This window comes from Ensifer sp. GW823-FHT05D09 (assembly GCF_058795755.1).
Genome location: NZ_JBXAIA010000003.1, coordinates 111,188 through 222,864 on the forward strand (window position 1 = coordinate 111,188; position 111,677 = coordinate 222,864).

The 111,677-nt window shown below is 62.5% G+C and carries 108 protein-coding genes, 1 other RNA gene and 1 pseudogene (2 of these 110 running past the window's edge); 50 read left to right on the forward strand and 60 right to left on the reverse strand.

The window, feature by feature from the left end; translation table 11 throughout:
• Positions 1–183, reverse strand: partial view of a hypothetical protein gene (locus AC1Q80_RS10920; protein ID WP_234941866.1) — the beginning only. It extends 492 nt beyond the left edge of the window; only the first 183 of its 675 coding nucleotides appear in the window; it begins with the start codon at positions 181–183; the stop codon falls past the left edge of the window.
• Between the two features lie 311 nt (positions 184–494).
• Between AC1Q80_RS10920 and AC1Q80_RS10925 the strand changes: the two genes are divergently transcribed.
• Positions 495–1,196 carry a Type 1 glutamine amidotransferase-like domain-containing protein gene (locus AC1Q80_RS10925; protein WP_234941865.1) on the forward strand — a complete coding sequence of 234 codons (702 nt, stop codon included), beginning with the start codon at positions 495–497 and terminating at the stop codon, positions 1,194–1,196.
• A 57-nt stretch (positions 1,197–1,253) separates the two neighbouring features.
• On the opposite strand, the gene AC1Q80_RS10930 is transcribed toward AC1Q80_RS10925, so the two are convergent.
• A complete protein-coding gene (locus tag AC1Q80_RS10930; RefSeq protein WP_209790794.1) occupies positions 1,254–1,550 on the reverse strand; it encodes a hypothetical protein in 297 nt (98 codons plus the stop codon).
• Positions 1,551–1,576: 26 nt separating this feature from the next.
• On the opposite strand from AC1Q80_RS10930, the gene AC1Q80_RS10935 reads away from it, so the two are divergent.
• Positions 1,577–2,479, forward strand: coding sequence for a LysR family transcriptional regulator (locus tag AC1Q80_RS10935; RefSeq protein WP_492360441.1), 903 nt, complete (start codon positions 1,577–1,579; stop codon positions 2,477–2,479).
• A 49-nt stretch (positions 2,480–2,528) separates the two neighbouring features.
• Here the strand turns inward: AC1Q80_RS10935 and AC1Q80_RS10940 are convergent, their stop codons facing one another.
• Both AC1Q80_RS10940 and AC1Q80_RS10945 read right to left on the reverse strand, forming a co-directional pair.
• Entirely contained in the window at positions 2,529–3,059 is a 531-nt protein-coding gene (locus tag AC1Q80_RS10940) for a hypothetical protein (protein ID WP_492360442.1), read from the reverse strand.
• Between the two features lie 141 nt (positions 3,060–3,200).
• The gene (locus AC1Q80_RS10945; RefSeq protein WP_492360443.1) at positions 3,201–3,608 is read right to left on the reverse strand and encodes a GFA family protein; all 408 of its coding nucleotides are present in this window, start codon (positions 3,606–3,608) and stop codon (positions 3,201–3,203) included.
• A 289-nt stretch (positions 3,609–3,897) separates the two neighbouring features.
• Here AC1Q80_RS10945 and AC1Q80_RS10950 point away from each other — a divergent pair, with 289 nt between their 5' ends.
• Together AC1Q80_RS10950 and AC1Q80_RS10955 are read left to right on the forward strand one after the other, a co-directional pair.
• Positions 3,898–4,890 carry a threo-3-hydroxy-L-aspartate ammonia-lyase gene (locus AC1Q80_RS10950; RefSeq protein ID WP_492360444.1) on the forward strand — a complete coding sequence of 331 codons (993 nt, stop codon included), beginning with the start codon at positions 3,898–3,900 and terminating at the stop codon, positions 4,888–4,890.
• A 391-nt stretch (positions 4,891–5,281) separates the two neighbouring features.
• Complete coding sequence (locus AC1Q80_RS10955) at positions 5,282–6,031, forward strand: SDR family oxidoreductase (RefSeq protein ID WP_492360445.1); 750 nt, start codon at positions 5,282–5,284, stop codon at positions 6,029–6,031.
• Between the two features lie 109 nt (positions 6,032–6,140).
• Here the strand turns inward: AC1Q80_RS10955 and AC1Q80_RS10960 are convergent, their stop codons facing one another.
• Positions 6,141–6,593: an Lrp/AsnC family transcriptional regulator gene (locus AC1Q80_RS10960; protein WP_492360446.1), complete on the reverse strand. Its 453-nt coding sequence runs from the start codon at positions 6,591–6,593 to the stop codon at positions 6,141–6,143.
• Positions 6,594–6,705: 112 nt separating this feature from the next.
• Here AC1Q80_RS10960 and AC1Q80_RS10965 point away from each other — a divergent pair, with 112 nt between their 5' ends.
• Together AC1Q80_RS10965 and AC1Q80_RS10970 are read left to right on the forward strand one after the other, a co-directional pair.
• Entirely contained in the window at positions 6,706–7,689 is a 984-nt protein-coding gene (locus AC1Q80_RS10965; RefSeq protein WP_492360447.1) for a nucleoside recognition domain-containing protein, read from the forward strand.
• Between the two features lie 239 nt (positions 7,690–7,928).
• Positions 7,929–10,319, forward strand: coding sequence for an arylsulfatase (locus AC1Q80_RS10970; RefSeq protein ID WP_492360448.1), 2,391 nt, complete (start codon positions 7,929–7,931; stop codon positions 10,317–10,319).
• Between the two features lie 433 nt (positions 10,320–10,752).
• Here AC1Q80_RS10970 and ftrA read toward each other — a convergent pair whose 3' ends face one another.
• The gene (gene ftrA / locus AC1Q80_RS10975) at positions 10,753–11,808 is read right to left on the reverse strand and encodes a transcriptional regulator FtrA (protein WP_492360449.1); all 1,056 of its coding nucleotides are present in this window, start codon (positions 11,806–11,808) and stop codon (positions 10,753–10,755) included.
• Positions 11,809–11,881: 73 nt separating this feature from the next.
• On the opposite strand from ftrA, the gene AC1Q80_RS10980 reads away from it, so the two are divergent.
• The 3 genes from AC1Q80_RS10980 to AC1Q80_RS10990 all read left to right on the forward strand — a co-directional run bounded on the left by AC1Q80_RS10980 (position 11,882) and on the right by AC1Q80_RS10990 (position 13,694).
• Positions 11,882–12,313, forward strand: a complete 432-nt coding sequence (locus AC1Q80_RS10980) for a rhodanese-like domain-containing protein (RefSeq protein ID WP_173420497.1) — start codon at positions 11,882–11,884, stop codon at positions 12,311–12,313.
• A 116-nt stretch (positions 12,314–12,429) separates the two neighbouring features.
• Complete coding sequence (locus tag AC1Q80_RS10985; RefSeq protein WP_492360450.1) at positions 12,430–12,906, forward strand: GNAT family N-acetyltransferase; 477 nt, start codon at positions 12,430–12,432, stop codon at positions 12,904–12,906.
• 368 nt (positions 12,907–13,274) lie between these two features.
• Positions 13,275–13,694 (forward strand): DUF1801 domain-containing protein, encoded by a 420-nt coding sequence (locus tag AC1Q80_RS10990; RefSeq protein ID WP_492360451.1) that lies wholly within the window; start codon positions 13,275–13,277, stop codon positions 13,692–13,694.
• Positions 13,695–13,993: 299 nt separating this feature from the next.
• On the opposite strand, the gene AC1Q80_RS10995 is transcribed toward AC1Q80_RS10990, so the two are convergent.
• The 3 genes from AC1Q80_RS10995 to AC1Q80_RS11005 form a co-directional block, all read right to left on the reverse strand.
• A complete protein-coding gene (locus tag AC1Q80_RS10995; protein WP_492360452.1) occupies positions 13,994–15,226 on the reverse strand; it encodes an HlyD family secretion protein in 1,233 nt (410 codons plus the stop codon).
• Positions 15,227–15,229: 3 nt separating this feature from the next.
• Positions 15,230–15,694: a hypothetical protein gene (locus tag AC1Q80_RS11000; protein ID WP_492360453.1), complete on the reverse strand. Its 465-nt coding sequence runs from the start codon at positions 15,692–15,694 to the stop codon at positions 15,230–15,232.
• A 234-nt stretch (positions 15,695–15,928) separates the two neighbouring features.
• Positions 15,929–17,197 (reverse strand): NAD(P)/FAD-dependent oxidoreductase, encoded by a 1,269-nt coding sequence (locus AC1Q80_RS11005; RefSeq protein ID WP_492360454.1) that lies wholly within the window; start codon positions 17,195–17,197, stop codon positions 15,929–15,931.
• Between the two features lie 340 nt (positions 17,198–17,537).
• On the opposite strand from AC1Q80_RS11005, the gene AC1Q80_RS11010 reads away from it, so the two are divergent.
• The 3 genes from AC1Q80_RS11010 to AC1Q80_RS11020 all read left to right on the forward strand — a co-directional run bounded on the left by AC1Q80_RS11010 (position 17,538) and on the right by AC1Q80_RS11020 (position 20,772).
• Complete coding sequence (locus tag AC1Q80_RS11010; RefSeq protein ID WP_492360455.1) at positions 17,538–18,887, forward strand: sensor histidine kinase; 1,350 nt, start codon at positions 17,538–17,540, stop codon at positions 18,885–18,887.
• 391 nt (positions 18,888–19,278) lie between these two features.
• Positions 19,279–19,674 (forward strand): Ohr family peroxiredoxin, encoded by a 396-nt coding sequence (locus AC1Q80_RS11015; protein WP_173420505.1) that lies wholly within the window; start codon positions 19,279–19,281, stop codon positions 19,672–19,674.
• A 69-nt stretch (positions 19,675–19,743) separates the two neighbouring features.
• Positions 19,744–20,772, forward strand: coding sequence for a DUF3095 family protein (locus AC1Q80_RS11020; RefSeq protein ID WP_492360790.1), 1,029 nt, complete (start codon positions 19,744–19,746; stop codon positions 20,770–20,772).
• A 438-nt stretch (positions 20,773–21,210) separates the two neighbouring features.
• Here the strand turns inward: AC1Q80_RS11020 and AC1Q80_RS11025 are convergent, their stop codons facing one another.
• Positions 21,211–21,717 carry a MarR family winged helix-turn-helix transcriptional regulator gene (locus AC1Q80_RS11025; RefSeq protein ID WP_173420507.1) on the reverse strand — a complete coding sequence of 169 codons (507 nt, stop codon included), beginning with the start codon at positions 21,715–21,717 and terminating at the stop codon, positions 21,211–21,213.
• 153 nt (positions 21,718–21,870) lie between these two features.
• Here AC1Q80_RS11025 and AC1Q80_RS11030 point away from each other — a divergent pair, with 153 nt between their 5' ends.
• Together AC1Q80_RS11030 and AC1Q80_RS11035 are read left to right on the forward strand one after the other, a co-directional pair.
• Positions 21,871–22,266: an Ohr family peroxiredoxin gene (locus AC1Q80_RS11030; RefSeq protein WP_173420508.1), complete on the forward strand. Its 396-nt coding sequence runs from the start codon at positions 21,871–21,873 to the stop codon at positions 22,264–22,266.
• A gap of 447 nt (positions 22,267–22,713) precedes the next feature.
• Positions 22,714–22,977 carry a hypothetical protein gene (locus AC1Q80_RS11035; RefSeq protein ID WP_173420509.1) on the forward strand — a complete coding sequence of 88 codons (264 nt, stop codon included), beginning with the start codon at positions 22,714–22,716 and terminating at the stop codon, positions 22,975–22,977.
• A 26-nt stretch (positions 22,978–23,003) separates the two neighbouring features.
• Here the strand turns inward: AC1Q80_RS11035 and AC1Q80_RS11040 are convergent, their stop codons facing one another.
• Positions 23,004–23,468 carry an Lrp/AsnC family transcriptional regulator gene (locus AC1Q80_RS11040; RefSeq protein ID WP_173420510.1) on the reverse strand — a complete coding sequence of 155 codons (465 nt, stop codon included), beginning with the start codon at positions 23,466–23,468 and terminating at the stop codon, positions 23,004–23,006.
• Between the two features lie 200 nt (positions 23,469–23,668).
• Here AC1Q80_RS11040 and AC1Q80_RS11045 point away from each other — a divergent pair, with 200 nt between their 5' ends.
• The gene (locus tag AC1Q80_RS11045) at positions 23,669–24,388 is read left to right on the forward strand and encodes an aspartate/glutamate racemase family protein (protein WP_492360791.1); all 720 of its coding nucleotides are present in this window, start codon (positions 23,669–23,671) and stop codon (positions 24,386–24,388) included.
• Positions 24,389–24,444: 56 nt separating this feature from the next.
• Here the strand turns inward: AC1Q80_RS11045 and AC1Q80_RS11050 are convergent.
• Positions 24,445–24,602: pseudogene (locus tag AC1Q80_RS11050) on the reverse strand (IS5/IS1182 family transposase); the annotation flags it as partial.
• A 270-nt stretch (positions 24,603–24,872) separates the two neighbouring features.
• Between AC1Q80_RS11050 and AC1Q80_RS11055 the strand changes: the two are divergent.
• Positions 24,873–25,271, forward strand: a complete 399-nt coding sequence (locus AC1Q80_RS11055; protein ID WP_173420513.1) for a hypothetical protein — start codon at positions 24,873–24,875, stop codon at positions 25,269–25,271.
• Positions 25,272–25,354: 83 nt separating this feature from the next.
• The gene (locus AC1Q80_RS11060; RefSeq protein ID WP_492360456.1) at positions 25,355–26,728 is read left to right on the forward strand and encodes an HD-GYP domain-containing protein; all 1,374 of its coding nucleotides are present in this window, start codon (positions 25,355–25,357) and stop codon (positions 26,726–26,728) included.
• Positions 26,729–26,802: 74 nt separating this feature from the next.
• Here the strand turns inward: AC1Q80_RS11060 and AC1Q80_RS11065 are convergent, their stop codons facing one another.
• From AC1Q80_RS11065 to AC1Q80_RS11075, 3 genes are all read right to left on the reverse strand, one after another.
• On the reverse strand, positions 26,803–27,177 hold the full coding sequence (locus tag AC1Q80_RS11065) for a VOC family protein (protein WP_492360457.1): 375 nt from the start codon (positions 27,175–27,177) through the stop codon (positions 26,803–26,805).
• 205 nt (positions 27,178–27,382) lie between these two features.
• Complete coding sequence (locus AC1Q80_RS11070) at positions 27,383–28,675, reverse strand: FAD-dependent oxidoreductase (protein WP_492360458.1); 1,293 nt, start codon at positions 28,673–28,675, stop codon at positions 27,383–27,385.
• 385 nt (positions 28,676–29,060) lie between these two features.
• Entirely contained in the window at positions 29,061–29,465 is a 405-nt protein-coding gene (locus AC1Q80_RS11075) for a winged helix-turn-helix transcriptional regulator (RefSeq protein ID WP_492360459.1), read from the reverse strand.
• Positions 29,466–29,660: 195 nt separating this feature from the next.
• Between AC1Q80_RS11075 and AC1Q80_RS11080 the strand changes: the two genes are divergently transcribed.
• Together AC1Q80_RS11080 and AC1Q80_RS11085 are read left to right on the forward strand one after the other, a co-directional pair.
• Complete coding sequence (locus AC1Q80_RS11080) at positions 29,661–30,548, forward strand: SDR family oxidoreductase (RefSeq protein ID WP_492360460.1); 888 nt, start codon at positions 29,661–29,663, stop codon at positions 30,546–30,548.
• A 214-nt stretch (positions 30,549–30,762) separates the two neighbouring features.
• Positions 30,763–31,146 (forward strand): VOC family protein, encoded by a 384-nt coding sequence (locus AC1Q80_RS11085; protein WP_209790770.1) that lies wholly within the window; start codon positions 30,763–30,765, stop codon positions 31,144–31,146.
• Between the two features lie 111 nt (positions 31,147–31,257).
• On the opposite strand, the gene AC1Q80_RS11090 is transcribed toward AC1Q80_RS11085, so the two are convergent.
• The 4 genes from AC1Q80_RS11090 to AC1Q80_RS11105 form a co-directional block, all read right to left on the reverse strand.
• Positions 31,258–32,472 (reverse strand): multidrug effflux MFS transporter, encoded by a 1,215-nt coding sequence (locus AC1Q80_RS11090; RefSeq protein WP_492360461.1) that lies wholly within the window; start codon positions 32,470–32,472, stop codon positions 31,258–31,260.
• A gap of 98 nt (positions 32,473–32,570) precedes the next feature.
• Positions 32,571–33,194 (reverse strand): histidine phosphatase family protein, encoded by a 624-nt coding sequence (locus tag AC1Q80_RS11095; RefSeq protein WP_492360462.1) that lies wholly within the window; start codon positions 33,192–33,194, stop codon positions 32,571–32,573.
• Between the two features lie 156 nt (positions 33,195–33,350).
• A complete protein-coding gene (locus AC1Q80_RS11100; protein WP_492360463.1) occupies positions 33,351–33,812 on the reverse strand; it encodes a DUF4279 domain-containing protein in 462 nt (153 codons plus the stop codon).
• A gap of 4 nt (positions 33,813–33,816) precedes the next feature.
• On the reverse strand, positions 33,817–34,569 hold the full coding sequence (locus tag AC1Q80_RS11105) for a pyridoxine 5'-phosphate synthase (RefSeq protein WP_492360464.1): 753 nt from the start codon (positions 34,567–34,569) through the stop codon (positions 33,817–33,819).
• Positions 34,570–35,033: 464 nt separating this feature from the next.
• Between AC1Q80_RS11105 and AC1Q80_RS11110 the strand changes: the two genes are divergently transcribed.
• The 3 genes from AC1Q80_RS11110 to AC1Q80_RS11120 all read left to right on the forward strand — a co-directional run bounded on the left by AC1Q80_RS11110 (position 35,034) and on the right by AC1Q80_RS11120 (position 38,124).
• The gene (locus AC1Q80_RS11110; RefSeq protein WP_492360465.1) at positions 35,034–36,146 is read left to right on the forward strand and encodes a hypothetical protein; all 1,113 of its coding nucleotides are present in this window, start codon (positions 35,034–35,036) and stop codon (positions 36,144–36,146) included.
• A 417-nt stretch (positions 36,147–36,563) separates the two neighbouring features.
• Positions 36,564–37,244, forward strand: a complete 681-nt coding sequence (locus AC1Q80_RS11115; RefSeq protein ID WP_492360466.1) for a MerR family transcriptional regulator — start codon at positions 36,564–36,566, stop codon at positions 37,242–37,244.
• A gap of 205 nt (positions 37,245–37,449) precedes the next feature.
• Entirely contained in the window at positions 37,450–38,124 is a 675-nt protein-coding gene (locus tag AC1Q80_RS11120; RefSeq protein ID WP_173420526.1) for a spermine/spermidine synthase domain-containing protein, read from the forward strand.
• Positions 38,125–38,199: 75 nt separating this feature from the next.
• Here AC1Q80_RS11120 and AC1Q80_RS11125 read toward each other — a convergent pair whose 3' ends face one another.
• Together AC1Q80_RS11125 and AC1Q80_RS11130 are read right to left on the reverse strand one after the other, a co-directional pair.
• Positions 38,200–38,559 carry a VOC family protein gene (locus tag AC1Q80_RS11125; RefSeq protein WP_492360467.1) on the reverse strand — a complete coding sequence of 120 codons (360 nt, stop codon included), beginning with the start codon at positions 38,557–38,559 and terminating at the stop codon, positions 38,200–38,202.
• Between the two features lie 39 nt (positions 38,560–38,598).
• Entirely contained in the window at positions 38,599–39,726 is a 1,128-nt protein-coding gene (locus AC1Q80_RS11130) for an ATP-dependent DNA helicase (protein ID WP_492360468.1), read from the reverse strand.
• Between the two features lie 394 nt (positions 39,727–40,120).
• Here AC1Q80_RS11130 and AC1Q80_RS11135 point away from each other — a divergent pair, with 394 nt between their 5' ends.
• From AC1Q80_RS11135 to AC1Q80_RS11150, 4 genes are all read left to right on the forward strand, one after another.
• Entirely contained in the window at positions 40,121–41,209 is a 1,089-nt protein-coding gene (locus AC1Q80_RS11135; protein WP_492360469.1) for an AbrB family transcriptional regulator, read from the forward strand.
• A gap of 139 nt (positions 41,210–41,348) precedes the next feature.
• Positions 41,349–41,720, forward strand: a complete 372-nt coding sequence (locus tag AC1Q80_RS11140; protein WP_173420530.1) for a COG4315 family predicted lipoprotein — start codon at positions 41,349–41,351, stop codon at positions 41,718–41,720.
• Complete coding sequence (locus tag AC1Q80_RS11145; protein ID WP_173420531.1) at positions 41,704–42,258, forward strand: RNA polymerase sigma factor; 555 nt, start codon at positions 41,704–41,706, stop codon at positions 42,256–42,258. The genes AC1Q80_RS11140 and AC1Q80_RS11145 overlap by 17 nt, the downstream gene beginning before the upstream one ends.
• On the forward strand, positions 42,255–43,073 hold the full coding sequence (locus tag AC1Q80_RS11150) for an anti-sigma factor family protein (RefSeq protein ID WP_492360470.1): 819 nt from the start codon (positions 42,255–42,257) through the stop codon (positions 43,071–43,073). Before AC1Q80_RS11145 ends, AC1Q80_RS11150 begins: the two co-directional genes overlap by 4 nt.
• A 100-nt stretch (positions 43,074–43,173) precedes the next feature.
• Here AC1Q80_RS11150 and AC1Q80_RS11155 read toward each other — a convergent pair whose 3' ends face one another.
• The 5 genes from AC1Q80_RS11155 to nthA all read right to left on the reverse strand — a co-directional run bounded on the left by AC1Q80_RS11155 (position 43,174) and on the right by nthA (position 46,337).
• A complete protein-coding gene (locus AC1Q80_RS11155; RefSeq protein WP_173420533.1) occupies positions 43,174–43,443 on the reverse strand; it encodes a hypothetical protein in 270 nt (89 codons plus the stop codon).
• Positions 43,440–44,147, reverse strand: a complete 708-nt coding sequence (locus tag AC1Q80_RS11160; protein WP_234902816.1) for a DUF2092 domain-containing protein — start codon at positions 44,145–44,147, stop codon at positions 43,440–43,442. The genes AC1Q80_RS11155 and AC1Q80_RS11160 overlap by 4 nt, the downstream gene beginning before the upstream one ends.
• Positions 44,148–44,678: 531 nt before the next feature.
• Positions 44,679–45,044: a nitrile hydratase accessory protein gene (locus AC1Q80_RS11165; RefSeq protein ID WP_173421048.1), complete on the reverse strand. Its 366-nt coding sequence runs from the start codon at positions 45,042–45,044 to the stop codon at positions 44,679–44,681.
• Positions 45,037–45,696 (reverse strand): nitrile hydratase subunit beta, encoded by a 660-nt coding sequence (nthB, locus tag AC1Q80_RS11170; RefSeq protein ID WP_492360471.1) that lies wholly within the window; start codon positions 45,694–45,696, stop codon positions 45,037–45,039. The genes AC1Q80_RS11165 and nthB overlap by 8 nt, the downstream gene beginning before the upstream one ends.
• The gene (gene nthA / locus AC1Q80_RS11175) at positions 45,693–46,337 is read right to left on the reverse strand and encodes a nitrile hydratase subunit alpha (RefSeq protein ID WP_492360472.1); all 645 of its coding nucleotides are present in this window, start codon (positions 46,335–46,337) and stop codon (positions 45,693–45,695) included. Before nthA ends, nthB begins: the two co-directional genes overlap by 4 nt.
• A gap of 347 nt (positions 46,338–46,684) precedes the next feature.
• Between nthA and AC1Q80_RS11180 the strand changes: the two genes are divergently transcribed.
• The 3 genes from AC1Q80_RS11180 (at position 46,685) to AC1Q80_RS11190 (ending at position 49,657) form a co-directional block, all read left to right on the forward strand.
• Positions 46,685–47,710: a hypothetical protein gene (locus tag AC1Q80_RS11180; protein ID WP_209790758.1), complete on the forward strand. Its 1,026-nt coding sequence runs from the start codon at positions 46,685–46,687 to the stop codon at positions 47,708–47,710.
• Positions 47,711–47,888: 178 nt separating this feature from the next.
• Positions 47,889–49,178, forward strand: coding sequence for an SDR family oxidoreductase (locus AC1Q80_RS11185; RefSeq protein WP_492360473.1), 1,290 nt, complete (start codon positions 47,889–47,891; stop codon positions 49,176–49,178).
• Complete coding sequence (locus AC1Q80_RS11190; RefSeq protein ID WP_492360474.1) at positions 49,178–49,657, forward strand: DUF2269 family protein; 480 nt, start codon at positions 49,178–49,180, stop codon at positions 49,655–49,657. The genes AC1Q80_RS11185 and AC1Q80_RS11190 overlap by 1 nt, the downstream gene beginning before the upstream one ends.
• On the opposite strand, the gene AC1Q80_RS11195 is transcribed toward AC1Q80_RS11190, so the two are convergent.
• Positions 49,649–50,242 (reverse strand): LysE family translocator, encoded by a 594-nt coding sequence (locus AC1Q80_RS11195; protein ID WP_492360475.1) that lies wholly within the window; start codon positions 50,240–50,242, stop codon positions 49,649–49,651. The two genes, AC1Q80_RS11190 and AC1Q80_RS11195, sit on opposite strands and share 9 nt — an antisense overlap.
• Positions 50,243–50,426: 184 nt before the next feature.
• Here AC1Q80_RS11195 and AC1Q80_RS11200 point away from each other — a divergent pair, with 184 nt between their 5' ends.
• Positions 50,427–50,825, forward strand: a complete 399-nt coding sequence (locus AC1Q80_RS11200; protein WP_492360476.1) for a GFA family protein — start codon at positions 50,427–50,429, stop codon at positions 50,823–50,825.
• 114 nt (positions 50,826–50,939) lie between these two features.
• Here the strand turns inward: AC1Q80_RS11200 and AC1Q80_RS11205 are convergent, their stop codons facing one another.
• Positions 50,940–51,842: an MBL fold metallo-hydrolase gene (locus tag AC1Q80_RS11205; protein WP_492360792.1), complete on the reverse strand. Its 903-nt coding sequence runs from the start codon at positions 51,840–51,842 to the stop codon at positions 50,940–50,942.
• 130 nt (positions 51,843–51,972) lie between these two features.
• On the opposite strand from AC1Q80_RS11205, the gene AC1Q80_RS11210 reads away from it, so the two are divergent.
• Both AC1Q80_RS11210 and AC1Q80_RS11215 read left to right on the forward strand, forming a co-directional pair.
• Positions 51,973–52,881, forward strand: coding sequence for a LysR family transcriptional regulator (locus AC1Q80_RS11210; RefSeq protein WP_492360477.1), 909 nt, complete (start codon positions 51,973–51,975; stop codon positions 52,879–52,881).
• A 126-nt stretch (positions 52,882–53,007) separates the two neighbouring features.
• The gene (locus tag AC1Q80_RS11215; RefSeq protein ID WP_492360478.1) at positions 53,008–53,853 is read left to right on the forward strand and encodes an aldo/keto reductase; all 846 of its coding nucleotides are present in this window, start codon (positions 53,008–53,010) and stop codon (positions 53,851–53,853) included.
• 156 nt (positions 53,854–54,009) lie between these two features.
• Here the strand turns inward: AC1Q80_RS11215 and AC1Q80_RS11220 are convergent, their stop codons facing one another.
• From AC1Q80_RS11220 to AC1Q80_RS11250, 7 genes are all read right to left on the reverse strand, one after another.
• Complete coding sequence (locus tag AC1Q80_RS11220) at positions 54,010–54,504, reverse strand: nucleoside deaminase (protein ID WP_173420542.1); 495 nt, start codon at positions 54,502–54,504, stop codon at positions 54,010–54,012.
• A gap of 416 nt (positions 54,505–54,920) precedes the next feature.
• On the reverse strand, positions 54,921–55,955 hold the full coding sequence (locus tag AC1Q80_RS11225) for an NADP-dependent oxidoreductase (RefSeq protein WP_492360479.1): 1,035 nt from the start codon (positions 55,953–55,955) through the stop codon (positions 54,921–54,923).
• Between the two features lie 466 nt (positions 55,956–56,421).
• On the reverse strand, positions 56,422–56,994 hold the full coding sequence (ilvN, locus tag AC1Q80_RS11230; protein ID WP_065786853.1) for an acetolactate synthase small subunit: 573 nt from the start codon (positions 56,992–56,994) through the stop codon (positions 56,422–56,424).
• A 22-nt stretch (positions 56,995–57,016) separates the two neighbouring features.
• Positions 57,017–58,795, reverse strand: coding sequence for an acetolactate synthase 3 large subunit (locus AC1Q80_RS11235; protein WP_492360480.1), 1,779 nt, complete (start codon positions 58,793–58,795; stop codon positions 57,017–57,019).
• 917 nt (positions 58,796–59,712) lie between these two features.
• Positions 59,713–60,246, reverse strand: a complete 534-nt coding sequence (locus AC1Q80_RS11240) for an SRPBCC family protein (protein WP_173421052.1) — start codon at positions 60,244–60,246, stop codon at positions 59,713–59,715.
• A gap of 492 nt (positions 60,247–60,738) precedes the next feature.
• Positions 60,739–61,086 carry a hypothetical protein gene (locus tag AC1Q80_RS11245; RefSeq protein ID WP_492360481.1) on the reverse strand — a complete coding sequence of 116 codons (348 nt, stop codon included), beginning with the start codon at positions 61,084–61,086 and terminating at the stop codon, positions 60,739–60,741.
• 76 nt (positions 61,087–61,162) lie between these two features.
• The gene (locus tag AC1Q80_RS11250) at positions 61,163–63,586 is read right to left on the reverse strand and encodes an arylsulfatase (protein WP_492360482.1); all 2,424 of its coding nucleotides are present in this window, start codon (positions 63,584–63,586) and stop codon (positions 61,163–61,165) included.
• 170 nt (positions 63,587–63,756) lie between these two features.
• Here AC1Q80_RS11250 and AC1Q80_RS11255 point away from each other — a divergent pair, with 170 nt between their 5' ends.
• Complete coding sequence (locus tag AC1Q80_RS11255; protein WP_492360483.1) at positions 63,757–65,805, forward strand: ATP-binding protein; 2,049 nt, start codon at positions 63,757–63,759, stop codon at positions 65,803–65,805.
• Positions 65,806–66,103: 298 nt separating this feature from the next.
• Positions 66,104–66,910, forward strand: a complete 807-nt coding sequence (locus AC1Q80_RS11260; RefSeq protein ID WP_173420548.1) for a transporter — start codon at positions 66,104–66,106, stop codon at positions 66,908–66,910.
• A gap of 64 nt (positions 66,911–66,974) precedes the next feature.
• Here the strand turns inward: AC1Q80_RS11260 and cax are convergent, their stop codons facing one another.
• A complete protein-coding gene (cax, locus tag AC1Q80_RS11265; protein ID WP_209790748.1) occupies positions 66,975–68,072 on the reverse strand; it encodes a calcium/proton exchanger in 1,098 nt (365 codons plus the stop codon).
• A 79-nt stretch (positions 68,073–68,151) separates the two neighbouring features.
• The gene (locus tag AC1Q80_RS11270; RefSeq protein ID WP_173420550.1) at positions 68,152–68,478 is read right to left on the reverse strand and encodes a potassium channel family protein; all 327 of its coding nucleotides are present in this window, start codon (positions 68,476–68,478) and stop codon (positions 68,152–68,154) included.
• A 608-nt stretch (positions 68,479–69,086) separates the two neighbouring features.
• Between AC1Q80_RS11270 and AC1Q80_RS11275 the strand changes: the two genes are divergently transcribed.
• Positions 69,087–70,640 (forward strand): arylsulfatase, encoded by a 1,554-nt coding sequence (locus tag AC1Q80_RS11275; protein ID WP_234902905.1) that lies wholly within the window; start codon positions 69,087–69,089, stop codon positions 70,638–70,640.
• A 181-nt stretch (positions 70,641–70,821) separates the two neighbouring features.
• Here the strand turns inward: AC1Q80_RS11275 and miaA are convergent, their stop codons facing one another.
• Entirely contained in the window at positions 70,822–71,733 is a 912-nt protein-coding gene (miaA, locus tag AC1Q80_RS11280; protein ID WP_492360484.1) for a tRNA (adenosine(37)-N6)-dimethylallyltransferase MiaA, read from the reverse strand.
• Here miaA and serB point away from each other — a divergent pair.
• Complete coding sequence (gene serB / locus AC1Q80_RS11285; protein WP_492360485.1) at positions 71,732–72,619, forward strand: phosphoserine phosphatase SerB; 888 nt, start codon at positions 71,732–71,734, stop codon at positions 72,617–72,619. The two genes, miaA and serB, sit on opposite strands and share 2 nt — an antisense overlap.
• Positions 72,616–73,191 (forward strand): GNAT family N-acetyltransferase, encoded by a 576-nt coding sequence (locus tag AC1Q80_RS11290; protein WP_492360486.1) that lies wholly within the window; start codon positions 72,616–72,618, stop codon positions 73,189–73,191. Before serB ends, AC1Q80_RS11290 begins: the two co-directional genes overlap by 4 nt.
• A gap of 319 nt (positions 73,192–73,510) precedes the next feature.
• Here AC1Q80_RS11290 and AC1Q80_RS11295 read toward each other — a convergent pair whose 3' ends face one another.
• The 10 genes from AC1Q80_RS11295 to AC1Q80_RS11340 all read right to left on the reverse strand — a co-directional run bounded on the left by AC1Q80_RS11295 (position 73,511) and on the right by AC1Q80_RS11340 (position 82,292).
• Positions 73,511–74,413 (reverse strand): LysR substrate-binding domain-containing protein, encoded by a 903-nt coding sequence (locus AC1Q80_RS11295; protein ID WP_492360487.1) that lies wholly within the window; start codon positions 74,411–74,413, stop codon positions 73,511–73,513.
• 620 nt (positions 74,414–75,033) lie between these two features.
• Complete coding sequence (locus AC1Q80_RS11300; RefSeq protein ID WP_209790884.1) at positions 75,034–76,473, reverse strand: DegQ family serine endoprotease; 1,440 nt, start codon at positions 76,471–76,473, stop codon at positions 75,034–75,036.
• Positions 76,474–76,835: 362 nt separating this feature from the next.
• The gene (locus tag AC1Q80_RS11305; RefSeq protein ID WP_025427669.1) at positions 76,836–77,222 is read right to left on the reverse strand and encodes an ACT domain-containing protein; all 387 of its coding nucleotides are present in this window, start codon (positions 77,220–77,222) and stop codon (positions 76,836–76,838) included.
• Between the two features lie 6 nt (positions 77,223–77,228).
• Positions 77,229–77,414: a DUF2065 domain-containing protein gene (locus AC1Q80_RS11310; RefSeq protein WP_025427670.1), complete on the reverse strand. Its 186-nt coding sequence runs from the start codon at positions 77,412–77,414 to the stop codon at positions 77,229–77,231.
• A 7-nt stretch (positions 77,415–77,421) separates the two neighbouring features.
• Positions 77,422–78,345, reverse strand: coding sequence for a protease modulator HflC (gene hflC, locus AC1Q80_RS11315; protein WP_173420556.1), 924 nt, complete (start codon positions 78,343–78,345; stop codon positions 77,422–77,424).
• Positions 78,342–79,445, reverse strand: coding sequence for an FtsH protease activity modulator HflK (gene hflK / locus AC1Q80_RS11320; protein WP_173420557.1), 1,104 nt, complete (start codon positions 79,443–79,445; stop codon positions 78,342–78,344). Before hflK ends, hflC begins: the two co-directional genes overlap by 4 nt.
• 253 nt (positions 79,446–79,698) lie before the next feature.
• Positions 79,699–80,235: a dihydrofolate reductase gene (locus AC1Q80_RS11325; protein WP_492360488.1), complete on the reverse strand. Its 537-nt coding sequence runs from the start codon at positions 80,233–80,235 to the stop codon at positions 79,699–79,701.
• Entirely contained in the window at positions 80,228–80,833 is a 606-nt protein-coding gene (locus tag AC1Q80_RS11330; protein ID WP_492360489.1) for a glutathione S-transferase, read from the reverse strand. The genes AC1Q80_RS11325 and AC1Q80_RS11330 overlap by 8 nt, the downstream gene beginning before the upstream one ends.
• A 152-nt stretch (positions 80,834–80,985) precedes the next feature.
• The gene (locus AC1Q80_RS11335; RefSeq protein ID WP_173420560.1) at positions 80,986–81,780 is read right to left on the reverse strand and encodes a thymidylate synthase; all 795 of its coding nucleotides are present in this window, start codon (positions 81,778–81,780) and stop codon (positions 80,986–80,988) included.
• A gap of 203 nt (positions 81,781–81,983) precedes the next feature.
• Positions 81,984–82,292, reverse strand: a complete 309-nt coding sequence (locus AC1Q80_RS11340; RefSeq protein WP_077500214.1) for a DUF2853 family protein — start codon at positions 82,290–82,292, stop codon at positions 81,984–81,986.
• A 139-nt stretch (positions 82,293–82,431) separates the two neighbouring features.
• Between AC1Q80_RS11340 and ssrA the strand changes: the two genes are divergently transcribed.
• The 4 genes from ssrA (at position 82,432) to AC1Q80_RS11360 (ending at position 84,087) form a co-directional block, all read left to right on the forward strand.
• Positions 82,432–82,795, forward strand: a transfer-messenger RNA (tmRNA) gene (gene ssrA, locus AC1Q80_RS11345).
• A 111-nt stretch (positions 82,796–82,906) separates the two neighbouring features.
• Positions 82,907–83,422, forward strand: a complete 516-nt coding sequence (locus AC1Q80_RS11350) for an SspB family protein (protein ID WP_492360490.1) — start codon at positions 82,907–82,909, stop codon at positions 83,420–83,422.
• A 20-nt stretch (positions 83,423–83,442) separates the two neighbouring features.
• Positions 83,443–83,652, forward strand: coding sequence for a DUF4169 family protein (locus AC1Q80_RS11355; protein ID WP_173420562.1), 210 nt, complete (start codon positions 83,443–83,445; stop codon positions 83,650–83,652).
• 198 nt (positions 83,653–83,850) lie between these two features.
• Entirely contained in the window at positions 83,851–84,087 is a 237-nt protein-coding gene (locus AC1Q80_RS11360) for a ribbon-helix-helix domain-containing protein (protein WP_173420563.1), read from the forward strand.
• Here the strand turns inward: AC1Q80_RS11360 and AC1Q80_RS11365 are convergent.
• Positions 84,067–84,939, reverse strand: a complete 873-nt coding sequence (locus tag AC1Q80_RS11365) for a GGDEF domain-containing protein (protein ID WP_173420564.1) — start codon at positions 84,937–84,939, stop codon at positions 84,067–84,069. The two genes, AC1Q80_RS11360 and AC1Q80_RS11365, sit on opposite strands and share 21 nt — an antisense overlap.
• A gap of 383 nt (positions 84,940–85,322) precedes the next feature.
• Between AC1Q80_RS11365 and AC1Q80_RS11370 the strand changes: the two genes are divergently transcribed.
• The gene (locus tag AC1Q80_RS11370; RefSeq protein WP_173420565.1) at positions 85,323–86,114 is read left to right on the forward strand and encodes a hypothetical protein; all 792 of its coding nucleotides are present in this window, start codon (positions 85,323–85,325) and stop codon (positions 86,112–86,114) included.
• 402 nt (positions 86,115–86,516) lie between these two features.
• On the opposite strand, the gene AC1Q80_RS11375 is transcribed toward AC1Q80_RS11370, so the two are convergent.
• Both AC1Q80_RS11375 and AC1Q80_RS11380 read right to left on the reverse strand, forming a co-directional pair.
• Positions 86,517–90,272 (reverse strand): AsmA family protein, encoded by a 3,756-nt coding sequence (locus AC1Q80_RS11375; protein ID WP_492360491.1) that lies wholly within the window; start codon positions 90,270–90,272, stop codon positions 86,517–86,519.
• Between the two features lie 183 nt (positions 90,273–90,455).
• Positions 90,456–91,862 carry an FAD-binding oxidoreductase gene (locus AC1Q80_RS11380; RefSeq protein WP_492360492.1) on the reverse strand — a complete coding sequence of 469 codons (1,407 nt, stop codon included), beginning with the start codon at positions 91,860–91,862 and terminating at the stop codon, positions 90,456–90,458.
• Between the two features lie 351 nt (positions 91,863–92,213).
• Here AC1Q80_RS11380 and AC1Q80_RS11385 point away from each other — a divergent pair, with 351 nt between their 5' ends.
• Complete coding sequence (locus AC1Q80_RS11385; protein ID WP_492360493.1) at positions 92,214–92,654, forward strand: anthrone oxygenase family protein; 441 nt, start codon at positions 92,214–92,216, stop codon at positions 92,652–92,654.
• Positions 92,655–93,022: 368 nt separating this feature from the next.
• Here the strand turns inward: AC1Q80_RS11385 and AC1Q80_RS11390 are convergent, their stop codons facing one another.
• Together AC1Q80_RS11390 and AC1Q80_RS11395 are read right to left on the reverse strand one after the other, a co-directional pair.
• Positions 93,023–96,160 carry an efflux RND transporter permease subunit gene (locus tag AC1Q80_RS11390; RefSeq protein ID WP_492360494.1) on the reverse strand — a complete coding sequence of 1,046 codons (3,138 nt, stop codon included), beginning with the start codon at positions 96,158–96,160 and terminating at the stop codon, positions 93,023–93,025.
• Entirely contained in the window at positions 96,157–97,341 is a 1,185-nt protein-coding gene (locus AC1Q80_RS11395; protein ID WP_173420570.1) for an efflux RND transporter periplasmic adaptor subunit, read from the reverse strand. The genes AC1Q80_RS11390 and AC1Q80_RS11395 overlap by 4 nt, the downstream gene beginning before the upstream one ends.
• A gap of 316 nt (positions 97,342–97,657) precedes the next feature.
• Here AC1Q80_RS11395 and AC1Q80_RS11400 point away from each other — a divergent pair, with 316 nt between their 5' ends.
• From AC1Q80_RS11400 to AC1Q80_RS11420, 5 genes are all read left to right on the forward strand, one after another.
• Positions 97,658–98,479 carry a cyclase family protein gene (locus AC1Q80_RS11400; protein ID WP_209790735.1) on the forward strand — a complete coding sequence of 274 codons (822 nt, stop codon included), beginning with the start codon at positions 97,658–97,660 and terminating at the stop codon, positions 98,477–98,479.
• A 57-nt stretch (positions 98,480–98,536) separates the two neighbouring features.
• Positions 98,537–98,941: a carboxymuconolactone decarboxylase family protein gene (locus AC1Q80_RS11405; RefSeq protein WP_492360495.1), complete on the forward strand. Its 405-nt coding sequence runs from the start codon at positions 98,537–98,539 to the stop codon at positions 98,939–98,941.
• 147 nt (positions 98,942–99,088) lie between these two features.
• Positions 99,089–101,536 (forward strand): ATP-dependent helicase, encoded by a 2,448-nt coding sequence (locus AC1Q80_RS11410; protein ID WP_492360793.1) that lies wholly within the window; start codon positions 99,089–99,091, stop codon positions 101,534–101,536.
• Between the two features lie 70 nt (positions 101,537–101,606).
• Positions 101,607–102,584 (forward strand): ParA family protein, encoded by a 978-nt coding sequence (locus AC1Q80_RS11415; protein ID WP_492360496.1) that lies wholly within the window; start codon positions 101,607–101,609, stop codon positions 102,582–102,584.
• Positions 102,581–103,447 (forward strand): SIR2 family NAD-dependent protein deacylase, encoded by an 867-nt coding sequence (locus AC1Q80_RS11420; protein ID WP_492360497.1) that lies wholly within the window; start codon positions 102,581–102,583, stop codon positions 103,445–103,447. The genes AC1Q80_RS11415 and AC1Q80_RS11420 overlap by 4 nt, the downstream gene beginning before the upstream one ends.
• 234 nt (positions 103,448–103,681) lie before the next feature.
• On the opposite strand, the gene AC1Q80_RS11425 is transcribed toward AC1Q80_RS11420, so the two are convergent.
• The 4 genes from AC1Q80_RS11425 to AC1Q80_RS11440 all read right to left on the reverse strand — a co-directional run bounded on the left by AC1Q80_RS11425 (position 103,682) and on the right by AC1Q80_RS11440 (position 106,385).
• On the reverse strand, positions 103,682–104,128 hold the full coding sequence (locus AC1Q80_RS11425; RefSeq protein ID WP_492360498.1) for a DUF488 domain-containing protein: 447 nt from the start codon (positions 104,126–104,128) through the stop codon (positions 103,682–103,684).
• A gap of 38 nt (positions 104,129–104,166) precedes the next feature.
• Complete coding sequence (locus tag AC1Q80_RS11430) at positions 104,167–104,628, reverse strand: GNAT family N-acetyltransferase (RefSeq protein WP_492360499.1); 462 nt, start codon at positions 104,626–104,628, stop codon at positions 104,167–104,169.
• 292 nt (positions 104,629–104,920) lie between these two features.
• Positions 104,921–105,583 (reverse strand): cysteine hydrolase family protein, encoded by a 663-nt coding sequence (locus tag AC1Q80_RS11435; RefSeq protein WP_492360500.1) that lies wholly within the window; start codon positions 105,581–105,583, stop codon positions 104,921–104,923.
• Positions 105,584–105,710: 127 nt separating this feature from the next.
• On the reverse strand, positions 105,711–106,385 hold the full coding sequence (locus AC1Q80_RS11440) for a phosphoribosyltransferase (RefSeq protein ID WP_209790729.1): 675 nt from the start codon (positions 106,383–106,385) through the stop codon (positions 105,711–105,713).
• A gap of 247 nt (positions 106,386–106,632) precedes the next feature.
• Between AC1Q80_RS11440 and AC1Q80_RS11445 the strand changes: the two genes are divergently transcribed.
• A complete protein-coding gene (locus AC1Q80_RS11445; RefSeq protein ID WP_492360501.1) occupies positions 106,633–107,877 on the forward strand; it encodes a GGDEF domain-containing protein in 1,245 nt (414 codons plus the stop codon).
• Between the two features lie 107 nt (positions 107,878–107,984).
• A complete protein-coding gene (locus AC1Q80_RS11450; protein ID WP_492360502.1) occupies positions 107,985–108,479 on the forward strand; it encodes a CreA family protein in 495 nt (164 codons plus the stop codon).
• Between the two features lie 118 nt (positions 108,480–108,597).
• On the opposite strand, the gene AC1Q80_RS11455 is transcribed toward AC1Q80_RS11450, so the two are convergent.
• From AC1Q80_RS11455 to AC1Q80_RS11465, 3 genes are all read right to left on the reverse strand, one after another.
• Positions 108,598–108,900: a hypothetical protein gene (locus AC1Q80_RS11455; protein ID WP_492360503.1), complete on the reverse strand. Its 303-nt coding sequence runs from the start codon at positions 108,898–108,900 to the stop codon at positions 108,598–108,600.
• A gap of 395 nt (positions 108,901–109,295) precedes the next feature.
• Positions 109,296–109,760: a chemotaxis protein CheW gene (locus AC1Q80_RS11460; RefSeq protein ID WP_018326507.1), complete on the reverse strand. Its 465-nt coding sequence runs from the start codon at positions 109,758–109,760 to the stop codon at positions 109,296–109,298.
• Positions 109,761–109,762: 2 nt separating this feature from the next.
• Positions 109,763–111,677, reverse strand: the 3' portion of a protein-coding gene (locus tag AC1Q80_RS11465) for a methyl-accepting chemotaxis protein (protein ID WP_492360504.1). 203 nt of this gene lie beyond the right edge of the window; 1,915 of the gene's 2,118 nt are visible here — the last part of the coding sequence; its start codon lies off the right edge, out of view — the gene reads right to left on this strand; its stop codon occupies positions 109,763–109,765.

Genomic DNA, 111,677 nt, shown 5'->3' on the forward strand with positions numbered 1-111,677 from the left:
TCGCTCCCCAACCTTGTTGGCAACAAACGGCAATGCGATCGCCGCCAGTCCAACCGCGACAATGAGACCGCGCCGAATGATCTGGTCAGGCCGCGTCCGCCGCCAGAGGTAGCGCAACCCGCGAAAGACAAGGACAATGACGGTTATGGCCAGCAAAAAGGGAATGGCGAGCGCCACCAACATGATAACTGTAAAAATCATAGGCACTCACAGGACATCGAGGTCGTCATCGGAATTGCGCAACACCGCGGCAGCTTGAACACGCTGCGATTGTTCAAGACCGTCAATGGCTTTCTTGTGGTGTCCGCTACATGACGCCGGACTGCATGGCAACTTTACCGGCACAAGCGCACGAACCTACAATCCTGCTCACACCATCTCGCCCATCGCGGACCGAACTTGACCACGGCTCCCCTCTTGATCGACAAAGCTCACTGCACAGCGCGACGGTGAATTGGCGCAAATCGGACGGCACAGCGACGCAAGAGGCCAAGTTGCTCAACCTCATCCTCTACAGCGATCAGATTTTCCCCGACTGCTCTGCAATCGATCGCAGACTTGTCGAATTGCTGAAGGCGCAAGGAACCGGAAATCGGCTTGCCTATGTGGCATCCGGCCCGGAGCCGGATCGCTACTTCTTCACGAACGCTCAGTCGTATTATGACCGGTCCGACCTTGATCTGCCGCTGTTCTTCGATCTCGACGAACCGCACGCCGAGGAGGAGATCGCCGCACTCTTCGCCTGTGACGCCATTCATCTTGCGGGTGGACATACCGGCGAATTTCTCGAGCGGCTGAAGCGAGGCGGCATGCTCGAGCGGCTCCGCAATTGGGCCCTCGCCGGCGGCATCCTGGTCGGCGTCAGCGCCGGCGCCATTCTCATGGCCCCGACGATCGCAACGGACGCCCTGTTTGTCGGACGAAAACCGGAGGACATCACCGATGGCGACGCGCTTGATCTCGTGCAGTTCGAGTTCTTCCCGCATCTGAGCGACGACGCCGCCTACCTGCCCGCACTCCTGCGCTACAGCATGCATACGGCACGGCCGATCGTCGCCTGTAACGACAGCGACGGCATCGTCGTGACGGGCGGGCGCGTGGAATGCGTGGGAAATCCGCTGTGGATCTACGGCGGCGCCGTGCTTGCCGCCGGCGAGATCGAGCTCGACGGCTTGTCGGTAGCGCACGGTCTCTGAGGGCGCAGCGTTTGCGTCGCCGACCGGTCGACGAGGTGATCTCCGATGCTTTGCCGCCTACATCGCCCCCGCCCGTGCCGCCTCCGCATGCCGTACCGTAACCGCAACCGGCCGCGAGGAGACCGGCGCGCGCTCTGAGCGCCTTCCGTGCCGCGCCTCGGCAGGCGTGATGCCAAGGTCATCAAGACGTTCCGCGTCCAGTTCACGCAACTGCTGCAACTGCCAGTACCGCGAGCGCGGCGAAGCGGCGAGGTAGAGCCCAAGTTCCCGGATCATGTCGAACACCCGTGTTCTGTTGCCAATCATGACCGCAGTCTGCGCCTCGACATTCCATAAAAGAAGATTAGCATTCATATCCAACTCATAAGAGAAACTTTGATATGAGCGCCCTCAACCTCGACTATCTCAAAACCTTCGCGCTGGTCGCCGAGCTCGGCAGTTTTTCTGCCGCCGCAGAGCGCCTGGGGCTGACGCAACCGGCGATCAGCCTGCAGGTACGGGCGCTGGAAAGACAACTCGGCGTGCGCCTGGTCGAGCGCGTCGGCCGCACGGCGAGACCAAGTGCGGCGGGCGAGGAATTGCTGGCGCATGCCGGTCGCATCGAAGCGGCGACGAGCCAGGCCGTCGAAGCGGTGGCGCGCCATGCCAAGGGCGTTCTCGGCCGCGTGCGGCTCGGCACCGGCGCCACCCCTTGCGCCTTCCTGCTGCCGCCCCTTCTCGCCGATCTCAAGCGCCGCTTTCCCGACCTCGATATCACCGTGACGACGGGCAACAGCGCCGACATCGTCAGGGCCGTCGATGACAACCTGCTCGACATCGGGCTGGTCAGCCTGCCGGTCGCCGGCCGCATCTTCGAGATCACGCCGCTGTTCGACGAACGCTTCGTCGCCATCGCCCCGGCGGAAACCGCCCTGCCCGACACCGTTACACCCGAGACCCTGGCGCAGCGACCGCTGATCCTTTACGAGCCAGGTGCCAATACGCGCCGGATCACCGATGAATGGCTTGCTTCCGGCGGCACAACGGTCAAACCGGTCATGGCGCTCGGCAGTGTCGATGCGATCAAGGAAATGGTCGCCGTTGGCCTCGGCGCGGCACTCGTTCCGGAAATCGCGCTCCGCGCCACCGATCGGGAGCGGCTGGTCGTACGCCCGCTGTCGCCGCCACTCTCGCGCCGCTTCGCCCTCGTGCTTCGCCGCGACAAACGGCTCGACCGGGCGCTCCGGGAAACACTGGCGGCGCTGAAGACGTTGCTGGCGCTGGAACCGCAGCTCAGCCGATAGGCCGAAAGATTGCGACCCCAGGACCGCCGCGCCATCCCGCCCTTTCAAATCATGCGTACGCGTCCAGCTGCCGCAAAAGTTTGAAGCCTACATAGTCGCTCCGCGGGAACTGCCGGCGGTAATAGAGGTCCCAATAGCTCACCACCCTGTCACAGGTGAGCTTATAAAAAGCAGGGTTTGCCTTGATAAATGCTGAGACAACGTCCCGCTCCAAATCGGGCAGAGCCGCATAGACGTCATCAATGATCTCGACGACGTATTCGCCGATCAGCGCGATGACGAATGGAATGGACCAGGGCTCATTGATGTGAAGGACTTCTCGCAGAGCGGCCTGACGTGCGAAGCCATCGGCACTGCGTGTCAGCATGCACAGTGCGATTTGGCGCTGTTGCACGTTCACGCCGACAAACTCCGGCTTTGTCGAGGGAAGAACCCGCCAAGGTATACGCAGGATCTCGCCGAGAACATTGACCGAGAATTGATCGGAGACGTAGTCGGAACTCAGTTTCAGTGCTGAAACAGCAATCGCCGACTGGGAGCGCAGTGCGCTCGGGAAGGCTTCAGGAAATGTCGTTTCCACTATCAATCAATTCCAGAAAAACCGCTTCCACGGAGATACGTGGCGAAAACGTTACCGAGGCACCATCTCGGCGAAGGCTTGAAGAGGTCCGCATCAAGAACTGCTTAAATACAAAAGGGTTATAGCTGCCAGGAGGAAGCCCTACAAATGCCGCACCTCTGATGGTGTCGAGCCCCAATCGTCGTTCAGGCCGTCGAAGTAGGTGACGGGTGCCGCGACCAGTTCTTCGATATCGACGCCATCGAGGCACGCCACGTTGATGTTGTAGTAGATGTGGCCCGTCATGTTCGGCATCTCGATGCGCTCGAACGGACGCACGCCGCAATGGTGGCAAAAGAAGTGGTGGGCGACCGGATTACGGCCGCGATAATCCGTCAGCGCCTCCTCGCCGGCAACAAGGCGAAAGGCCTCCGGCCTCACCTCCACCGACCAGAGCCGCATCTTGCTACAAAGCGTGCAGTTGCACTTGCCCGTTCCAGCACTGATGTCGATATCCGCCTCGATGCGAACGGCGCCGCAATGGCAACTGCCGGCGTAGGTTTTCAGCATCTCGTTCCCCTCTCTCGCCCGAATGCACCTGGGACCCAGGATCTGGGCGCGCCCGACGCGGCCGGCTCGATGCTGCCCCGCAAGGGCGACTATGCCACCACTCCCACCGATTGAAAATCGCGGAGCCGGAGAGCCTGAGCCACACGCAGCCTGGGGCCGGCGATCACGCAGCGCCCCTCACCGATGACCGCTCGACCTTGCTCGTGCAAACACGCGCGCGATAGTGCATTGTCGTGCCTTGAACAAATCTTCCTCGCCCGGGTCCACCGAGCGCGCAACGGAGGTTCCCTTGATCAATCCTGCACCGGCATCCGCCTTGTTGCATATCCCGACCTTCCACGATGTCCAGACCGCACGAGAACGCATCTCTGGCGTAGCGCACCGCACGCCCGTCTTGACATCGCGGACTGCCAACGCCCGAACCGGAGCAGCGCTTTTTTTCAAGGCGGAGCCTCTGCAGCGTGCGGGCGCTTTCAAGTTCCGCGGTGCGTACAATGCCATCGCGGCGCTGGACACGCTCTCGCGGAAGAATGGCGTGGTCGCCTTCTCCTCCGGCAACCACGCCCAGGCACTTGCCTATGCCGCCGGGCTCCAGGGAGTTTCGGCGACCGTGGTGATGCCGCGCGACGCACCAGAGATAAAAGTGTCGGCGACGAGGGGCTACGGGGCCCGGATCGTCTTTTATGATCGGTACACGGAAGATCGCGTGGAAATAAGCGAGCGCCTTGCACGCGAACAGGGTGCGGCCCTGATCCCTCCCTATGACCATCCGGACGTTATCGCCGGACAAGGCACCGCGGCGCTGGAGCTGATCGAGGAGGTCGGGGAGATCGACTTGCTCGTCGTTCCCCTGGGCGGCGGTGGTCTGCTTGCCGGCAGCGCGCTCAGCGCCCGGGCGCTTTCGCCCACTTGCACCATTGTCGGTGTCGAGCCCGAGGCAGGCAACGACGGCCAGCAATCCTTGCAAAAGGGCGAAGTGGTCAAGATCCCGGTGCCGAAGTCCATCGCCGATGGCGCGCTCGTCACGCATGTCGGCGACCACAACTTCGCCATCCTGAAAAATACGGTCGATGATATCGTCACGGTCACCGATGCCCAACTGGTCGAGACGATGCGGTTCTTTGCCGAGCGCATGAAGATGATCGTGGAGCCGACCGGTTGCCTGGCGGCCGCGGCCGTCTTGCATGGCGCAATCGCCTGTAGCGGAAAGCGGGTCGGCATTCTGCTCAGCGGCGGCAATATCGATCTCAAAACCTTCAGTGCGCTCCTGGACGGGCGCTAAAGCTACCCTTTGCTTGCATCAATGCTAAAATGGAGCCGAACGGGGATCTCGCCATGGTCGAGGGGCAAGCGTTCTACTATGTCCTGATTTGGATACTGGCCTTCGCTGTCTGGTTTTTCGTCTTCCGCTGAAGGTCATCAACCGTCGGCCCTGGCACGAAGGCGCTTGAGCCGATTCATCGCCACGCCGAGCTTTCGTGCGCGCACGGCAACATGGGATCGTGGCAGCGGCCGGGCTCCGACGCGGCTTTCCGCGCCGCGCGGTGTTCAGTACCTCCCGGCTGCTCGAATCCTCGACGCCCCCCGTCTTTCCTTTGCAACGATCGGAAATCGGGTGGGCGCTGCTCCTTGCCGCCGATACGCAAGGGCCCTCAACCAAGAGGAGCAAGTCCATGTCCATGTTGCTGAACAAGATCGTTATCGTCACCGGCGCGTCGTCGGGTATCGGCCGTGCGGTCGCGGAGCTTTTCGCCGCCGAGGGCGCGAAGCTGATTGTGAATGCCCGCGCCGAAGCGCCGCTCACAGCCGTGGTCGAGGCGATCCGTGCCGAAGGCGGTGAAGCGATCGCCGTCAGCGGCGACGTTGCCGATGAAGACACGCACGCCCGGCTGGTCGACGCCGCCGTCAACCGGTTTGGCGGCCTCGACATCGCCATCAACAATGCCGGCGCAGTCGGCGCGATGCGGCCGCTCGCCGAGATCACCGCGGCCGAATGGCAAGAGACGCTTGGCACCAACCTCACCAGCGCCTTCCTCGGCGCCCGCCACCAGATCCCGGCGATGCTGAAGCGCGGTGGCGGATCGCTGGTCTTCACCTCCACCTTCGTCGGCACCAGCGCCGGTATTCCCGGCATGTCCGCCTATGGTGCCTCGAAGGCCGGGCTGATGGGTCTGGTGAAGGGCATCACCGCCGACTATGGCGCAAGCGGCATCCGCGCCAACGCCCTGCTTCCCGGCGGCGTCGATACCCCGGCCGGCGGCAGCAAGGAACAGAAGGAATGGGCTGCCGGCCTGCATGCCATGAAGCGTATCGCCCAGCCCGACGAGATCGCACGGGCGGCGCTGTTTCTGGCAAGCCCGATGGCAAGCTTCGTCGCCGGCTCCGCGCTCTATGCCGATGGGGGCAATGCCGCGGTCAAATGACGCCGGCGGCAAAGCCGTCCATGTGCGCCGGGGTAGATCGCCCCGGCGCTTCCTGCGCGTCCCCTTTGCATCGGGGGCACGGTCAGCGAAGCCGCCCGGCCGTCACGCATCAGAGCGGTATCTCCGTCGTGTCCTTGCCCGTGCGAATGACGAATGTCGTGTAGTACCGGGCAACGTTGCTCTCCTCGCGAAAGAGCCGCTCGGTCAGGGCATCGAGCTCCTCCATGTCCTTCAGCCGCAGCATCAGCAGCGCGTCGGTCGCGCCGCTGACGCTGTAGGCCTGGGTGACGGCCGGTTCCTTGGCGGCCATGTCGAGGAACCGGCGCACATATTGTTCGCCGTGGCGCTCGAGCTCCACGGTAATGATCGCCTTCACCGACCTCCCGGCCTTGGCCGGATTGAGGACCGCGACGACGCGTTCGATGACACCAGCCGCGTTCAACCGCCGGATGCGACGCAGGCAGCTCGATGGCGACAGCCCGACTTCGGCCGCAAGATCGGCATTGGTTCGCGACGCGTCCTGCTGCAGCAGTGTGAGCAGCTTCTTGTCGATCCGGTCCATTTCATTCCCCTTTGTCGTCGCATGCAATTTTATTGCACAAACTCGCATATTTTGACCACAACTGCGAACGACCTCGCGTTAGTCCTTGGAGGACAACCAGGGAGACATCGCCATGACCTTTCACATCATCCTCTATCGAAAGACGCTGGATACGCTTGAAGTCTATTGGGACCTCGTGCGCATCATCGTGCCCGTCACCGTCGCCACGCATATCCTGCAGGAGCTTGGCGTGATCCGCGCCGTTGCGCCGGCCTTCGAGCCGCTGATGACGCTCGTCGGCCTGCCGCCAGAGCTTGCCTTTGCCTGGCTGTCGGGACTTTTGGTGGGGATCTGGGGCGCGGTGGTGGTCGTCTTCACTCTCGTGCCGGTGTCAGAGCTGACCACCGCCGACATGACCGTGCTTTCGGCGCTGCTGCTGGTGGCGCACGCCATTCCGATCGAGCAGCGGATCATCCAGAAGGCCGGCCCGAGCTTCGTGGTCACCGCAGCGCTTCGCGTAGGCGGCGGCCTGATCTTCGCGGCACTGCTCCATCAACTCTTCGCCGCGACCGGCTGGCTCTCCACCCCGCTGCAGCCAACATGGATACCGGTAAGCCAGAGCGCCGACTGGATCGGTTTCGTCGTGAGCACGCTGAAGACGCTCGGCACCATGCTCGTCGTGCTGCTGGCGCTCAGCTGGCTGATCGAGATCCTCAAGATGGTCGGCATCCTCGGCTGGCTGAACCGGGGCATGGCGCCACTGTTTCGGCTAGCCGGCATCCAGCAGCAGACGGTGCCCTTCGCCGCCGTCGGCGTGCTCCTTGGCATTTCCTATGGCGGCGCGCTTTTGATCCGCGAGGCACGCGCGGCGAGCGTCGCGCCGCGACAGGTCTTCCTCGCCTGCGTCTTCATGGGCTTTACCCACAGTCTGATAGAGGACACTTTGCTCGTTGTCGCACTCGGCGCCGATTTTGCGAGTGTCTTCTTCGGCCGGCTGGTCTTTGCGATCGTTGCGACGGCCGTGATCGCCAAAGCCATCGGTTCGGCACCCGACAGGGTGTTCTTCACACGGTGCTTCCGAAAGGAGCGTGTGACACTCGCGCCGTCAGAAGCCTGACTCTTGGCGCACGGCTCGGCGGCGCGGTCCGCGCCGCCCTGAAGCCTTATCTCATCCGACGAACCGGCGGAGCGGCGCAGGCGCATTGATGGAGATCGTGCGGTATCCGAGCGAAACAAGACCACGCGCAACAGCACGGCGTTGCCCTTCCCGCCTTCAAAGCCGCATCGTAACGGTTACATCCTTGTCTAATTTTAGCATTCTGTAATTCTCTCTGTTTCAGCAGAGGAGAAGCGACAATGTTAAGACTTGGAACGCTGTTTCTTGCTACCTTGAGTTTGACGGCAACTCCGAATTTCAACGCCAATGCGCAGGAAACCACTGGCGTGCCTGGCTCGCCCAGTGCAACAACGACGATCGACGGCCGATACTTGCCGAACCCGCCAGCGGCCTTCGGTGGAGAAATCGGTCTCGACGCGAAGACCTCCAAGCCCTATTGGCCAGCACAGATCGTGCCCCCAAAGGGCGCTCCAAATATCCTGCTGATCATGACGGACGACGCCGGCTACGGTGTTGCAGGCACCTTCGGAGGCGTCATACCGACGCCAGCGTTGGACCGTGTTGCAAACGCCGGCTTGCGCTTTACCCAGTTCCACTCCACCGCGCTCTGTTCCCCATCGCGCGCCGCGCTGATCACTGGCCGTAATCATCATTCGGCGGGCTTCGGCGTCATCTCTGAGCAGGCGACCGGTTATCCCGGATATGACTCGATCATCGGTATCGAGAACGCGACGATCGGCAAGATCCTGAAGCAGAACGGCTACGCCACGTCCTGGTTCGGAAAGAACCACAACACCCCCGCTTTTCAATACAGCACCGCTGGTCCGTTCGATCAATGGCCGACGGGAATGGGCTTCGACTATTTCTACGGCTTCATGGGAGGAGATACCAATCAGTGGGAGCCGTACCTGTTTCAGAACACGACCCAGATTTTTCCCTGGACCGGCAAGCCCGGGTACAATCTCGTAACGGACACAGCCGACAACGCGATTGATCATATCAAGCAACTAAATGCGACAGCACCTGACAAGCCGTTCTTCGTCTACTACGTGCCCGGCGCCACCCATGCCCCCCATCATCCCACGAAGGAATGGATCGACAAGTTCAAGGGCAAATTTGACATGGGTTGGAACGAGTTGCGCGAGCAGATCTTCGCCAATCAGAAGAAACTTGGCGTCATTCCCGCCAACACGCAGCTAACCGAATGGCCAGATAGCCTGCCGACATGGGATTCTCTCGACGCAGAAAGCAAGAAGCTGTTTGCCCACCAGGCCGAGGTGTATGCTGCCTACGTGGCCTACTCGGACCACGAGATCGGACGGGTGATCCAGGCCGTCGATGACCTTGGAAAACTCGACAATACCCTGGTCATCTATATCGAGGGTGACAACGGAACCAGCGCCGAGGGAAGCGTGCTCGGAACGCCAAACGAGCTTATCACAATCGAAGGCATGCAGATGCCGGTTGCGGCTCAGATGAAGTTCTTTGATAGCTGGGGCTCGAACCAGACCTATCCGCATATGTCGGTGGCGTGGTCATGGGCCTTTGACACGCCGTTCAAGTGGACAAAGCAGGTTGCCTCGCACTTCGGCGGCACGCGTCAGGGCATGGCGATGTCCTGGCCGGCACGGATCAAGCAGGCCGGTGGCGTTCGCACTCAGTTCCACCACATGATCGATATCGTTCCGACCATCCTCGAAGCGACGGGCATTCCTGCGCCGGTGATGGTCGATGGCGTTGCGCAAAAACCGATCGAAGGCGTCAGCATGGCCTATAGCTGGGACAATGCCCAGGCGCCATCTGCCCGCAAAACCCAATACTTTGAAATGTTCGGCAATCGCGGCATCTACAGCGATGGCTGGTATGCCTGCACGACGCCGCCTGCAGCACCCTGGTTGATGGGCACGACCGCGATGCCCGACGTCGTCGATGGCTACAAATGGGAACTGTACAACCTCACGGAGGATTATTCGCAGAACAACGACCTTGCAGCAAAAATGCCGGAAAAGTTGCATCAGATGCAGGAGCTGTTTCTGATGGAAGCGGCAAAATACGACGTCTTCCCATTGGACAACTCAATCCTGGAGCGCCTTACGACGCCACGACCGAGCGCCACTGCCGGGCGGACGGAGTTCAGTTACGGCGGCGTGATGTCAGGTATCCCGACGAGCAATGCGCCAAGCGTCATCAACAAGTCCTATACGATCACCGCAGAGATAACCGTTCCTGAAGACGGCGGCGAAGGTATGCTCGTCACCACAGGGGGCCGCTTCGGTGGATACGGGTTCTATCTGCTCAAGGGCAAGCCCGTGTTTCTGTATAATTTCGTCAATATGGAGCGCTTCCGTTGGCAAGGTCAGGACACCCTTTCATCGGGCAAGCACACACTGGTCTTCGATTTCAAATCTGACGGACCCGGCATGGGCAAGGGCGGCACTGGCGTCCTGAAGGTCGACGGCAAGGAGGTTGCGAATGCGAAAATACCGCACACGATTCCAGCGCTCATGCCTTGGGATGAGACTTTCGATGTCGGCGTCGATACCCGCACAGGCGTAGAAGAAACGGATTATCAGGTGCCCTTCGCTTTCAATGGCGAAATCGCAAGGCTGACCGTCAATCTGCAGCCGTAAATCCAACGAAGGGCTCCGGGAGCGTGCACCCGGAGCCCAACATATGATGTGGTCCCGCGGGGCCTGCGAAGAAACAGAAGATCAACCCGCCCACCCAAGGCGGCCACACCTTCGATGGCCGGGCGACCATCAAGGCTGCAATCGCAAAAGTGACAGCAGGGAGGATAGATTGATCGCCGTATCCGGTGATCAATCGACAGGTCTTGATGGGAGCGTTGCAAAACGGTCTGCCACCGGGATCGTCACGCTGAGGAAGCAAAATTGCACGTGCACGTCGCCTGTTCCGTCGAGAGCAAGGCTATGCATTCCTCGAGCAATTCCGGCAGAAGCGCGCAGCGATTTTTCGCCAGGATTCACGGAGAAACAAACAGATAGAGGGTTTCGACGGCACCGATTGCAAGGGAAGCGCTCCAGAAGCGTGGTCGCTGACGGATCACTCCACGCTGGCTTCGGCAAGCCCGCTTGCAGGCGTCCCCATCCGCCCGAACATGGCGCGATAGGCGGCGGGCGTCGTCGAAAGCTGCTGGCGAAAATGGTGGCGCAGCGTCTGGGTCGAGCCGAAGCCGGAAACTTCGGCCACCTGCTCGATGCCGAGCGCACTTTCCTCTAGCAGTTGCCGGGCCCGCGCCAGCCGTTCGCCAAGCAGCCAGCGTGCCGGCGTGGTGCCGGTCGCCGCCTCGAAGCGGCGCAGGAAGGTGCGCTCGCTCATGCCCACGGATCTGGCAAGCACGGCCGTCGAAGAATCCTCGCCGAGCTCAGCGCGCATCCGGTCGATCAGCGGGCCGAGGCGTGCGCTCTCGTGCACCTTGGGCACCGCCCTTTCGATATATTGCGCCTGCCCGCCATCGCGGTGCGGCGGCACGACGAGGCGTCGGGCCACCCGGTTTGCCGCCTCGCTGCCAAAATCGCGGCGGATGAGGTGCAGGCAGAGATCGATGCCAGCGGCACTGCCGGCAGACGTCAGCACCGTGCCACTGTCGACATAGAGCACATCGGGCACCACCTCGACGTCGGGATAGGCCGCCTTCAGCTTGTCCGTATAGCGCCAATGGGTCGTTGCCCTCAGGCCAAAGAGCAGGCCGGCTGCCGCCAGCACGAAGACGCCGGAGCAGATGGAAAGCACCCGCGCGCCGCGGGCATGCGCGGCGCGCAGCGCCTGGCACAGGGCTTCGGGCACCGGCGTATCGGCCCCGCGCCAGCCGGGCACGATGATGGTGCCCGCCTCACCCAGAAGATCGAGCCCGCCATCGGCCACCATCCGGATGCCGCCGGTCGCCCTCAACTCCCCCGGCTCGATCGCCGCGACGGCGAAGCGATACCAGCCCTCGCCCATTTCAGGACGCGGCAGGCCGAACATTTCCACCGCCACGCCGAACTCGAAGGTGCAGAGACCATCATAGGCAAGAGCGACAACAAGCGGGTTGGCGGTCGACGGGGGTGAGGTGGATGGTTTTGGCATGATCTTGAGCATATATGGCAAACCTGCCATCTGCCAGCCCCTCTCCGACGTTGTTACAACCATCCTCGTCAACCGCTGAAGACCAGAGCCACAGGAGAGCCAGATGAGCTACGTCACCGAAACCCCAGCCGCAGCGCCCGAGATCGCCATGGCCCATTTCGCCGGGCGCCTCAGCGTCGAGACAGATTGCGCCGATGTCGCCCATGCCCTCAAGAGCGGCGAGCAGGACTTCGTGCTGCTGCACGCCGTCGGCACCGAGGCTGCCTACGCCCGCCGCCATGTGCCGGGCGCGATCCACCTGCCTCACCGCGAGATCACTGCAGAGCGCATGGCCGAATGGCCTGATGACACCCTGTTTGTCGCCTATTGTGCGGGTCCGCACTGCAACGGCGCCGACCAGGCAGCGCTGAAGATCGCCCGGCTCGGGCGACCGGTAAAGATCATGATCGGCGGCATCACCGGCTGGGAAGACGAGGGCTTCGCCTTCGCTTCGGGTACAGCCCCCGGCGAGCCGCAGTTGCTGCTGGCCGCCTGACGGCGGCGGATACGAGACGGAAGGGCCGCCATCAGGCGGCCTTGGCGGATCAACGCAAACACGCCAAGGTAGACGGCAGGAACATCGACGCCGACCCTGCCCCTTTAAGGAACCCGATGACCAATTGCCTTTCCGTCCGCCCGTTCGACAATCGCGATGTGCCCAAGGTGCTGGAGCTGATGCGCGGCCTCGCCGTGTTCGAGGGCTACATCGACAGGTTCGCCGTCACCGAACAGGACCTGATCGACCATGGCCTATGCGACACCCCGCGCTTCGGCGTCCTCGTCGCCGAACTCGACGGTCGCGTGATCGGCATCGCCGTGCACTATGCCATTCCCTGGACCTACGACCTGAAACCGACGGTCGTGTTGAAGGAACTGTTCGTCGAGGACGGCGCACGCTCATCAGGCGCTGGCGCTGCCCTCATCGCCGCCCTGAAACGCCACGCCGCCGCTATCGGCGCGCCGCGCATCAACTGGACCGTGCTTGCCGGCAACGAGCCTGCGAAACGCTTCTACCGTCGCCAGGGTGGCAGCCCCGACGAGATATGGGAACCGTGGACGATGGCGACATCATCCGGCGATGAAAGCTGAAGGCGCTTTGCGACCGATGGCGCAACGGCTGCCTGAGCGCGACGCAGCACCCGAACCCATTGGATGTAAAGAACGCACGCCAACCCGATCAATCCTCGAGACGAGGCCAAGCCTTTTCCGGGGGCCGGGCCAGCGCACCGCTTTCGGCTTGGTTGGATGACGGTGCCGCGTTGGGCTTTACGGCGCAGAAACGCATTAATCCGCACGCACAATGCCTTGAATCGATTCCGATTTGAGGCATTGTGCGGCAGTATTTTCTCAGTCCACACGTCAAAAAGCTAAGACAACGTCTCGCGCCCAGCCGAACCAGGCGTTGTTGTTGTTGCAGTCAGATGAAGCCGCGCCGGAAGTTGGAGGATGAAGACCCAATGAATGCATCTGAGCATATCGACCAGTTGATCGCCAACACCGACGACTGGCGCGGCAAGACACTCGCCAATGTGCGTAAGCTCATCCTTGGGACCGACAAGGACATCGTTGAGGAATGGAAGTGGATGGGGAGCCCGGTGTGGTCTCGTGACGGCATCATCGCCGTCGGCAACGCCCACAAGGATAAGGTGAAGCTGACCTTCTCCCACGGCGCCAGCCTGCCGGACCCTGAAAACCTGTTCAACAACGGCCTGAACGGCAAGGTCTGGCGGGCGATCGATTTCTTCGAGGGCGACGAAATCGACGAGCGCGCATTCCAAAACCTCATCCGCGCTGCCATCGACTTCAACCAGGCCAAGGCGAAGAAGAAGACGTCTTCGGGAACGCGAGCAAAAGCGGCAAAAAGCAAGGACGCGTGACCCGCTGGCCGGTCCCTGCGCGTGCTTCAGGCCGTGACTATCTTACCGCCTGCCCGGTATGATCGGCGAGAGCCGCCGGATTGAACGCATCTGTTTGCGGGCGAACACATTGCGGTTCACCTTGCGCAGGGACTGAAGCAGGCGACGCTGGTTGTCGAGCAGCCCATTTTTTGGCAGGTGCGGCAACCGTCGGGCCAGATACCCTAACGGTACGGAACGCCCCGCAGCGTGCGTCAAGCAACACCCCTTGTTCGGCAGTGAAGGCTGCACCGCCTGCCGTTCCAGACAGGGCAGCGCCATCAATGCCCGCCCAGCACCAGCGTCTGCACCGGCAGCATCACCGCCTGCATACGCAGGATCATCGCGTGCACCAGGCCAACCGCGTCGACCACATGCAGATAGAACCAGCGCAGCGAGCTGGTATCGGGCGATTCCAGCTCGTCATGGCTGTTGGTATAGGCGTTGGCGATGCAACTGCTGCCGGGCGGAACAGCGTCGAGCACGCCGGGGAACAGCGGTTCCATGACCACGGTGAGCGTGCCGGGCTGAGATATCTGCGTGACATCAACGAGTTGGTCGCTCGCCCTGACCTGACCCGACGCGATCACGTCCTGCACCTCGGTGACAACAAGGGGAATGATGGTGAAAGGCACGCCGACACAGGTGGCCTCTCCAATCATGCCGACCTTCATCACCTGCGCCTCGATCTGCCCGAAACCGGCCACCAGCCGCGCCCGGCCGGCATCTTCGGGCACCAGAACGCCCGCCGGCCGCAGCATGGGATTGACGACTTCGCCGGGCCTAAGCGTGAACTGCTGCACGGTGCCGGACACGCCGGCACGTACCGTCGTCTTGGCAATGTCGACTTCGGCCTGCGTCAGGGCCGCTTCGGCGCTCGCCCTTTGCGACGGCAGCAAGGACGAAATCTTCGTCTCCAGCGTCTGCCTGTTGGAAACGGCAGCCGTGAGCGCGCCCTTGCGTCCTTCGAGCGCGACCTGCCGGCGTTCGATCTCACGCCGTGCGACCACGTTGGCATTCAGCCGGTTCAATTCGACCTGCGTATCGTACTCGTCCTGAGCCTGCCTCACGGCGGCTTCGGCCTGCACGATCACGCCGTCGGCGGCGGTCAACTCGGTGCGCGAGACCGCCATCTGGGCATCGACTTCGGCGATCTGCCGGCGCGCGACTTCGGCGGCGGCCTCCTGCTCGGTGCTGTCGAGCTTGAACAGAGGCTGGCCGGCCTCCACCTTCTCGTAGCGCGTGGCAAAGATCTCCACCACGCGGCCACCGGTCTCAGGCAGGATCGCGACCGTCCGGAATGCCGAGGTGACGTTCTTCGTCGAGGGATGGAAATAGAAGATCAGAGTGATCAGCGACAGCGTGAGGATCACGCAGGCGGTGATGCCGTACCGAAGTTCGTACCAGACGGAATAGAGCGTGATCTCGCGGCCGAACCGCCTGTCCTGGACATAGCGGCGATAAAGGTAGTCGGGAAGGATGGTCAGCATGGAGCAGAGCAGGAACTCGAACATGGCTCATGCCCTCCCGTGGGTCGAGGTCGAAACGACCGTGGTTTCCACGACAGGCGTCGCCGGTTCGGCAACGGCTGTGTGGACGGCAGGGACATGTCCGTGAGCGTCCGGCTCCGGCTCCGGCTCGCGACCCGACATTTTCTCAAGCGAGCGCGCGATCGATCTGAGGGGTGACCAGAAGTCTGGCAGATCGATCAGCGCCAGCAGCAGCCCGGCGATCCAGAAGAGATGGTTGTGGGTAAACAGCGCGATCAGCGCCAGCACCGCCACGACCTCGAACTTCGCCTTGCTCGCGCCATGGGCCATCTGCTCGGGCAGAGCATGCAGGCGCAGGTAGAAGATGCCGAGCATGAAGATCGCGAGCAGCAGGAAAACCACGACGACATTGAACAGAACATCGGTCTGCCCAGGCGCTGTGATGAACATCGGCAGATGTTCGATCGCTTTCGGATGCACTAGGTCTGCCATCTCCGTCTCCCCAACGCAGATCAGATTATCGATCCTACATCAGAGAGTTAGCATACAATTGATGCTTGTAAAGCAAAGACTTTCTGACACCGCATGGGACCATCGTTGGCGTCACCTGGGCGCGCCTTGACGCCCGTCGGCATCCGTCATCGACCCATCGGACGGTGGCCGCGAGCGTGTTGGGCGCGCTACTTCCGTCGCCAGCATCGCTCGAACCGCAGCCCTGCCTTGGCGCTATTGCCCGTCGCGCAGGGTCTCCTTCTGGGTAATCAGCCGGGCGCTGTGCTGGCCGCTGAGATAGGTCCAGAACCAGCTCCAGGCGACGGCAAAGCGGCTGCGCGTGCCGATCAGGAAGTAGATATGGGCAATGCCCCAGATCCACCAGGCAAGCGCGCCCTTCATCTTGAAGCGACCGAAATCGATGATCGCCGCCCGCCGGCCGATCGTCGCCAGGCTCCCCTGGTGGCGATAGCGAAAGTCGCCCGGCTGCTTGGCCCCTGAAAGGCGGGCACGGATGACCTTGGCGACATAGGCGCCCTGTTGCTTGGCGGCGGGTGCGATGCCCGGCACCGGCTTGCCGCCGTCATAGGTGACACTGGCCGTGTCGCCGATGACGAAGATATCGTCATGGCCGGGCGCCTTTAGGTCGGCACCGAGGATTGCCCTTCCCGCCCGGTCCTCGGCAATGCCGAGCCAGCGGGCGGCGGGTGATGCCTGGACACCGGCGGCCCAAACGAGCGTGCGGCTGGCCACGAAGGTCTCGCCGATCGTCACGCCTTGCGCCGTGCAGGCCGTCACCGGCGTTCCGGTTCGAACCTCCACACCAAGCCGTTCCAGTTCGCGCCGGGCGTACTCGGACAGGTCCTCGCTGAAGGCAGCCAGGATGCGAGGTCCCGCCTCAACCAGGATCACGCGAGCCTGGCGCGTATCGATGCGGCGAAACTCGGAGGGCAGCGTGCGGTGCGCCATCTCGGCGATGATGCCGGCAAGCTCGACGCCCGTCGGCCCGGCACCGATCACGGTGAAGGTCAAAAGCGCCTGGCGGATGACAGGGTCTTCTTCAAGTTCCGCCTGCTCGAAGGCAAGCAGCACGCGGCGGCGGATCGTGGTTGCATCCTCGAGCGTCTTCAGCCCCGGCGCCACCGGCTCCCATTCGTCGTGACCGAAATAGGCGTGGGTCGCGCCGGTCGCAAGCACCAGCGTATCGTAGCCGATCGCCTGCCCGCCCTTGAGCGTTACGGTCCTGGCGCCGGCGTCGACACCGGTCACTTCGCCGAGCAGCGTCGTCACCTCCGGTCGGTCGCGATAGAGGTTGCGGATCGGCCAGGCGATTTCGGAGGTGGCAATCAGCGTGGTGGCGACCTGATAGAGCAGCGGCTGGAACAGGTGATGATTTCGCCGGTCGATCAGCGTGATGCGTACCGGTGCACCCGCAAGCCCGTTGACGAGCTGCAGCCCGCCAAATCCTCCACCGACGACGACGACATGATGCCTGTCCTGCATGGTCCTGATCCCGATTTGACTTTTCTCAAATGTGGAGCACGCGCGCACCAGCACAACAGCCCGCTTTGGATGTCACCCTTGCAAAATCGGATATGGCGCTTGGCGCGGACCTGCAATAGGGTGATGGGCTACCGTGCAGTGCGCCTGCGCATGGCGCGCCTTGCGCCAATCCCACCATCTCCCGATATCGCCGACACGCCTCAGCCGCCGCGAAATGCGGTCAAAGATATCCGTGCAATGTCCGTGCAATCCAGTGTTTGCAAACGTCGCGATGCGATAAAAACTGCATTGGCCGCAAGCGCTCGATGCACCGCGTTGCCAGTCTAACAATGGGGTGCAGATGGTGAGAAAGCTCTGGCCACGGTCCCTCAAGCAGCGCCTGATCGCGCAGCTTCTGGTCTTGCAACTGGCGATCCTGCTCGTCTTCGGTCTCTCCTTCGTCACCCTGCTGGTCGTTGCCGACGAAGGCGGCGTGCTCATCGGCCCGGCACCGGTCGAGACGGCGTTTGCGGCGATAGAGAGACGGCCGGACGGCAAGCTTGCCTTCGCCAAAACCGACAAGCTGGCCGATGTGCTCGCCAGACATCCCAAATTCTGGTTCATCGCCCGCAGCGACCGGGGCGAGATCCTGCAGATCGGCGAGATCCCGGAGATCTACAAGGGCATCAGCCAGACACTCGACCGGATGACCTATTCGGATATCCGCGATGTCGGCGATCCCTCGCCCTATCTTGCAGTCCTCAGGCGCCGATCGAGCCCGGCCGGCGATTTCACCGTCTTCGGACAGGGTGAACTCATGAACGAGCAATCCCTCATTCTCACCTTTTCCAAGGTGTCGCTCGCCCCGATGCTGGTTCTGCTGGCGCTCGTCACGGTGATCGGCGTCCCCTTGATCGTCAATCGTGCCATCAAGGGTATCTCGCAGCTGGCGCGCGAAACCGACGGCATCGATATTGCCCGGCGGAGTTACCGGCTGACGGAAACGGCCATTCCGAGCGAAGTCCGGCCCCTCGTCCAGGGCATCAACGGCGCGCTCCATCGGCTCGACCTCGCCTATGATCGACACCAGCGCTTCATCCTCGATGCGGCGCACGAGATCCGCACGCCGGTGGCTATCCTGCAGGCGCGGCTCGATTCTCTGGCGGCTGGCCCCGATCGCGATCGGTTGATCGCCGATTGCGAGAGGATCTCGGCGCTTGCTGAACAATTGCTCGACCTGCAGCGGCTTGAAGCCAATGCCAAGCCGCTGACGCCGGTCGATCTGGTCGAATTGTGCCGCGACGTCGCTGCCGACCTCGCCCCGCTCGCGATCGACCAGGGCTATGACCTTTCCTTCGAGCCCGAGGTGGAGCGGTCGCCGATCCAGGGCGATCCGGCGTCGCTTGCGCGCGCCATCGCCAATCTGATCCAGAATGCGATCGAGCATGCGGGAAACCAGGGCTCGATCATCGTGCGAGTGGCATGCGACCGGGTGATCGAGATCAGTGACGATGGGCCTGGAATTCCGGAAGCGGAGCGGGAGCGTGTCTTCGAGCCGTTTCATCGGTTGAAGCCGCGCGATCGGGGCGCCGGTCTCGGCCTGAACCTTGTTCTGCAGATCGTTCAGCGCCACGGCGCGCAAATCCGCATTCTCACCTCGCCAAGTGGCGGGGCATGCTTCCGGCTGGTCTTTGCCGAGCTGACGGCTTGAACCGCCGGAAAACAGCCGCATGCCGCAGCCCGGACAATCGCTCCTCCCCCTCCGCCCCCTAGCGGCCCGTGAGCCCCCAACGTCCGCCATCGGCTGGACGCCACGAAGGTCACGCAAGGCACCCCTCGCCGGGATGAGACGGCTTCTGCCGGCAGGCGCTGCCGCCAGGCGATCGCGGCCCGGAAAGGACACGGGTGGCGTGAGGCGCAGGACCGTCTGCTCGGCCAATTCCATGGAGAGCTGCCTGCCCGTCGGTGTGGCCAGGCAACCCTCCCCATAATACCTCGCATCCGATTAAATCGGATTTTGATTGACATCCGAATTTCGTTTCTGTATTTACATCGCATCCGAACTAATCGGACATGAATTAATCCAGAAACGGGATACAGCTATGACCGAGAAGCTTCTTTTCACCGGCAAGACCTACAACACCGGCGGCCGCAACGGCGGCACCCGCAGCAGCGACGGCCAGTTGGACATCCGGCTATCCGCGCCGCATCCGGCCGCAGAACGCCTGTTCGGCGCCGCCTGGTCGGCCTGTTACATCGGCGCGGTTCAGGTCGCCGCGTCTGAAAGAAACATCACGCTTCCCGCGGGAGCCGAGGTCGACGCCGAGATCGATCTCAACGTCGATGACGGCAATTACTTCCTGCGCGCCAGGCTGAATGTCAGCCTTCCGGGCCTCGACCGGGATATCGCCCATCAACTGATCCATGCCGCCCACAAGATCTGTCCCTACTCCAAGGCGACGAACGGCAACATCGATGTAGCCACCAATCTGGTCTGAACGCGATCCGGTCAGGTCTGCCGGCTGCCCGGCAGACCTGACCGCCTTCATGTCGACCTGGAGAACATGATGCACAGTGACCAAGTTCAGCCACAGCAAGCCCACAGCCAATTCTCCGATGTGCTCGACCCGGCCATCTATGAGCCATTGCCCGATGATTGGCTGATTGCCATCACCGATGTCGTCGACTCGACCTCGGCAACCCGATCGGGTCGCTACGAGGACGTCAACTTCGCCGGCGCCTCGGCGATTGCCGCTTTCGGCAATGCCTGGGGCACGTTCGATTTTCCCTTCGTCTTTCGCGGCGATGGGGCAGCATTCGCGTTGCCGCCTGAGGCTGCCGCAACCGCCACATCGGCGTTGCGGCAGGTCGCCACCTTTGCAAAGCGCAGCCTTGGCCTGGCCCTTCGAACGGGGTTGCTGTCCGTGCGCGACGTTCGCGCCAACGGGCGCGATGTGACGATCGCGCGCTACGCGGCCTCGCAGGACGCCACCTACACCATGTTTGCCGGCGGCGGATTGAAGTGGGCCGAGAACGAGATCAAGCGCGGGCGCTATCTGGTAAAGCCGCACATGGACACGGCGCAGCCGAACCTGACCGGCCTCAGATGCGAGTGGAAGCCGTTTGCGAGCCAGCGCGGTGAAATCTTATCCTTGCTGGTCGAGCCGACGGCACAGTCAGGCGCTCAAGGTTTCGTCTCATTGGCGAGACGCGTTCTCTCCGTGCTTGAGGCCGGGCCGCGGCAATCCAATCCGGTACCGGATGCCATCGGCATACCCAAGGACGAGCGCACGCAAGTCGATCCAAAACGCTGGTCGACGGTCGCGGCCGGTTCGGATTTCCGCAAGTACGACGATGGCTTGCGCCTGACGCTCGACTGTACGCGCGAACAGATCGATCGGGTCGAAACCCTTCTTGTCGCGGCCAGGCACCGTGGTGAGGTCAATTTCGGACTGCATCGCCAGTCTCACGCGCTGATGACCTGCCTGGTTCCCTCGGCCAAGCCGGATTCGCATCTGCATTTCCTGGATGGAATGGACGGCGGCTACTCCAAGGCCGCCGAGATGCTGGCGCCAGCCGGGCTTGCTGCGGCGTGATGATGCCAGGAAGAGGACGCATGAATTCACAGCCACCGACACATTGAGGCAGGCGGGGTATACCTTGCCCTGTGTCGAACAATGGCGGTGTGTTTGCATGCCGCTCGACGTCGGCAGGGCAGATCGGTCCACGCGCTTCCCAAGTCATCGGCCATGCCCAATGGAGCCGGCTTGGTGCTGGGAGGACGGGAGAAGCCCCTCTGCTGCTCACGCAGCCCCAGCTGATCTCCTCGCCAGGCCTTTTCTCCCGGCCTGGCTAAGAACGCATCTATTGAGCCTCGCCTTCAAGGTCGGCGCAAGGACGCAAACCCGCTCTCTTCATCGACGCTATGCGACGTCCACCCAGCCACGCGTGTGGCTCTGGAGCGGCCCTGGCCGCCCCTCAGCATCTCGCACGGGCGGGGCCGTGGTAGATCTGCCCGCCCCCGCCACCGTCCGCTATACTTTCCCGGAACCGCCCTGCGTTGCGCGCAGGAGATTGTCGCGTAGCGTCGCCACTGTCTGCTGCACGACCGGAAAATCGTCCCCAAGACCGGTCGCATCCGTCAGCGCTGCACCCGGGTCCATTTCGACCACCCTGTGGCCGGCCTGCGTCAGCGTCACGCGCACCTGCCGTTCGTCGGCCGGATCGCGCCGGCGCTGCAGATAGCCCTCGGCCTCGAGCTTCTTGAGGATGGGCGTCAGCGTGTTCGACTCCAGGAAGAGCTTTTCGCCGAGCGCACCGACGGTCTGCTCGTCTTCTTCCGAAAGCGCCACCATCGTCACGTACTGGGTATACGTCAGGCCGAGCTTGTCGAGGATCGGCTTGTAGGCGCGGCCGAAGGCGAGATTGGCGGAGTAGACGGCAAAGCACAGGAAGTTCGAAAGCTTCCTGCCGCCGGTCTCGGCCTGCGCTGCGGAAGACTGAGCGGCTTGCGCACCTTTTGCTGTCGGGGATGTAGGCATCGGTATATCCTGTTCCATTGTCCTCTGTGTCGCCTCTATATAAATCGTATCCGATTAAATCGCAACGGTATTGACATCCCACTTCACTTGGCATATTTATCTCGCATCCGATTGAAGCGGATGCGATAAAACTTAACCAGAAAGGATACCACCATGACCGAGAAGCTTCTTTTCACCGGCAAGACCCACAACACCGGCGGCCGCAACGGCGGCACTAAGAGCAGCGACGGCATGCTCGAACTCAAGCTGGCACAGCCGCACCCGGCTGCCGAAAACCTCTTCGGTGCTGCATGGTCCGCCTGTTACATCGGCGCGATCGAGGTCGCCGCCTTGCAGAGAAAGATCAAGCTCCCGGCAGGTCTCGCTGTCGACACCGAGATCGATCTGAACGTCAATGACGGCTCCTACTTCCTGCGTGCACGGCTCAATGTCAGCCTGCCGGAACTGGACCGCGACGTCGCCCACGAGCTGATCCATGCGGCCCACGCCATCTGCCCCTATTCCAAGGCAACGCACGGCAACATCGACGTCGAGACCAACCTTATCTGAAACAAACAGCCTGCCCCCAGGATCGACACTGCCGGCACCGACATGTGAATGCGCCGGAACACTCGAAGGACAACGCACCAGGCCTGTCGCTTTAAACCACACGACAGCCTGCATGCCAGCACAGGCGGCCCCGACCGGGGTCGCCCGAGACCCCACCAAGGGTCGGGGCACACCAAATTCACCCGTTCTGCGTGACGGACCCTTGGAACCAGCGATCATGGTTCGGGTCCGTCATTTTTTTGGCAGCGTCGAATGGACCGTCATCGCGGCCGGTCGGATAGTCGCCGCGCCCGCGGTCGCATTATGTCCGAGCTAATCCGAACGGATGTCCGACATATCTTTGGGATGACTGGCCGAAAACAGCCACACTCGTCTTGTCGTTTAAGGGAAGGCGGCACATCGCAGAAGTGCACCTGGATTTGCGTCCAACCCCGAAGGGAGGCCACCATGCCCACAATCATGGTCTATCACGATGTCAAGGACACCAAACACTGGCTGGCATCCCCTCTGCGCAAGCAGATATTCGAACCGATCGGCGTGACCAATATCCGCACATTCGTCGACATCAAGGCGTCCAACCGCGTCGGCCTGGTCATGGATGTTGCCGACATGGCAAAGCTGGACGCCTTCATGCAGACCAAACCGGCGGCCGATGCGATGGCGCATGACGGCGTGCTGCCGGAAACGCTGGTATTCCTGGTCCAATCGTAACGGCAGAGGCTGTCGCGTCCGCGCCGTCACTCCGCATAATCGACCGGCACCGCCGTGCCGCTTTTCAGGATTTCCATCGAGATCGACGCCGAAACGTCGAACAGCTCGACCTTGCGCACGATCTGTTTGTAGACCACGTCGTAATGCTCGACCCGCGGCAGCACCACCTTGACGATATAGTCGTAGTTTCCGGTCAATCGATGTGCCTCGACGATCTCGGGAATGTCGCTGATCGCCCTGCGGAAGGTCTCGATCCATTCGTCGGAGTGATGCGCGGTCTTGATCATCGCAAACACGGTGGTCGGCACGCCCATGCGCTCGCGGTCAAGAACGACGATGCGCCTGGCGATGTAGCCCGCCTCCTCCAGCCGCTGGATCCGGCGTGAACAGGCGGAAAGCGAAAGGTTCACCCGGTCGGCAAGTTCGCCGACCGGCATGCTGCCATCCTGCTGCAACAGCGCCAGGAGCTTCCGGTCTCTCTCGTCAATCACGCTGATCACTCCCATTTCAATTCGCATGCACGCGGCATGTTTGCACAATCCACTGACATGACGCAAATCGTTCGCGCCAAAATGCCATTCTCTCGCTATATAAGCAAACCATTGCGGAAGAAGATCCGGCATATTTCCCTCAATCGAACGACAGCCGCAAAGCACCAAAGCGAGTGGCGACAGGCACAGGGAAAGCGATGATGGAAATGCGCAAGATCGGCCTTATCGGCGGCATGAGCTTCGAAAGCTCGGTGGTCTATTACCGCATGGTCAACGAGGCCGTTCGCGAGCGGCTGGGTGCATTGCATTCGGCAGAGGTGCTGCTGCACTCCGTCGATTTCCAGTCGATCGTCGACCTGCAAAAGGCCGGCCGCTGGGATGACGCCGCAGGAAGGCTCGCCGAGGTTGCCCGCGGGCTGAAGGGCGCCGGCGCCGACTGCGTGCTGATCTGTACCAACACCATGCACCTGATTGCCGACGCCGTTCAGGCGGCCGTCGACATCCCGCTGATCAACATCATCGACGAGACTGCCGCCCGCCTCAAGGCCGCCGGCATCCGCAAGCCGCTGCTGCTTGCCACCCGCTACACCATGGAACACGGCTTCTACGCCGAGCGCATGAAGAGCCACGGCATCGAGGTGATGGTGCCCGACGCGGACGGTCGCACGCTGACGCACAACGTCATCTTCGACGAGCTTTGCGCCGGCAAGGTGCTTGGCACCTCGCGCAGGGCGCTGGTCGAGCTGATCGACAAGGCCGAGGCCGAAGGGGCAGATGCCGTCATCCTCGGCTGCACCGAGATCTGCCTGATCCTCGACCCGAAGGCTCTGCCGCTGCCGGGCTTCGATTCGACCGCGATCCACGCAGACGCCGCCGTAGAATTTGCCCTCGGCGAAGAGGATCTCCGTCGGGCGGCGTAAGGCAGGCATCTAGCGATGCTCGACGGGCGCCCGGCGCTCGCCCCCTTGATCTAGTTGCCGGCACCATAGGCGCGCGGCCCTTCGCTCTCGCAGGTCTTGGCCGTCTGGCGATTGATGATCGAGCCGGCGGCTGAGGCCTCGCGCCCGCAGCGCTCCCGGCCCACCATCGGGGTCAGTGGTTGGCCTTCTTCCACATGAGGTCGTCTCGGAAGCGCAGAGGCTGCCCGAGCAGCGCGCAGAAGAGATTGCATTGCCGCTCTCTTTCAACGGCTAGGAACAAGATCGGCGCTGATAGCAGGAACGCGCTGGAAGCGGTTCGAGAAGCCCCTCATTCGGCGTCGGTCACGTCGCTGGCACAACGCAGCTCTTTCGGCTACGCTGCCGACAGCTTGTCGCAATTCACGTGGCAGGACCCCCAAAAAGCTTCGATGGCCCTTTTGATACAGGGTTATGCCGACCACTCCCCCCCCGTTCGCGAGCTGCAATGCCTTCTACGTCCGTCCTGCACGACATCCCTGGTGGAAATGCGCTGTTTGAGTGGTTCGGGCGCGTACCCCGCTTCCATGATTCCAAACTGCTTGAGATAACCGTCTCCAGTAACGGAGCCGGGCTGCTGCGCATTCACGCCTGGAATATGACGGACGAGGTGGATGCCAAGGGCTACTTCGTCCTCGACAAGCACGCGATAGTCACTCTTACCCTTGAGGGCGTGACCGCGATCAATTGTACCGATTTCGATATGGTACCGGGCATCATCTTCGATTTGGAAATCACCAAGGTGGACGAGCATTTCCGCGTTGAGTGGGATGCAAGCTACGGAGTGACCGGCTTAATCACGGCCAGACACGTCCGGATCGGCCTGCTACCGGGGAAACCCGACTGAGGCGCTTTTCGTGACAAGCCCTAAGCCCGCCTTAACCCCTTGGCGGCTAAGGAAAGATTGCAGGGATTGGGGATTGCGTGAGCATGGCGGGCATATCGCGGCCGGAGCGTCAGCCGCAGAAATTGCGGCTTGCGGAAATCGTCAGCGCGCTCAGCTACGCGCTCGACCTGACGGACGGCCAGCCGGCGGGCCATAGCGTGCGCTGCTGCTGGATCGGCATGCATCTTGGCGAAAGGCTCGGCCTTTCAGACGCCGAGAAACATGATCTCTACTACACCCTGCTGTTGAAGGACCTCGGCTGCAGCAGCAACGCGGCCCGCATCTGCAAGCTGTTTGCCACCAGCGACCATGATTTCAAGCGCAACGTCAAGCTGATCGACAACAGCTTCACCCAGGTTCTCGGCTTCATCGCGGCCAACACCGCCGTGCGCTCCGGCCTCGCCGTCAAGCTGCGCACGGTGCTGAACCTGGCGATGAGCGGCGGCAAGATCGACCGGGAGCTGATCGAAACCCGCTGCGAACGCGGCGCCGAGATCGCCCGCCGCATGCGCTTTTCAGAGCCGGTCGCCCGCGCTATCCTCGATCTCGACGAACATTGGGACGGCCGCGGCCAACCGCTCGGGCGCAAGGGTGCGGAGATCTCTCTGCTGGCGCGCATCGCACTTCTCGCGCAGGTCGTCGACGTCTTCTACATCACCTCCGGCCGCAAGGCCGCCTGTCGCGAAGTGCGTCGTCGAGCCGGCAAGTGGTTCGACCCGCATCTGGCTTCGGTCTTCGAAGACGTCGCGGCTGACCCCGATTTCTGGTCGGCACTGGAGAACCCACAGCTCGACAACCGCGTCTTTGCCCTTGAGCCGGCCGGGTTTTCACAGGCCGTGGACGAGGACCTGCTCGACGACATCGCCGACGGCTTTGCCCAGGTCATCGACGCCAAGAGCCCGTTTACCAGCGGCCACAGCAAGCGCGTGGCGCTCTTTGCCGACCTGATCGCGACGGAGCTCGGCTTCAGCCGCGCCCGCAAACGCTGGCTGGTGCGTGGCGCACTGCTGCACGACATCGGCAAGCTCGGCGTTTCCAACGAGGTTCTGGACAAGCCTGCCAAGCTCGACCCGCAGGAATGGGCCGCGATGAAGGGCCACCCCGACCTCGGCGCCGCCATCCTGGAGCGGATCGACGCTTTTCGCAGGCTCGCTACAATCGCCCGCAATCATCATGAGAAACTCGACGGCAGCGGCTATCCCAACGGCCTCTCAGGCAGCGAACTCGACCTCGAAACGCGCATCGTCACGGTCGCCGATATCTTCGACGCGCTGACGGCCGACCGACCCTACCGCGCTGCCATGCCGGCCTCGAAGGCGCTGGCGATCATGGCAGCCGATGTCGGGGCCGGCCTCGACCCCGCCTGTTACGACGCCTTGACGCGCGCTCTGCAGGGCCTGGAAGCCAAGGCCGCCTAACTCCACGAACATATGCAAAAACAAAGCGCTACGACGCGTTCGCGACTCACTTTGCGAACGGTAGACCTTGACCCTTAGAGGCCTTGCGCCCCGCTGCGAGGCCCGCGAAGGCCGATGCAATTGCCCCAGGGGTCGCGGACCTGACACATCCACAACCCGTCCTCGATAGCCAGCGGACCGCGATAGAGCGGTGCGCCCAGATCGTTGAAATGGGCAAGCGCCCGGTCGAAATCCTCGACCTGCCAATAGACGACCGTACCGGCCGCGCCGCTTGCCACCTTCTCATCCGCCGGCACGATTTCCAGATGGGTCGAGCCAATCTTCAGATATTCGAAATCGAAAGCCTCCAGCCGGCGCCGTTCGGCGCTCGGGAAGGCACGCTGGTACCAGGAAAGCCCCGCCTCCACATCGGCGACATGCACCAGAACGGCAGACACGAATACAGTCATGGGCATCCTCGTCATGGGGCGAATCGAGCCGTACGGCCTCGTCGCAAGAGGCGGCCTTATACAGCCTGGATGCGCCGCCCCCAACGCATTTCAGCCGACACTGCCCAACCTCTCCGGGCAAGGACATGGGTAAGGCGAAGGACAAGGGGGCAAGCAGACGCGCCTGACAGGCGCGCGCCGTGAATGTGCTCTGAGGCAGGACGCTTCAGGCCCGCACCGGCACCGGCACCGGCACCGCCGCTGCCACGCTCGACCGATGACCTTCGTCCTTAACACGCGCCCAGTCGCACTCCTTCAGCCCCGCGGCCGCGAAGGGATCGATCAGCGTGCCCGAGACGATCGAAGCGAGCAGCGCCGGCGAAGGCGGAATGCGGGCGATCGTCGCCACCAGCCGGTCGCGCAGCCAGGCAAGGGCCACCGAATCCGACTGGTAGAAGGGGGTGAAGGCCAGCGACAACATCTGGAACAGCGCCATGTGGTTGCGCCTCGCCCGACCGTAGGCTGCAAGTGCGGCGTCGAGATCATCAGTCACGGATAGCGTGTGGGCCAGCGTCGCCGCATCGATCAGCGCCATGTTGGCGCCCTGCCCCAGCTGCGGGCTTGTCGAATGCGCGCTGTCGCCGACGAAGGCGACGCGGCCCGACGCCGGCGGGCGCATGGTGCGGTGGGCATAGCGCGCCAGTGTCAGCTGCTCCCAATCGTCGATCTGGTCGAGCAAGGGCGCACATTCAGGCCAATACCCGCGAATGCCCGCCTTCCATTTGTCGAGACCCGCGCGCTTCACGGCATCGGCATCGCCCGCCTTGACGCTCCAGAAGAAGGCGACGCGGTTGCGCGCCCCGGCTTGCGCCCGGCCCGCCGGCAGGATGCCGATCATCACCTTGGCTCGGTCATAGCGCTGCGTCAGCGCGTGCGGGTCATGGGCAAGGCCGTCGCTGTCGAGCGTCGCCCAGAAGGCGCCATAGGCAAGTTCGCGCACGCCGGGCGCCGTCGCTGCCCCGGCTGCGATCGCCGAGCGTGCACCGGTCGCATCGATCACGAGATCGTAGCGTCCAACCTCCTGGCCCGAGGCGTCGAGCAGCAGCGCTTTTTCGCCCGCCGTGCTGGCCGCGGCCAGCGTCACCCCCGTGCGCATCGGAATGCCCGCCGCGACGACGGCATCGTGCAACACGCCGAACAGGGCCGCCCGCTGCACGGCCAGCCCGAAACGACCACCGGCTATCGCATCGTAACGCACATCGAGCACGGTCCGGCCGGACTTCGCGTCGGCACCATAAAGCCGGTCGATCCGGCTGCCGAGGATCAGCATCGGCTGCAACAGGTCAAGCGCGCCCAAAACCGTCAGGCCAGTCGGCTGCAGCATCAGCCCGGAACCGACAGGTGACGGCTCCTGGAAACGTTCGAGCAGCTCCACCCGATGGCCCTGCCGGCCAAGCAGCAGGGCTGCCGCGAGCCCCGCCGGGCCGGCACCGGCAATGCCGATAGTCAGTGTCTTCATGGTCCCTCGTAATGGCGCCGGATCGATGTCTGGCTTCGATCCATCGGCAAACTATAGGGAAAATCAAGGCGCTACGGCAAGCTTGCCTTGCCGGGACATGGCGTCGCGCATGGCGCGCGCACGCGGCGGGACGCAACCGCCCCTCATGCGCCTGCCGGCACCTTTTCCCCGCCTGGCGGGGAGAAGGGACATCGCGGCACACGCTCGTCCCGCGACAGCGCCTCTCAGTCACTCCGCTCTTTGACAATAGATGCCAGGTGATGATGCAGCCGCATCGCTCGTCCCCTCTCCCCGCCTGCGGGGAGAGGGTTAGGGTGAGGGGCAGAGCGCACCCAAAGGTGAGGCGGCTGAACGAACCTCTCCGGCAGACCGGACGATCGCCCCCTCAGGACGCCGCGTCATACACCTGGCGGGCCGAACGGATGGCACCGTGGTTGGCAAGCGACCAGTCGACGAAATGCTTCAGCAAATCCAACAGCGAGCGCCCGAGATCGGTCAGCGCATATTCCACGCTCGGCGGCTGCGTCGGGAACACCGTGCGGCTGATATAGCCGTCGCGTTGCAGGTCGCGCAGCGTCTGCGTCAGCATGCGCTGGGAAATATCGGGGATCAGCCTTCGCAGTTCGGAAAACCGCAGGGCGCCGTCGGCGAGTGACAGGATCATCAGCGAATTCCACTTGCCGCCGATATTGTCCATGACATCGCGCACCGGGCAGTTTTCGACATCCATCGGCACGCCGCAGACCATCGCCACGCGCTTGCCCTTCACATCACCGGTCAGCTTGTTCATCGGTATCTGCCTTTCTCCGCCTGTTCGACGCGGGGGACGGTACCCTTTTTGTAACCACAGCAGAAAAAACTGCCTCCTTTACAGCTCTTACCAGATTACTAGATTAGAGCAACTCTCAAAAAGAGACCAATACCGGCAGACCCGCTTTCCCTCCCGAAGCCGATCGGCTGGCACCACAGAGAAAAGGAAAAGTTCATGTCCGATACACTGCTCGTGACCGGCGCCACCGGCCAGCTCGGCAAGCTCGTGCTCGATGCGCTCCTGGCATCCGGCAAGGTCGAGCCCGCCAAAATCATCGCCACCAGCCGCGACACGGCAAAGCTGTCCGACTATGTCGGCAAGGGCGTACAGGCACGCGTTGCCGACTTCGACGATCCGGCCTCCCTCGACGAGGCTTTTGCCGGCGCCGACCGCATCCTGATCATCTCCACCGACGCACTCGACCAGCCGGGCAAGCGCCTGCGCCAGCACCTGGCCGCCGTCACCGCCGCTGAGAAGGCCGGGGCGAAGCACATTCTCTACACCTCGATGCCAAATCCGGAAACCTCGGTCATCCCGTTTGCGCCGGACCACCTCGGCACGGAAAACGCCATCAAGGCGACCGGCATCCCCTACACCATCCTGCGCAACGGCTGGTACATGGAAAACCTGTTCATGGCGCTGCCGCATGCGCTTGAAACCGGACAGTGGTACTCGTCCTCCGGCCAGGGTCGCCTCGCCCATCTCGCCCGCGCCGACGCGGCAAAGGCCGCCGCAGCCGCCCTGCTTTCCGCAGGGAGCGAAAGCCGCACCTACACGCTGACCGGACCCGAGCTGCGCTCGACCGACGAGATCGCAGCCCTCGTCTCCAAGGCCGCCGGCAAGCCGCTCGACGTCGTGCACATCTCCGACGACGCGCTGGCGGGCGGCTTGAAGGGTGCGGGCCTGCCCGACTTCCTGATCCCGATCGTCGTCTCTTTCGACGCCAACACCCGTGAGGGCCATATCGATATGGTGACGAGCGACGTGACGACCCTGACCGGCGCCACGCCACTGCCGCTCACCGCTTTCCTCGACGCCAGCAGGGCAAGGCTTGCCGGCTGATCGGCGCTCATAGAAACGTGGTGGGCCCGGCCGTTTGCGCCGGGCTCATCGTTTGCGGAGAAGTCCGGGAACGTTGTTCCAGATCTGCCTGCCCTGCCGACGACCGATCAGGCTCTTGAACCAGAAATAGCGTATTCGCGTTTTTGTTCTTGTTATGTTCACGACATCGCGATATAGATCCCGTCGGTTCCACGACCGAGAAATGGGGGAGATCATGACCGTTTACATGACAGTGGGCGCACTGGATTCCGACACGTCCAATGCCTTCTATGACGCAGCCTTGGCGACCATCGGCTGGAGCAAGCACACGGATTTTCCGGGCTGGCGCGCCTATTCCGAAGGTGGAGCAGGCGCAGGACCTGTCCTGTGGGTCTGCAAACCCTTCAACGGCGAACCGGCAAGCGCCGGAAATGGCGCCATGGTCGGCTTCATGGTCAAATCCCGTGCGGAAGTGGATGCCTTTTACGAAGCGGCCATGGCCCATGGCGGAGCAGATGAAGGCGCGCCCGCCGCGCGCCCACATTACGGGCCCACCTGGTACGCCGCCTATATGCGCGACCCCTCGGGAAACAAGATTTCCGTCGTCCATAACGATTAGCGTTTCACCCAGTTTGTGAAACATCCGAAAGCCGAGATGCTGCGCGTTCGAGGCAGCCCCTGCGAAACGGCGACAGCGGCTCCATCGGCGCTGCGCGGCTTGCGTCGCCGTCTATCGAGCGGCCTCTACCGGCGCCACGTCTCCTCGCACCGCGATCTCGGCCAGGGCAAGCGCGCTGATGCCGGCAAGGAAGAAGCCGGCCGAAAGGTTCAGCGTCGTACCGTCGTAGAAGGCACCCATTGCAATCGCAAACAGGGTCGCCACCAGGCTGGATCCGGAAGCGATCAACGATGCGCCCAGCCCCGCGACCTGGCCAAGCGAGCGCATTGCCATGGCGTTCAGGTTGCCGAACAGCACCCCGATCGCAAAGAACGCCGCAAAGCCGAGCGCCATCAGCAGAGGTAAGGGCGGCCGTCCGCTCCAGGAAGCCGATACCGTGAGCATCACCAGTCCGGCTGCGGCCAGACCGAGAAAGCCATATCGCGCCATCGTCTCCGCCCCGAGGCGCTGCACGAATTTCGCGTTGAGGAACGAGGCAAGCCCGATGCCTGTCGCCAGCATCGCGAAATACAAGGGAAAGGTCTGGCCGATCCCGTAGGCATCGAAGAACAGATCCGCCGCCGTGCTGAGATAGAGGAGCTGCGCCCCGAAAACCATTCCGGTCGCCACGATCAAGAGCGTCACGCGCCGGTTCGACAGGATGCGCCGCCCGTTCAGCAGGAGAAGCTTTGGGCGAAAGGGAATGCGTTTGGCTGGCGGCAGCGTTTCCGGCTGCCGCAGCACCAGCCACACCCCGAGAAGGCCCGCCACGGCAAGATAGACGGCAAAGACACTGCGCCAGCCGCCGATGGCGATGATGCCCTGCGCCAAGGCCGGAGCCAGCATCGGCACGAGAATGAAGAGCGTGAACACGAACGACATGACCCGGGCCATTGCGTCACCCTCGAACTGGTCGCGGATCATGGCGCGCGTGGCGATCTTCGGCCCGGACACGCCGACCCCCTGCAGCAGCCGGCCCAGAATGACCATCTCGAGCGAGCCGGCCACCATGGCGATGACCGTTCCGAGCGCATAGACGCCAAGGCCGAGAACAAGCGCCTTCTTTCGCCCCATAGCGTCGGAGAGCGGGCCCAGCAGCAATTCCCCGAATGCCATGCCGAGGATGAAGAGCGAAATGATGTGCTGGGTGGAAAGCGGTGGCGCGACGCCGACATCGGCGCCGATCTGGCGCAGCCCCGGCAACAGCGCATCGACGCTGATGGAGGTGAGCGAGGTCAGGAGGGCATAGAGCGCGATGCGCTCACGGAAACTGGTCTGAGATGTCATTGGCCGCATATATGGGAAAACATTGGCTCAACCTATAGCAGTCTTGCCGTTGATATCTGTGGTGGAAATTGAGCACCCCTTGCAAGGGCGATCGGCGCTCAGCACATCAGGTGTGAAGCATCCGCCAGGCTGACGACCGCCCGGTTTCGGAAGAAGTTATCCTGGCGTAGATGCGTGATGCTGCCCGATTTTGCCGGGAAGCTCAGGAAGCCGCAGGCATCGATCGGCACCTTCATCCAGGCCGCGAGAACCAGCGTCAACGTGAAGCCATGGGTGACGATGATCTGCGTCTCGCACGGCCGCTCGACGATCGCGTTCACGCGGGGATAGACGCGGGCGGCCACGTCGCGGCGCGTTTCCGCGCCATCGATCCCGCAGGGATAATCGAGCCGGTTGTCGTCGGGCGCCGGACTATAGCGCGCGTCGAGCCACGCCTGGGGCTTGCCGCCGGCCACGCCGTAGCTGATTTCCCGGAGATCCGCGGTCTCGGCCACCGGCCGTTGGAACCGCCTGGCAATGGCTGCCGCCGTCTGCGAAGCCCGACGAAGATCCGAGCTGTGGATCTCCACGTCTCTGTCACCAATCAACGCCAGCAGCCGTTCGGCCGTCGCCGCCGCATCCTCTTGGCCCCGCGCCGTCAGGTCGGTGTCGTACCAGCCTCCCACCCTATCCTCTTCGTGATGGATGGACTGCGTGTGGGTAACGACGAAAATGTCTTTCATATCGGTCGTCTCATCAAATTCGCGTCTTGCAGGACGCTCTGAAAAACAGAGATGCCGAGACTGTTCGGGGAGCGAAGGGCCGGACGTCCTGCAGTTGCTTCTCGTATCGTGCGAACCGCAATCATCCGGCTCAAATCGCCGCCGCTGACCGCGGCCCTACGGCCTTTGGCTGCGAACGCACACCTGTTCCCGCAACGCGACGATCTCTTCGTGATGATCGCCAAAGCTGTACATGTCGAAACAGAAGCCAATGCTCAAGGCGGTGGCAAGCTTCTGAAGCTCAAAGTCCAACCCCCAGCCGAAACTCTGCTGATAGTAGCCGACGCAGGTGATCTGAAGCTTGGCCATGGTCGCGGCGTGCAGCAGCCCCTCACGATAGGGCGAGAGGGCATCCAACAGAGATCTGACATGCTGGTTCAGCGGATGCGTATCGTCCAGCCCGCTATCGAGCTTCCAGCGTGACTGTGCCCGCCTGAAGGCATGCCCCCGTGCGAAAAACCCTTCCCCCGTTGCCCAGCTTTCGCTGGGATCAAGGCCGATTGCATTAGTGATATCTGTCGGGTCGAAGGCGCCTACGGCACAGAAATAGGCATATTCGCGATCCGCGACCGCTTGCATTGCATCACACCGCCTGCCCGCAGGCGCGGCGGAAGCGGCGCACGGTTTCGGCCATGCCGTATTCCAGCGCGTCGGCCGTCAGGCCGTGGCCGATCGACACTTCGGCGATGTTAGGGACATGCTTGACGAGCAGCGGCAGGTTGGCGACCGTCAGGTCGTGGCCGGCATTCACTTCGAGGCCGAGGCTGGCGGCGATCGCGGCGGTGCGCCCCAGTTCGGCGGCAATCTTCTCCGCCCTTTCCGGGTCGTCATAGCAGCCGCCATAGGGCCCCGTGTAAAGCTCGATGCGGTCGGCACCGGTTTCCCGGGCAATGCGCAGCGCCTCCGCGTCCTCGTCGCCATCGGCAAACAGCGAAACCCGGAACCCCTTCTTCTTCAGCCTGCCGACAACACTCCCCAGAAGGTTGTGGTTCTTGCGGAAGTCCCAGCCGTGGTCGGAGGTCGCCTGCGCCGGATCATCGGGCACCAGCGTCACCTGCTCCGGCTCATGGGTTTCGACGAGGCGCAGAAACTCCTCGTTCGGGTAGCCTTCCATGTTGAATTCGGTCTCGGAAAACTCGTCGTCGATGAGATCGCGGATCGGCTGCAGGTCGGAAAAGCGCACATGCCGCTGGTCGGGGCGTGGATGCACCGTCAGCCCGCTTGCGCCGGCCTCGAGAGCAATACGGCCGAGCGCAGTAACGGACGGCCAGGGAAGATCGCGCCGGTTGCGCAGCATGGCAACGGCATTCAGATTCACGGACAGTTTTGCGGGCATGTCGGAACTTTCCAGAGGCGGGCAATGTCAATGCAATCTTCTACTGCATAATTGCAAAAACCGAAAACGGTTTGAGGCCAAGATTATGCAGCAATTCCAAAGAGTACGTCCGCCGGCGAAAGTCGGGCCCGGCGCCGCCTGATTGCCGGCCATCTCTTGACGAAACCTTGACATTAGTGGGACCTAACATGCAATCAGACCCATGGGGTTGGCTCGACCCAGAGCACTCGACCGGTATGGATTCAGGCGGCGCAAGACCCGCAAACATGGTACCGCTACGTTCTGCCACAGGGAGATGGTCGCAATTCCTGCTTTTATTTCAGATAAAACTCAAGTTTGGAGCAAAGCACTCCTGACAACAGCTTTTTTTGAGCCTAAATTTCCGAATCACATCGAATGGCCATAGTCTGCCCTTCGATCACCTTCATAAAGTTTCGCGGCGAATGAACCTGGAGCAACAACCGATGACGACGGTCGAAAGACCCTGCAACGAGACGATCCGGCAGATTCTGCGCCGCATCCTCGAGAGCAAGGCTTTTGCACGTTCCGAACGCCTGCGCGCTTTTCTCGCCTATGTCGTCGACAAGGAGATGATCGGTGAAGGTCCGCAGTTGAAGGGCTACTCGATCGCCATCGACGTCTTCGATCGCCCCCAGGCGTTCAATGCCGACAGCGACCCGCTGGTGCGGGTGCATGCGGGCAAGTTGCGCAAATTGCTCAAGGCCTACTACGAGACCGACGGCGCTGGAGACGAATGGCATCTGGTCATTCCCAAGGGCACCTATGTACCCGAATACAGCCGTGGACGGATCGATGCGGTTGGTGCTGCCGAGCCGCAAGCCCGTCAGCCGAAGCTGACGAGGAAGCGCCTTCCCGGCCAGAAGACAGCTTGGCCGCCGGCACCATTGTCTTCGCCGCTCGCCGTTTTGTCCGTGTTGCCGCTGCTCCTGTTTGCGCCCCTGCCCTCACCGGAAATGACGCTGGATATCGATGCGCAGGCGAAGCTGTTCAACGGCCGCTATGCGACCGAGCGTGTGCTGCCGTCGGTCAACGTCATTGTTTCGGGCGACCAGAACGGCGATATCAAGGCCTTCGCCACTGCCCTTCGCACCGCCGCCCAGCGCCACAAGACGCTGGCGCGCGCCACCGATGGCGACACGGGACGGCCGGTGTCGCGCAATGCCGCGCTGTCGTTTTCGCTCGACCTGACCTGGTACGATGCGCCCGCAGCCGGTGTACGCGTGACCTTGAAGCATGACGGTGAAGGCGTGCCGCTGCGGCAGGATTTCATCACCATCGAGCGGTTGAGGAGCGAGCCGGACCTTTTGTTCGAAAGCATGTCACTGGCATCGGAACTGTTCTCTCTGGATGGCGAGATCTACACCCACGCGAGCGAGGAACAGATCCAGAGCCCGCTGATGGATTGCATGACCGCGACCGCGCAATACCGCAAGCTGCTGACGCGCGACAGCTTCGAAAAGGCCTGGTCCTGCCAGCAGCAGCTGGCGCCCCTGCGCGGCGATGAGCCTCTCTTCATCCTCAGCGCCAAGAGCCCGCTAAAGGTCGTCGGACACTGACGAAAACCATGGTTCAGAGCGCCGGGAGGCGCTCGGCCGACGCCGCTCAAACCAGCATATCCCCTGCAATATTAAGGACTATTCATATATGCGATTCGCGTATACGGTGTAGTCATGCGTTGGGAATTGGTGCCTGGTTGCTCGTCAGGCAAGCACAATTGTCAGCAGTAATCGCGCCCTTGGCGCGGTGTGCCCCAGCCGAGCAGCAGGCGCCATCGTCGACTCCAGACGGTGGCTTCGGAGTGCGGATCCGTTCCGCTCCCGGTCACGGACGGTCGTGGCGGCTTCCTGATGCCTGCGGCATAATTCCGTAAATCGGCAGCGATATCGGGACCAATTATGCAGCAAATCGAAGCGTTACGACGACCTGCCCTCCCTTGATCGGGCGCGCGGCGCCGTCAACCGGGGACAATCGATATGCCGCGAGACCACTGGAAATACGAGGGCGTGCTGGCGGCGCCCGAACGTGTCGGCTACCTGCCAAAACTGCCGCTGCCCCACCACGACCCCTCAAGCCCGCTTGCAATCGCCGATATGGCCGATGCCTTCGGCGTCACCCACCGCACCCTGCATTTCTACGAGGAGAAGGGCCTGCTTATCGCCGCCCGCATGGGGCCGATGCGGGTCTATGGAGCAGACCATATCCGGCGCATGGCCGTCATCAACGCCTGCCGCGAAATCGACATGCCGATCGCTGCCATCCAGGAGCTGCTCTCGAGCCTCGCTGGAGCCGACGACCAGACCGAAGCCGACCGGCTGTTCAAGGAGGCGCTGCTGTCGCGGCGGCGGGAACTGGCCGCCCAGCAATCCAACCTGCGCCGACAGATGCAACGCATATCCGAACTCCTGGAAAGCGAAACAGAGAATGGCGAGCCCTCACCCGATGACGCCGCACACGTGCACCTCTCACCGATCGAAAGCGAGTGCCTGACCTTCATGGCCGAAGGCTATCCCGCCTCTCGCATCGCCCGGTTGATGGAGATGGATCTGGCGGCAGCCTTGACGCTCGAAGCCGGAATCATCCGCAAATTCAATGCCCATAACCGCTTCCAGGCCATCGCCAAGGCGGTGCTTTCGGGCTTGATCGCCGCGGAATAAATGGCGTAAAGGCCCCGCGCCGGCGCCCCCAACTCGCCAAGGGGATGGCGAGAAGCGTTGCCCACCGCGTGCCGAAGGCAGACGATTATCGGCCGTTTTCGCGGGACCATTCGGCTGCAATTCTCTGGCGGTCAGGGATAATATGATGTTCTCGGCGCCACCTGCATGGTACGAGGCGCCGAAACAACATGAACGAGACACCCCGATGCTTCCCTGGATCCAGCTAGATCGCGCAACCATTCCCGGCGATGGCGACGAGTTGCGCCTGAAGCAGCGCGGCAGCGAGTTTTCCATCATGCTCGGCTCGACCGAATTGATGAACAGCCGGTTGAGCGGCTCGGAAGAAGCGTTGGCGACGCTGAGCTATGAGCGGATCGCCGGCCGCAAGAATGCCAGCATGCTGATCGGCGGACTCGGCATGGGGTTTACCTTGCGCGCCGCCCTCGGCGTCCTCCCGGACGATGCCAGAGTGGTCGTCGCCGAGCTCGTGCCTGCCGTGGTCGACTGGGCGCGCGGCCCGATGGCGGATCTGCACAAGGGCACGCTCGACGATCCCAGGGTCGAGATCCATGTCGGCGATGTCGGTGGGCTGATCCGTTCGAAATCGGCCGCTTACGATGCCATCCTGCTCGATGTCGACAATGGCCCCGACGGGTTGACGCGCCCTTCCAACGACAGCCTCTACAACCACACCGGCCTGCGTGCCGCCAAGGCTGCGTTGCGCGCCAACGGCGTGCTTGCCGTCTGGTCTTCGGCGCCGGATAGCGCTTTTACCCGCCGATTGCGCGAAGTCGGCTTTGCCACCGACGAGGTGAATGTGCGCGCAAATGGCAAACGCGGCGGCGCACGCCATGTGCTCTGGATGGCGACCAAGCGATAATCGCCAGGTTGCTGCCAGCCGTCCATTGCCAATCGGGCCCTACGACGGCGATGTCGGTGGAATAAATCTCGGTCGTCACACCTTGCGGAAGGCCCGGCTCGACACCGAGATCGGGTTGTCGCTTGGGTCCTTCGCGTTGGCGAACTGATAGCCGCCGGCCTGATGGATCGAGCCAAACACCAGCCCTTCGGCAGCGCAGCGCGCGCAGAACGCCTCGACATCCCTGACATCGAACACCAGCTTGACCAGCGACTGGCCGCGCCGCTGCCCCTTGGCCGCCGGGTGGACCATCAGGCTGGCGCCGCCCTGGCCGCAGATCAGCTCGACGAGCCGGTCGCCGGGCTCCCGCGAAACCTCGAAACCGAAGTGCATCTCGTAGAAGCGAACGCTCGCCTCCACATCATGGGCGTAAAGGATGATCCGGTTGATCGGCACGGGGTCTCCTCCGCTCGAAGCCTCGGCGACCGCCCGAAGTCAGCGAACGATCGTCAGGCGTTCGGCCGCGCGGGTAATCGCGGTATAGAGCCAGCGCTCGCGGGTATCGCGGAAGGCCCAGCTCTCGTCGAACAAAACGACGTTGTTCCACTGCGAACCCTGCGCCTTGTGCACCGTCAGGGCATAGCCGAAGTCGAATTCGTCGTAGCGCTTGCGGGTCGTCCAGGGGATTTCGCCCTCGACCTCTTCGAAGGCCGCCTTCAACAGCTTGATCTTGGCCGCACCGCGATCCATGTCGTCGTCTTCAGGGCGGATCATCAGGTTGATGCCCGGCTTGACCGTTTCCTTCGACGAACTCATGACCTGCCAGAGCGAGCCATTGAGCAGGCCTTTGGCCGGGTCGTTCCTGAGGCACACCAGCTTGTCGCCCGATTGCGGATACTCGCTGGTAAAGCCCTTGAGCTCGCGAAGCCGCTGGTTGTAGCGCCGCCTCGTCTTGTTGGTGCCAACAAGCACCTGGTCGGCCTCCAGCACCAGTTCCTGGTTGACCTGCCCGCGGCCGATGACCTGCGTGGTGCCGTAGTCGCCATGCGCGATCTCGTTGCCCTCGCGCACCTGCATCGCCAACCGGATGATCGGGTTGTCGCGCGCCTGGCGGTGGATATCGGTGAGCAGGTAGTCCGGATCCTGGTTGGTGAAGTAGCCGCCGCCGGTAACGGGCGGAAGCTGGCCGGGATCACCCAGAACCAGGATCGGCGTGCCGAAGCTCATCAGGTCCTTGCCGAGCGCCTCGTCGACCATCGAGCATTCGTCGACGATGATCAGCGCTGCCTTGGCGACCGGGCTCTGGCGGTTGATCGAAAACATCGGCGCGATCGAGGTCTTGCCGGTTTCCTCGTCGGAAACCTCTTCCTCGCCGCGCGGCCGGTAGATCAGCGAATGGATGGTCTTGGCGTTGCTCGCCCCCTTGGAGCGCAGAACCTGGGCGGCCTTGCCGGTAAAGGCGGCAAACAGCACGTCGCCATCGACATGTTCGGCAAAATGGCGCGCAAGCGTCGTCTTGCCGGTGCCGGCATAACCGAACAGCCGGAAGAGCGGCGAGCGGCCTTCCTTCAGCCATTGCGAAACGGCCTTGAGGGCCTCGTCCTGTTGCGGAGCAAATTGCATGACGCGAAGTGTCAGGATTCGGGGTGCACAAGCAAGCCCGGATTTCCGGCCGGCAGCCGGCGGCTGCGCTCTGAGCGGGCCCCGATCGCCAAATCCTGCACCGGATCGCCCGGATATCGCGGGTCTATCTGACGTCCGGGTGCACGGCGACACATCACGACTGCCCAACGCAAGGGCAACGCCCCAGTACAGTTCGACCTGAGATCTCGATCTCCCGCCGTCTCGGCTGTGGCCATTTCTTGCCCTGTGGGCTGCCTGCCGCTTGAATGCCCGCGCGCAATGCTGCTAACGAGCGGTTGCGCGGCATATCGCCCCATCGACGGGGCTGTCCGCGCCAAACTGATCAGGCACGCGCGAACGCGCAAAGCTCCTGAAGCAATGCCGGAGAATGCCCTTGAAGCCCGACCAGCCCGCCATGCCCACCCCTTCGGCACCCGTCGGCATCGGCCGGCTCGCACCGGCGCTGCAGTGGCTGCTTCTCATGCTGGTCTCGCTGGTCTTTACGGTGATCCTCGAACTGATCGGCATCCCCGCCGGCTTGCTGATGGGGCCGATGTTCGCGGCCGTCCTCTTCGGCATGAACGGCAGCACCATCCGCTTGCCCAAGCAGGTGTATTTCTGCGTGCAGTTCATTCTGGCAATGATGATCGCCGGCGCGATGACGCCGGGCATGCTCGGCACTTTTTCCGGCAACTGGCCGCTGTTCCTCAGCGTTATTCTTTCCGTCATCGCCGTCAGCACGCTGTGCGGCTGGGTGATCACCCGCATGCGCATCCTGCCGGGCACGACCGCGATCTGGGGCTCGTCGGCGGGCGCTGCCTCCACCATGCTGATGATGGCGGACGCCTACGGCGCCGATGCGCGCCTCGTCGCCTTCATGCAGTATCTGCGCGTCATCTTCGTGGCCAGCACCGCGACCATGGTCGCCCATCTCTGGGTCACCGGCACCGAGGCCGAAACCACGATCGTCTGGTTCGAGCCGGTCTCTGTGCTTCCCTTCCTGACAACGCTTGCCGTCGGGCTTGGCGCCGCCTTTGCCGGCCGGATGCTGCGCGTGCCGGCCGGCGCATTCCTGATGCCGTTTCTCGTCGGCGCGGTGCTCAATGTCAGCGGCGTCATGACCACCGAGCTGCCGCAATGGCTGCTGGCGCTCTGTTATGGCCTGCTCGGCTGGAACATCGGCCTCGGTTTCACCCGCTCGATCCTTGCCCATGCCCGCCGCGCCCTGGTGCCGACGGTGATCTCGATCGTCGTGCTGATCTCGTTTTCCGGCCTGCTCGCCCTCATCTTGATCAAGGTCGCCGGCATCGATCCGCTGACGGCCTATCTCGCCACCAGCCCGGGTGGCCTCGATTCCATCGCGGTGATCGCGGCCTCCAGCAATGTCGACCTCTCCTTCGTCATGGCGCTGCAGTCCGCCCGCCTGATGATCATCACCATGATCGGCCCGGCGCTCGCCCGCTTCGTCGCGGATCGCGCCTGAGCGCGGCCAGCATCGTCGCCTTCAAGAAAATCACGACGATGCAACACATCCGGGAATAATCGCCGCCCTCCTCGTGTCTCATGTTCGGAAACGCACCCCGCGCACTCCATCAGAAACAACTTGAGGAAGGAAAGCTCCCATGAGACCGTTACCCCTAGCGATTGCTATTTCTCTTGTCGCCGGCGTCGCCTTTGCGGCACCGCCGGTCAAGACGGTCGAAACGGCGAAGGGCAATGTGCTCGCCGCCGCCAACGGCATGACGCTTTATACGTTCAAGAACGACAAGAAGGGCGAGTCCAGCTGCTACGATTCCTGCGCCACCAACTGGCCGCCGTTCATGGTCGAAGGCGATGCCAAGGCCGAGGGAGCCTTTACGATCGTCGAGCGCAAGGACGGAGCCAAGCAATGGGCGAAGGACGGCATGCCGCTGTACTTCTGGATCAAGGACAAGAAGATGGGTGACGCGACCGGCGATGGCGTAAAGGGCGTCTGGGATGTCGTCAAGCCGTGACCGCATGAGCGAGGGTGCGGAGGCGAATGCCGCCGCGCCCGACCGGTTCGAGGAGGACGTGCTGGCGCTAATGCCGGCGCTTCGGCGCTATTCGCGCAGCCTCGTGCGCTCGGATCCGGATGGTGAAGACCTGCTGCAGGATTGTGTAGAGAAGGTTCTGGCGCGCCGCGCCCAGTGGCGCGGGGTCAACCTGCGCGCCTGGGCCTTCACCATCATGACCAATCTCAGCCGCAACCGGCACCGCCACACGGCGCTCCACCCGCAGGTCGAACTCGACGACGACCTCGGACTGCAGGCCGAAACCTATGAGAGCGATCCGCTAGAGCGCTCGCGGCTGGAGCGCGCGCTCAACGGGCTTTCGGCGGAAAACCGCTCGGTGCTGATGCTCGTGGTGATCGAGGGATACCGATACCAGGATGTGGCCGACATGCTGGCCATACCGATCGGCACGGTGATGTCGCGGCTGTCGCGCGCGCGCCACCAGCTTGCCGAAGCGATGAAGGACGACAACGTGATCAGCATGCGGAGACCGAAATGACGGACGAATTGAACACCGTCTCCGAAGACGACCTCAACGCCTATGTCGACGGCTTCCTGAGCGAGGCGGACCGGGCGCGGGTCGAGCAATGGCTCGAGCGCAATCCGGCGCGCGCCGAAGACGTTCGCCAATGGCAGGCCCAGGCAACCGAGCTTCGTGCCATGTTCTCCCCCTATGCCCGCAGCGACGAGCGCGACCGCGCGTTGCTGTCACCCACAAATGTCAGCGAGGTTGCCACTTCGGGCGATCGCTGGACCGAACGCCTTGGCAGCCGTATTGCCGCCGGTCTCCTGCTTTTTGCCGCCGGCGCCCTCACCGGGCTCTATGCTCCCCATATCCTTACGCCCCAGCGGTCAGAGCAAGTTGCCCAGGTAGCGGAAAGCCTGCCGCGCCAAGCGCAATCGGCATTTCTCATCTATGCGAGCGAAGTGCGCCACGCCGTCGAGGTCGGGCCGGACCAGCAGACCCACCTTGCCAACTGGCTCGGCAAGCGCCTCGATCATCCGCTCAACATCCCCGATCTGTCGAGCCTCGGCTTTTCACTCGTCGGCGGCCGGCTGCTGCCGGTCAATGGCAAGGCGGGCGCGCTGTTCATGTATGAGGATGCAAGCGGCCAGCGGCTGACGGTTCTGCTCGGCCGCAATCCCGACAACCGCGAGACGAGCTTCCGCATCGACAGCAGCGGTGGCGTCGAGACCTTCTACTGGATCGACGGCCCGATCGGCTACGCCGTCACCGGCGAAGTGCCGCGCGCGCTTCTGCAGAAGGTCGCCGACGAATGCTACCGCCAGTTCGAGAAGCCGGCTGCGTCCTGAACGCAGTTCGTTCGCCGGCGTCCGGGAGGATCGCACATTTGGCGGCAGCGCCCGGAACTAAGGTTCGCTGCACGCCGTGTTCGGTCAATGGCTTGAGCCTTCAGCGGCACCGGGTATAGATCCGCCCGTAGGCATCGACAACCTGCACGCAGCCGGGCGCGTAGACCGTCGCGCCCACCGCAGCTCCCGCTGCAATTGTCCGGCGTGTCGTGCGGCGCGCCACTCCGGCGTAGCTGACCGGCGTCAGCGGGCGTCCGACAATGGCCTGGGCTTCGGAGATGAAGGAGCCAGTTCCATCCGTCGGAATATCGCCCAGGAGCATCGCGGCAATACCGATTGCCAGGGCGGCTAGTCTTGCATAGCGGGTCATTGGCTGCCTCCTTCGGGAACTTCATCTATATGGGGCATCGCCTTCGCATCCACCCGTTTGCTGTCGGCCGGCGGTGCGAACTTGAAGTCATTCTTCGCCTCTCCACTCCAGGAATTGATGACGAGCGTGTACTGCGGCGCCTGCCCCACAGCCTTGGAGGTGATGACATACTTGCAAGGGATTGGTTCCGGCCCGGTGCGCACCCACAACTGCCAATCCGTATCGGCGTTACGGAAGGCGAGGTGCTCGCACTCGATTCCGCCAACCACACCGGTGCCTATATGCTTGGCATCGATGATGCCGGCATTGAGCGCATCGTAGACGTTGGACAGAAGCAGGTCGGCTCCAGGCAACGCCTGGCCATCTGCTTCAAGCTTCGAAACAAGCTCGTCGAGCGTACCGGGCATGTCGGCCTGCATGAACACTTTGGCGTTCTTCGCGTGAACGGTCATCTGCTTGCCGTCGAAAAACATCTCGACATCGGCGAAACCGCCTGTGCGGGCAGCATAAACCTTGTCCGGGCGGCTGACGGACACCTCACCCGAACTTGCGAACTGAACCTTCTGCATTTCGGGCGTCACAACCTCGATGTCGGAGTTGAAGGTTGCGGTAAAGGCCTGCTGTTTCGCCAGGTAATCCGACATGGATTTCAGAATGGCGCGGGCATTATCCTCCGCATGCGCAGCAGGCACGAACAGTGCCAAGACGAGTATTCCTGTTGCTAGTCGACTTTCGGCTCTCATGGTTTCCTCCACCATTGAAACGGCCTGAATGGACTCAATCGCTGGGACTTTGCATGGATGGTCTTGAGCAGCTTGCCGGTCGGGAGCGATGTCAGGACGGCCGGCGTCTGATCGCGCAATTCGATGGGATGTGAACAGTCTGCAACCTCATCCCCGCGAGTGATCATCGTTGACAAAATCGCGTTCGCCAACATCTTTTCCGCGCCATCGTTCAAGCGCCGGATTGCATTGGTTTCTTTTTTCCATCGGCACGGGTTATCGGGCGTACGCCCAGGGCTGCGCAGTCTCCCTTGGCGTTGCGGTCATCGATGAATGCACTGCTGTTGCGCTATCGGCGTCGAGCCCTCGGCAACCCATCCGGCTCCCAAAACGGCCCGGCACACGGAGTGAGCCCGCCGATCAGCCCACGCCTGGCCGCGCTGACTGGACCTGCATCGGCTATGCCTGCCTGCTTGGGTCGGACGCTGCGCCAGCATGGGCGCACCCCGGCCGCTACCGCAGCGGATCGTTCTCAATGAGGATCGGATGCCCGTGCGGCGTCGCTTCGGCCGCGCGCTGCCAGCGCTGCGTCAGATGCTCCAACTCGCCGCCGGATACGATCGAAAGCTCGGTGACAAGCCGCGATAGCGCCGCCACCCAACAATCGAAATAGTCGCTGGCATCCGCCTTGCGGCCGGGCTTGTAGAGTTCGGCCGAAAGCGCCTCGGCCCATTCCGGCCAGGAGAACACGCCCTTTTCGTGCAGCCGCACGGTCATGGCGAAGGCAGAGGCCTGCCATGGCTCGGCGAAAACAGGATCGCCCTCCGGCGATTTCGGCAGCTCTGCGGAAGCAACCAGTGGCGACGCCACCTTACACATGTTCAAGATAGCTCTCCCAGGCATCGATCGAGACCGTCAGCGTCGGGTCGGCGCCCTCGCCCCAGATCTCACCCCCGTCGAACACCACGGTATAGAGCCACTGCGCGCTCTCGCCGCGGCCATGGGCATTGTCGTCAGGAAAGACGAAGGAGCCCTGCAGCGCCTCGATCGTGCCGACCTTGGCACGCGCATAGCGCGGCAGCCGCGTATGGGTCGTCGGATTGAAATTCTTCGTGCGCACCCGTTCGCCGACGACGAAGCCCGGGCGCTGATCGACCGGGCGGTCGCAGGGGCCGCCCTTGGCAAGCACGCCCGGCACCATCTCGGCCTTCAGCACGCGCTTGGGTGCCGCACCTTTTTCGAGCATGTGGCCGCCGTCAAGCTCGGCCTGGGTGACGAAGCCGTGGCGCTTCAAAAGCGTTTCCAGCGCCCGCGTCCAGATCTCGTAATAGCTTGCCGAGAGATAGGTCGCCGGGGCCAAGTTTTCGCGCGCATGCCGGCTCTCGTCGATCGTCCAGGCGCCGAATGCGCCGCAGGAAAGCGTCACGCCAAGCGCCCGCTTTTCCCATTCGGCGTGAAAATAGGGTTCGTTCGGCTCGGGCGCGACAGGCCCCATGCCATGCTGACCGCCGAGATCGTGCGGGCCGTTCATCGCAGCACCTCCGGGGAAAGTGCAAGCCCGGTGCCGATCATCGCGTCACGGGTCACGAGGTCGGCAAGCTGCTCCTCGTCAAGGCCGTCGGTCCCTGCAGGCCGCACCGGCACCACGAGATAACGCAGCTCCGCCGTCGAATCCCAGACGCGGATGCGGGTTTCGTCTGACAGCGTCAGCCCGAATTCCGCCAGCACCCCGCGCGGGTCGATGACCGCACGCGAGCGATAGGGCGGCGCCTTGTACCAGACCGGCGGCAGGCCGAGCACCGACCAGGGGTAACAGGAGCAGAGCGTGCAGACGACGAGATTGTGGGTGTCGGCGGTGTTGAACACGGCCCGCATGTGCTCGCCCTGCCGGCCGGTATAGCCGAGGCTGGCGATTGCCGCCGTTGCGTCACGCTTCAGCCAGTCGGCAAATTCCGCATCGTTCCAGGCCTTGGCGACGACGCGGGCGCCATTGCGCGGGCCGATCTTGGTCTCATAGGTCTCGACGATGGCATCGATCGCCGACGGGTCGATCAGCCCCTTCTCCGTCAACACCGTTTCCAGCGCCTTTACCCGCGCTTCCATGTCGGTGAAATGGTTGTCGTGGTGATGGTCGTGATCATGGTGATCGTGGCCATGATGGTGTTCGGACATTGCCTGGCTCCTCGCAGCACGGCGCCCCGCGGCCACGCCGATGGCGCCGCTGCCTCCCTGAGGCAATAGTCGTAGCGAATAAACGCCGATTTCGAAATCGATTTTACCAGCGGCCGTGGGCCAGAATTGTCACCGTAACAAGTCCGGTTCGACATGGTCCTGCCACCCAGGCCAACCCGACGACCTCGACCGCAAGTCATCATCAAGCAAGCGACGACGAGATGATTGCAATCCGCGACCGTCACAAGTCCAAGGTTGCGTTAAGGTCTTCGCACGCCCGGTGATTCGACGCGACGACCCTCCAGTGGCGGCGGATTCGGGACGAGGCATGAGGGAACGGACAGCGGATGACGACACCAATCGAAAGTGCTTTCCCATCCCGTGCGATCAGGATCGTTGCGCCGTCGTTTTCCCTTGGCTTCTTTTTCTTGCTACTGGCACTTTTCCCGTTGCCGTTCGCAGTCGGGCTGCTGCGGCTGCCGATCGACGAGATCAGGCGCGATTACGCCATCAGCCAGAACCCCGTTCTCGTCAGCGGCGCGGAGATCTGCACGGTCGATTGCGTGCGTGGCAGCGGCGAGCCGCCGCTCTGCAAAACGCAGGTTCGCTTTCAGCACGATGGCAGGCCCGAAGAGCATGTCTTGAGCACCCGTTCGGTCGGCCAACCCGGCGCTTGCCGGCAGGGCAACGTTACCATCGCCGGCGACAATCCCGAGCATATCAGCCTCGCCCATGATTATCGCACCATCATGCGGTCGACTGCGCAGCGACTTATCCTCGGCGCCGGCCTTGCGCTGTTCAGTCTCGTCATGTTGCTCAAGGCTATGCCCATTTTCCTTGCTCGCCGCGTGGCCGGCCGGCAGTATCTGCTGAAACCGGTCATCGTCGATCTCAGCGGCAGCCAGGTGCTGCGCTACACGACGAGCCTTCCCTTGGCGCGCGGTGCGATCAAGACAGCCTATACCCGGATGAAACCGGGCGAGCACCCGCTGTACCTCCGGCCGACCGGCGACAGCGGAACGTTGCCGGCAACCGCCTTTGCCGGTCACGACTACCCCGCCCTTGCCGTTGTTGCCGAAGGCGTGTCGCTGCCGATCCTGCTTGACGACAAGCTCACCCGGCTCGATCTGAGCGAGCCGGAGCGCAAGCGCATTCGAGCGGCCATCGACGAAACCATCGGGCAGTCCGACGGAGACATCGTAACCCCTGCTTCGGTGCGGGAGAGGCTCATCCGGCCTTTGTTGAGACGCAAGCCCCTCGATGGACCGCGATTGTCGCCAAAATGGGCATACCGGCTTGCCATTAGCGGGGCCGCTGCGGTCGCGATTCTGCTCCTTATCATATCGCCCTGGCTCGACGTTTTCGGCGACTGAAGACCTAGCCATGTCCGCATGGGCCATGGAATGGCGCCAGCTCGGCGCGGCGAACGCCTTCCCTTGCGTCCTTCAGCAAGACGGAACCCATTCAACGCATGAAGCTACGCTGCACATTTCGAATGTTCCGGCTACCTTCGATTGTCAATTGTAACCCGCGGCCCTCTAATCTGATGCCATGAAGATTCTGATTCTCGGCGCCACCGGCTTCATCGGCTCGGCCATCCTCGATCGATTGAAAAGCGACCGACATGCGGTGACCGGCCTTGGCCGCAATGTCGGCCGCGCCCGTCTGAGGATGCCCGATGCACAGTGGCTTTCGACCGATCTTGCGACCATGCGCACGCCTGAGGATTGGCAGCCCCTCGTCGCAGGCCACGACGTGGTGGTCAATTGCGCCGGCGCGCTTCAGGACGGGCTTTCAGACGATGTAGCCGCAACTCAGGAAGCGGCGATGCTGGCGCTCTATGTCGCCGCCAAAAACAAGCCGTCGATGCGCATCGTGCAGATTTCAGCCCCTCGCGGCGGTGCCGGCGCGGAGCGAGCCTTTCTCGCCACCAAGTTTCGCGCCGATGACGCACTTGCCGCAAGCAGCATATCGCATGTCATCCTGCGCCCGGCACTCGTGCTCGGCCGCAACGCCCATGGCGGCTCGGCGCTCATCAGGGCGTTTGCCGCCCTGCCCCTGGCGATCCCGCTCGTCCATTCGGATGCCCGCGTCGAGACGGTTGCCTTGAGCGATGTCATGGAAGCCGTCAGCGCCGCGGTCGCCGATCTCCTGCCCGATCGAAGCGACCTCGTGCTCGGCAACAGCGAGCGACTGACGCTTGGCGAACTTGTGGCGCTCCATCGTGGCTGGCTCGGTCTGCCCGCCGCCCGCATCGTGGCGCTGCCGGCTGCCTTTGCCGCGCCGGCCGGCTTCGTTGCCGACATCGCCGGACGCCTCGGCTGGCGCTCGCCGCTGCGCTCGACGGCGCTTGCCGTCATGGCCGGCGGCGTCGGTGCGGCACCGGATCAAGGCAACCGTGCCGCGATCCCGTTGCTCTCGGCCAGGCAGACGCTTTCAGCCAACCCGGCAGGGGTGCAGGATCTCTGGTTTGCCCGGCTCTATCTCCTGAAGCCGCTGATGATCACAGGGCTTTCGGCGTTCTGGCTGCTGTCAGGCTTGATCCCGCTGCTCGACCTCGATGCCGCCCGGCAGCACTTCCTGCGGTTCATGGGCGAAGGACCGGCGACATCGTTGACGCTCCTGACCTGCCTTGCCGATATCGTGCTCGGCATCGCAGTGCTCGTCCGCCCCTACGCCAAACGGGCTCTCGTCGGCATGCTTGCACTGACCGCAGCCTATCTCGTCTCCGCAACCCTCGTGGAACCAGAGCTCTGGGCCGATCCGCTCGGGCCGCTCGTCAAGGTTCTGCCGTCGATCCTGCTTTCGCTCGCCACTCTCGCCATCCTGGATGAACGCTGATGCTGTCGGACGATCTCCTGCGCCTTGCCCATGTCATCGGCGCCACCGCGCTCTTCGGCACCGGTGCAGGCATTGCATTTTTCATGGTGATGGCACGCCGGACCCGCGATGCGCGGCTGATCGCCCATGTTGCAGGCACGGTGGTCGTCGCCGATACGGTCTTCACCGCCACCGCCGTGGTGTTTCAGCCGATCACCGGCTATCTGCTGGCGACAGGGGTCGGCTGGTCGCTCAGCGAAGGCTGGATCGCGGCGTCGCTGATCCTCTATGTCGTCACCGGCCTGTTCTGGCTTCCCGTGGTCTGGATCCAGATCCGGCTGCGCAATCTGGCGCGGCTGGCCGTGGCAGAAAATACCCCGCTGCCGGCGGCCTTCGATCGGCTTTATGCCATCTGGTTTGCCTGCGGCTTCCCGGCTTTCTTTGCCGTCATCGGCATCTTCTGGCTGATGCTGGCAAAGCCGCAGTTCCAACTATTTTAGCATCGGCCACAGGCTGACGACGAGCAGCACCGCCATGGTGATGTTGAACCATTTCAGCCGTGCCGGTTCCGACAGCCATTGCCTGAGCGCTGAGCCGAAGCCGGCCCAGGTGGAGACGCTCGGCACGTTGACCAGCGCAAAGACGAGGCCGACGACAAGCACGCTCATGAGGTAGTTCGCGCCGCCTGTATAGGTCGCCATCGCCGAGACGGCCATGACCCAGGCCTTTGGGTTGACCCACTGGAACGCCGCCGCAGAAAGGAAGCTCATCGGCGCGGCACCGGCCTTGCCTTCGCCAAGGGAGCGCGAGGTGCCGATCTTCCAGGCGATCCACACGAGATAGGCGCCGCCGGCGAACTTCAGGATGGTGTAGAGCAGCGGTACGGAATGCAGGAGCGCGCCGAGCCCCAGACCGACGGCGATCAGCAGCGAGAAGAATCCGGCGCCGATGCCCAGCATATGCGGAATGGTGCGCACGAAACCGAAGTTCACGCCCGAGGCAAACAGCATCATGTTGTTCGGACCCGGCGTGATCGACGTCGTGAATGCGAACAGAAACAGCGCCAGAAGCGTATCGGCCTGCATGGTCTTTCTCCAGTTGAATTAGGTCAACATAGTTGACCTAATTCCGACGCGAAGCCGGATATTTGTCACGGTGACAAGATCGAGGGACAACTTGTGCGATGCAAGCCTGCCTGGGCCGGAAATTGCAATGGCAGCGCCGTTGGCTATAAACATTCCGCCCGCTTGATTTTGGAGGAGGTGCAGCATGGACCGGTTCACGGGCGGTTGCCGGTGCGGCAAGGTGCGGATCGTGGCGTCGGGTCGTCCTTATCGGGTGGGGCTTTGCCACTGCCTCGACTGCCGCAAGCATCATGGCGCCCTGTTTCACGCCTCCGCAATTTTTCCGGAGCATGCCGTAGCGATCGATGGCGAAACACGCGATTACGCCGGCCGGTTTTTCTGTCCCCGCTGCGGCTCGCCCGTTTTCTCGCGCTCTGCGGACGAAGTCGAAGTGAACCTCGGATCCCTGGATGCACCGGACCAGCTGACGCCGACCTATGAACTCTGGACAATCCGTCGCGAATCCTGGCTACCGCCGTTTCCGCTCATGAGGCGATACGAGCGCGATCGTGACGAGACCAGCCGCTTCGAGGACCAGACTTAGATCGAACAGGGACTTATCCGCCCGACCCCACGATGAAAACATGCGGAAACGCAAGGTGCCGCAGCGACCCGCGCGCCTCAAAAGACGGACGGGTCGCCATGGTGTCGGATGGGTTCAGCCCCACTTCATCTCGCCCTTGGCGACCTTGGCGCCAAGCTCGAGCGATGAGACGTCGGTAAAATCCGGATAGAGCTTGGTCATGGCAGCGATCAGTTCGGCGCTGTCCTTGGCCTTGGCTTCCGCCGCGTTGAAAGCGATAAGGTAGTCACGGGTAAACAGGATCGCCTCAATGCCTTCGGGCCCTCCCTCACCCTTGTGCGCCGGCACGACGATATCGGGCTTGCGGGCCGCCATCGCCTCGAGCGCCTCGATCCACGTCTTCCGGCCTTCCGCCGTAGGTTCGTCGGCGACCCAGACATGCGAACCGGAATAGACGAGTACGCCGCCGAAGATGGCGTTGAGCGAAGGCACATGCAGGTAGCGGCGATCTTTCAAGCCATCGATGGTGACGATGTCGATCCGATTGCCTTCGAGCGACAGCGACGAAAGATCAGACGCCTCGGGGATGGTGACATCGGCAAGCACCTTCGGCCCGTTGTCGCCGAGCTGCGGGCTCCAGGTATCGAGCTTGGTCTGGACATTGGCGTTGATCGCCGCAACGGTCGCCGGCGCCGCCAAGACCTTGGTATCCGGGAACGCCTCGACGACAGGGCGCAGGCTGAAATAGAAGTCCGGGTCGCTGCAGCTGACATAGATCGTCGTCAGCCTCTTGCCCGTCGCCTTGATGGCGTCTGCAACCGCCTTGCCGTCCGATAGCGTGAAGCCGCCGTCGATTAGGATTGCCTCCTTCTCGCCGGTCAGAAGCACTGGCGTACGGCTGAAGCCGACTTCGTTCGCCTGGAAGTATGTCCATTCGAGCTTTGATGCAGCATGGGCCACAAGGCTGCCGGCCGGCTGCAACAGGGCAACTGCGCCAGCGGCAACGGCCGTCTTCAATGCGGCGCGCCGCGTCATCAGGATGTGCATGAGGTCTCCTTCACCAGGCCAATTGTCGATGGCGCGACAATGCCGGGCAAAACCCTCTTGAAAAAGCCCGGCAGCTTGAACAGATTGTCTGATCATTTCAGACAATCACAAGAAAAGTCGCATGACCGTCAATCTGAACCGACTTTCCCATTTTGTTGCTGTCGTCGAGGCCGGGTCGTTTACCGCGGCGGCGGAAAAACTCGGGCTTGCCAAGGCCGCCGTCAGCCATCAGGTCGCACAGCTCGAAAAGGAGCTCGGCACCACCCTTCTGATCCGCACGACGCGGCGGCTGCGGCCGACGGACAGCGGCTTGCGCTTTTACGAGCGCTGCGTGCTGATCCTGCGCGACGCCGATGAGGCGGTCGGCGCAGTCTCGGAGGAAGCGGAAATTCCAAGCGGCACGCTGACGCTGACCGCACCGCTCGACTATGGCATGCGCGTCGTCGTCGACGCAGTCGCCCTCTATGTCGCGCGTTACCCGGCCATGCAGGTGAACCTGTCCTTCAACGACATCGTCTTCGACATGATCGAGAAGCGGCTGGATATCGCCATCCGCGCCGGCTGGCTGGTGGATTCCAGCGAACGGGCGCGGCGCATCGGCACCTTCGAGCAATATCTGGTGGCATCGCCCGCCTACGCCGTCCGCCTCGGCACGGTCGAGCACCCGCAGGCGCTGTCGCAGGCAAGCTGGATCGCCAACGGCGCGCTGAAGGCGCCGCTGAACTGGACGTTCTCCCATGCCGGCGGCGAACAGGCGCCCGTCGTCGGCACCAGCGTCGTCGCCGTTGACAGCACGGATGCCGCCTATTGCTGCGCCCTTGCCGGTATCGGCCTTGCCGTGCTGCCGGATTATCAGGTCCGCAGCGAGCTTGCCGAGGGCCGCCTTGTCCGTATTCTCACCGATTGGACGCTGCCATCGGGCGGCATCCACGTAGTCTACCCGCCGTCGCATTATCGCCCCGCCCGCGTGCGCGCCTTCGTCGATATCCTGCAGAAGCTGGAAAGGGAGCGCGGCCGGTCGGCTTCGTGAGCCTGATCCGCTGCCTTCGAATGACATCTCGAAAGACCAGCCGATTGCGCTAGATTGCCACGCGAGAAACGCCGTGTCCCTGCCCGAAGCCGAACGCGACGCGACATCCGACCAAGAGGAAACCGCATGCACGATCCGATCCCGACCACCACGCTCATCAACGGCCGCAGCGTCCCGGTTCTCGGCCAGGGCACCTGGCGCATGGGCGACGAGCGCTCACGCGCAGCAGACGAAGTGAGAAGCCTGCAGGCCGGCCTCGACCTCGGCATGACCTTGATCGACACCGCCGAAATGTACGGCAACGGCGCCTCCGAGGCGATCGTTGGCCAAGCGGTCAAGGGCCGGCGCGACGAGGCCTTCATCGTCAGCAAGGTGCTGCCGTCGAACGCCAGCCGTGATGGAACCGAGGCCGCCTGCGAGCGCAGCCTGAGACATCTCGGCATCGACCATATCGATCTCTACTTGCTGCACTGGCGCGGCGGCTATCCGCTCGCCGAGACGGTTGCGGCCTTCGAAGCCCTGAAGAAAGCCGGCAAGATCGGCGCGTGGGGTGTGTCCAATTTCGATGTCGACGACATGGAGGAGTTGCTTGCAGTCCCGGATGGCAGACACGTTGCCGTCAACCAGGTGCTCTACAACCTGTCCCGCCGCGGCATCGAATACGATCTCCTGCCCTGGTGCCAGAGCCGCGGTGTCGCCGTCATGGCCTATTCGCCGCTCGACGAGGGCCGGCTGTTGCGCAACGCCGATCTCGTCCACATCGCCAAGGCGCATCAGGCAACGCCGGCACAGATCGCACTCGCCTTCCTCAAGACACAGCCCGGCGTGATCTCTATCCCCAAGACTGCCTCACCGGCACGCGCCGGCGAAAACCGCGACGCCATGGACATTCACCTGACGGGCGAAAACCTCGCCGCCCTAGACGCCGCCTTCCCGCCGCCGAAGCGCAAAAGGTCGCTGGAGATGATCTAACGGCGTTTTGGTCTCACTGTGCGGGCCGCATCCGTCGATAGCCGCCCGCCTTCGCCATCGACAGGCAGGAACATCGCCGTGACCCGCTCGATGCGCCTCAAGCGGGCGCGTGGCCTGGTGTCGGACGACAGCTTGATCGTCTGAACGCATGGAACTCTAACGGCCAGACCAGTATTCTTCGTGCAGTTGCGCCGCCTCGCCCGCAAGCATCGGGCCAACAACTTCCGTCGGGCGCTGGCCCGCGGCAAACACGATGTGGCAGGGGAGATCCAGCGTCGGATTTTCCTCGCTCTCGCCAATCTGTTGCTTCATCTCCTTCTCGGACTGGCCAAACACGACGCGCCCGATGCCTGCCCAATAGATCGCGCCCGAGCACATGGCGCATGGCTCGGCGGATGTGTACATCGTGCATTCGGCAAGAAACGACAGATCATAGGCTTTGCCGGCGCGCGTGGCTAAAAGTCGCTCGGCGTGCGCCGTACGGTCGCCCCCTTCCGAAGTGTAGCCATTGCCCTGCTCCAGCAGGACATTGCCATCACTGTCGGCGAGAATGGAACCGAACGGGTGATCCCCGCCTTCGCGCGAGCGCCGCGCCACATCGAAGGCCTTGCGCAAAAGGGACTCATCGTAAGGCCGCTTGGTGCTTGGCATTTTGTGCGCTCCTGAAAATTGTCGAGAGTTCATTCACCATCGATGTTTGCCGGCAACGGAGCGGGCAATTTGTGTTCTCGGGCAAGTGGAAGGTTACCGGCTTCCCGGCGCTGGCTGTCCGATTTCCCCCGATGAACAGGCATCAAAAGCGGATGTTGATCCCTTTTGACGTGCGCAGCAAGACCGAGCGAAGATGCAAGCCTGTCGGACAAGGATCGGGAGACCGGCCCAGTTCCAGCCGAATGGCACAAACTCGAGGCTGCCCCCTCAGCCCGCCTGCGACGAGAGGGCTGGCGTGAGGGCAAACTCGCCTGTCTGGCTCCGATAACCCAGGCAAGGGCCGCCCCTGTCCGCTGGCTGAAAAGCACATGCCCTGCGGCTCGCGGCCCTCGAAACGGTGCCGATACACTAGACGTTTACGAGTGCGAGCCGCTTGTTATCTCCACCACCACCTTGCCCTTGGCACGGCCGGATTCCAGGTAGGCAAAGGCTTCGGCAACGTCCTTGAGCGGAAACACGCGATCGATGACTGGCGTGATCGATTTTGACTCGATGAGACCGGCAAGCTCGGCAAGCTCTACACCATCAGGATGCATGAAAAGGTAACGGTAGGAGACGCCGTATTTCCTCGCGACTGCGCGTATCCGGTAGGACGCAAGCCAGAAGAGCGTTCGCAAGAACATGCCGCGACCGAGATCCTTGCGGGCCGTTTCCGGTTCGGGCATGCCCGCGATTGAGACGACTTTTCCACCGCGTTTGACGACGCTGAATGACTTTAGAAGCGTTTCGTCGCCAAGCAGATCGAAGACGCCATCCATGCCGCGCACCTGCTCCTCGAAGCTTTCAGTCGTATAGTCGATCACCACGTCCGCGCCGAGCCCTTCGACAAGCGCACGGCCACGCGGCGATGCCGTCGTCGTAACCTCCGCCCCCAGCCATTTCGCCAGTTGGATGGCGAAGGTACCGACGCCCCCGGCGCCGCCGGGTATAAGGATCCTGCTGCCTGGGCCGACATGAAGCTCGTCGCGCAGCGCCTGCAGCGCGGTGAGCCCGGCGAGCGGCACACCGGCTGCGGTGGTGAAATCGATCGACGCCGGCATCTTCGCCAGGAACTGCGCGGGCACCACCGCATATTCGGCAAGGCCCCCCATGGCACCCTTGGGCATGCGCGCAAAAACGCGGTCTCCCGGCTTGAAGGACGTGACGTCGTCTCCCAACTCCTCGACGACGCCCGCAATCTCGTTGCCCATGACAGTTGGCAAGGGATAGCGCTGGACGACCTTGAGCATGCCTTCGCGGGTCTTGTAGTCGACGGGATTGAGACCGGCGGCATGCACACGGACGAGCACTTCGCCTCGTGCAGGTCGCGGACGCGGCACCGCGCGCAACTGCGCAGCCTCGGGACCACCGTATCGCGTCAGAACAAACGCCTGCATCGTCGTGGAGCTCATCACCTGATATCTCCGGGGTTTCTGTCCACGATTAGTCGGCGAGAAATGCCGGCGAAGTCAACAGCGGGTCGGTGCGTGGGCTTCGCCTGCCCCTCATCCGGCCTGCCGGCCACCTTCTCCCCGCCTGCGGGGAGAAGAACACGCGTGGCTAGCCCGCGATGCAAACGCGTCGTTTGCGACTGAGTTCACAGGGGCGGCCACGGCGGATCGCCGCGCACATTGGATCACAGGTTTTGAAAAATTCGCGGCGAAGCAGAAGAGCGAGGCACGCTCGGTGCCAGTCCCCTCTCCTCGCCTGCGGGGAGAGGGTAAGGGTGAGGGGGCAGCCCCGGCACGAGGTGCGAGGAGACGATCCCGGCTTGAAGGACAAAGGCAGCCCCCGCGTGAAGCGTGAGGCTGCCCAAGTTTGAAGTGTGATGGCACTACAGGCGCCAGGACGGCATGAACCACCCTTGCGTGCAGAAAATCACATGCCCTGCGGGCCGCGGTTCATCGCGGCGATGCCGGTGCGGCAGACTTCGATGAGGCCGAGCGGCTTCATGATGGCGATGAACTGTTCGATCTTCGATGGCTTGCCGGTGATCTCGAACACGAAGTGATCAATGTTGGCGTCGATGACCGAGGCGCGGAAGGCGTCAGCCAGCCGCAGGGCCTCGACGCGATGGTCGCCCGAGCCATGCACCTTGACCAGCGCCAGTTCGCGCTCGACCGGGCGGTCGTGGCCGAGCGTGCCGGCGCGCACCGTCAGATCGACGACGCGGTGGACTGGAACCAGCCTTTCCAGCTGGTTCTTGATCTGGTCGAGCACGTGCGGCGTTCCGCGGGTGACGATGGTGATGCGCGACAGATGCGCTTCGTGTTCCGTTTCCGAAACGGTCAGGCTCTCGATGTTGTAGCCGCGGCCGGAGAACAGGCCGATGACCCGGGCAAGAACGCCCGGCTCGTTGTCGACGAGAACCGAAAGCGTGTGCGTTTCGGCGACTTCGGTTTCCTTGGCGATGAAATAGGCGGAACCGGTCGGTTGAAGGTGTGCGCTCATTTTGTTGTTTCCTGTCCCTATCTCAAACCAGCTGGCGGCCCTTGGCGTCGATCGCGTTGGCGACCGCTTCGTCCGTGGCCTCATCCGGCAGCAGCATCTCGTTGTGCGCCTTGCCCGATGGGATCATCGGGAAGCAGTTGGCGAGGTTGGCGACGCGGCAATCGAAGATGACCGGTGCCGGCGTATCGATCATCTTGCGGATCGCAGCATCGAGCTCGCTCGGCTTGTCGCAGCGGATGCCGACGCCACCATAGGCTTCGGCCAGCTTGACGAAGTCGGGCATCGCCTCGGTGTAGGAGTGCGACAGGCGGTTGCCGTGCAGCAGCTGCTGCCACTGGCGCACCATGCCCATATACTGGTTGTTGAGGATGAAGATCTTGACCGGCAGGCCGTACTGGACCGCGCAGGACATTTCCTGGATGCACATCTGGATCGAGGCATCGCCGGCGATATCGATGACGAGGCTGTTCGGATGCGCGACCTGGACGCCGATGGCGGCCGGGAAGCCGTAGCCCATGGTGCCGAGACCGCCCGAGGTCATCCAGCGGTTCGGCTGTTCGAAGCCGAAGAACTGGGCGGCCCACATCTGGTGCTGGCCGACCTCGGTGGTGATGTAGGTGTCGCGGCCCTTGCTCAGCTCATAGAGGCGCTGGATCGCGTATTGCGGCATGATGACATCGTCGTTGGCCGCATAGGCCAGCGAGTTGCGCGCCCGCCACTTGACGATACCTTCCCACCAGTCGGCGAGCCGCGTCTTGTCGTCGGCCTTCTTGGCCGCGCGCCACAGGCGAACCATGTCTTCCAGAACCGAGCCTACATCGCCGAGGATCGGCACGTCGACGCGCACGTTCTTGTTGATCGACGACGGGTCGATGTCGATATGGATCTTCTTGGAGTTGGGCGAAAACGCGTTGAGGCGGCCGGTGATGCGGTCGTCGAAGCGCGCGCCGATGCAGACCATGACGTCGCAGTCATGCATCGCCATGTTGGCTTCGTAGGTGCCGTGCATGCCCAGCATGCCGAGCCAGTTCTTGCCCGAAGCCGGATAGGCGCCGAGGCCCATCAGCGTCGAGGTGATCGGGAAGTTTGTCAGCTCGACCAGTTCGCGCAGCAGTGTCGAGGCCTGCGGGCCGGAATTGACGACGCCGCCACCGGAATAGATGATCGGACGGCGGGCCGTCCGCATCAGTTCGACGGCTTCCTCGATCTTCTTCAGGTCGCCCTGCGTCTTCGGCTGATAGCTCTTCTGGGCCGGGACGGCCGACGGCGGCGTGTAGGTGCCGGTCGCAAACTGCACGTCCTTCGGGATGTCGACGACGACTGGACCCGGACGGCCGGATTGCGCGATGCGGAAGGCCTCATGGATGATGCGGGCGAGATCGTTGACGTCGCGAACCAGCCAGTTGTGCTTGGTGCACGGCCGAGTGATGCCGATCGTGTCGCATTCCTGGAAGGCGTCGGAACCGATCAGCGAGGTCGGGACCTGGCCGGAAATGCAGACCAGCGGGATGGAATCCATCAGCGCGTCCTGCAGCGGCGTGACCGCATTGGTAGCACCCGGACCCGAGGTGACCAGCATGACGCCGACCTTGCCGGTGGAGCGGGCATAGCCTTCGGCCATGTGGCCGGCGCCCTGCTCGTGGCGAACGAGGATGTGCTGGATATCCTCCTGCTGGTGGATTTCGTCGTAGATCGGAAGCACGGCGCCACCGGGATAGCCGAAGATATGCTCGACGCCATTGTCCTTCAGTGCCTGGAGAACGATCTCCGCGCCTGTCATCTGGTTTTCTGTACCGCTCATTGACTTGCTTCCGTCCCTTTTCCCAGTTGGGTGCTTAGCTTGTTTGAAGGCATAAAAAAAGGCCCCGTCAGGAGCCTCGTTTAGCGCATGGGTGGCTACCGCCGGATGGTTACACCATCCTGCCCATGCGCCGTCCCACCACAAGAATAATCGCAAAATTTATCATGGGACGATTTGATAAACACAAAGCGCTAAAGCGTCAACGCTTTTTCCGGAGGATATCCGATCGTCCTGAAGCGGGCCGGCACTGCCGCGGCCAGCACTGGTGACGCCGCTGCGCGCCGCCGCCATCAATCAATTCCGTTTACCATATTGTTCCACTTAAATTTAAGGGGGCTGAGGAAAGATGGCTCCACTGCATGATGCAGTTCTAAAAAACAAGGCAATGATATGCTTGATCTTTCCGTACTCTCGCCGCTGGTCATCAGCGCGGCCGCAATCTACCTGTTCTTCCGCTGGGTCGTCTTCGACATGAACTCGCACGAATAGGCAGCGCGACAGAGCCGACCCCGGCCACCGCCAGCCAAAGCCCAGCATGCCCGTCGAGGCAGCCTCTGCAGATTTCCGGCTTCAAATCGCTCCCGATGCGGGAATGACGCAGCAACGTTGCTGACTTCACCGCGCGCCGATCGATTGCGGCCGAACTCCAGCCGGCGTCACTCATCGACCAGCCTTGCCACGAGATCGCCAGGCAGCCGCGCGCCCTGATCGGTGCCGAACGCGTCGAGGTCGATGATCTGCACGCACGCCCGATCTTCTGCGTCGACATTGCGGGCAGACTTGAGATCAGGTCCCGCAAGGTGCCGACATGCCGGCTGCCCTGCCCCCTCGCACGCTTGCTGCAGCAAACCGGCGCTGCCAGCGGACGATGACGAGCGCTCCGCCGCGCGTCCGGGCGGAGCGGGTCTTTCGTCCGGTCAGGCCGGGAGGCGCTGATCATAGTCCTTCATCAGCCGGCTCCAGCCGTCCCAGAAGGGCATCGGCTCGGTCCCTGTCGCACGGGCCGCCAGGATGTCGAGATGCATATGCCAGCCGGCACCGAACATCAGCATGGTGGCGCGGTCGGCAATGCTGCGATGGGTTACGGTCAAGAGCACCTTGTTGCCCACCGGCTCCAGCTCGAAGGAAACGTCGCCGCTGCCGGTCCAGCTTATCGAGAGTTTTCGCGGCGGATCGAGTTCGGTGATCTGGCTTGCCATCCGGTGCTCGTCGGGAAAGCCGGCCGGGCGCTCGCCGGGCGGGTTTGTGAGTTCGTCGTTGCGCCAGACAAGTTCGACCGGCGCACCGACCTTCATCTCCATCTCACCCGACGCCAGCCACTGCCTGCGCAGGTCGCTGTCGGTCAGATAGGCCCAGACCCGCTCGATCGGACCCGGCAAAAGCCGCGTCAACTTCAAAGTGTCCGGTTGGCTCAGCACGCCATAGGCGTCGAGGGTCGCAAGATCATTCATCTGCCGTCTCCTTCTTGGGTTTGTCGTGCTTCGGTTTTTCTGGCTTGGGTCCACCGGGCCTGGATTGATCAGGCCGGCGTCAGTCGGGTGAGGTTTGGTTGAACGGGCGTTGACCTGTCCAAGGCCGATAAGGCCATCGCCTTCTGCGGATGCAGGCACGCGCTGGCGCAGCACCGTCTCGAGCCTGTCGAGACGGGCGATCCAGAAGCGTTCCTGGGCATTCGGCTCGTGGTCGGGGTGAAAGACGAACAGCATCTCGGGCACCTTTAATTCAACCATTTGGTTGAACGTACGCCCACTCCAACAAATAGTCAACCAATTGGTTGAATTACATTGGCAACTGCGCGCATGGTTCTCGAACGGCTTAGCTGCCGGGCCGGCGATCACCGCCTCTTCAGCTGCCGTTTTCTCAACACTGACAATAGGTTAGATACAGATGCCATCAATTAGGTTGTTGCCCCGAGGGCTCGCGTCATGAACCAGGATCTGTGTTCAACGCTCCGGAGCGGCGAGCCAGGCGCGCAACAGGAGGATGGAAAAGACGGCATGCAGCGCGACGGCCGGCCACAGGAGGACACCGGTGAGCCCACCGGCGGCAGCCAAATAGGCAAGGTACAGCGTCACGGCCACATTGTAGGCCAGCATGCCGACCAGAGGCGAACGCTGCCAGCAGGCGAGCCCCAATGCGATCAGGGCGATCCCGGCGACGCGAGCCGCCGCCGCCCCTGCGCCGACGACGGGCTCACCGAACAATAGCTCCGCCACAACAGACGGAACGATGAGCAGCGCAATCCCCGTGGCCGCCTCGCCGACGGCCGAAAACATCAGAACCGATTTCATCGCGCTCTCCGGCATCTGCCTTTCATTGCGATCATGGGCGTTGGAGCGGCACGAAGACCCAAGGCTTCATCGTCGGTCATTCGTTCAATCTGAACGTCAGCCTGTCGATCTTGCCAGTGAACCTGAAAGGTGGATCGTAGCGATACTCGATCATCGCGACGCCGGAGCGCGTATCCAGGCCGACGTCGAACGATTCGTCCTCAGGAAACGTAATTGGCGTGGTGTGATCCATCGAATTCCTGGCCACTTCCTTACCATCCACCGTCAAGATACCCGTGCCACCCTGCCCCAATGCCGGCCCGTCCGCCTTGAAGTCGAAGACGATGGTGTGCTTGCCGACACTCAGTGCCGGCCCTTCCCATGTGGTCCGTTTGAGGTCGAGCAGGTTGTAGAGGAAGACGACCTTTCCGCTGCCGAACCCCAGTTCTCCCTTGCTGAGGAACAGCCCGTAACCGCCGAACCGCCCACCCTCGGTAACGATCATGCCTTCCGCACCGCCTTCGGGTATCTCGACTTCGGCCGTGATCGTGTAGGACTTATCCAGTATTCTCGGAGCGGCACTGGGTGGCACGCCGCTGAGTTCGCCCGAATAGGTGAATTCCGCTCTTCCCGCCGTCAGGCTCGGACGAGGCGCGTTCCAGCGGGCGAGCGTGGAGTTATCCAGCGGCAGCACATCGTGCTTTGCTGCCTCCGAATAGAACAGCGCCTGCATTTCCTTGAGCTTGTCCGGCATCTTGGCAGAAAGATCGTCGAACTGGGTGGGGTCGTCCTCGACGTTGTAGAGCTCCCATTTGTATCCTGAGATCACATCGGGAGGCGTCTTGGAGCTCAGTTCCCACGGCAGGGTCGCTGGCGTCGTCGCCGCCACCCAGCCATCGTGATAAATGGCGCGATTGCCGAGCATCTCGAAATACTGGGTCGTGCGAGCGGATGGCGCCTCGGCATTGGCCTTGTCCCATGTGTACATCATGCTCACGCCATCGAAGGGGCGTTGCTGGACACCGTTGATCGTGTCCGGCGCCTGGATACCGGTCGCCTGAAGGATCGTCGGGACGATGTCGATGAAATGGTGGAACTGCCGGCGGATGCCTCCGGCGTCGGCAATGTGGCCCGGCCACGACATCGCCATGCCCTGAGCCGTCCCGCCGAAGTGCGACGGGACCTGCTTCACCCACTTGAACGGCGTGCCCATCGCCCACGCCCAACCAGCGGAAAAATGCGGGAATGTGCGGTCCGAGCCCCAGAATTCGTACCAGAGATACTGATCCTTCACGGGCACCGGAACGCCGTTGAATGTGGTGAACTCGTTCGGCGTGCCGTTGAGCGTGCCTTCGGCACTCGCGCCATTGTCGCCGCTGATGTAGATGATCAGCGTGTCATCGCGTTCGCCCAGATCCTCGACAGCCTGGATAACCCTGCCGATCTCGTTGTCGGTATAGGCGAGGTACGCTCCATAAACGTCCGCTTGCTTGATGAAGAGCTTCTTCTGCTCGAGACTGAGGGTATCCCATTCCGGCAGTTGCTTTGGCCAAGGTGTCAGTTTGGCATTCTCGGGCATGATGCCCAGCCGCTTCTGGTTGGCAAAGATGGTCTCGCGAAGCTTGTTCCACCCCTCGTCGAAGAGATGCATATCGCCGATCTTCTTGATCCATTCCGGCGTGGGATGGTGCGGCGCATGGGTGCCGCCGGGCACGTAGTAGACGAAGAATGGCTTGTCTGGCGCAATCTCCTTCAGCTGCTTCATGTATTGTATGGCATCGTCGGCCATTGCCGTGGTCAGGTTCCAATCGGGCTTGCCTTCAAACGGGTAGATGGCCGTGGTGTTGCGGAACAGGTTCGGTTGCCACTGGCTCGCGTCGCCGCCGACGAAGCCGTAGAAATAATCGAAACCCATCCCGCTTGGCCATTGGTCGAACGGGCCCGCCTGGCTTGACTGATAGAAGGGCGTGTTGTGGTTCTTGCCGAACCACGAGGTGGCATAGCCATGGTCCCTGAGAATGGTGCCTATGGTGCCGTTCTCCTTGCGGATGATCGAGTCATAGCCTGGGTATCCTGTCGCCATCTCACCAACGACACCAAAGCCGGCGACGTGATGGTTGCGGCCGGTAATCAGCGCCGCGCGTGACGGTGAGCACAGCGACGTGGAGTGAAAGTTCGTGAAACGCAGGCCTTCTTGGGCGATGCGATCAAGAGCAGGCGTCGGGACGACACCACCAAAGGTGCCGGGCGCACCAAATCCCACATCATCGGTCATGATGAGCAGCACGTTGGGAGCACCCTGCGGCGGGACGATGCGCGGGGCCCACCAGGGCTGCGATTCCGTGGCCTTTTGATTGATCACGCCGCCGAAGCTTGGATCAGGTTGGGGAAGCTGTTTGCCGTCAATCGTGATTGTGGCTTGCGGAGAGCCCGGGACGCCTTTGACTTCCTGCGCCAAGCCGGAGATGCAACTGATGGCGAGAAAACCTGCGCCCAAAAGCACGCTGTCACGAATTTTCATGATGTAAATCTCCCGTGGCAGGCAGATTTTTGAATTCGCTATATTAGCTTACTCGCATACAACGATCCGAACAATGCACCAGATCAGGCCCGCGTCGCTCGCAGCCTGTGTCGAAACGAGTTGTTAAATCCCCAGCGCTAACATGAAGGACCGTTGTGCGGGGTTTTGCGTTGCTGAACAATGATCTTCATTCCTCGATACGTGCCGGAGAGCAGGATCGCCGCGACGGCTTGAAGCCCGGCAATCGCTTCCTCGGCCGCGTCGTTGCGTGCAGCGGTTCGCGCGCAACCATCGCCGCCGTCGCCGAACAGGGCGAAACATCGCTGACCGAACTCTGGTCGGTAGGCCGGCTGATTTCGATCACCGTGGGCAGGAACCGCGTCGTCGCGCTCGTCTATTCCATGCAGACTGTCGGCTCCGAATGGGGCGAAGACACCAACAACACGTTCCGCATCGAAGTCGAGTTGATGGGCGAAGTCCATCCGGGCCCAAGCGGCCGCGAGGAGTTTTCCGCCGGCATCAGCGTTTACCCCTATCTCGGTGCGGTTGCCCACCGCATCCGCGCCGCAGATCTCGCCCGCATCTACGATTCCGGCCAGGACGATTGCTGCATCATCGGCAAGCTGACGCAGGACGAAAGCCTCGATGCGACGATCCATGTGCCGTCGATGCTCGCCAAGCATTTCGCCATCGTCGGCACCACGGGCGTCGGCAAGTCGACCGCCGTGACGCTGCTACTCAACAAGGCGATTGCCACCGATCCGAAGCTGCGCGTGCTGATCCTCGATCCGCACAACGAGTTCGCCGCCGCCTTCCCGGAGCTTTCGGTCGTCATCGACCCCGAAACGCTCGACCTGCCCTTCTGGTTCTTCCGGCTGGAAGAGTTCGCCGAGGTCATTTTCCGTGGCCGACCGGCCGTTCCCGAAGAGCTCGACATCCTGCGCGACGTCATCCCGGACGCGAAGAAGGCCTTCAAGGGCAGCGCCGAATCCGGCCTGATGCGGCGCCAGTCGGAAAAAAGCTCGGTGACCGCCGACACGCCAGTGCCCTATCGCATCGCCGATCTGCTGGCGCTGATCGAGGAGCGCATCGGTCGGCTCGAAGGGCGAAACGACAAGCCGCACCTGCGCTCGCTCAAAGTCCGGATTATCTCGGCGATCAACGACCCGCGCTACCATTTCATGTTCTCGTCGAACACGATCTCCGACACGATCCAGGATACGATCGCCAAGGTTTTCCGCATTCCCGGCGAAGGCCGGCCGATCTCCACCTTCCAGCTTGCCGGCATTCCTTCCGAAGTCGTCAACTCCGTCGCCTCGGTCCTCTGCCGCATGGCGTTCGAAATCGGCCTTTGGAGCAATGGCGGCATCCATATGCTGGTCGTGTGCGAAGAGGCCCACCGCTACGTGCCCGCCGATCCCTCGCTTGGCTTCCTGCCGACGCGCCAGGCGATCGCCCGCATCGCCAAGGAAGGCCGTAAATACGGCGTCTCGCTCGGCATCATCACCCAGCGCCCGGGCGAACTCGACCCGACGATCCTGTCGCAGTGCTCGACGGTCTTTGCCATGCGGCTTGCCAACGACCGCGACCAGGACATCATCCGCTCGGCCATTCCCAACTCGTCGATCTCGACCACCAGCTTTATCTCGTCGATCGGCAACGGCGAAGCCATCGCGTTCGGCGAGGCGGTGGCGGTGCCCATGCGCATGCGCTTCGACCGCGTCAAGGAGGAGCGGCTGCCGCGCGCCCACGGGATCACCGACCGCGTGGATGAGGACGCGCCACCGACCGTCGACATTCGCTCGATCGTCAACCGCATGCGGGCGATCACCGGCCCGAACATCTCCAGTTTCCAGCAGAGCTATCTGGCGGCTACCGACCCCGGTGAACAGGAAGAGCGGCTCTGGGCCACGGAACTGGGACCGGAGGCCCACGACGAGCCGGCAGAGACTGACTTCGCAGAGAGCCCTGACGAAATCGAGCCCTACCGCCCCGATATGCTGCCGCGCGCACCGGAGCCCGGCAATCCGCAGCTTGAACGCTTCAATCAGATCCGCCAGCAGCTTCTGACGGAGCCCCCCGAGCCGACGACCGGTTATCGCCCGCTGTCACCCGCCGATCCCAATGCCGCCCGCCCCGCAGCGGAGCCGCGGCGCGAAGGCTCGCTGCGCGACAGCCTTCTCAAGCGCCCGCTCGGCAGCATCATCCGCAAACCCTGAGGCCGAGCGTGCCTTGGCAGGTCCTGGTCCCGGTGTCGCCCTGAAGGTGGTTCCGGGCTTGTCCGCCGGATCGTCGGCGGCTGGGACATGGCACCGCGACCAAGGGCGTATTGACATCGCCAGCGGACCAATCCCGCCTGGCCAAACGGGCGCGCGGCACCGTCATGCAACCTAAGATCTGCCTCGCGTTTTCTTGCCGTTGCTAAAATACGATGACGCAGCCACACTGGACGCATCTGAGAATCATGGCCGGGGTGCACAAGAATCGATGCATGTCGGTCGATTGAGGGGGTCGATCATGCGATATGCCAGGTTGAAGTACGCCACAGCCTTGTTCGCCATATTCGCGACGACGGCGCAGGCGCAGGCGCAGGATTCGAATGCGGATCTCGCCAAGAAGCTTTCAAACCCGATTGCCTCGCTGATCAGCGTTCCCTTCCAGTTCAATTACGACCACGGCTACGGCCCTGATGACGGCAACAAGACGACCGTCAACATCCAGCCGGTCATCCCCTTTTCGCTGAACGCGGACTGGAACGTCATTTCGCGAACCATTCTGCCGGTGACGTCTCAGAACGACATCGCCGGCCCGAGCGGCTCGCAGTTCGGCCTTGGCGATACCCTGCAGAGCTTGTTTTTTTCGCCCGCCAAGCCCACCGAAAGCGGTATCATCTGGGGCGTGGGCCCGGCTTTCCTGATCCCGACGGCGACCGACGACCTGCTCGGCGGCGAAAAATGGGGCATCGGCCCGACCGTTGTTATCCTCAAGCAGGAGGGCGAATGGACCTACGGCGCGCTCGCCAACCATATCTGGTCGTTTGCCGGCAGCGACGAGCGCAACGACATCAGCTCCACCTTCCTGCAGCCGTTCCTGTCCTACACCACGCCGGACGCCTGGACTTTCACGCTCAACACCGAATCCACCTACGACTGGAAGGCGGACGAATGGAGCGTCCCGATCAACTTCAACATCTCCAAGCTGATCACCATCGACAAGCAGCCGATCAGCCTCGGCGCCGGCGTGCGCTATTGGGCGGCAGCGCCTGACAATGGCCCGGAGGGCCTCGGCGTCCGCCTGACGATGACATTCCTGTTTCCGAAGTAATGCCCGAGATCGGGCGTACCGCAATGCCGCGGCCGTCGTCGGGGTTGCGTGCCTGCGCGTGAACTCAAAGCAGTTTGGGCGGCAGCAGATACAGCGTCATGGCGAAGATCAGATAGACCATCAGCATCAGCACGCCGACAAACCACGCGGCACGACCGCTGTTCGTGACGATGATGGCCGTCATTGCGGCCACCAGCACCATGATCACTGCACCCGGCCAGAACTGCAGGTCCATCGGCGCCGGGCCGATGACGTAACTCAAAAGCACGAGAACAGGAGCAACGAAGAGGGCGATCTGGGCCGCACTGCCGAGCGCAATGCCGACGCTCAGGTCCAGCCGGTTCTTGCGAGCGCCGGAAAACGCCGAGGTCATTTCTGCGGCTGCCCCGACGAGCGCAACGACGATAAAGCCCACGAATGCGGGCGTCATTCCGAACGTCTCTGCCGCATGCTGCACCGATTCCACGAACACTTCGCTGACCAGGGCGACCGTGACCGTCACAACGGCAAGCGTAGCAAGCGCAACACTCAACGGCCAGGGAGGCTCATCCGAGGTAGCGTGCTCCGCACTGCCGAACAATTCGCGATGGCTCTTCAGGGAGAAGTACAGCCCCAACACGTAGGTGATGATCAGCAGGATCGCCAGACCGAAGCTCAGATCCTGCATGAAATCCGGCGCCGCAGCGAGACTATCGGCTTCGGCCATTGCCGAGGGTACGATCAGCGCGATCGTTGCCAGGAAAAGCAGGCTCGTCTGCAGCCGAGCGCTGACGCGGTTGTAGTCCTGAACATGGTATTTTAGGCCGCCGAGCAGGAATGACGCCCCCAGCATGAAGAGCGTGTTGCAGACGATCGCGCCGGCCAGCGAAGCTTTTACCAGCGTGTATTGACCAAGTCGCAATGCGGCGAGCGCAATGATGAGTTCGGTCAGATTGCCGAGCGTCGCGTTGAGAAGGCTGCCGACCGTGTCGCCCGTTCTCGCGGCAACGGCTTCGGTGGCGTGGCTTAGCAAGGTTGCCAATGGAATGATCGCCAACACCGACAACAGGAACAGCAGCGTGTGCGCCTCGGGCGCTGCGCTATGGGCCACCAGCACCAGCGGCGCCAGAACCAGCAGCCAAAGGAGCGGAGTGTGCCGAATTTCATGCCAAAGCTGGCTCATGATACCCCCCAAAAAGCACCGAGGCGTCTCGACCGGACTGCAGACAGATGAAGAAAACAGGGCTCTGTTGTAGCGGCCCTCATTCGTTGTTTTTATCGGCTGTGGCCCTCAGCGCCTGGACGCTGACGGCGGCAACGAGACCCGTCAGAACAATCCCTGCAAGGCCAATCACGAGAGCCAAAGCGCGCGAAGACGTGTGGCTCGGTGCCAGATCTCCGTATCCGATGGTGAGACCGGTAACGAAGGTGAAATACAGGGCGTCGGTTATCCGCCAGTCTTCTATTCGCCCGATCACCACGCCGCAGCCGACCATCACACAAAGAATGCCGGACAAGATCGGCCAGACAACGCCAAGCTGGCGATAGAACTCTTTGAAGAAGAAGAGTCTCGTTTGTCTGGACTTCATCGGACCCCGCCCGAGAAACGAACGCCGGTTATCCCTGCGACGATCGCCTGAAAGACATTTCCACTGATGCTGATGCCGACGACAACGTCGCTGCCCCAGTCCCCTTGCAATTCAGGGTGATCTAATGTGGCGAGATGTCAACTCTGTAACGGTTACGACAGGGTCGGTCATCGGCCGGATTTTGTGGTGCACGTTGTCGGCATGGAAGCTCTCGCGCCACCGCACACGGGACACATCGGGGGGCCAACCGACGAGTGATCTTCTTCGTTACCGTAACGTACTTGCGCAAACTCTAAAAAAGGAGATGGTGCGCCGCGTACCAACGGTGCGCACAATGCCAGAACAGCAATCGGGCTTCCCGCCGCCTGGCTCATCCAGCCGGGCTGCGCGTATTCCCGCCTATCTAATTCACGGTCACATCCATGCAACAGATGAGGACACAGATCATGATAGACCACGCTGATAGACCACACTCATTTCCAAGGTTCGAACTGGGCGCCGGAACGCGAAGGGCCCTCCTCGCGACAGCCGCTGCAGTGCTGACGTTCGCCGTCCCTTGTGGATCGGCGACAGCCCAGACTGCGCCATCGGCCAAGCCGAACATTCTCATGATTGTCTCCGATGACACCGGGTTCGGCGACCTTGGACCCTATGGCGGCGGAGAAGGACGCGGCATGCCGACACCCAATATCGACAAGATGGCGGCCAGTGGAATGACGTTCTTTGACTTCTACGCCCAGCCGAGCTGCACGCCCGGCCGTGCAGCGATGATTACGGGGCGAATTCCCAATCGCAGCGGCATGACAACGGTCGCGTTTCAAGGCGAAGGCGGTGGCCTGCCTGCCGCCGAATGGACACTTGCGTCCGTTCTCAAACTTGGCGGCTACGATACCTACTTCACCGGCAAGTGGCACCTCGGGGAGGCCGACTACGCGCTACCGAACGCTCAGGGCTTCGACGTGATGAAGTATTGCGGGCTCTATCACCTGAACGCCTATACCTACGCCGATCCAACCTGGTTCCCCGACATGGATCCGAAGCTGCGAGCGATGTTCCAGCGCGTGACCAAAGGCGCACTGTCGGGCAGAACCGGTGAAAAGGCCGTGGAAGAGTTCAAGATCAACGGCCAGTACGTCGATACGCCGACGATCAACGGTGCACCGGGCGTTGTCGGCATCCCGTTCTTCGATAGCTATGTCGAGAAGGCCGCAGTCGGCTTCCTTGACGACGCATCCAAATCCGACAAGCCGTTCTTCATCAGCGTCAACTTCATGAAGGTGCATCAGCCGAACATGCCTGCACCCGAGTTCGAGCATAAGTCGATGTCGAAATCGAAGTATGCCGACAGCATCGTCGAACTGGACACCCGTATCGGCCGCATCATGGATAAGCTCCATGAGACCGGCTTGGACAGAAATACCCTCGTGTTCTACACCACCGATAACGGTGCCTGGCAGGATGTGTACCCTGACGCCGGTTACACGCCATTCCGTGGCACCAAGGGTACCGTCCGTGAAGGCGGCAATCGTGTTCCCGCCATCGCTGTCTGGCCGGGCAAGGTCAAGCCCAACAGCAAGAACCACGATATCGTCGGCGGCCTTGATCTGATGGCAACATTCGCCTCCGTCGCCGGCGTCGCCCTGCCGGACAAGGACCGCGAGGGCCAGCCGACCATCTTCGATAGCTATGACATGTCACCGATCCTGCTCGGTACGGGCAAGTCGGAACGCACATCCTGGTTCTACTTCACCGAGAACGAACTTTCGCCCGGCGCTGCCCGTGTCGGCAACTACAAGGCCGTTTTCAACCTGCGCGGCGACGACGGTCAGTCGACAGGGGGGCTGGCGGTCGATTCGAACCTTGGCTGGAAAGGTCCATCCAAATATGTCGCGACGGTCCCGCAGGTTTTCGATCTCTGGCAGGATCCGCAGGAGCGCTACGACATCTTCATGAACAATTATACGGAGCGGACCTGGACGATGGTAACCATCAGCGACGCGATCAAACAGCTGATGCAAACCTATGTGAAGTATCCGCCGCGCAAGCTGCAGAGCCAGAGCTACGCGGGTCCGATCGAGATCTCGAAATATGAGCAATTCCAGTGGATGCGCGATCAGTTGTCTAAAGAAGGGTTCACCTTATCAATGCCGACAGGCAACTAAACGCACCTCCCGGTGAGGTCTGAGGAAGAGCGAGAACGGGGCGTTGTGCTGACGACTAAACGTCCCCCGCACAGAACGACAAAGCCGCCGAGACCGGCGGCTTTACGCTGCAAATCTGAATCTCCTCCCAACAAATTCAAACGCTTATCGTCATCTGACGGCGCGATCGCCCGCCCCGAGTTCAAAGTAACTCGGCGGCATTCGCGATGCGCTGCCAGCTGTCGTCGAGCTGGTTGCGAAACCAGGTCATCTGGCGCTTCGCATATTGCCGGGTCGCGGCAGAGCCGGTCTCGATCACCTCGGCCTCATCCATCTCGCCGCGCAAGAGAGCTGCAATCTGGCTGACACCGATCGCCTTCATCACAGGCATGTCCGGACCGAGGTTCAACGCCATGAGCGCACGCACCTCGTCGATAGCCCCACCTGACAGCATCAAGCCGAAGCGGCGGTTGATGCGCTCGTGCAGCACCTGGCGATCTGGCAGAACCACCAGCTTTCGCGCGCGCTTTGGATCGATGATCTCAGGGCCGCTTCTCTGCTGGTAGACACGGATCGACTGGCCGGTCGCCTCCATCACTTCGAGCGCGCGCACGATGCGCTGGCCGTCGCCGGGCTTCAGCGCCTCTGCCGTTTGAGGATCGCGCGCGGCAAGCTCGGCATGCAGCCCTTCCGGCCCCTCCTGCCTCAGCTGCTCCCGCAGCCGCTCGCGGATGTCGGCCGGAATTTGCGGCATGTCGGCAAGCCCGCCGGTCAGCGCCTTGAAATAGAGCCCGGTGCCGCCGACGAAGACGGGCAGCCGGCCGTCTTTGCGCAGTTGGCCGACCAGCGCTTCGGCCTCGCGCAGCCAGGCCCCGGTCGAATAGGGCTCCCCCGCCGGCACATGGCCGTAAAGACAGTGCTCGACACCACCCATGTCGGCCTCGTCAGGGCGGGCGGTCAGCACCCGCAAGGTATCATAGACCTGCATGCTGTCTGCGTTGATGACCACACCACCATGCCGGCGCGCCAATTCGACCGCAAGCGCGGACTTGCCGCTGGCGGTCGGCCCGGTTATCAGGATCGCGTCCGTATCGGTTTCAAGGTTGTTGTCCATGGCTCTCGTTGCCACGCTTATCGCCAATCCGTCAAATCCTGTTCTGACGCCAGCGCTCGCGGAAGCCGCCGCTGACGCCGTCAAGGCATCCGGCCTCTATTGGCTCGCCGACGGCATCGCCTGCGACCTCGCGCTCAGGGACGGCACAGACCCCTTCGCCGCCGAGGCGGCGCTACGCGGCGCACTCAACGGCGTGGCAGTCGACGTCGCTGTCCAGGACGCCGACACAAGGCGCAAGAAGCTTCTGATCGCCGACATGGATTCCACCATGATCGGCCAGGAATGCATCGACGAGCTTGCCGCCGAAGTGGGCCTCAAGGACAAGGTCGCCGCCATCACAGCCCGCGCCATGAACGGCGAGGTCGCCTTCGAGCCGGCGCTGATCGAGCGCGTCGCGCTTTTGAAGGGCCTGCCCTCGAGCGTCGTCGGCGATGTCATCGCCAGGCGCATCACGCTGACGCCGGGCGGCCCCGAGCTGATCGCCACCATGAAGGCGAAGGGCTACTACACCGCGCTCGTCTCCGGCGGCTTCACCGTGTTTACCGGCCCGGTCGCAGACATGCTCGGCTTCCAGGAAAACCGCGCCAACACCCTGATCGAGAAGGACGGCACGCTGACCGGCGAAGTCGCCGAGCCGATCCTCGGCAAGCAGGCAAAGGTCGACGCGCTCATCGACATCGCAGGCCGCCTCGGCATCTCCACCGACGAGGCGCTTGCCGTCGGCGACGGCGCCAACGATCTCGGCATGCTGCAGCTCGCCGGCACCGGCGTTGCGCTCCATGCCAAGCCCGTGGTTGCCGAGCAGGCGAAGGTGCGCATCGACCATGGCGACCTCACGGCCCTCCTCTATCTGCAGGGCTATCGCAAGACCGATTTCGTCCGATGATCGTCTCGGAAACCGAGCGGCTGCGCATCCGCGCCTGGAGGGAGACCGACCGCGATCTCTTCTTCGAGATCAACAACGATCCCAGAGTGATGGAATTCTTCCCCCATCGCCGCAGCCGCGAGGAATCCGATGCACTGTTCGACCGCGTCGGCCGCGGCATTACAGAAACCGGCCTCGGCTTCTTCGCAGTCGCCCTCAAGGCGGACGATCGGCCGATCGGCTTCTGCGGTCTCGCTTACACTGACCTCGACCCTTTCCTGCCGAAAGGCACGGTCGAGATCGGCTGGCGGCTTGCCGTCCCCTTCTGGGGCAAAGGGTATATCACCGAGGCGGCGTTCGACCTTCTCCGCTTCGGCTTCGAGGAAAAGGGCCTGCGTGAGATCGTCTCGTTCGCCATTCCCGAGAACAACCGCTCGACGGCGGCAATGGTCCGCCTCGGCATGCACCGCGACCCCACCCGCGACTTCAACCACCCACGCATCCCCGCAGACAAACCTGAGCTCGTTCGCCACGTTCTTTATGCGATGACACGGGCGGACTGGCAGGCGCAGCCGGCAAAAGCCGGGACGTGATCACGCCGCAACGCCGGTAAGGTTTCTCGCACACGCTCCATCCGCATGCCGCCCTGCACTCATCGCTTGGGGCTTGCCCCTCACTGTCCTGCCGGACATCTCTCCCCGCAAGCGGGGAGAGAGACGCTGGGCGTGACGTTGCCGGCCTTCATAGGCGTATTCACCCTCAGAGAGGGCCAACTGCCACCCACTCGACGTGAACAATAGCCAGTCCATAGCGCCTGCGAGACGGTCACGACGATCGCCCTTCTCCCGCGCGCGGGGAGAAGGTGCCGGCAGGCGGATGAGGGGCAGCCTCCCCACCACCCTCGCTGAGGCATCAGCGCTCGCGCCCTGCCCCCGGATAATTCTTCTCGACCCAAGCAGCGAACGACTGCGCTGCCTGCGACAGCGCATCGAACCGCCGCGCCACCAGAAAGAAGGCACCGTAGGGCACCGAGATGTCGAACGGTTGCAGCAGGCGTCCGGTCTTGAGCTCGTCGCGCACATGGTCGCGGTCGATCAGCCCGACGCCGTTACCGCGTAGCGCCGCCTGCAGCACCATGGCGCCATCGGCAAAGATCGCGCCCCGCTCGATGCGAACCGGCCCTGCGCCGGCAGCGGCGAACCATTGCTGCCATGCTTCGCGATTGTCCTCGTGCAGGAGAGCATGCTGCAGGAGATCGGCAGGCATCGACAACGGCCGGCCGGACCGCGAAAGCTCCGGCGCAATCACCGGGATCATTTCCACCTGAGCAAGTCTCCGCGCCTCGACGCGCGGCCAGGACGAGAGGTTCAGGCTGTGGCGGATGGCGATATCGGCGTCACCGCTGCGAAACCCCACCAGCCGGGGATCGGCGTCGATCACCAAGTCGATCTCGGGATGCTCGCCCTGGAACTCAGCCAGATGCGGCAGCAGCCAGCAGCCGGCAAAGGATGGCTCGGCGCTGACCTTCAATATCTGGCTTGCCTTGCGGCCTGAGAGCGCCTCCAGGCTGTCTCCGACCATGTCGAAGGCCGAAGTCAGCACCGACAGCAGCGACCGCCCCTCCGCGGTCAGCTGGACGCTGCGATGCCGCCGCTCGAACAGCGGCCGACCGACGAGGTCCTCCAGCTCACGGATCTGCCGGCTGATGGCCGCCTGCGAGACGAAAAGCTCGCCGGCAGCCAGCGTGAAGCTTTCGAGCCGGCCCGCCGCCTCGAAACTCCGCAACGCTGTCAGGGGTAGGCGGCCGCGCTTCATGCATAACCTCAAGTCATCCGAAGCAGACTGTAAACTCGTTTGAGCGCTGGCGGCAAGTGCGTTGAAATGACGGACAGAAAGGAGGATCCGGCCATGTACGCCATCCTCGAGACCCTGATCGACGCCCTTCGCCTGATGACTTTTCAACCGCCAGGGCGCCAGAAACACGGCAGCGGTTCACACGCGGCATCGGGCGCATGCCGAGGCTGCAGCAGCGACTGATCACTCCGGAGCACGACGCCCGCTGATCCATGCCGACTTCAATTCGCAGCTGCTACGATCAATTAGAAAGCACCGCTCATGCATGAAGCCTCAGGTCCGCACCGATCCGAGGGCAACATCATGCAGCAACGCGATCGCCACCGCGACCGACGCGCGCCCGGATGGACAGGTGGCATGATCTGCCGTCAAGTGCGTCTGGTTGAAACGACGGACGGACCAGAGAGGGCGGCACTGCAACTGCACCCCACGACAATGCTCGCGGCTTCATCGATCCAGCCGACGGCGCTCGGCAGAAGAAGTGATCCTGAATCGGAATCTGAAGAGCCGGAATCAGCCTTGGAAAAAGCGGCGCGATGAACCTGAAAGGATTCAGGAAAATGCCATCGCGCCGTGCCGCGCTATTCCATGCGAACGGTGACGAAGCGCAGCTCGCCCGTCTTGTTGGAAAGCATCAGCAGCGCATTGCGCCGACCGTCGGACTTCAGCTCCTCGACACGCTCGGAGACGTCGTCAGGCGTATCCATCGCCTCCTGCCCCACCTCGACGATGACGTCACCCGGCTCGACCCGACGCTCGGCTGCGGCCGAGCCTGCCTGCACCTCGGCGATCACGACGCCGTCGACATCGTCGGCAATGCCGAACTTCTTGCGGCTTTCGGCATTGAGCGTGGTCAGCTTCATGCCAAGCACCGTGTCGGAGGCCGGCATCTCGGCGGCTGGTGGCTGGTCGGTTTTCTTGTCGTCACTGCCCTCGTCGCTTGTGGTTGCCGAGGCATTGGCGACGTCTTCGCCATCCTCCAGCCGGCCGAGCGTGACCTTGACGGTCTGCTCCTTGCCGTCGCGGATAATCGCGACGTCCACGGCCTTGCCGACGCCGCTCTCGGCGACTGCCCGCTGCAGGTCGCGCATCTCCGAGACATCCTTACCGTCGAACTTGATGATGACGTCTCCAGCCTTGATCTCACCCTTGGTGATCGGCCCGCCCTCGATGATACCCGAGACCAGCGCACCGCGCGGCGAGGCCAGCTTCAGGCTTTCGGCGATATCGTCCGTCACCGGCTGGATGCGCACCCCGAGCCAGCCGCGCCGTGTCTCACCGAAGTCCTTGAGCTGCAGAACCACATTGGCGGCAAGCTCGGTCGGAACGGAGAAACCGATGCCGATCGAGCCGCCTGAAGGCGAAATGATCGCGGTGTTGATGCCGATCACCTCGCCCTGCATGTTGAACAGCGGGCCACCGGAATTGCCGCGGTTGATGGCGGCGTCCGTCTGGATGAAATTGTCGTAGGGGCCAGCATTGATGTTGCGACCGCGCGCCGAGATGATGCCGACGGACACCGAGCCGCCGAAGCCGAACGGGTTGCCGATCGCCATGACCCAGTCGCCGATGCGCATCTTGCGGGAATCGCCGAAAGGTACCGCCTTCAGGGGCGCTTTCGGCTCGACCTTCAGCACCGCGAGATCGGTCTTGGTATCCTTGCCGACGAGCTTGGCCTTCAGCTTGCTGCCGTTGGCAAAGATCACCTCGATATCGTCGGCACCTTCGATCACGTGATTGTTGGTGACGATGACGCCGGCGGGATCGATGACGAAGCCGGATCCCAGCGAATTGACGGTGCGCTGGCGGTTGCCGCCCTTGTCTGCCTGCCCCTTGAAGAATTCGTCGAAGAAGTCCTGGTAGGGCGAGCCCTCGGGCACCTGCGGCGTCGGCGCATCGTCGTCGTTCTTGACGCGCTGGGACGTCGAAATGTTCACGACCGCATCAAGCAGGCCGGCCGCAAGGTCGGCGACGGATGCGGGGCCATTGCTCGGCGGGCGAACGGCGGCCGTCTGCGCCATCGCGACATTGGACAGAAGCAGCGAGGCGGCCAGCGCCAGGGCGCCGAGGGATTTCGATCGAGTGGACAATTCGCGGAGCTCCTCACATTGTCTCGGCGGTGCGATACCTCAAAGGATAGCGCGTCATGCGATGCTCTGCAGCCCCACGCGCCCAACAGACGCAAGGATCGCTGCAGCGACCTTGATTTTCAGCATACCCTAATCCTTCGACCGATGCCGGTCGCAGGCGTCATGCAGCTGGTGACAACGACGCGATCCGGGGATCCCGTTCCGCCCGATCCTCCTTTGAAGATACGGCGGAATTCAGAAGCGTCCAGACACGATTTTCTGATCCACCCAAAAGAGCGGAGCGGGACTAACGATCAGATCGTGATCTCGTGCCCATGTTCTTTCAGCGCCTGCACCGCCTTGTCGAGATCGGAACCGGGCACGAAGATGTAGTCGGTGCTGAAGGTCGAATTGGCAAAGACGCCGATGCCTGCGGCCGAAAGCGGCCTGAGCACGGAAGAAAGCACGCCCGGCACATCAACGCTGAAGTGCTGTTCGATGCGGAAGCAGCGCCAGCCGAGCGAGCTCTGAGTGCTGGAAGGCACGCGCGCGGCGCGGCAGACGAGGGTCATTTCCTCTCGCGAGCTGGACACGGTCCAGAAACCCGGCCCCGGCAGCCATTCCGGCATCTGGGAACCGACATTGAGACGGGTGATCGCATATTCGGCATCGACCAGCCGGATCAGCAGTTTATGTGGCATTTCGCATTATCCTCGAAGCAACCAGACAAGTCCGACACCGGCGGCAACGGAAAATACCCCGGCCAGTCGAAGCTGATGCTCCGGGACATACGGCAAACGCTTCGCCAATTCCACTAAAACCAAAGGGGCCAGTGCGTACACCAGCCCCTCGATGATCAGGAAGAAAGCGATCCCGGTCAGAAAGTCGGACATAGTCCGCTTAGTTCCCGGTCGCCGGTTGCGTCGTTGTCGCAGCCGGCGGGTTGCCTTCCGAGTCATTGAAATAACGGAAGAACTCCGAATGCGGCGACAGCACGAGCGTCGTGTCCGAGCTGCCGATCGACTCCGTATAGGCGGTCATCGAACGGTAGAATTCGAAGAACTTCGGATCGCGTGCAAATGCGTCGGCAAAGGTCTTCGTCCGTGCGGCTTCGCCTTCACCGCGCAGGATTTCCGATTCGCGCTGGGCGTCGGCGACGATCTCGACGACCTGACGGTCGGCGATGGCGCGGCGACGCTGGCCCGCTTCGTTACCACGAGCGCGGATCAACTCGGCTTCCGCCAGACGCTCGGCCTTCATGCGGTCGAAGGTCTGCTGCGAGACTTCCTGTGTCAGGTCCGTGCGACGGATGCGAACGTCCTCGATCCTGAGGCCGAGCGTTTCGGCATCGGCCTGGAGGTCGGCACGAACTTCGCGCATCATCGATGCACGCTCGTCGGAGAGTGCTGCCTCGAAACCGCGCAGACCGTAGACGCGACGCAGCGATGCGTCGAGACGGGTGCGCAACCGGGCCTCGGCCGAGTCACGGTCGCCCGAAACGGTTTCGCGGAAGCGGCGGGGGTCGGCGATCTTGTAGACGACGAAGGCGTCGACTTCATAGAACTTGCCGCCCGAGACCTGGACGCGGATGTTGTCGAGATCGAAGCGCAGGGCCTGGTCCTCGACATACTGCACGCGATCGGCATCCATGAAGGCGAAGGGCAGCTTGAAGTAAAGGCCCGGCTCGGTCTTGACGTCCTGGATCTGACCGAAGCGGACGACGACCGCCTGCTGGCGCTCGTTGACCACGAAGACCGACGAGTAGAGACCGACGAAGACGACCGCGAGCAGGATCAGGATGATTGAAGTACGATTGTTGATCACTGTGCGGCTCCCGTCTGTGCCGGCCGACCGATTTCGTTCAGCGGCAGATAGGGCACGACGCCCTGCCCGTTCTTCTCGTCGATGATGACCTTCTTCGACTTGCCGAGCACGCCCTGCATCGTTTCGAGATAGAGACGCTTGCGGGTCACGTCGGGCGCCTTGGAATACTCGTCGTAGACCGAGATGAAGCGCTGGGCTTCACCGTCCGCTTCCTTGACGATGCGATCCTTGTAGGCGGCTGCCTCTTCGCGGATCTGCGCGCCCTGACCGCGGGCCTTGCCGAGGATCTGGTTGGCATACTGGTTGGCTTCTTCGACGAAGCGATCTTCGTCCTGCTCGGCGCGCTGCACTTCGTCGAACGCGTCGGCAACTTCGCGCGGCGGAGCCGCATCCTCGATCGCCACGGTGTTGACCGAGATGCCGGCACCGTAGCTGTCCATCGTCGCCTGGATCGTGCTCTTCACGTCGGCGGCGATCGCCTGACGGTTATCGCGGAAAATGTCCTGGGCCGGACGACGGCCGACCACTTCGCGCATGGCGCTTTCGGCAACCTGCTGCAGCGTGTCGGACGGATTTTCGACGTTGAACAGGTAGTGCTTCGGGTCCGTGACGGAATACAGCACCGAGAACTGCACGTTGACGATGTTCTGGTCGCCGGTGAGCATCAAGCCGGCATTCGACTGACCGCTGTTGCGACCGCCGATGTTCTGCTGCTGCTCGGTAATCTTGACGAACTCGACGGTTTCGAGCGGCCAGAAATGGTAGTGCAGGCCCGGCATCGAGATCTCGTCCTTCGGCTTGCCGAAGCGCATTTCGACGCCCCGTTCATCCGGCTGGACGGTATAGATCGAGTTGATCAGGATGAAGCCGACGATCAGCAGGCCGACGATGGCGAAGACGCCGCCGTTAAAGCCGCCGGGAACGACGTTCTTCAGCTGATCCTGGCCACGGCGAATGATCTCTTCGAGATCCGGCGGGCCGCCTTTGCCACCACCACCGCGCGGGCGGTTCGGCCCCTGGCCCCATGGACCCTGATTGCCTCCGCCGCCGCCGCCGCCACCCCAAGGGCCGCCGCCGCCATTCTGATTGCTCCAGGGCATCAAAACCTCTCTTTTGAATACTGCTCACGATGAACTGCCGCGCGAATGCACGGACGTCCACGATGTGAACCCGTTATAGGTATGACATGCATCGCTTTCAACGCGATAGGCCAGAGTTCACCGTAAATGGTTCAAAATAGTTGACGAATAGGCCGTTACAGCGCCGCGCGTCGCATCTGCCGCACCAAAGCGCTGTGACACCTCGAACGTGCAGCGGCACTTTCGCCGGCCGGCGCCGATCAATGATCCCAGTTCAACCTGCGCTACGCCGGCGCCAGGTCACGAAATGCATGGCATGGCTGTCCTTCTCGCCCTGCGGCAGATCCTCTTCGAACACCTTGTCGAAGACGGCAGGATCGATTTCGGGAAAGCGCGCATCGCCTTCGACTTCGGCCGGAACCTCGGTGATATGAAGGATATCCGCCGCACCGATCGCCTGGCGATAGATCTCGCCGCCGCCGACGACGCAGACCTCGTCCGCACCGGTTGCCTCAGCTTCTCGCCGCGCCGCGGCGAGCGCCTCTTCCAGCGAATGCACGACGATCGCGCCCTCGGCGGAGTAATCAGCGCTGCGGCTGATGACGATGTTCGCCCGGCCCGGCAGCGGACGCCCGATCGAGGCCCAGGTCTTGCGCCCCATGATCACGGGCTTGCCGATCGTCAGCGCCTTGAAGCGCTTGAGGTCGGTCGGAAGCCGCCAGGGCAGATCACCCTCGCGGCCGATCACGCCGTTGGCGGCAACCGCTGCAATGAGGGAGACTTTCGGTTCTTTGGTGCTGGTATCAGTCATGGAACCCATTCGGTTTGCTGTCGATTTCACTTGCCCTGACAAGGGCCGGACGGTCCGTCACCACCCTTATGTAGCGGTCGACGACCTCGCTCTCGGGCAGGATCTTGCGCATCCATTGCAGCGCACTGGCCAAAAGCAGATCGGCGGCACTCATCGTCGCGCCGAGCAGATAGGCCTGCCGGCTGAGCACGTCGATCACATGCCCGCACATTTCGCTGTAGAGCCGCGCCTGCGCCGGATTGTTGATCGTCGCCCCGGTGATGTGCGCCAGCGCCGTCGGCTCGATCACGCCGGCATAATAGGCGAGCCAGGAGAGATAGGCGCCGCGCTCGGGATGGCCGGGCGACCGCCCGAGGCTGCATTCGGGATGAAGGTCGGTGAGGTATTGCACCACGGCCGCCGATTCCCAGATCAGAGCGCCCTTGTGCAGCAGCGCCGGCACCTGCTTGTGCGGATGCGGATTGTTTTCGTCGGGCGCACCGGTTCCATCCCAGCGGCGGATCGAGACATAGCGGATCTCGTATTCCGCGCCGATCTCCTCGAGCAGCCAGACGATCCGCGAGGAGCGCGACTGCGGTGCGTGGATGAGCGTCAGCATCGAAACCTCCCGACAGCGCGGCGTAAAACAGAACACGCCAAGGTCGCTGCAACGCCTGAATTACGTCATAGGCGGAAGACCTCCCGGTCTGCCGCCATCACGCGAATGCCCGTATCGATCACACCGCCCGCACTGCCCGAAGCGGCAAGCAGTCAGACGGCGATCGGCGCCTTGATCGTTGAATCGGCTTCGTAACCGACAAGGGTAAAGTCTTCAAAACGGAACGCAAACAGATCCTTGACATCAGGATTGATCTGCATGGTCGGCAATGTCTTCGGCGTGCGGGCAAGCTGCAGCCGCGCCTGGTCGAAATGGTTGTGGTAGATGTGCGCGTCGCCGAAGGTGTGGACGAAATCGCCCGGCTTCAGCCCGGTCACTTGCGCAACCATCATCGTCAGCAACGCGTAGGAGGCGATGTTGAAGGGCACGCCGAGGAAGATGTCGGCCGAGCGCTGGTAGAGTTGGCAGGAAAGCTTGCCGTCGGCGACATAGAACTGGAAAAGGCAATGGCACGGCGGCAGCGCCATCTCGTCGACCAGCGCCGGGTTCCAGGCCGAAACGATATGCCGGCGCGAATTCGGATTGGTCTTCAGGCTTTCGACGAGACCGGCGATCTGATCGATATGCCGTCCGTCCGGCGCCGGCCAGGAGCGCCACTGGTAGCCGTAAACAGGGCCGAGATCGCCGTTTTCGTCCGCCCACTCGTCCCAGATGCTGACGCCATTGTCCTTGAGATAGGCGATGTTGGTCTCGCCCTTCAGGAACCAGAGCAGTTCGTGAATGATCGAGCGCAGGTGCAGCTTCTTGGTGGTCAGCACCGGGAAGCCTTCCGCCAGATCGAAGCGCATTTGGTAGCCGAAGACCGAGCGCGTGCCCGTTCCCGTCCGGTCGCCCCGGTCGGTTCCGCTGGTCATCACATGGTCGAGGAAGTCGAGATATTGCTGCATGGTCTGGCGCCGCCGATTCGTGTTGTCCCAAATTTAGGGTGAAGCCGGCGGCAAACCAATGTCTTGGGGATGTTTATCCCGCAAATTTAGCCGCGCTCGAGCCGGGACCTTGAGGAAGCCTGCGCGTTTTCCACCGGCATCCCGCCTCAAGGCATCGGTTAGGTTGATGACCCCGGGGCGATCCGACCCGACCTCACCGCGACCTACAGCGTCTGCAGCTTGCCGAGGTTCTTGGCCACCAGATAATAAAAGGTCACGCGCGACTTGGAGCGGTCCGCAGACATCGCCTTCGCCGTGGCCGAGATGGCTGCGTCCGCGTCCGCACCCGCGACGCCGAGCTTCTTCTCGCACCATTTTTCCCTGACGCGATCGAGCTCCTTGGGGTCGGTGGCCGATACGAGCGAGGAATCCTTGTTGCGAAGCGCAATGCCGAGATGGCGCACGATCTTGTTCACAACGGCTTCATCGGCGCCGCTGTCATACTTCTGCACATCTGCGAGATAGTCGGTCATGATGCCTCCACGTTGGGATTGCTCGAAAAACCGCAGCCGTACCCCGCATGCCCCAGCGGCCCGCCTGCAGCAGCCGGAGTTTTTCATGGCTGCCAATCATGTCAAGCGTTTTGGAAAAGCAGCGATTTATCCGCTTGCTCCCCTTTTCTTGGCCGCTGGAAAGACTTATATGACAGATGCCGTCTTCGGGCGGCTATGGCAATAAACGGGCGGTGAAATAAACCCATTGGACCCGGGGGCGGTACCCGGCGCCTCCACCAAAAACCGGTCGACACGTCGATGACCGGCTTTTGATGGGGGCGAAATAGGATCGACAAGGGCGTAAAGATCGACTTTTTGCTCGGCATTGTACCACCGTTATCGGGCTAAACTTATAGTTGCAAACGACAACTATGCTGAAGCACGTCTCGCTGCCTAACGGCGGTGCGACACTTCAAATCAAGTCCTTCCGGGTAGCACCGTAAGGCGGGGTCCGAAGGCACCTGGCAACAGAAGCCTTCACCTTCTCCCCCGCTTCGAAATGGTCTATAGATGCTTGGATAATTGACTCGTCATATTCTGACGGGCAATGGAAAGCCGACAGTAGAATTGAGTTCGAGAAAGACGGGAATCCCATGGGCCAGGACCACATTCGCTACGACATTCTGGCACAGGATGCGCTTCGCGGCGTCATCCGCAAGGTGCTGACCGAGGTTGCCGCCACCGGCCACCTGCCCGGCGAACACCATTTCTTCATCACCTTCCTGACCGGAGCGCCGGGTGTTCGCATCTCGCAGCACCTGAAGTCCAAGTATCCCGAGCAGATGACCATCGTCGTCCAGCACCAGTTCTGGGAACTCAAGGTCTCCGATATCGGCTTCGAGATCGGCCTTTCCTTCTCCGATACACCGGAGCGGCTCGTCATTCCGTTCAATGCCATTCGCGGCTTCTACGACCCCTCGGTCAACTTCGAACTCGAGTTCGACGTGGCAGTGGCCGAAGAGGAAGAACTCGAATCGGCGGAGATCACCGCCTACCCCGTGCCTGAAACCGACGGCGAAGTGCCGCCCAAGGATACGGAGAAATCCGGCGAAGCCAAGAATGGCGGCGGCTCGGTCGTTTCGCTCGATTCCTTCCGCAAGAAGAACTGAGGAAGCTGAAAGGGCGCGGCATGAGTGGTGACGTCGTCAATCTACGCCAGTTCCGCAAGCGCAATGCCCGCGCCGAAAAAGAGAAGCAGGCCGAACAGAACCGTATCTCGTTCGGCCGCACCAAAGCCGAGAAATCGCTGACCGAAGCCTTGAACGCGAAAGCGGCAAAAGCCCTCGACCAGGGGCGCCGCCAGCCCGCAGCCGATCGACCCGATGAGGCCGAGGACTGAGGCACAGGGCGCGTAAGCGGCTGCGACCTTCTTCAAATCATCATCGAAACAGATTGTGCGGAACGTCTCACGCGTGAATGCGTTGCTAGAGCATCAAAGCCGGCGCACGGCTCGGCAAAAGCGATTCTGCCGCAATGACTTGCAGCAGCGTCCCGAATCAAACCGCCAACGACTTGAATCAATTTGCGAGCTCCGGCGATGATCCGAAAACACTCCGCCACCCTGCACGGGCACCGCACCAGTTTTTCGCTCGAGGACCCGTTCTGGCTGGAGCTGAAGACGATCGCGGCGACCCGCGCCATGCCGATCGCCCAGCTGATCGTCGAGATTGACGACGCGCGCGGCAGTGACAGCAACCTCTCCTCGGCACTTCGGGTCTACGTTCTCGACTGGATCAAGTCGAACGTGCCGCGCTCAGCGGCCGGCGACACGTGACACCTCGTCGCCTTGGCTTGCGAACCCGTCGGTCAGGGCGCCGGCGAGGCCCTCGCGCAGCTGGGTCGCCATGGCCCTGATCCCGCCCGGCAGCCGTGAATACTCGATCAGGCACACCCGGTTGCGCCCCGTGTTCTTGGCGAGGTAGAGCTGGTCGTCCGCGATCTTGAAGATGTCCTCGTACTGTACCGGATAGGTAAACAGCGCCACGCCGATGCTGACCGTCACCGGATCGGCATCCGGAGCAATCGCCTGCCCATGCTCGGCCACCGCCAGGCGAATGCGCTCGGCCATCGCCCCGATCGTTGCGGGGTGGGCATGGTGAACGAACACGCCGAACTCCTCACCGCCGAGACGGCCGATCAGGCCGACATCGCCAACCGCCAAGCGCATCTCGGTTGCTATCGCCACCAACGCATCGTCACCGGCGAGATGGCCATGGCGATCATTGATGCGCTTGAAGTGGTCGGCGTCCAACACCATCAGCGCGGAGGTGGCTGGAAATGGCTTGAGATCCTGTTCGGCAACGAACGCCGTGACATCCGACGTGAACGCAGCGCGATTGAGACAGCCGGTCAGGCCGTCGTAGCGGCTCGCCAGTGTCAGCAGATCGTTGGCGCATGCTAGCTGCTGGAGCTTGATGCCGATGACGGCGAAAAGCGGGATGGCCAAGAGCAGCGGGATGAACAGGGCAAGGCGCATCGACGTCGCCATCACCTCAGCTCCGAAGGGGGCGATGTAGTAATAGGTGACGAGAACGGCAACGGTCGTGCAACCGACGGCGCCCGAGAACGTCCAGTTCACGATCCAGATGATCGCGCGGCGATCAAGGCCCTCATCCAGCGACGTCATGCCACCCCCCGTTGCAAGCCACACTGTGAAGGCAGAATGCTAACTCCAGCTCAATCAATCCATTAGGATTTTAGGGGTTTTGCGCTTCACTGCTGCCACGACAGGCGCCGGCAGCCGAATCAGATTGGCATTCGATCGCTGCACCAGAGCCGCACACCGGGCAAAGCAGGCCGCGCCAGCTCGCCGAAACATAGACTTTTGATTGCAACGGGAACCCGCCCCTCGCCTTCTGTGTGCCTTGCGCCACACCTCGCACAATTCCCGCGTGCCGAAACGGAATTTGACGCGAATATGCTTGTTTAGCATCATCTAATTTCGAACAATCGAGGTGCTGCCAGTGGCCGCAACCTCTGGCGCTCATGCAACATGAGAGGGAGGAAGGCATGCAGCTCTATGCTCGGATCGGTCTGGCCACGTGTTTGACCCTGTCATCGGCCGCGGTCGCCAGCGCCGCCGACATCGCGCCGCTCCTTGCGCCCACGGCGCAGCCGCAGGAGACGGAAAGCGGCTGGCAGTTCACCGTCGCACCCTACTTCTGGATGGCGGGCCTGAGGGGCGATACGGCCCAGTTCGGGCTGCCCGAGGTGCATATCGATTCCAGTTTCAGCGACATCTGGGACAATCTCGATTTTGCCTTCATGGCGATGGGCGAGGCGCGCAACGGACCCTACAGCATCTTCGGCGACGTCATGTACACCAAGCTGTCCGCCGACGGCAGCACGCCGAACGGTATCCTCGCCAATAGCGTGGATGTGGACTCGACGTCTTTTGCCGCGCTGCTGGGCGTCGGCTATGCCATTTACGAAGACCAGTCATCCAATCTCGATATCGTCGGTGGCTTGAGAGTCTGGTCCGTCGACACCACACTTTCGTTCTCCGGCGGCCCGCTGGATGGTGTCAGCCGGGATGACGGTGCCACCTGGGTCGATGCGGTCGCCGGCCTGCGCGGCACCTATAACTTCACGCCCGAGTTTTATCTGACCGGTTGGGGGCTGGTCGGCGGTGGCGGCGCGGATCTCGATTGGGATGCGGCACTCGGCCTCGGCTACAAGTTTACCGATACGATCTCGGCCGTCGCCGGCTATCGCGCGCTCGGCGTCAACTACAGCAACGACGGCTTCGAATACGATACGGTGCAGCACGGACCGATCCTGGGGGTCGCCATCCGCTTCTGATCCGACGCGTTGCGGCGGTTGGCGACGAGCGATCTATGGGACGGCTGGTGTTCTGCTTCATTTTCTCCTCAAGTCGCACGCGACCGGAGGAGACGGCAGAATGCATGAAGCTCGACAGCTGCCTTGGCGCGTCACATCTGACACGTGGCACCCGCAAGGCCCCCGGACCGTCAGCCAAGCGCCGGCGATCAAGCCGCTGCCGCGACATGGAGAGACGCACAGCATCTCTGCCTCTGCGTTCCGCTCCACTGCCGCAGTCCAGGAAAAATGCAAAGCGTCGCCCAGCAGGAAAGACGTGAAAACAAAGCGATCGCGCGCTTCCCCGGCCCGCCTTCTGCATGTTTCCTTAAATCGTACCTGGCTTAACGATGAGCATGCGGCAATTCAAAGCGCTATAGCGCCCTATTGCACCGTGACATCGGGCAGCACGTCGAAATTCAGCCCCTGCCCACCCGGCTTCTGAGGCCCGTCGACAGTTCCCGGCGGCACCTGCGACGGGGCGCCCAGTTGCTGTTGCTGCTGGCGTTCGCGTTCGATGCGCGCGGCTTCTTCCGCTGCCTTTCGCGCGGCCTCTTCCGCCGCCTTTCGTTCAGCCTCTGCGCGGGCCGCCAGATCCGCCTTCACCCGCTCCGCCTCAACTGCCGCCGCTGCACGCCGGCGCTCTTCGGCGACCGCCCGCAGGCGCTCGACTTCGCGCTGCTGCGCCTTTGCCTTGTAAAGCTGCACCTCGCGACGCAGCCGTTGCTTCTCAAGCACGTTGGCCTGCAGCGTCTCGACGCGCCGGCGCTCGCGCTCAAACGCCCGAAGCGACAGGAAATTCGAGAGATCGGCAACATCGAGGTTCACGCCCGGTGACGAAAGCAGGCCGGCATAACTCAGCCGCACACGCGGCTCGGCCCCGGCCAGCGCCTCGTCGCCCGGCCGGAAGGTCATGTCGATGTTCGCGTCGAGACGCTCCGCCGCCAGATCCACCGATGCTTCGCCGACAAAGGCTGCGTTGCCGTCGGCAGCCGTGACGTTCTGCGCCCTGAGCACGCCACCGGCGATGCTGAAGGGGACCTTGACCACACCGACGACCGACTGGCCGGAAAACACGGCTGCCTCCGCCGCCTGGCGGATTGCGTCAGCCGAAATCTCCGTCTTCATGGCGTCGGCAGTTGCCATCAGCTGCGGCAGCGCCGCGCTGTTGACGCCGTTGAGCGTCACGCCATTGAAGGTGGCGGTGCCCGAGCCGCTTGCGGAATGGGCCATGGCTTGCGCGTTCGCACCCGAGGCCTCGAGCGCTACCGAAAGGTCGAAGGTGCCGGTGGCGACCGGGGCGCCCGCATGCGTCCAACCAGCCTGCGCCAGATCCCCGCCCTTGACGTCAAGCCGCGAGCGCAGGAAGCCGGAGCCATTGGCATTGCCGAGCTGCAACCGGCCTTCGAGCTTGCCGCCGAGCCAGTCGCCGGTCGCATCGGTAAAAGCGATCTCGTCGCCCTTCCACTCAAGCTTGCCGGCAAAGTTGCCGATGGCGCCGTAGAACCCCGGCCAGAAGTTGGCGGCCTGCACATCGAGCGCCACGTTGAAACCGGTCCAGGCGGGTTGCGTCACAGGGGTTTTCGACAGCGCTCCGCTCGACATGTCCTGAACGTGGCCAAGGATGCCCTCGGCCAGCCAGGCGAGATCGAGCGTTGCAACACTGATCTGGCCTTCTGCCTTGCCCGGCACCTTGCGGTCGATCGTCAGGGCGCCTTCAAAGCCGTTGTTGTCGGCCTTGCCTTCGACGGTCGTAAAGGCGATCGCCTCCGGTGTCGTCGCCACGTCGGCCGAAACCGAGATCGGCAGGCCAGTGCCCGTCTGCGGCAACGCGATGCCCTGCTGCAGCAGATAGGGCTCGAGGTCTTCGGTCTGGAGTGTCAGTTTGGCCTGGCCCTCGAGGAAATGGTCTCGCGAGAGATCGAAGCTGCCTTTGGCGGCAAGCGACGTCTTCTCGGTGGTAAAGGTCACCGTGCCATTGGCGTTGGAGCCATCGGTGCTCTGCAGCTTGATGGAGAGGATGCCATTGGCATCGGCATCGAAAGGCAGCGGGTCGAACCCGGCCTGGCCGAGCAGCAGCAGCGTCTGCGGGTTTTCGAGCGTCGCTTCAAGCAGCATGCCCTTGCCAGAAAGCGCCTGGGCCATGTCGGGCGCCTGATAGCTGGCGGCGATCTTGGTGCCGTTGGCCGTGCCGAAAATGCCGAAGGTCGCCGGCGCGTTGCCTTCCTTGTTACCGGCCGTGAGCGTCACGTCGAAGGCAGCGTCCGTATAGAATGGTCCGGCCCTGGTCAGGCGGCGAAGGGCCGGATGATCGACGGCGTGCCGACCGATCATTTCCAGAAACGGTGTCAGGTCCTTGGCCGCCAGCTTCATCTTGGCCGAAATCACCGGCTTTTCGAGATCGCCGCTGGCGCGCCCGGAAAAGGCAAGTTGCGCGCCGGCAAGCGAACCGATCGCCACGCGCTCGGCCTGAAGCTGGCCATTCTTGAATGTCACCACCGCCTGAACGTCGCGCGCGTCCTCGCCGAAGGCGGAAAACTCGTCGGCGGAAAGGTCGGCGGCAATCGCATGCTGCATCAGCGTCGAGGCCGAAGCATCGCCGGCAACCAGACCCGCCAGCGCCTGCAGGGCTTCGAGGTCGATGCGATTGCCGTTCAGCTGCAGTGACAGGTTCGGCTGCTGTTCGGCGAAGGACTGACGCTCGAGCCGCCCCTTGAGGCTGGCATCGCCGGCGGCCACTTCCAGGTTTTCGAACTGCTGCAGCGTGTCGGTCAGGTTGACGGTTGCCGAAAAGCCGGCGGTCTTCAGCTTGCGGATCGCCGGATCGACGGAGCCCGCCAGCCAGCTCGCGAGGCCCGAAGGCTGGTTGGACGCGAGAAGCAGGTCGCCGCGGAACGAGCGCTGGCCCTTGAGGTTGAGCCGTCCCTTGGCCTCCAGCTGGGTGCGCCCGGGCAGAAGGGCCACGACATTGTCGATCACCCACCCGGCACCATCCGGCTGCACGTCGATGCGCACGTCGCGCACGGTCGTATCGCCGATGACGATCGCCGGCAGTTTCAGGCTGGCCCGTCCCGGCACCTGCGGAATGGGGATGTCGGCGGCAATCGCCAGCATCGCTTCCAGCCGCTGGCGCATGGAAATCGCCGGGTCGCGCCCGGTCTTGCCGTTGCTGCCGGAATTGCCGATGCGGCTGACGTCGATTTGCTGGCCGTCGGCGATCAGCAGGAACTTCTGATCCTTGCCGGTATCAAGCGTCGCCTCGCCGGTCACCACGTAAGGATCGTCCGAGGGGCCGATCTCGAACCGGTATTCCGGCACGCGGATGCTCTCATTGGTCAGCTGGAAATCACCGTTGATGCGCAGCGGCGCATGGCCGTCCGCATCCTTTGCCTCGCCCTGCGGGCGGTTTTCGGTCAGCGTGAAGCGACCGCCGTAGACCGGCTTGAAGTCGACGATCTTCAGTGCACCGTCGAGCTCGACGCCGAAGGGACGCTTGTCCGGCGTCACCCGCGCCTTGAGGCTCAGCGCACCTGTCTCGTCCACCTCGTTGCTGGAAAAGGCGAAACTGCCGGCCTCGCCATCAAGCGCAGCCCGCCCCTCCACCTTCCAGGGGCCAGCCAGGGTACGGGCGGAAAGATCGGCGGAAAGATCGGTCACGCGCCGAGTTCGGCCGGTCTGCTCGTCGATGAACTCGATCTCGCCGTTGGTGATCTCGACGTTTTCGAGCACCACCGTCTTGGCGGGGATCGCCGTGCGCGTTCCGCGTGCCCAATCGAGCGTGCCGTCAGGGAGAAGCCTGACCTTGGCCTTCGGCCGGTCGAGGCGCATATCGAAGATCAGGGCTTCGCCGCTCAAGAACGGCGCCAACTCCGCGCTCATCGAGAACTGCGCGACCTGGATCAACGGCTCGCCCTTGTCGCTGCCGCCGACGCGCACGTCATTGAGCGTGACCGTCGGGAACGGGATCAGCCGTGCGTCGACGCTGCCGTGGACGACGACAGGCTTGCCCATGATGCGGCTTGCCTCGCGCTCGAATTCCTTGCGGAATCCCGTCCAGTCGATGAACCACGGGGCGATCAGCGCCGCAAAAAGCGCAACGACCACAAGACCGCCGATGGCAACCAGAATTCGCGAAAGCACCGTGCCTACATTCCCATCAAGTTCTCAAGGCGCCCGTCGGCGCCGTCTGCGTCCATATGAACGCCAAAGCGACGTCTTCGTCCATTACATTTGGACGCCTTCGTCCTTAACCATTGCGAGGGCGTTGCCTGCCGCCCCACCGGGCGGCTGCAGCACCGCTCTCCCCTCGCCCGTCCACTCGCTTCAGGCGAAGATCTTGCCGGGGTTGAAGATACCCTGCGGATCGAGTGAACGCTTGACCTGCCGCATCAGATCCAGCGCGTCGCCAAGTTCGGCTTCGAGAAACGGCATCTTGCCCTGACCGATGCCGTGCTCGCCGGTGCAGGTGCCGTCCATCGACAGCGCCCGCGCGTTCAGCCGCTCGACGAAGGCCTCGGCCCGCGCCACGTCGGCGGCGTCCTTGTCGTCAAACAGCAGCCCGACATGGAAGTTGCCGTCGCCGGCATGCCCGACGATCGGGGCCGTCAGGCCGTGTGCTGCGATATCCTCATGGGTCGCCGCCACGCAATCTGCCAGCCGCGAGATCGGCACGCACACATCGGTGGAAAGAATGGCAGCCCCGGGGATCAGGCTCTTCTGGGCCCAGTAGGCGTTGTGCCGCGCCTTCCACAGCCGCGCCCGCTCTTCGGGGTTGGTGGTCCAGATGAAGCCGCTGGAGCCGAAGTCGGCCGCAATTTCGGCAAAATGCCGCGACTGCATTTCGACGCTCTCGCTGTTGCCGTGGAATTCGACGAACAGCGTCGGCGTCTCCTCATAGGAAAGGCCGGAATAGTTGTTGCAGGCCCTCATCTGCAGCGCGTCCAACAGCTCGATGCGGGCAACCGGAATGCCGGATTGAATCGTCAGGATCACCGCATTGCAGGCATCGGCAATCGTCGGGAACGGGCAGACGCCGCCGGAGATGACTTCGGGAATGCCCTGGAGCCGGAGCGTGATCGAGGTGATGATGCCAAGCGTGCCCTCGGCACCGACGAACAACCGGGTAAGGTCGTAGCCTGCCGACGACTTGCGGGCCCGATGCGCCGTGCGCACCTCGCGACCGTCTGCCGTCACCACTGTCAGCGCCAGCACATTGTCCTTCATGGTGCCGTAGCGCACCGCATTGGTGCCGGATGCACGCGTCGAGGCCATGCCGCCGATCGAGGCGTTGGCGCCAGGGTCGATCGGGAAGAACAGGCCGGTGTCGCGCAGATAGGTGTTGAGCTCTTCGCGGGTGATGCCGGGCTCGACCCGGCAGTCCAGATCTTCCGCGTTGACTTCGAGCACGCGGTTCATGCGCATCATGTCGACGGAGATGCCGCCGTGCGGCGCGTTGACATGGCCCTCGAGCGACGAGCCGGTGCCGAAGGGAATGAGCGGCACGGTGTTGGCCGCGGCGATCGCGACGATCTCGCGGACTTCGTCTGCACTTTCTGGAAAGACGACGCCGTCGGGAAGCTGCGCCGGGATATAGGTGGTGGTGTGGGCATGCTGGGCGCGGATCGCTTCGCCCGTCTGGAACCGATCGCCGAATCGGGCGGCAAGCTGCGCCTTTGCGGTATCGATCCCGGTTTCGTTTCGCGAGCCAGCCCTGATCGCCTTCAATGCCACGGAAAACGTCCCTTCTTCATGCCATCCGCACCGCCCCGTTCCGACCTTGGGGAAGCGCTTTCATTTCAAGGCGCTACTGTGCAAATCGGAATCACTTTGTCCAGACGTTGACGCAGTCTCTAGCAGACTATCGCGTGAAAACGCCGGTGGTGAGACCTGAGTGTCACAAAGCTTTCGTCTTGTGACGGGAAACGCCCCCGAGGGCGGACCTTGGGCAGCAGGCGTTGTGCCGACGACACCGGCCTGTCACAACATCCTGCCAACACAACAATCTGGCCCTTTCCTGCGACAAACGGGATAGAGAAGAAGCCCGGTCGGCTGGCCGCTCCCGGCACTACATGAGGAAAAAATATGTTCGGTCTGCTCGCTTTGCTGACGGCCTCGATATTCTTCGGCGCCGCCATCTACATCAACTTGGCTGAACAGCCGGCAAGGCTTCGGCTCGACAACCGCGCAGCGCTGACGCAATGGGTCCCGGCCTACCGTCGCGGTTTCCAGATGCAGGCCTCGCTCGCGATCATCTCGGGCCTGCTTGGTCTTGCCGCCTGGTGGCAGAGCGGCAATGGGCTCTGGGGCTTCGGGGCAGCAGTCATTCTCCTGAACTGGCCCTTTACGATCCTCTTGATCATGCCGATCAACCGGCGCCTGGAGGCAACGCGGCCAGAGGAAGTCAACGAGGAAACCCGCGGGCTTCTCGTTCACTGGGGCAGGCTGCACGCCGGCAGGAGCGCGTTCGGCGCTATCGCCATGCTGGTCTACCTCCTCGCCGTCTGGCTGGAGCTTCGGGGTTAGAGCGTTTCATCTTTAAACGGAAGCGATTCTGTTGGCTCAAAACGGCGGTTCCACACGAAGGATGGCGCAGAGCGATGCGGACCCATCGGTCAAGCCATCCGACACAGTGGACCGCCGTTTTCAGCCAACCCGAAGGGCCGGATGAATTTCGGCCATTACCGGCGGCGTCCGTCTCGACCGCAGCTTCTGCTGCGCTCTTCGCCAGCCGACTTGGTTCTGGCCGAAATTCCTTCCGGCAGAATGCTTCCGTTTAAAGATGAAGCGCTCTAGCGCATCCCGCTTTCAAGCGGAGCCATGGAAGGCCGGCAGCTGCCCTATAGCCAGAGTGCTGGAGCATCCTTGGGCCGGCAGCGCCACGCGAGCCGCCGTTACTTCGCTTCAAGCGCGGCGGCGGCCTCCATTTCCTCGTGGAGCTTGCGCTCCTCGTCCGCATGCGGCTTGGTGAGCCCGGCAATGACGAGATAGGCGACGGGCGTCAGGTAAAGCGTCACAACCACCGCAAGGCCGAGACCGCCGACCAGCACCCAGCCGAGCGCAATGCGCGCTTCCGCCCCCGCACCGCTTGCCATCACCAACGGCACCGCGCCGACGATGGTGGCGATCATTGTCATCATCACCGGCCTGAGGCGGATGTTGGCAGCATTCTCGATCGCGGTTCGCACATCCTGGCCACGGTCGCGCAGCTGGTTGGCGAATTCGACAATGAGAATGCCGTTCTTCGCCATGATGCCGACGAGCATCACCAGGCCGATCTGGCTGTAGATGTTGAGCGTATTGCCGGTGAGGATCATCGCAAAGACCGCGCAGGCGAGCCCCAGCGGCACCGTCGCCATGATGATCAGGCCGCTGACGAAGCTTTCGAACTGTGCGGCCAGCACCAGGAAGATGATGACGAGGGCAAAGCCGAAGGTGACGATGAGACCGTTGGCGTTCTCGTTGAGGGTCGCAGCTTCGGCGAGCGGCATGATGCGCGAGCCCGGCGGCAACAGCGGTTCCGCCATCTGCTCGACCATGGTCAAGGCTTCGCCGAGCGCGAGGTCAGACTTCAGCCCCGCCGACAGCGACACGGCGCGAAGCTGCGATTCCCGCGACAGCTGCGGCGCCACGGCCGTTTCCTCGACGCTGGCAATCGTCGACATCGGCACGATCTTGCCGTCGCCGGCCTTCAGGAAGATGTTCTGCAGGTCGGTCGGGTCATTGACTGGATTGGTCGAGGACAGAAGCTTGACCGGGTAAGATTCGCCGTCGACGAAGACATCGACGACGCTGTTGCCGTCGAGCATCGCCTGCAACGCCCAGGCCAGGCCACCGATATCGACGCCCATGTCGGATGCGCGCTCGCGGTCGATGGTGATCGAAAGCTGCGCCTGGTTGGCCTCGTAGTTCAGCCGCACGTTCTCGAAGCGACCGCTGTCTTCCATCTGGCGCACGAGCTTTGCGGCGGCATCGCCAAGCTTGGTGTAGTCGTTTCCGACCAGCGCCACCTGCAGGCCGCTGCCGGCGCCGCGAATGCCAAGGCTGTTGGGCTGCATCGCAAACACCCGCACCGAGGGAATGCGCGCGGTCACCTTGTTGATCTCCGCGACGATCTGCTGCTGGCTGCGTTCGCGTTCGCCCCAGGGCGCCAGCGTCAGCACCATGAAGCCGCTATTGGCCGAGCCGCCCTGGCCGGAGATCGAGAAGATGTTGTCGATCTCGCCGGATTTGACCAGCGGCTGCAACCCGTCCTCGATCCGGCGCATCTGCGCCTGCGCGTATTCGAGCGACACCCCCTGCGGCGCGTTGATGCGCATCATCACCTGCGAGCGGTCCTCGCTCGGCGTCAGCTCCGATTTCAGCGTCATGAAGCCGATACCGCCCATGGCCGTGAAGAAGGCGGCAACGACGAAGACGATCAGTGGCGCATTGAGGCAGCCGCGCAGGGTGACGCGATAGAATTTGGACGCACGCGCGCCGAAACGGCGCATCGGCCCGGGTTTGGAATGGTTCTCCTGCGTCAGCATGCGCGATGCCAGCATCGGGCAGAGCGTCAGCGACACGAAGGATGACAAGAGGATCGAGAAAGCGAGCACGAAGCCGAACTCGCGGAAAAGACCGCCGGTCTGCCCCGGAAGAAACGACAGCGGAATGAACACAGCGGCAAGCGTCGCCGTCGTCGCCAGCACCGCGAAGAACACTTCGAGCGTGCCGTGCACGGCCGCGGCCCTCGGGCCCAGCCCCTCAGCCCGTCGCCGCACGATGTTTTCCAGGACCACGATCGCGTCGTCGACCACAAGACCTGTCGCAAGCACGATGGCGAGCAGCGTCAGGATGTTGATCGAGAAGCCGGCCATGTAGATCGCCGCTACGGTACCGATCAGCGCAATAGGCATGGTGATCGTCGGGATCAGCGTCGCCCGCCAGTCGAGCAGGAACATGTAGATGACGAGTGTGACGATGAAGATCGCCACGACCAGCGCGATTTCCACCTCGTGGATGGCGCCGTTGATGAACACCGCATCGTCGCTGGTGATCCTGAGCTGCGTGCCCTCGGGAAGGATTTCCGTCTGGATCGTCTCGACAACCTTGCGCACGCCTTCCGAAATATCGACAGTGTTGGACTGTGCCTGGCGGATGATGCCAAGGCCGATGCCCTGGCGACCGTTGGAGCGCAGCGCCGTTGAGCCGGTATCAGGCCCGAGCGTCACCGTGCCGATATCGCGCAGCCGGACATTGTTGACAAGGATCAGGTTTTCGAACTGCTCCGGCGTCTGCAGGTCGGCGGTGGCGCGCACCGAAATGTCCTGGCTGGCGCTCGTCAGCTTGCCGGCCGGCACGTCATAGGAGGCGTTGGCAAGCGCCGTCCTGAGGTTTGCCACCGTCACCCCGCGCCCGGCGAGCTTGGCCTGGTCGAGGTCGATGCGGAAGATCTTTTCCTGGTCGCCGTAAACGGCGACGTCGGCGACACCCTCGACAGCGGCGAGCCGGTCGCTGATCTCGTTTTCGACCAGCAGCGTCATGTCTTCCATCGACATGGTGTCGGAGGTCAGCGCCAGGCGCATGATCGGCTGGCTATCGGCATCCGCCTTGACGATGCTCGGCTCGTCGACATCTTCCGGCAACTGGTTGCGCACGCGGCCGAGCGCATCGCGAATGTCGTTCGCCGCCTGGCCGATATCGGTGGTGTCGGAGAATTGCAGCGTCACCCGGCTGCGGCCGAAGGACGATGTCGAGGAAATGTCCTTGATGCCCTGAACGCGCGAGACGGCGCCCTCGACCACCGAGGTCACCTCGCGGTCCATCGTTTCGGGCGCAGCACCATCGAGTGTCGTCGTGACCGATATGACCGGCTGGTCGACCTGTGGCAGCTCGCGGATTTCGATGCCGTTCCAGGCCGCAAGGCCGGCAACGACGATCAACGTATTGACCACCAGCGCGAAGATCGGCCGGCGAATGAAAAGGGCGGTGAAGCCGGTCTTGCCGGCCTCGCGGGCGGTTTGGTGTCCCGGTTCCTTGGCGTCGCTCACTTCACGTCCTCCGCGACCTTCTGCGCGGTATCGCGGCGCTCGCGCCCGGCGATGCGGACTTCGCCGCCATCGCGCAGCCGCTGCACGCCTTCGGTGACGACTTCGTCGCCTTCGCTCAAGGCCGCATCGACCAGCACCTTGTCCGGGTTGCGCTGGATGATCTTGACTGGAACACGCTCGCTCTTGTCGGCGCTCACGCGCCAGACATAGGAGCCGTCGGAGCTCCACTGAATGGCGAGCGGATCGACGGTCGGATAGGTGTCGCCATCGAAGGCCATCGTTACCGAGAAGGACATGCCCGCCCGCAATGTGTCGTCAGGGTTTTCCAGACGTGCCCGCACCCGCAACGTGCGGCTTGCCTGGTCCAGTCGGTTGTCGATGGCATGGATGACGCCGTCGAGCTGGCTGCCCGGCTGGGCGATGGCATGCGCCGTCACAGGCTGGCCGACGACGATCTTGTTGGCAAAACGCTCCGGTACCCAGAAGTCGACGAGGATCTCCGAACGGTCGTCGACGACGGCAATCGGCGTCGTCGTGGTGACGTAGTCGCCGACATTGACCGTGATGATGCCGACGACGCCCTTCGACGGCGCGACGATATCGCGGCGCTTCAAATCGAGCTCGGCTGTCTTGAGTGCCAGTTCGGCGGTCTGCATGGCGATTTCGGCGTCGCGCACTTCGACGGCCGTCACCGCGCGCGCGGTGCTGAGGTTGCGGTAGCGTTCCACCTTTTCCTTTGCGCTGTCGCGCGTCAGACGCGCCTGGTCGGCGGCAATCTTCTGGTCGTCGCTGTCGAGCTTGGCGATCACCTGGCCCTCAGCCACCCTGTCGCCGGAACGCACGAGAATTTCGGTGAGATTGCCGGTGGCCGTCGGTGTCACGGTGACGGAGTGGATCGCCTCGCCATTGCCGATAGCGTTCAGCCGGTCGTTGACGACGGCCGTTGCCGACGGACGCACCATGACGAGAACGGCATCATTGCCGCCCTGCCTGCGTGCGCCGCCACCCTGGCCGCCCTCGCCGCCAGCACCGCCGTCCTGCTTGGAGAGAGCATCGATCAACGGGTGCGAAACACCGATCGCCGCCAGCGTTTCGCCTGCCCCGGGCACGAACCGCACCCAGACGCCGGCACCCACCAAAAGCACAACGGCGCTGACCGCCAGCTGTTTCCAAACCCGCATTCATGTCTCCAAATATGCAAAACACGCTCCAGCGCGGCACGCACCGGCGGAACGTTCCGATTTGCCCCAAGTATCGTTGTTCGGACCTTTGGGGGCAACGACGGAATGCCATCATTACGCAATTGTAATAAAAGCGAATTTGTTGGCGGTATGATGTCATCCGGACCATCATCGCACCAGCAGCAGCGATATCGTATCATTCCCTAGGAAAACACTAGACAATCACCGTTTACAGTCACGGCGACTGAGGTATCCTGCAACCGCCGGCAGCCATTGCCATCAGGTTTCGACCGGTTCTTGAGAGGGGAGCAAAGTCATGTGCGATGCGTGTGTCATGGAATCCGTAAAGCAGAAAATGTTGTCCCGCCGCAGCTTCTTTAAAGCTGCAGCCGTCGGAACGGCGGGCATCGCAGCGGCAAGTGCGGGCATCGCGCCGCCGGCGCTGGCCCAGGGACATGCCAGCGTTACCGACCTCACCCACGAACTCTACGAGGAGTTCCCGACCTTCTTCGGCCAGCAGCAGTTCTTCCGCGAGGAGAAATTCAACTACGCCAAGGACAAGTTCAACATGTTCGAGCTCCGGGTGAACGAGCACACCGGCACCCATGTCGACGCGCCGCTGCATTTCTCCGCCGACGGCCTGTCCGTGGCCGAACTGCCGGTCGAGAAGCTGGTCGTGCCGCTCGCAGTCATCGACATCCGCCAGAAGGCCTCTGCCGACGCCGATGCCCAAGTGACGCCCGACGACATCAAGGCCTGGGTCGCCGCCAATGGCGACATTCCTGAAAACGCCTGCGTCGCCATGCTCTCGGGCTGGGGCGCGCATCTCGGCACCGACAAGTTCCGCAACGCCGATGCCGACGGCAAGCTCCATTTCCCCGGCTTCCACGTCGAGGCGGCAAAGTATCTGCTGGAAGAGACCAAGGCCGCCGGCATTGCCGTCGACACGCTGTCGCTCGACCACGGCCCCTCGCCCGATTTCGCCACCCACTATGCCTGGCTGCCGGAAGGCCGTTGGGGGCTGGAGGCGGCCGCCAACCTCGACAAGGTGCCGGCCAAGGGCGCGACCCTGGTGCTCGGCGCGCCGAAGCATCGGGGCGGCACCGGCGGCCCTGCGCGCGTGTTTGCGCTCATCTGAACCCGTTTTCCTACCGATCCGGCGGCACGCGCCGCCGGACAATGACCCGGAGACATCATGAGCACCATTACCCCACCCGCCGATCCGGAATCCGACCCGCGCGTCAAGGCCGTGTTCGACGACATCCGCACCACCCGCAAATCGGACTTCATCAACAACATGTGGCTGTGGCTCGCCTTCGATCCGGATCTGTTGGAGCAGACCTGGCGCGACGTCAAGGCAGTGATGGCAACGCCCTCGGCCCTCGATCCGCTGGTCAAGGAAATGCTCTACATCGCCGTTTCCGTCAGTAATGGCTGCGGCTACTGCGCCCATTCCCATACGGCGGCAGCGAAGGCCAAGGGCATGACCGATGCTGAGCATGCCGATCTCTTGCGCGTGATCTCGCTTGCCGCCAGAACCAACCAGTTGGCGACCGCCTTGCAGGTGCCGGTGGACGCCGCCTTCGACAGGACGGCCTGACGACGGCTCGCAGTCGAACTTGATGGAGGATAAGCGGCTTCGAAATCGCCTGTCTTTCCACAGGCTTGGTGCGGCTGGCGCAGAAAACGGAATAAAAGAAGAACATCCTTTCTGGCCTTTCGCCTCCGAATCACTACATTGAGCCGCATGATGAGTGGTTTCGACGACATACCCTTCTTCGACGAAGAGCCGGCCCCGCGTAAGCCGCAGCCGCCGGCAACGGGCGGCATCGCCGCGCGCGCCATGGCAGCGCGCGACCGGCAGCAGCGCCCGGATTATCTCTCCGGCCTCAACCCGGAGCAGGCCGAAGCGGTGGAATCGCTCGACGGCCCGGTGCTTGTTCTGGCTGGCGCCGGCACGGGCAAGACCCGAGTGCTCACCACCCGCATCGCGCATATTCTCTCCACCGGCCGCGCCTTCCCCTCGCAGATCCTGTCGGTGACCTTCACCAACAAGGCTGCGCGCGAGATGAAGGAACGCATCGGCGTGCTCGTCGGCCATGCGGTCGAGGGCATGCCCTGGCTCGGCACCTTCCACTCGATCGGCGTCAAGCTTCTGCGCCGCCACGCCGAACTCGTGGGCCTGCGCTCCGATTTCACCATCCTCGACACCGACGACGTCATCCGGTTGATCAGGCAGATCATTCAGGCCGAAGGTCTCGACGACAAGCGCTGGCCGGCCAAGCAGTTCGCCGGCATGATCGACGGCTGGAAGAACAAGGGGCTCGACCCCGCGCAGATCCCCGAGGGTGATGCCCGCGCCTTTGCCAACGGCAAGGGCCGCGAGCTTTACGCCGCTTACCAGAACCGCCTGCGCACGCTGAACGCCTGCGACTTCGGAGACCTGCTGCTACATCCGATCCGCATGTTCCGCAGCAATCCGGATGTGCTGAAGGAGTATCACGACAAGTTCCGCTACATCCTCGTCGACGAGTATCAGGACACCAACACCGCACAGTACATGTGGCTGCGGCTCCTGGCGCAGCGCCCCAAGGGCGTGCCGCAGAACGTCTGCTGCGTCGGCGACGACGACCAGTCGATCTATGGCTGGCGCGGCGCGGAAGTGGACAATATCCTGCGCTTCGAGAAGGATTTCCCGGGCGCCAAGGTGATCAAACTCGAGCGCAACTACCGCTCGACCGAGCATATTCTCGGCGCCGCCGCCCATCTGATCGCCCATAACGAGGGGCGGCTCGGCAAGACGCTGTTCACCGAACGCACCGACCCGGATGACGAGAAGGTACAGGTGCACGCGGCTTGGGATTCCGAAGAGGAAGCCCGCGCCGTCGGCGAGGAAATCGAGCAGCTGCAGCGCAAGAGCCACAAGCTCAACGACATGGCGATCCTGGTGCGCGCCTCGTTCCAGATGCGCGAGTTTGAAGACCGCTTCGTCACGCTCGGCCTCAACTACCGCGTCATCGGCGGCCCGCGCTTTTATGAGCGGCTCGAGATCCGCGACGCCATGGCCTATTTCCGGCTCGTCTGCCAGCCGGCCGACGATCTCGCCTTCGAACGCATCGTCAACACGCCGAAACGCGGCCTTGGCGACACCACCATCCGCACCCTGCACGACTATGCCCGCGCCCGCGACATTCCCATGCTGGCGGCGGCAACCGATATCATCGAGACCGACGAGCTGAAGCCGAAGGCCCGAAAAGGCCTGTTCGACGTCGTTGCCGATTTCCGCCGCTGGCAGGGCCTGCTCGAAACCACCCCTCATACCGAACTTGCCGAGCAGATCCTCGACGAGAGCGGCTATACCGCGATGTGGCAGAACGACAAATCGGCCGAAGCGCCGGGGCGGCTGGAAAACCTGAAGGAACTCATCCGCTCGATGGAAGCCTTCGAGAGCCTGCGTGGCTTCCTCGAACACGTCTCGCTGGTGATGGACGCCGAGCAGAACGAAAACCTCGATGCCGTCTCGATCATGACGCTGCATTCGGCCAAGGGGCTGGAATTCGACACCGTATTCCTGCCCGGCTGGGAGGAAGGCCTGTTTCCGCACCAGCGCGCGCTGGACGAAGGCGGCCGCTCCGGCCTCGAGGAAGAACGGCGCCTTGCCTATGTCGGCATCACCCGGGCAAAGCACCGCTGCCACATCTGGTTCGTCTCCAACCGCCGCATCCATGGCCTGTGGCAATCCACCCTGCCCTCACGCTTCCTCGACGAACTGCCGATCACCCATGTCGACGTCGCCGAGAGCGAGCAATCCTATGGCGGGTACGGCCGCGGCGGCTACGGCCAGTCGCGCTTCGACAAGGCCGACCCGTTCCAGAACAACTACTCGACCCCCGGCTGGAAGCGCGCCCAGCAGAACCGTTCGGATGCGACGCGCGACAACTGGGGCTCACGCTCCGGCCACGCCGTCGAACGCATCGGCTACGGCGAAAGCGGCCCGCGCAGCCGCACCATCGACGGCGAACTGGTGGCAAAATCGACCAGCACCGAGCCCTCGCGCTTCACCGTCGGCGACCGCGTCTTCCACATGAAGTTCGGCAACGGCAACATCTCGGCGATCGAAGGCAACAAGCTGACGATCGACTTCGACAAGGCCGGGCAGAAGCGCGTGCTGGATGGGTTCGTCGAGAAGGTTTGAAACAAGGCAAAAGACCTTGTCAAAGCTCAGCCACGGCGCTACTAGACCAACATAAAGTTGTGAGAGCCACATGAAATCAGTTGCATTCTTTAATAACAAAGGCGGCGTTGGGAAAACAACGTTGCTATGTAATGTGGCGGCCTTCCTGGCTATTCATCGAAACATGAAAATTTGCGTTATCGACGCAGACCCTCAGTGTAATGCCACACAATACTTCTTTGATGAAAGTGTAATCGAAGAGATATACGGAAACGGTAGTGGCACTATGACAATCCACAAGTTCATAGAGCCAATTTCTCTCGGAGAAGGATATTCTACTGAGTTTGAGGTAATGAGGTCGCCAAAATTCTTGGTTGATGTTGTTCCGGGTGATCCAAGATTGGCACTTACGGAAGATTTGCTGGCTAAGGATTGGGGGGATGCAAAAGGCGGCGGCATCAGAGGGATCAAGACAAATTTGGTGTTCACAGAATTACTGACGCGGCTCGACAAATATGATTATGTATTTTTTGATGTATCTCCTTCACTAGGCGCGTTAAATAGATCAATTTTGCTTAGCGCCGACTATTTTATCAGCCCAATGTCGATCGACATTTTCGCATTGAAAGCATTTGAAAATATCTCCGACTGGATCAAAGATTGGTCGATTGATTGGATTAGAGGACTGGAAAACGTCAAAGACAAAAGTAAGCTACCGAATTTTGAGACTGGGAAGGCGTTATTTATTGGCTATGTAACTCAGCAATACATGGCCAAACGCGACAGCACTGGCACAAGGAGGCCAGTGCTGGCGTATGAAACAATCCGGGCGAGGATTGATAAGGTCATTGAGGACCATCTGCTTGAGAATGGATATCCGCAAAATCCGTTTGAAATTGGTACTGTCCCAAACTTGTTCAGTTTGATCCCAATGTCTCAGAATACAAACACGCCAGTTTTCGAACTAACAAGTAGTGACGGGGTCGTAGGCGCTCATTTCGCCAAAGTCAAAGATGCACGAGAGATATTCGAATCCGTTGCGGATGAGTTGACCAGAAGAATTCAATGATTGATTGGCCCAACCCTTTAATAAACGACTTGGCTCGCCGTCGCGCAATAATTGTTATTGGTTCAGGTGTTTCTCGTCATTCCGTGGGCAATAATGGTGCCCGTCCGCCAACGTGGCGCAATTTCTTAGAGATGGCGCTAGCTGAGTGCCCTGTTGCAACTCCACCTCATATTCAGAGTGCAATCGATGCAGGCGATCTTCTGCATGCGTGCGAATGGTTGAAAAACCGTTACGATGAGCAATGGAATGCTTATTTGCGCAGCAAGTTTCAAGCACCTCAATTTATCCCAGGTGAGATCCATCAGACAATCATTAAGCTTGACGGACGGATCGTTTTTTCTTTAAATTTCGACGATATATATGAGCGAGCGGCAAACTCCATTCAGAATGGATCACATATTGTCAAGCATTACTATGATAACGACATGGCGGAGTTTCTTCGTGGCAACAGTCGCTATATCGTAAAAGTCCACGGATCATTGAATTCTCCAGATAGGCTAATATTTACACAAAGTGACTACGCCAAAGCGAGAATGCAGCACTCGTCGTTCTACCAAGCGTTCGACGCAGCATTGCTGACACATTCTTTGATATTTATAGGGACGGGATATTCTGATCCTGATGTAAATCTGATACTAGAGAACCAAAACTTTAGCTTCCCGAGTAGCCAGCCGCATTACTTTCTAACTAGTGAAAACCAGACGACAGATCTAAAAAATTCTCTTCGAAAGAATAGAAACTTAAAAGTTGTAGAGTATGATCCTATAGACGCCGATCACAGCGGCCTCGTGTCAGAACTCAAAAACTTGGCTGACCTTGTCGAGGATGAAAGACAGCACCTGACGCAAAGCGTGAACTGGTAATCTCTCAAAACAGCTCTGTGACCCACTGAACGCCTGAATGCAAAGGCGCGATCGAAAAGACTGCATGCTGTCGCGTTAGTAGCGTATGGCGACAAACCAAGTGCGGCGAGCCGCATAATAGCAATTTTCGGTGATCCCAGAGACCGCCACGTTGCTCCGTGAAACGACCTGGCGGTAGCGATTAACTGATACTTCTACCAACGTCAGTTGCGTCTGATTTAGAAGTTTCCGGGCCTACAGATGCTCCACGCGCAACCGTCCGCCCCAGCGGTCGTTGAGGTATTCGCAGACGAGCGTGCGGTGGCAGCGGTGCGGCTTGTCCTCGGCGCAGAGCAGGCAGGCGCCCTGTAGTGCCTCCGGCTGCACCTGCTGCTCGATCTTGCGCTCGGCCATCAAATCCAGAAAGTCCCGAGAAAAGGTCTTCCAGTCGCCCTTGTCGGTCTTGTAGGCCTTCATGATTGCTTCGGTCGGTGCGAAAAGCGGCTGGTGCACGTAATCGATGCCGCCGATCCGCTTCAGGAAGAAGGCAAGATCAGCGGCCTTGGCAAAGCCGGCGAGCTGCGAGGTGTTGTGCAGCCTGACATCGACGATCGTCTTGACGCCGGCCTTCTGCAGCCGATCGAAGAAATCTTCGGCCGACGATTTCGTGAAGCCGATCGTCGAAACCTGCACGTTGCCCATGGCGCTCCCCCTGTCCGCGACCCCAGCCCGGCTGAAGCCTAGACCATCTTGCGGTAGACGAGAAAGCCCGACTTCTCCGCCACCTTGTCATAGAGCTTCATCGCCGTCTCGTTGGTCTCGTGCGTCTGCCAGTAAACCCGCGTCGATCCGGCCTGGCGAGCAGCCTCGTAGACGCCTTCGATCAGCGCTGCGCCGACACCCTTGCCGCGCGCAGCCTCGCTGGTGAACAGATCCTGGAGATAGCAGTTCGGGCCGATCGCCGTCGTGTTGCGGTGAAAGAGATAATGGGTGAGCCCAACGAGCCGCCCATGACTTTCAGCCACCAGCGCATGCACCGGCTCATAGCCGTCAAAGAAGCGCGACCAGGTCATCGCGGTAATCGCCGGGTCCAGCGCCGTTGCGCCGGAGCGGCCATAGAAGGCGTTATAGCCATCCCAGAGCGGCAGCCATTGCTCGTAATCATCGCGGGCAATCGGGCGGATGCGAAGTGCGTCGGTCATGTCGGTTCCTGTTTTTGGTTGAGCACGGGCCTTTGCCCGACAGCATCTGCGAATTGTGCGCGCAGCGCATCTTTGAGACTGACTTTTCCCCTGCAATTTGAAAACATTAGGCGCGACTGATGTTGTCGCGAACTGCCTGTCTCAACGATCAGGTGGCGACATGCCTTGGGCAAGCACGATAGGTGGATTGGCGGAACCGAGCCTGAGTGAACCGTGCGCGGCAGACCGACCGGAACCGGTCCGCTAACAGCGCATCTTCATGCCGGACACCGGTCTTTGCGGGCAGAGGCCGTCAGGCGACACGCCGGCCCGTTGACGACCCCCTTGCCATCTGCCCGATGATCTCGTCGACGCCGGTCAGGATCGCGTCGCCCATGAAGGCGATGTTGTCCATCGACCGTTCGCCGGCCTCGTGATGCCCGGCGCCGCAGGCGTCGCGGATGACGATGGGCACGAGCCCGAGATCGGCGCCATGACGCACCGTCGGGTCGATGCCGATTTCCGTAGCAATGCCGCAGATGGCAAACGACGTCAGCCCGAGATCGCGCAGGATGATGGCAAGCGGCGTGCCCTCGAAGGCGGAAAACGTGATCTTGTCGAGGATCGCCTCATCCTCGCGTGGCGCCAGTTCCGGCACCAGCTCGAAGCCGGGCGTGTTGCGCAGGAACCAGGGCCTGACCGCATCCGGATCGTCCGTGCGCTGCCAGGCCATCGCCTGGCGCATCTGGAACGCGCCCATCAGCGGCTTCGGCATCGACAGGTGCCTGAGGAAGATGACGGGATAGCCGCCGGCGCGCGCCGCCTCCAGCACCTTCAGCACCTCGGCCAGGATCGCCGGACCATTCTTGACCTGGTTGGTGATCCCCACCTGCATGTCATAGACGACAAGCGCCATCCGCTCCGGCCGGCAAAAATCGGCAAGCGTTTTCCCAATGTCCCGTGAAACTACCATCATTCCCCTCTTTCGGCCCACCTCCTCAGGCGGCCGTCCCCCACGCTTCAATCAAGCACTGGGAATGTGGCGCGGCGGTTGCAAGGTTTCAATACGGTCCGGATCTGAGGACGGCGGCGGCACCACCGTCTCAAGCGCCCTCACCTTCGCCGTGCCTCGCCTTGCGGAGCAAGGCCATGACTTCCGCATCCGAGGTCTGCTCGAAGTCGCGATAGTGCAGACCGACGGCGCGGAAGAAGGCTGGCGTCGAAAGACAGACGATGGCCTCGACCGACGGGCGCAGGCTTGCGATTGCGCTCGCCGGCGCGACCGGAACCGCCAGCAGCAGGCTGCGCACATCGGCGCGGCGCAGCGCCTGGATCGCCGCGCGGATCGTGCCGCCGGTCGCGATGCCGTCATCGACGAGCACCACGTTGCGCCCCTTTGGCGACAGTGGCTCGCGGTCGCCGAGATAGAGTACCCGCCGCCGTGCGATTTCGGCACGTTGTCGTTCGGCTTCGGCGGCGATGTAGCCGCGTGCCGGCCGGACGAGGCGCACCGCCTCGCGGTTCAGAACCAGCTCCGCCTCCTCGCCATCGACCAGGGCGCCAAGGCCGAACTCCTGGTGTCCGGGCGCGCCGATCTTGCGCACGATCAGCACTTCAAGCGGTGCGTCGAGGTGCAGGGCGATCTCGAAGGCAACCGGCACGCCGCCACGCGGCAACGCCATCACCAGGGGAGCCGACGGGACGGAGGCTGCCACCGCCAGCGCCAGCCGACGGCCGGCATCGGCCCTGTCTTCGAAGAACACCGGTCCCGTGAACATATCGCCTCTCCCGGCCGGCAAAAGGCCGCTTGAACCGTCCCGTGCAAGGTCGTAACCGGCAAAACAACGCACCGTCCGTCAGTTGTCACGCGGCGTCGGTGGACAACCGTTCCAATCACGGCAATCGCTAAAATTGCAGCGATTTTCGCCGGATTTCATTAAGGCGCCAAAGCTACCAATTGACCCTGCATATCTGACTTTGCCGCAAGCCGCCTTCCTCGATTTTAGCACGACAGGCCGTTTCGAAATGAGCTTTCTTCCTGCCTTATCGATCATCTCCCTTTTGGTGATGCTGCCGGTTCTGCTGTCGCTGCGGAAAGGCGCGACGCCAGGGGCTGCGGAGTTCGCTTCAGGCTGTGTAACCACGGCTGTGGCCATGGCGTTGGTGATGGTATCCGGGCTTCCGTCGCTCCAGCCGCTGGCGTTGGTCGGCTATGCATTCCTTGCCATCGCCTGTCTTTTCGTGCTCGCCGGCTTCCGGGCGTTCTTCGCGCTGCCCAGCTGGTGGCCGGCAATCCTGTCGCTCGGTACGACCTTGGCTGCCACCGTTTCGGTTCTGGCCGCATCAGGCTCGCACAGTTTCGCGGCTCGGGCGCTGATCGCGCTCGGCATAGCGGCTGCCGTGTTCGTGATCGCCTCCATTTCCGTCCTGAGATTGCGCACCGCCAGCGACCCGACGGCACGCCGAGCGATCATCATCGGCAGTGCGGTTGCCGGTGTAACGCTTCTGCATACCGCTGCACATTTGCCAGCTGCCACCGTCGACCAGACAGGCCCGGTCGCCGAGGTCGCCTGGAATTTCGCGCTGGCGTCCATGTGGCTGCTCTACATGCCGATCCTTTATCTCGGCGTCGTCCTCATGGCGCATGATCGCGTCATCGCCGAACTCAAGTCCACGATCGCCCGCGACGAGCTGACGGGAGCGCTGTCGCGACGCGCCTTTACCGACCTCGGCGAGCGCCTGCTCGCATCGTGCCTCGCCCGAACGCGCCCGGCCGCATTCCTGTTGCTGGACCTCGATTATTTCAAGCAGATCAACGACCGTTACGGCCATGCTGCCGGCGATGCGGCACTTGGTCACTTCGCCGGTATCGTCACCGCTTGCCTTGCCGGGCGCGGCACTTTCGGGCGCATCGGCGGCGAGGAGTTCGGCATCGTCCTGTCCGATCATACCGAAGGGGAAGCGTTTCTCCTGGCCGAGGAGATCGGGCGCACGGTCCGCGACACGCCGGTTGGCCGCTTTGGCCAACCGATCCGATTGACGGTCAGCATCGGGATTGCCAGTGCGAGCACCGGCGATACCATGACCGACGTGATGGTTCGGGCCGACATGGCGCTCTACGCTTCGAAGGCAGACGGTCGCGACCGCTGCACCATCGCAGGCCGGCTGCAGCCGGATGCGAGCGCCCGCGTGCTGGCCGCTGCCGCAGCCCAGCTTCGTGCTGCCGAAGCCTATTCGCTCACGCCGCAGTTGCTGCGCGATACCGGCTGAACCAGCCTGTCCTGTCAAAGCCTGAACCGCCAGGCCGCCTTGCAGTTTCATCTTGCATTGACCGCGGCAGAACCTATGTGAACGGTGCAATCCACCGGAGGAAATCCATGTCCCGTTCGTTCCGCATCTCGATGCTTGCCGGCCTTGCCGCCCTCGTGACGACCCTCGCCCACGCCGAAACCGTCGGCGAAGTCGGGGTCGACTGGCTCGGCAACGACATCATCGTCGACGCGGTCAGCGACCCCAAGGTCAAGGGCGTCACCTGCCACGTCACCTATTTCGATCGCGGCATCATCGACCGGCTGAAGAACGGCAACTGGTTTGAGGACCCTTCCAACAACTCGATCGCCTGCCGCCAGACTGGCCCGATCGAGATCGGCGACATCGAGCTGTCAAAGGAAGGCGAGGAAGTCTTCCGCTCCGGCCTGTCGCTGATCTGGAAAGACCTGCTCGTCACCCGGATTTACGACCGCAAGAACGACACGCTGATCTACCTTGCCCACTCGCGCGAACTGACCGACGGCTCGGCCAAGATGTCGATCACGACGATCCCGCTCTACGGACAGACCGTCAACTGGCAGGAAGGCAAGCCTGCGCCTTGATCGCGCGTCCCGCTGCCAACCCTTCAGACGATATTGGTTGAAAAACAGCCCCCCGAACCACGTTCCGGGGGGCTTTGTCACTGGCCAGTCCCCACAACTGGCCGAAAGTCTTCAATGTTCAGTACGAGTTAGGAGGGACGATACCCTGGTAGTATTCGCCGTCGCCACCTTGATATCTTTCAAAACTGGGCTGCTGGTAGATGACACGCGGCGGAGCGGTTCTGTAAATGCTGCCGGTCGACATGCGATCAACGGATCCGTTGTCATACATCATCCTCGGCTGCGCCGTTGTCGTGCGCGGCTTCATGGCATGGGCGTCGATACCCTGGTAGTAGCTGTCGGCAAATGCCGGAGCTGCAATACCGGCGACCGCCGTCGTTAGAACCAATACAGCAAGTGAGTTTCTCAGAGACGTTTTCATGACATAACTCCTATGTCGTTTGTCCTTGCACCACCCGGCCTCCGTTCGGGTACGAGCAAGAACGTACCATACACCCACTTGTTCCTCTGATGTAGTTGACGTTTCGCTCACATAATATCGTGCAACCGTGATGGACATTACGCGACTGTAACTTGACCGGTTTGCACGCCAAACGCGTCCGGCGCGGGGTCGGGTCAGCAAGCATCTGAAAGAGTGGAATTTTTCGCAGCCGAAACGGCGCGCGCAAGCGCAGTGCCGCGAGCGATGTCGCCGGAATGATCGGCTATTTCGAGGGAAACCGCTCGCCGTCGCCCAAGGTTCCGCGGAAAAAATAAACGAAAACGGCCCGGAACAATGCTCCGGGCCGTGGCGCAGAAAGATGCGACTGACTGCGATCAGGCCGCCTGGGCCAGCTCGTCAGCAATCACGGTGTCGAGATTGAGGAAGCAGACCATGGTCTTTTCGAGCGCCACGATGCCGCGGCAGAAGGCGCGCTGCGCTTCCGGAATGATTTCCGGTGCCGGCTGCAGATCTTCGCTCTTGATGGTCATCATGTCGGACACCTGCTCGACCAGCAGGCCGACCAGCTTGCCGGCGATATCGGTGACGATGATCGCCGAACGTTCAGACGGTTCGGTCATCTTCATGCCGAGACGGCAGGCCATGTCGATGACCGGGATCACTGCGCCGCGCAGGTTGATGAGACCGAGCACGTAGGGCGGCGTGTGCGGCATCGGCGTCACCGGCGCCCAGCCGCGGATTTCGCGGATCGCCATGATGTCGATGCAGAACTCCTGGTCGCCCAGATGGAACGAAACGATTTCGAGGTAGGCGCCGGACTGCTTGATAGCGTTGGACATGATCAGAATTCTTCCCAATTCTCACCGGAGGCCGAAGTCGATGGCACAGAGCCCGGTTGGTTGCCGAATGCGCCCGCAAGCTTGCCCATGAGGGCCTTGGCGGGGGATGGAGCTGGACGCGAGGTCGATTTTGCCGAGGCAAGGTTGCGCAGGGGCACGGCCCTGTCGGTGCCCCTGGGCACCAGCCTTGCAGATACCGGCGTCGATGCCGGCGACGCTGTCGTCTTCGTCTGAACGGGAGGCGGCGTTGCGGACTTCACGCCGGAGGTCGCCTGCGAAGGCGCGCTGGAGCGCATCGAAGCGTGAGCGGCGCGGCCTTCGTGGAACTGGCCGACGAGCTGCGTCAGCTTTTCCGCGTCCTGCGCCAGCGTGTGGCTGGAGGCGTTCGTCTGCTCGACCATCGCGGCGTTCTGCTGGGTCATCTGGTCGAGCTGGCCGACGGCCGTGCTGATTTCGTTGAGCCCGGTCGACTGCTCGCGCGCCGCCATGACGATGGAGCTCATGTGTTCGTTGATGCGGGCGACATCGACGCCGATGCGGCCGAGCGCTTCACCCGTCGCCTGCACCAGCCGGACACCGGTGCCGACCTCGTTGCCGGAGCGGCTGACGAGTGTCTTGATATCCTTCGCGGCACCGGCGGCGCGCTGCGCCAGTTCGCGCACTTCCTGTGCCACCACGGCAAAGCCCTTGCCGGCTTCCCCTGCCCGCGCCGCCTCGACGCCGGCGTTCAGCGCCAGCAGATTGGTCTGGAAGGCGATCTCGTCGATGACATTGATGATCTTGCCGATCTCTTTCGACGCATCCTCGATGCGGGCCATGGCGTCGATCGCCTCGCCGACGATCCGGCCGGATTCCTGCGCATTGGTGCGGGTGTCGTCGACCATGCGGCTCGCCTCTTCGGCGCGCTGTGTCGCCGTGCGCACGGTCACCGTGATCTCGTCGAGGGCTGCGGAGGTCTGCTCCAGCGAGGCTGCCTGCTTTTCGGTGCGGCGCGCCAGGTCATCGGCGGCGCTGCGCATCTGGCGACCGTTCGATTCGATCGAAAGGGCGTTTTCCTTGACGTTGAAGAGCACGTCGCGCAGGCGCTCGACCGTCTGGTTGAAGTTGCGGCGCAGCGTGTCGAGATTGCCGTCGAAGGGCCGGTCGATCGTCACGGCCAGATCGCCATCCGCAAGCTGCGTCAGCGCCAGGCCGAGGCTGTCTACGGCCGCCTGGATGCGGCGCACCGCTTCGTCGCGCTCGCCCTGCTGCTGCTCGCGCTCCTTCTCGATCTCGCGGCGGCTGGCCGCCGCATTCTGCTCGAGCGATTGTTTTTCGATGGCCGACACGCGGAAAAGATCGACCGAGCGGGCCATGACCCCGATCTCGTCACCGCGATCGAGCGCTTCGACCTTGGAGCCGAGCTCGCCCTTCTGGATGCGCTGCATGCTGTCGCGAAGCCCGAGGATACCGCGGCGAAGCGTCGAGCCGTGGAACCAGAGCAGGCCAAGCAAGGTCGCCATGGCGAGCAGGCCGGCGGCTGTCTGGAGCAGAAGCGCATCGGCCGAAACGGCGCGCGCTTCGTCGACCCGCGTCTGGACCAGATGGGTTGCAGCCTGAGAGAGCTGTGCCAGTGCAGCGCCCAGCCGTTCGCCGGCCCCGTCGATCGCGTCGTCGATCTTGCCGAATTCTTCCGTCGAGGCCTTGCCTTCGACCAGCGCCTTCAGGTCGACACCGATCGCCTGTCGAAGTTCTGCCAGATCCGCGTCGAAGGTGGAGAGCGCGTCGGCACGGCCAAGCAAAGTCGCCAGCGTCTTGATATCGGCCTTGCTCGCCTCCAACAGACCGAGCGTGGTCGCAATGCCGGCGGCACGTTCCGGATGCACGACGCCTTCGTCGCGGTCGACGATCGTATCCATGGCGTTGAGGACGAGGTTG

What these genes read in the sequence shown, in the direction of transcription:
- AC1Q80_RS11415 (WP_492360496.1), top strand. Translation starts at nt 101,607, where the DNA reads ATGAAATCAGTTGCATTCTTTAATAACAAAGGCGGCGTTGGGAAAACA.
- AC1Q80_RS11430 (WP_492360499.1), bottom strand. Translation starts at nt 104,628, where the DNA reads ATGACCGACGCACTTCGCATCCGCCCGATTGCCCGCGATGATTACGAG.
- AC1Q80_RS11305 (WP_025427669.1), bottom strand. Translation starts at nt 77,222, where the DNA reads ATGCCACATAAACTGCTGATCCGGCTGGTCGATGCCGAATATGCGATC.
- AC1Q80_RS11405 (WP_492360495.1), top strand. Translation starts at nt 98,537, where the DNA reads ATGAGCACCATTACCCCACCCGCCGATCCGGAATCCGACCCGCGCGTC.
- nthA (WP_492360472.1), bottom strand. Translation starts at nt 46,337, where the DNA reads ATGTCCGAACACCATCATGGCCACGATCACCATGATCACGACCATCAC.
- AC1Q80_RS11440 (WP_209790729.1), bottom strand. Translation starts at nt 106,385, where the DNA reads ATGTTCACGGGACCGGTGTTCTTCGAAGACAGGGCCGATGCCGGCCGT.
- AC1Q80_RS10980 (WP_173420497.1), top strand. Translation starts at nt 11,882, where the DNA reads ATGAGCTACGTCACCGAAACCCCAGCCGCAGCGCCCGAGATCGCCATG.
- AC1Q80_RS11445 (WP_492360501.1), top strand. Translation starts at nt 106,633, where the DNA reads ATGAGCTTTCTTCCTGCCTTATCGATCATCTCCCTTTTGGTGATGCTG.
- AC1Q80_RS11195 (WP_492360475.1), bottom strand. Translation starts at nt 50,242, where the DNA reads ATGCAGGCCGATACGCTTCTGGCGCTGTTTCTGTTCGCATTCACGACG.
- AC1Q80_RS11090 (WP_492360461.1), bottom strand. Translation starts at nt 32,472, where the DNA reads ATGACATCTCAGACCAGTTTCCGTGAGCGCATCGCGCTCTATGCCCTC.
- AC1Q80_RS11025 (WP_173420507.1), bottom strand. Translation starts at nt 21,717, where the DNA reads ATGCCTACATCCCCGACAGCAAAAGGTGCGCAAGCCGCTCAGTCTTCC.
- hflK (WP_173420557.1), bottom strand. Translation starts at nt 79,445, where the DNA reads ATGCCCTGGAGCAATCAGAATGGCGGCGGCGGCCCTTGGGGTGGCGGC.
- AC1Q80_RS11065 (WP_492360457.1), bottom strand. Translation starts at nt 27,177, where the DNA reads ATGACTGTATTCGTGTCTGCCGTTCTGGTGCATGTCGCCGATGTGGAG.
- AC1Q80_RS11085 (WP_209790770.1), top strand. Translation starts at nt 30,763, where the DNA reads ATGACCGTTTACATGACAGTGGGCGCACTGGATTCCGACACGTCCAAT.
- AC1Q80_RS11350 (WP_492360490.1), top strand. Translation starts at nt 82,907, where the DNA reads ATGGGCCAGGACCACATTCGCTACGACATTCTGGCACAGGATGCGCTT.
- AC1Q80_RS11000 (WP_492360453.1), bottom strand. Translation starts at nt 15,694, where the DNA reads ATGGCAGACCTAGTGCATCCGAAAGCGATCGAACATCTGCCGATGTTC.
- AC1Q80_RS11110 (WP_492360465.1), top strand. Translation starts at nt 35,034, where the DNA reads ATGACGACGGTCGAAAGACCCTGCAACGAGACGATCCGGCAGATTCTG.
- AC1Q80_RS11005 (WP_492360454.1), bottom strand. Translation starts at nt 17,197, where the DNA reads ATGCAGGACAGGCATCATGTCGTCGTCGTCGGTGGAGGATTTGGCGGG.
- nthB (WP_492360471.1), bottom strand. Translation starts at nt 45,696, where the DNA reads ATGAACGGCCCGCACGATCTCGGCGGTCAGCATGGCATGGGGCCTGTC.
- AC1Q80_RS11325 (WP_492360488.1), bottom strand. Translation starts at nt 80,235, where the DNA reads ATGACTGATACCAGCACCAAAGAACCGAAAGTCTCCCTCATTGCAGCG.
- AC1Q80_RS11225 (WP_492360479.1), bottom strand. Translation starts at nt 55,955, where the DNA reads ATGAGCTCCACGACGATGCAGGCGTTTGTTCTGACGCGATACGGTGGT.
- AC1Q80_RS11260 (WP_173420548.1), top strand. Translation starts at nt 66,104, where the DNA reads ATGCGATATGCCAGGTTGAAGTACGCCACAGCCTTGTTCGCCATATTC.
- AC1Q80_RS11340 (WP_077500214.1), bottom strand. Translation starts at nt 82,292, where the DNA reads ATGACCGACTATCTCGCAGATGTGCAGAAGTATGACAGCGGCGCCGAT.
- AC1Q80_RS11140 (WP_173420530.1), top strand. Translation starts at nt 41,349, where the DNA reads ATGAGACCGTTACCCCTAGCGATTGCTATTTCTCTTGTCGCCGGCGTC.
- AC1Q80_RS10960 (WP_492360446.1), bottom strand. Translation starts at nt 6,593, where the DNA reads ATGGACCGGATCGACAAGAAGCTGCTCACACTGCTGCAGCAGGACGCG.
- AC1Q80_RS11045 (WP_492360791.1), top strand. Translation starts at nt 23,669, where the DNA reads ATGGAAATGCGCAAGATCGGCCTTATCGGCGGCATGAGCTTCGAAAGC.
- AC1Q80_RS11360 (WP_173420563.1), top strand. Translation starts at nt 83,851, where the DNA reads ATGATCCGAAAACACTCCGCCACCCTGCACGGGCACCGCACCAGTTTT.
- AC1Q80_RS11150 (WP_492360470.1), top strand. Translation starts at nt 42,255, where the DNA reads ATGACGGACGAATTGAACACCGTCTCCGAAGACGACCTCAACGCCTAT.
- AC1Q80_RS11060 (WP_492360456.1), top strand. Translation starts at nt 25,355, where the DNA reads ATGGCGGGCATATCGCGGCCGGAGCGTCAGCCGCAGAAATTGCGGCTT.
- AC1Q80_RS11460 (WP_018326507.1), bottom strand. Translation starts at nt 109,760, where the DNA reads ATGTCCAACGCTATCAAGCAGTCCGGCGCCTACCTCGAAATCGTTTCG.
- AC1Q80_RS11020 (WP_492360790.1), top strand. Translation starts at nt 19,744, where the DNA reads ATGCACAGTGACCAAGTTCAGCCACAGCAAGCCCACAGCCAATTCTCC.
- cax (WP_209790748.1), bottom strand. Translation starts at nt 68,072, where the DNA reads ATGAGCCAGCTTTGGCATGAAATTCGGCACACTCCGCTCCTTTGGCTG.
- AC1Q80_RS11425 (WP_492360498.1), bottom strand. Translation starts at nt 104,128, where the DNA reads ATGGGCAACGTGCAGGTTTCGACGATCGGCTTCACGAAATCGTCGGCC.
- AC1Q80_RS11290 (WP_492360486.1), top strand. Translation starts at nt 72,616, where the DNA reads ATGATCGTCTCGGAAACCGAGCGGCTGCGCATCCGCGCCTGGAGGGAG.
- AC1Q80_RS11165 (WP_173421048.1), bottom strand. Translation starts at nt 45,044, where the DNA reads ATGTGTAAGGTGGCGTCGCCACTGGTTGCTTCCGCAGAGCTGCCGAAA.
- AC1Q80_RS11365 (WP_173420564.1), bottom strand. Translation starts at nt 84,939, where the DNA reads ATGACGTCGCTGGATGAGGGCCTTGATCGCCGCGCGATCATCTGGATC.
- AC1Q80_RS11410 (WP_492360793.1), top strand. Translation starts at nt 99,089, where the DNA reads ATGATGAGTGGTTTCGACGACATACCCTTCTTCGACGAAGAGCCGGCC.
- AC1Q80_RS11120 (WP_173420526.1), top strand. Translation starts at nt 37,450, where the DNA reads ATGCTTCCCTGGATCCAGCTAGATCGCGCAACCATTCCCGGCGATGGC.
- AC1Q80_RS11185 (WP_492360473.1), top strand. Translation starts at nt 47,889, where the DNA reads ATGAAGATTCTGATTCTCGGCGCCACCGGCTTCATCGGCTCGGCCATC.
- AC1Q80_RS11080 (WP_492360460.1), top strand. Translation starts at nt 29,661, where the DNA reads ATGTCCGATACACTGCTCGTGACCGGCGCCACCGGCCAGCTCGGCAAG.
- AC1Q80_RS11335 (WP_173420560.1), bottom strand. Translation starts at nt 81,780, where the DNA reads ATGCAGCAATATCTCGACTTCCTCGACCATGTGATGACCAGCGGAACC.
- AC1Q80_RS10955 (WP_492360445.1), top strand. Translation starts at nt 5,282, where the DNA reads ATGTCCATGTTGCTGAACAAGATCGTTATCGTCACCGGCGCGTCGTCG.
- AC1Q80_RS11220 (WP_173420542.1), bottom strand. Translation starts at nt 54,504, where the DNA reads ATGCCAAGCACCAAGCGGCCTTACGATGAGTCCCTTTTGCGCAAGGCC.
- AC1Q80_RS11235 (WP_492360480.1), bottom strand. Translation starts at nt 58,795, where the DNA reads ATGAGCGGTACAGAAAACCAGATGACAGGCGCGGAGATCGTTCTCCAG.
- AC1Q80_RS11145 (WP_173420531.1), top strand. Translation starts at nt 41,704, where the DNA reads ATGTCGTCAAGCCGTGACCGCATGAGCGAGGGTGCGGAGGCGAATGCC.
- AC1Q80_RS10945 (WP_492360443.1), bottom strand. Translation starts at nt 3,608, where the DNA reads ATGCTGAAAACCTACGCCGGCAGTTGCCATTGCGGCGCCGTTCGCATC.
- AC1Q80_RS11035 (WP_173420509.1), top strand. Translation starts at nt 22,714, where the DNA reads ATGCCCACAATCATGGTCTATCACGATGTCAAGGACACCAAACACTGG.
- AC1Q80_RS11295 (WP_492360487.1), bottom strand. Translation starts at nt 74,413, where the DNA reads ATGAAGCGCGGCCGCCTACCCCTGACAGCGTTGCGGAGTTTCGAGGCG.
- AC1Q80_RS11105 (WP_492360464.1), bottom strand. Translation starts at nt 34,569, where the DNA reads ATGCCCGCAAAACTGTCCGTGAATCTGAATGCCGTTGCCATGCTGCGC.
- AC1Q80_RS11270 (WP_173420550.1), bottom strand. Translation starts at nt 68,478, where the DNA reads ATGAAGTCCAGACAAACGAGACTCTTCTTCTTCAAAGAGTTCTATCGC.
- AC1Q80_RS11330 (WP_492360489.1), bottom strand. Translation starts at nt 80,833, where the DNA reads ATGCTGACGCTCATCCACGCACCGCAGTCGCGCTCCTCGCGGATCGTC.
- miaA (WP_492360484.1), bottom strand. Translation starts at nt 71,733, where the DNA reads ATGGACAACAACCTTGAAACCGATACGGACGCGATCCTGATAACCGGG.
- AC1Q80_RS11435 (WP_492360500.1), bottom strand. Translation starts at nt 105,583, where the DNA reads ATGATGGTAGTTTCACGGGACATTGGGAAAACGCTTGCCGATTTTTGC.
- AC1Q80_RS11155 (WP_173420533.1), bottom strand. Translation starts at nt 43,443, where the DNA reads ATGACCCGCTATGCAAGACTAGCCGCCCTGGCAATCGGTATTGCCGCG.
- AC1Q80_RS11310 (WP_025427670.1), bottom strand. Translation starts at nt 77,414, where the DNA reads ATGTCCGACTTTCTGACCGGGATCGCTTTCTTCCTGATCATCGAGGGG.
- AC1Q80_RS10930 (WP_209790794.1), bottom strand. Translation starts at nt 1,550, where the DNA reads ATGAATGCTAATCTTCTTTTATGGAATGTCGAGGCGCAGACTGCGGTC.
- AC1Q80_RS11095 (WP_492360462.1), bottom strand. Translation starts at nt 33,194, where the DNA reads ATGAAAGACATTTTCGTCGTTACCCACACGCAGTCCATCCATCACGAA.
- AC1Q80_RS11370 (WP_173420565.1), top strand. Translation starts at nt 85,323, where the DNA reads ATGCAGCTCTATGCTCGGATCGGTCTGGCCACGTGTTTGACCCTGTCA.
- AC1Q80_RS11450 (WP_492360502.1), top strand. Translation starts at nt 107,985, where the DNA reads ATGTCCCGTTCGTTCCGCATCTCGATGCTTGCCGGCCTTGCCGCCCTC.
- serB (WP_492360485.1), top strand. Translation starts at nt 71,732, where the DNA reads ATGGCTCTCGTTGCCACGCTTATCGCCAATCCGTCAAATCCTGTTCTG.
- AC1Q80_RS11385 (WP_492360493.1), top strand. Translation starts at nt 92,214, where the DNA reads ATGTTCGGTCTGCTCGCTTTGCTGACGGCCTCGATATTCTTCGGCGCC.
- AC1Q80_RS10965 (WP_492360447.1), top strand. Translation starts at nt 6,706, where the DNA reads ATGACCTTTCACATCATCCTCTATCGAAAGACGCTGGATACGCTTGAA.
- ftrA (WP_492360449.1), bottom strand. Translation starts at nt 11,808, where the DNA reads ATGGCAGGTTTGCCATATATGCTCAAGATCATGCCAAAACCATCCACC.
- AC1Q80_RS11420 (WP_492360497.1), top strand. Translation starts at nt 102,581, where the DNA reads ATGATTGATTGGCCCAACCCTTTAATAAACGACTTGGCTCGCCGTCGC.
- AC1Q80_RS11055 (WP_173420513.1), top strand. Translation starts at nt 24,873, where the DNA reads ATGCCTTCTACGTCCGTCCTGCACGACATCCCTGGTGGAAATGCGCTG.
- AC1Q80_RS11215 (WP_492360478.1), top strand. Translation starts at nt 53,008, where the DNA reads ATGCACGATCCGATCCCGACCACCACGCTCATCAACGGCCGCAGCGTC.
- AC1Q80_RS11190 (WP_492360474.1), top strand. Translation starts at nt 49,178, where the DNA reads ATGCTGTCGGACGATCTCCTGCGCCTTGCCCATGTCATCGGCGCCACC.
- AC1Q80_RS10985 (WP_492360450.1), top strand. Translation starts at nt 12,430, where the DNA reads ATGACCAATTGCCTTTCCGTCCGCCCGTTCGACAATCGCGATGTGCCC.
- AC1Q80_RS11030 (WP_173420508.1), top strand. Translation starts at nt 21,871, where the DNA reads ATGACCGAGAAGCTTCTTTTCACCGGCAAGACCCACAACACCGGCGGC.
- AC1Q80_RS11240 (WP_173421052.1), bottom strand. Translation starts at nt 60,246, where the DNA reads ATGAATGATCTTGCGACCCTCGACGCCTATGGCGTGCTGAGCCAACCG.
- AC1Q80_RS11395 (WP_173420570.1), bottom strand. Translation starts at nt 97,341, where the DNA reads ATGCGGGTTTGGAAACAGCTGGCGGTCAGCGCCGTTGTGCTTTTGGTG.
- AC1Q80_RS11075 (WP_492360459.1), bottom strand. Translation starts at nt 29,465, where the DNA reads ATGAACAAGCTGACCGGTGATGTGAAGGGCAAGCGCGTGGCGATGGTC.
- AC1Q80_RS11355 (WP_173420562.1), top strand. Translation starts at nt 83,443, where the DNA reads ATGAGTGGTGACGTCGTCAATCTACGCCAGTTCCGCAAGCGCAATGCC.
- AC1Q80_RS11210 (WP_492360477.1), top strand. Translation starts at nt 51,973, where the DNA reads ATGACCGTCAATCTGAACCGACTTTCCCATTTTGTTGCTGTCGTCGAG.
- AC1Q80_RS11070 (WP_492360458.1), bottom strand. Translation starts at nt 28,675, where the DNA reads ATGAAGACACTGACTATCGGCATTGCCGGTGCCGGCCCGGCGGGGCTC.
- AC1Q80_RS10970 (WP_492360448.1), top strand. Translation starts at nt 7,929, where the DNA reads ATGTTAAGACTTGGAACGCTGTTTCTTGCTACCTTGAGTTTGACGGCA.
- AC1Q80_RS11200 (WP_492360476.1), top strand. Translation starts at nt 50,427, where the DNA reads ATGGACCGGTTCACGGGCGGTTGCCGGTGCGGCAAGGTGCGGATCGTG.
- AC1Q80_RS10995 (WP_492360452.1), bottom strand. Translation starts at nt 15,226, where the DNA reads ATGTTCGAGTTCCTGCTCTGCTCCATGCTGACCATCCTTCCCGACTAC.
- AC1Q80_RS11130 (WP_492360468.1), bottom strand. Translation starts at nt 39,726, where the DNA reads ATGCAATTTGCTCCGCAACAGGACGAGGCCCTCAAGGCCGTTTCGCAA.
- AC1Q80_RS11245 (WP_492360481.1), bottom strand. Translation starts at nt 61,086, where the DNA reads ATGAAATCGGTTCTGATGTTTTCGGCCGTCGGCGAGGCGGCCACGGGG.
- AC1Q80_RS11275 (WP_234902905.1), top strand. Translation starts at nt 69,087, where the DNA reads ATGATTGTCTCCGATGACACCGGGTTCGGCGACCTTGGACCCTATGGC.
- AC1Q80_RS10990 (WP_492360451.1), top strand. Translation starts at nt 13,275, where the DNA reads ATGAATGCATCTGAGCATATCGACCAGTTGATCGCCAACACCGACGAC.
- AC1Q80_RS11015 (WP_173420505.1), top strand. Translation starts at nt 19,279, where the DNA reads ATGACCGAGAAGCTTCTTTTCACCGGCAAGACCTACAACACCGGCGGC.
- AC1Q80_RS11010 (WP_492360455.1), top strand. Translation starts at nt 17,538, where the DNA reads ATGGTGAGAAAGCTCTGGCCACGGTCCCTCAAGCAGCGCCTGATCGCG.
- ilvN (WP_065786853.1), bottom strand. Translation starts at nt 56,994, where the DNA reads ATGAGCGCACACCTTCAACCGACCGGTTCCGCCTATTTCATCGCCAAG.
- AC1Q80_RS11455 (WP_492360503.1), bottom strand. Translation starts at nt 108,900, where the DNA reads ATGAAAACGTCTCTGAGAAACTCACTTGCTGTATTGGTTCTAACGACG.
- AC1Q80_RS11400 (WP_209790735.1), top strand. Translation starts at nt 97,658, where the DNA reads ATGTGCGATGCGTGTGTCATGGAATCCGTAAAGCAGAAAATGTTGTCC.
- AC1Q80_RS11115 (WP_492360466.1), top strand. Translation starts at nt 36,564, where the DNA reads ATGCCGCGAGACCACTGGAAATACGAGGGCGTGCTGGCGGCGCCCGAA.
- AC1Q80_RS11180 (WP_209790758.1), top strand. Translation starts at nt 46,685, where the DNA reads ATGACGACACCAATCGAAAGTGCTTTCCCATCCCGTGCGATCAGGATC.
- AC1Q80_RS11300 (WP_209790884.1), bottom strand. Translation starts at nt 76,473, where the DNA reads ATGGCGCAGACGGCCGCCGTTCGCCCGCCGAGCAATGGCCCCGCATCC.
- AC1Q80_RS10935 (WP_492360441.1), top strand. Translation starts at nt 1,577, where the DNA reads ATGAGCGCCCTCAACCTCGACTATCTCAAAACCTTCGCGCTGGTCGCC.
- AC1Q80_RS11100 (WP_492360463.1), bottom strand. Translation starts at nt 33,812, where the DNA reads ATGCAAGCGGTCGCGGATCGCGAATATGCCTATTTCTGTGCCGTAGGC.
- AC1Q80_RS11250 (WP_492360482.1), bottom strand. Translation starts at nt 63,586, where the DNA reads ATGAAAATTCGTGACAGCGTGCTTTTGGGCGCAGGTTTTCTCGCCATC.